At 65.3% G+C, this 110,841-nt stretch carries 106 protein-coding genes and 1 tRNA gene (2 of these 107 cut by a window edge); 45 read left to right on the top strand and 62 right to left on the bottom strand.

What is annotated here, in order from left to right; all coding sequences use genetic code 11:
• From ACNA0R_RS02390 to hemA, 5 genes are all read right to left on the bottom strand, one after another.
• Positions 1-221 carry the beginning of a UbiX family flavin prenyltransferase gene (locus ACNA0R_RS02390; protein ID WP_415824468.1) on the bottom strand. 343 nt of this gene lie to the left of the window's left edge, so the window shows 221 of its 564 coding nt (coding positions 1-221); the start codon lies at positions 219-221; the stop codon falls past the left edge of the window.
• A gap of 8 nt (positions 222-229) precedes the next feature.
• The gene (gene grxD, locus ACNA0R_RS02385) at positions 230-556 is read right to left on the bottom strand and encodes a Grx4 family monothiol glutaredoxin (protein ID WP_415824278.1); all 327 of its coding nucleotides are present in this window, start codon (positions 554-556) and stop codon (positions 230-232) included.
• A 69-nt stretch (positions 557-625) separates the two neighbouring features.
• Positions 626-1,438 (bottom strand): peptide chain release factor N(5)-glutamine methyltransferase, encoded by an 813-nt coding sequence (gene prmC / locus ACNA0R_RS02380; RefSeq protein ID WP_415824277.1) that lies wholly within the window; start codon positions 1,436-1,438, stop codon positions 626-628.
• A 1-nt stretch (position 1,439) separates the two neighbouring features.
• Positions 1,440-2,522, bottom strand: coding sequence for a peptide chain release factor 1 (gene prfA / locus ACNA0R_RS02375; protein ID WP_415824276.1), 1,083 nt, complete (start codon positions 2,520-2,522; stop codon positions 1,440-1,442).
• Between the two features lie 90 nt (positions 2,523-2,612).
• Positions 2,613-3,887, bottom strand: coding sequence for a glutamyl-tRNA reductase (hemA, locus tag ACNA0R_RS02370; RefSeq protein WP_415824275.1), 1,275 nt, complete (start codon positions 3,885-3,887; stop codon positions 2,613-2,615).
• Between the two features lie 168 nt (positions 3,888-4,055).
• Here hemA and ACNA0R_RS02365 point away from each other — a divergent pair.
• Both ACNA0R_RS02365 and ACNA0R_RS02360 read left to right on the top strand, forming a co-directional pair.
• Positions 4,056-4,131, top strand: a tRNA-Phe gene (locus tag ACNA0R_RS02365).
• Between the two features lie 770 nt (positions 4,132-4,901).
• Positions 4,902-5,786: a nucleotidyl transferase AbiEii/AbiGii toxin family protein gene (locus ACNA0R_RS02360; protein ID WP_415824274.1), complete on the top strand. Its 885-nt coding sequence runs from the start codon at positions 4,902-4,904 to the stop codon at positions 5,784-5,786.
• On the opposite strand, the gene ACNA0R_RS02355 is transcribed toward ACNA0R_RS02360, so the two are convergent.
• The 5 genes from ACNA0R_RS02355 to ACNA0R_RS02335 form a co-directional block, all read right to left on the bottom strand.
• Complete coding sequence (locus ACNA0R_RS02355) at positions 5,763-6,656, bottom strand: type IV toxin-antitoxin system AbiEi family antitoxin domain-containing protein (RefSeq protein WP_415824273.1); 894 nt, start codon at positions 6,654-6,656, stop codon at positions 5,763-5,765. The two genes, ACNA0R_RS02360 and ACNA0R_RS02355, sit on opposite strands and share 24 nt — an antisense overlap.
• Positions 6,657-7,288: 632 nt before the next feature.
• On the bottom strand, positions 7,289-8,959 hold the full coding sequence (locus ACNA0R_RS02350; RefSeq protein ID WP_415824272.1) for a hydantoinase B/oxoprolinase family protein: 1,671 nt from the start codon (positions 8,957-8,959) through the stop codon (positions 7,289-7,291).
• On the bottom strand, positions 8,956-11,007 hold the full coding sequence (locus ACNA0R_RS02345) for a hydantoinase/oxoprolinase family protein (protein ID WP_415824271.1): 2,052 nt from the start codon (positions 11,005-11,007) through the stop codon (positions 8,956-8,958). Before ACNA0R_RS02345 ends, ACNA0R_RS02350 begins: the two co-directional genes overlap by 4 nt.
• Positions 11,008-11,080: 73 nt before the next feature.
• Complete coding sequence (locus tag ACNA0R_RS02340) at positions 11,081-12,055, bottom strand: Bug family tripartite tricarboxylate transporter substrate binding protein (RefSeq protein WP_415824270.1); 975 nt, start codon at positions 12,053-12,055, stop codon at positions 11,081-11,083.
• 138 nt (positions 12,056-12,193) lie between these two features.
• Positions 12,194-13,090, bottom strand: coding sequence for a LysR family transcriptional regulator (locus tag ACNA0R_RS02335; protein ID WP_415824269.1), 897 nt, complete (start codon positions 13,088-13,090; stop codon positions 12,194-12,196).
• Positions 13,091-13,210: 120 nt separating this feature from the next.
• On the opposite strand from ACNA0R_RS02335, the gene ACNA0R_RS02330 reads away from it, so the two are divergent.
• Positions 13,211-14,158, top strand: coding sequence for a 2-hydroxyacid dehydrogenase (locus ACNA0R_RS02330; RefSeq protein WP_415824268.1), 948 nt, complete (start codon positions 13,211-13,213; stop codon positions 14,156-14,158).
• A gap of 23 nt (positions 14,159-14,181) precedes the next feature.
• Here ACNA0R_RS02330 and ACNA0R_RS02325 read toward each other — a convergent pair whose 3' ends face one another.
• From ACNA0R_RS02325 to ACNA0R_RS02295, 7 genes are all read right to left on the bottom strand, one after another.
• A complete protein-coding gene (locus ACNA0R_RS02325; protein WP_415824267.1) occupies positions 14,182-14,943 on the bottom strand; it encodes an amino acid ABC transporter ATP-binding protein in 762 nt (253 codons plus the stop codon).
• 10 nt (positions 14,944-14,953) lie between these two features.
• Positions 14,954-15,598 carry an amino acid ABC transporter permease gene (locus ACNA0R_RS02320; RefSeq protein ID WP_086067238.1) on the bottom strand — a complete coding sequence of 215 codons (645 nt, stop codon included), beginning with the start codon at positions 15,596-15,598 and terminating at the stop codon, positions 14,954-14,956.
• A complete protein-coding gene (locus ACNA0R_RS02315) occupies positions 15,591-16,247 on the bottom strand; it encodes an amino acid ABC transporter permease (protein ID WP_415824265.1) in 657 nt (218 codons plus the stop codon). Before ACNA0R_RS02315 ends, ACNA0R_RS02320 begins: the two co-directional genes overlap by 8 nt.
• 24 nt (positions 16,248-16,271) lie before the next feature.
• Positions 16,272-17,153 (bottom strand): ectoine/hydroxyectoine ABC transporter substrate-binding protein EhuB, encoded by an 882-nt coding sequence (gene ehuB / locus ACNA0R_RS02310; protein WP_415824264.1) that lies wholly within the window; start codon positions 17,151-17,153, stop codon positions 16,272-16,274.
• A 95-nt stretch (positions 17,154-17,248) separates the two neighbouring features.
• Positions 17,249-18,421, bottom strand: coding sequence for a mandelate racemase/muconate lactonizing enzyme family protein (locus ACNA0R_RS02305; protein ID WP_415824263.1), 1,173 nt, complete (start codon positions 18,419-18,421; stop codon positions 17,249-17,251).
• A gap of 112 nt (positions 18,422-18,533) precedes the next feature.
• Positions 18,534-19,262 (bottom strand): GntR family transcriptional regulator, encoded by a 729-nt coding sequence (locus ACNA0R_RS02300; protein WP_415824262.1) that lies wholly within the window; start codon positions 19,260-19,262, stop codon positions 18,534-18,536.
• Positions 19,263-19,393: 131 nt separating this feature from the next.
• On the bottom strand, positions 19,394-20,260 hold the full coding sequence (locus tag ACNA0R_RS02295) for a helix-turn-helix domain-containing protein (RefSeq protein WP_415824261.1): 867 nt from the start codon (positions 20,258-20,260) through the stop codon (positions 19,394-19,396).
• 257 nt (positions 20,261-20,517) lie between these two features.
• Here ACNA0R_RS02295 and ACNA0R_RS02290 point away from each other — a divergent pair, with 257 nt between their 5' ends.
• From ACNA0R_RS02290 to ACNA0R_RS02270, 5 genes are all read left to right on the top strand, one after another.
• A complete protein-coding gene (locus ACNA0R_RS02290; RefSeq protein WP_415824260.1) occupies positions 20,518-21,486 on the top strand; it encodes a Bug family tripartite tricarboxylate transporter substrate binding protein in 969 nt (322 codons plus the stop codon).
• On the top strand, positions 21,479-22,366 hold the full coding sequence (locus ACNA0R_RS02285; protein WP_415824259.1) for a PhzF family phenazine biosynthesis protein: 888 nt from the start codon (positions 21,479-21,481) through the stop codon (positions 22,364-22,366). The genes ACNA0R_RS02290 and ACNA0R_RS02285 overlap by 8 nt, the downstream gene beginning before the upstream one ends.
• A gap of 100 nt (positions 22,367-22,466) precedes the next feature.
• Positions 22,467-22,850, top strand: a complete 384-nt coding sequence (locus ACNA0R_RS02280; RefSeq protein ID WP_415824258.1) for a BlaI/MecI/CopY family transcriptional regulator — start codon at positions 22,467-22,469, stop codon at positions 22,848-22,850.
• A gap of 114 nt (positions 22,851-22,964) precedes the next feature.
• Positions 22,965-24,083, top strand: coding sequence for a serine hydrolase (locus ACNA0R_RS02275; RefSeq protein ID WP_415824257.1), 1,119 nt, complete (start codon positions 22,965-22,967; stop codon positions 24,081-24,083).
• Positions 24,084-24,096: 13 nt separating this feature from the next.
• The gene (locus ACNA0R_RS02270; protein ID WP_415824256.1) at positions 24,097-24,753 is read left to right on the top strand and encodes a DNA-3-methyladenine glycosylase I; all 657 of its coding nucleotides are present in this window, start codon (positions 24,097-24,099) and stop codon (positions 24,751-24,753) included.
• A gap of 86 nt (positions 24,754-24,839) precedes the next feature.
• On the opposite strand, the gene ACNA0R_RS02265 is transcribed toward ACNA0R_RS02270, so the two are convergent.
• Both ACNA0R_RS02265 and ACNA0R_RS02260 read right to left on the bottom strand, forming a co-directional pair.
• A complete protein-coding gene (locus ACNA0R_RS02265; protein ID WP_415824255.1) occupies positions 24,840-25,646 on the bottom strand; it encodes an aspartate dehydrogenase in 807 nt (268 codons plus the stop codon).
• The gene (locus ACNA0R_RS02260; RefSeq protein ID WP_415824254.1) at positions 25,643-26,695 is read right to left on the bottom strand and encodes a cation diffusion facilitator family transporter; all 1,053 of its coding nucleotides are present in this window, start codon (positions 26,693-26,695) and stop codon (positions 25,643-25,645) included. Before ACNA0R_RS02260 ends, ACNA0R_RS02265 begins: the two co-directional genes overlap by 4 nt.
• A 311-nt stretch (positions 26,696-27,006) precedes the next feature.
• Here ACNA0R_RS02260 and ACNA0R_RS02255 point away from each other — a divergent pair, with 311 nt between their 5' ends.
• Positions 27,007-29,508, top strand: a complete 2,502-nt coding sequence (locus ACNA0R_RS02255; protein ID WP_415824253.1) for a hypothetical protein — start codon at positions 27,007-27,009, stop codon at positions 29,506-29,508.
• 18 nt (positions 29,509-29,526) lie between these two features.
• Here ACNA0R_RS02255 and ACNA0R_RS02250 read toward each other — a convergent pair whose 3' ends face one another.
• From ACNA0R_RS02250 to ACNA0R_RS02235, 4 genes are all read right to left on the bottom strand, one after another.
• Positions 29,527-30,543, bottom strand: a complete 1,017-nt coding sequence (locus ACNA0R_RS02250) for a 2Fe-2S iron-sulfur cluster-binding protein (protein WP_415824252.1) — start codon at positions 30,541-30,543, stop codon at positions 29,527-29,529.
• Positions 30,544-30,565: 22 nt separating this feature from the next.
• Positions 30,566-31,045, bottom strand: coding sequence for a GlcG/HbpS family heme-binding protein (locus ACNA0R_RS02245; RefSeq protein WP_415824251.1), 480 nt, complete (start codon positions 31,043-31,045; stop codon positions 30,566-30,568).
• A 63-nt stretch (positions 31,046-31,108) separates the two neighbouring features.
• Complete coding sequence (locus ACNA0R_RS02240; protein WP_415824467.1) at positions 31,109-32,569, bottom strand: aldehyde dehydrogenase family protein; 1,461 nt, start codon at positions 32,567-32,569, stop codon at positions 31,109-31,111.
• Positions 32,570-32,684: 115 nt separating this feature from the next.
• Complete coding sequence (locus ACNA0R_RS02235; protein ID WP_415824250.1) at positions 32,685-34,220, bottom strand: hypothetical protein; 1,536 nt, start codon at positions 34,218-34,220, stop codon at positions 32,685-32,687.
• Positions 34,221-34,490: 270 nt separating this feature from the next.
• Between ACNA0R_RS02235 and ACNA0R_RS02230 the strand changes: the two genes are divergently transcribed.
• Positions 34,491-35,213, top strand: a complete 723-nt coding sequence (locus ACNA0R_RS02230; protein ID WP_415824466.1) for a GntR family transcriptional regulator — start codon at positions 34,491-34,493, stop codon at positions 35,211-35,213.
• A gap of 18 nt (positions 35,214-35,231) precedes the next feature.
• On the opposite strand, the gene ACNA0R_RS02225 is transcribed toward ACNA0R_RS02230, so the two are convergent.
• From ACNA0R_RS02225 to ACNA0R_RS02210, 4 genes are read right to left on the bottom strand one after another with little or no spacing between them, the layout of a single operon-like run.
• Positions 35,232-35,525, bottom strand: coding sequence for a 2Fe-2S iron-sulfur cluster-binding protein (locus ACNA0R_RS02225; RefSeq protein WP_415824249.1), 294 nt, complete (start codon positions 35,523-35,525; stop codon positions 35,232-35,234).
• 46 nt (positions 35,526-35,571) lie between these two features.
• Positions 35,572-35,910: a ferredoxin gene (locus ACNA0R_RS02220; RefSeq protein WP_415824248.1), complete on the bottom strand. Its 339-nt coding sequence runs from the start codon at positions 35,908-35,910 to the stop codon at positions 35,572-35,574.
• On the bottom strand, positions 35,907-36,209 hold the full coding sequence (locus ACNA0R_RS02215) for a 2Fe-2S iron-sulfur cluster-binding protein (RefSeq protein ID WP_415824247.1): 303 nt from the start codon (positions 36,207-36,209) through the stop codon (positions 35,907-35,909). Before ACNA0R_RS02215 ends, ACNA0R_RS02220 begins: the two co-directional genes overlap by 4 nt.
• A gap of 14 nt (positions 36,210-36,223) precedes the next feature.
• Positions 36,224-36,955: a TenA family transcriptional regulator gene (locus ACNA0R_RS02210; protein ID WP_415824246.1), complete on the bottom strand. Its 732-nt coding sequence runs from the start codon at positions 36,953-36,955 to the stop codon at positions 36,224-36,226.
• 516 nt (positions 36,956-37,471) lie between these two features.
• On the opposite strand from ACNA0R_RS02210, the gene ACNA0R_RS02205 reads away from it, so the two are divergent.
• The 4 genes from ACNA0R_RS02205 (at position 37,472) to mdoH (ending at position 42,639) form a co-directional block, all read left to right on the top strand.
• Entirely contained in the window at positions 37,472-37,864 is a 393-nt protein-coding gene (locus ACNA0R_RS02205; protein WP_415824245.1) for a hypothetical protein, read from the top strand.
• Positions 37,865-37,987: 123 nt separating this feature from the next.
• The gene (locus ACNA0R_RS02200) at positions 37,988-38,251 is read left to right on the top strand and encodes a DUF1488 family protein (RefSeq protein ID WP_415824244.1); all 264 of its coding nucleotides are present in this window, start codon (positions 37,988-37,990) and stop codon (positions 38,249-38,251) included.
• A gap of 343 nt (positions 38,252-38,594) precedes the next feature.
• Positions 38,595-40,124, top strand: coding sequence for a glucan biosynthesis protein G (locus tag ACNA0R_RS02195; protein ID WP_415824465.1), 1,530 nt, complete (start codon positions 38,595-38,597; stop codon positions 40,122-40,124).
• Entirely contained in the window at positions 40,105-42,639 is a 2,535-nt protein-coding gene (gene mdoH, locus ACNA0R_RS02190) for a glucans biosynthesis glucosyltransferase MdoH (RefSeq protein ID WP_415824243.1), read from the top strand. The genes ACNA0R_RS02195 and mdoH overlap by 20 nt, the downstream gene beginning before the upstream one ends.
• 79 nt (positions 42,640-42,718) lie before the next feature.
• Here the strand turns inward: mdoH and ACNA0R_RS02185 are convergent, their stop codons facing one another.
• From ACNA0R_RS02185 to apaG, 5 genes are all read right to left on the bottom strand, one after another.
• On the bottom strand, positions 42,719-43,672 hold the full coding sequence (locus ACNA0R_RS02185; protein WP_415824242.1) for a D-2-hydroxyacid dehydrogenase family protein: 954 nt from the start codon (positions 43,670-43,672) through the stop codon (positions 42,719-42,721).
• Between the two features lie 48 nt (positions 43,673-43,720).
• Positions 43,721-44,620, bottom strand: a complete 900-nt coding sequence (locus ACNA0R_RS02180; protein WP_415824241.1) for a DsbC family protein — start codon at positions 44,618-44,620, stop codon at positions 43,721-43,723.
• Between the two features lie 166 nt (positions 44,621-44,786).
• Positions 44,787-45,956: a UbiH/UbiF family hydroxylase gene (locus tag ACNA0R_RS02175; RefSeq protein WP_415824240.1), complete on the bottom strand. Its 1,170-nt coding sequence runs from the start codon at positions 45,954-45,956 to the stop codon at positions 44,787-44,789.
• A complete protein-coding gene (mltA, locus tag ACNA0R_RS02170; protein WP_415824464.1) occupies positions 45,953-47,266 on the bottom strand; it encodes a murein transglycosylase A in 1,314 nt (437 codons plus the stop codon). Before mltA ends, ACNA0R_RS02175 begins: the two co-directional genes overlap by 4 nt.
• A 65-nt stretch (positions 47,267-47,331) precedes the next feature.
• A complete protein-coding gene (gene apaG, locus ACNA0R_RS02165) occupies positions 47,332-47,706 on the bottom strand; it encodes a Co2+/Mg2+ efflux protein ApaG (protein WP_415824239.1) in 375 nt (124 codons plus the stop codon).
• A 134-nt stretch (positions 47,707-47,840) separates the two neighbouring features.
• Between apaG and rpe the strand changes: the two genes are divergently transcribed.
• The 3 genes from rpe to trpE all read left to right on the top strand — a co-directional run bounded on the left by rpe (position 47,841) and on the right by trpE (position 51,172).
• A complete protein-coding gene (gene rpe, locus ACNA0R_RS02160; protein WP_415824238.1) occupies positions 47,841-48,557 on the top strand; it encodes a ribulose-phosphate 3-epimerase in 717 nt (238 codons plus the stop codon).
• Between the two features lie 73 nt (positions 48,558-48,630).
• Positions 48,631-49,311 (top strand): phosphoglycolate phosphatase, encoded by a 681-nt coding sequence (locus ACNA0R_RS02155; RefSeq protein ID WP_415824237.1) that lies wholly within the window; start codon positions 48,631-48,633, stop codon positions 49,309-49,311.
• 340 nt (positions 49,312-49,651) lie between these two features.
• Positions 49,652-51,172 (top strand): anthranilate synthase component I, encoded by a 1,521-nt coding sequence (gene trpE, locus ACNA0R_RS02150; protein ID WP_415824235.1) that lies wholly within the window; start codon positions 49,652-49,654, stop codon positions 51,170-51,172.
• Here trpE and ACNA0R_RS02145 read toward each other — a convergent pair.
• Entirely contained in the window at positions 51,165-52,475 is a 1,311-nt protein-coding gene (locus ACNA0R_RS02145) for a hypothetical protein (protein WP_415824233.1), read from the bottom strand. The two genes, trpE and ACNA0R_RS02145, sit on opposite strands and share 8 nt — an antisense overlap.
• Before the next feature lie 490 nt (positions 52,476-52,965).
• On the opposite strand from ACNA0R_RS02145, the gene ACNA0R_RS02140 reads away from it, so the two are divergent.
• The 4 genes from ACNA0R_RS02140 (at position 52,966) to ACNA0R_RS02125 (ending at position 56,062) form a co-directional block, all read left to right on the top strand.
• A complete protein-coding gene (locus ACNA0R_RS02140; protein WP_415824232.1) occupies positions 52,966-53,559 on the top strand; it encodes an anthranilate synthase component II in 594 nt (197 codons plus the stop codon).
• Positions 53,560-53,596: 37 nt separating this feature from the next.
• On the top strand, positions 53,597-54,622 hold the full coding sequence (trpD, locus tag ACNA0R_RS02135) for an anthranilate phosphoribosyltransferase (RefSeq protein ID WP_415824231.1): 1,026 nt from the start codon (positions 53,597-53,599) through the stop codon (positions 54,620-54,622).
• Position 54,623: 1 nt separating this feature from the next.
• On the top strand, positions 54,624-55,412 hold the full coding sequence (trpC, locus tag ACNA0R_RS02130; RefSeq protein WP_415824230.1) for an indole-3-glycerol phosphate synthase TrpC: 789 nt from the start codon (positions 54,624-54,626) through the stop codon (positions 55,410-55,412).
• Between the two features lie 131 nt (positions 55,413-55,543).
• Positions 55,544-56,062 (top strand): acyl-CoA thioesterase, encoded by a 519-nt coding sequence (locus ACNA0R_RS02125; protein WP_415824229.1) that lies wholly within the window; start codon positions 55,544-55,546, stop codon positions 56,060-56,062.
• On the opposite strand, the gene ACNA0R_RS02120 is transcribed toward ACNA0R_RS02125, so the two are convergent.
• Positions 56,040-57,716 (bottom strand): response regulator, encoded by a 1,677-nt coding sequence (locus ACNA0R_RS02120; protein WP_415824228.1) that lies wholly within the window; start codon positions 57,714-57,716, stop codon positions 56,040-56,042. The genes ACNA0R_RS02125 and ACNA0R_RS02120 overlap by 23 nt on opposite strands.
• Positions 57,717-57,910: 194 nt before the next feature.
• Here ACNA0R_RS02120 and ACNA0R_RS02115 point away from each other — a divergent pair, with 194 nt between their 5' ends.
• A complete protein-coding gene (locus tag ACNA0R_RS02115) occupies positions 57,911-59,878 on the top strand; it encodes a glycoside hydrolase family 15 protein (protein ID WP_415824227.1) in 1,968 nt (655 codons plus the stop codon).
• Between the two features lie 30 nt (positions 59,879-59,908).
• Here ACNA0R_RS02115 and ACNA0R_RS02110 read toward each other — a convergent pair whose 3' ends face one another.
• Together ACNA0R_RS02110 and ACNA0R_RS02105 are read right to left on the bottom strand one after the other, a co-directional pair.
• Positions 59,909-61,465, bottom strand: a complete 1,557-nt coding sequence (locus ACNA0R_RS02110; protein ID WP_415824225.1) for a DHA2 family efflux MFS transporter permease subunit — start codon at positions 61,463-61,465, stop codon at positions 59,909-59,911.
• A 70-nt stretch (positions 61,466-61,535) separates the two neighbouring features.
• The gene (locus ACNA0R_RS02105; protein WP_415824224.1) at positions 61,536-62,033 is read right to left on the bottom strand and encodes a MarR family transcriptional regulator; all 498 of its coding nucleotides are present in this window, start codon (positions 62,031-62,033) and stop codon (positions 61,536-61,538) included.
• Positions 62,034-62,204: 171 nt separating this feature from the next.
• Here ACNA0R_RS02105 and ACNA0R_RS02100 point away from each other — a divergent pair, with 171 nt between their 5' ends.
• Entirely contained in the window at positions 62,205-62,948 is a 744-nt protein-coding gene (locus ACNA0R_RS02100) for an aldolase (RefSeq protein WP_415824223.1), read from the top strand.
• Between the two features lie 64 nt (positions 62,949-63,012).
• On the opposite strand, the gene ACNA0R_RS02095 is transcribed toward ACNA0R_RS02100, so the two are convergent.
• The gene (locus ACNA0R_RS02095) at positions 63,013-63,753 is read right to left on the bottom strand and encodes a MetQ/NlpA family ABC transporter substrate-binding protein (RefSeq protein WP_415824463.1); all 741 of its coding nucleotides are present in this window, start codon (positions 63,751-63,753) and stop codon (positions 63,013-63,015) included.
• A 361-nt stretch (positions 63,754-64,114) separates the two neighbouring features.
• Between ACNA0R_RS02095 and argB the strand changes: the two genes are divergently transcribed.
• From argB to slmA, 3 genes are read left to right on the top strand one after another with little or no spacing between them, the layout of a single operon-like run.
• Complete coding sequence (gene argB / locus ACNA0R_RS02090) at positions 64,115-65,014, top strand: acetylglutamate kinase (RefSeq protein ID WP_415824222.1); 900 nt, start codon at positions 64,115-64,117, stop codon at positions 65,012-65,014.
• Positions 65,014-65,760 (top strand): pyrimidine 5'-nucleotidase, encoded by a 747-nt coding sequence (locus ACNA0R_RS02085; protein ID WP_415824221.1) that lies wholly within the window; start codon positions 65,014-65,016, stop codon positions 65,758-65,760. The genes argB and ACNA0R_RS02085 overlap by 1 nt, the downstream gene beginning before the upstream one ends.
• Positions 65,761-65,818: 58 nt before the next feature.
• Complete coding sequence (gene slmA / locus ACNA0R_RS02080; protein WP_415824220.1) at positions 65,819-66,394, top strand: nucleoid occlusion factor SlmA; 576 nt, start codon at positions 65,819-65,821, stop codon at positions 66,392-66,394.
• 90 nt (positions 66,395-66,484) lie between these two features.
• Here the strand turns inward: slmA and ACNA0R_RS02075 are convergent, their stop codons facing one another.
• The 4 genes from ACNA0R_RS02075 to gpmA are packed head-to-tail and all read right to left on the bottom strand — an operon-like array spanning position 66,485 to position 71,136.
• Positions 66,485-67,240 (bottom strand): HesA/MoeB/ThiF family protein, encoded by a 756-nt coding sequence (locus ACNA0R_RS02075; RefSeq protein ID WP_415824219.1) that lies wholly within the window; start codon positions 67,238-67,240, stop codon positions 66,485-66,487.
• Positions 67,237-68,706, bottom strand: coding sequence for a S41 family peptidase (locus ACNA0R_RS02070; protein WP_415824218.1), 1,470 nt, complete (start codon positions 68,704-68,706; stop codon positions 67,237-67,239). The genes ACNA0R_RS02075 and ACNA0R_RS02070 overlap by 4 nt, the downstream gene beginning before the upstream one ends.
• A 33-nt stretch (positions 68,707-68,739) precedes the next feature.
• On the bottom strand, positions 68,740-70,380 hold the full coding sequence (locus tag ACNA0R_RS02065; RefSeq protein WP_415824217.1) for a murein hydrolase activator EnvC family protein: 1,641 nt from the start codon (positions 70,378-70,380) through the stop codon (positions 68,740-68,742).
• Between the two features lie 3 nt (positions 70,381-70,383).
• A complete protein-coding gene (gene gpmA, locus ACNA0R_RS02060) occupies positions 70,384-71,136 on the bottom strand; it encodes a 2,3-diphosphoglycerate-dependent phosphoglycerate mutase (protein WP_415824216.1) in 753 nt (250 codons plus the stop codon).
• Between the two features lie 160 nt (positions 71,137-71,296).
• Here gpmA and ACNA0R_RS02055 point away from each other — a divergent pair, with 160 nt between their 5' ends.
• The 5 genes from ACNA0R_RS02055 (at position 71,297) to ACNA0R_RS02035 (ending at position 74,822) form a co-directional block, all read left to right on the top strand.
• Entirely contained in the window at positions 71,297-71,719 is a 423-nt protein-coding gene (locus tag ACNA0R_RS02055) for a rhodanese-like domain-containing protein (protein WP_415824215.1), read from the top strand.
• 71 nt (positions 71,720-71,790) lie between these two features.
• Positions 71,791-72,045 carry a glutaredoxin 3 gene (gene grxC / locus ACNA0R_RS02050; protein WP_415824214.1) on the top strand — a complete coding sequence of 85 codons (255 nt, stop codon included), beginning with the start codon at positions 71,791-71,793 and terminating at the stop codon, positions 72,043-72,045.
• Between the two features lie 75 nt (positions 72,046-72,120).
• A complete protein-coding gene (gene secB / locus ACNA0R_RS02045) occupies positions 72,121-72,642 on the top strand; it encodes a protein-export chaperone SecB (protein WP_415824213.1) in 522 nt (173 codons plus the stop codon).
• Positions 72,626-73,729: an NAD(P)H-dependent glycerol-3-phosphate dehydrogenase gene (locus ACNA0R_RS02040; RefSeq protein ID WP_415824212.1), complete on the top strand. Its 1,104-nt coding sequence runs from the start codon at positions 72,626-72,628 to the stop codon at positions 73,727-73,729. The genes secB and ACNA0R_RS02040 overlap by 17 nt, the downstream gene beginning before the upstream one ends.
• An 85-nt stretch (positions 73,730-73,814) precedes the next feature.
• Positions 73,815-74,822, top strand: coding sequence for a Bug family tripartite tricarboxylate transporter substrate binding protein (locus ACNA0R_RS02035; RefSeq protein ID WP_415824211.1), 1,008 nt, complete (start codon positions 73,815-73,817; stop codon positions 74,820-74,822).
• A 34-nt stretch (positions 74,823-74,856) separates the two neighbouring features.
• Here ACNA0R_RS02035 and ACNA0R_RS02030 read toward each other — a convergent pair whose 3' ends face one another.
• The 3 genes from ACNA0R_RS02030 to ACNA0R_RS02020 form a co-directional block, all read right to left on the bottom strand.
• Entirely contained in the window at positions 74,857-77,763 is a 2,907-nt protein-coding gene (locus tag ACNA0R_RS02030) for a hypothetical protein (RefSeq protein WP_415824210.1), read from the bottom strand.
• A 311-nt stretch (positions 77,764-78,074) separates the two neighbouring features.
• Positions 78,075-78,545, bottom strand: coding sequence for a tRNA (cytidine(34)-2'-O)-methyltransferase (locus ACNA0R_RS02025; RefSeq protein WP_415824209.1), 471 nt, complete (start codon positions 78,543-78,545; stop codon positions 78,075-78,077).
• A gap of 25 nt (positions 78,546-78,570) precedes the next feature.
• Positions 78,571-79,305, bottom strand: coding sequence for a ComF family protein (locus tag ACNA0R_RS02020; RefSeq protein WP_415824208.1), 735 nt, complete (start codon positions 79,303-79,305; stop codon positions 78,571-78,573).
• A 246-nt stretch (positions 79,306-79,551) separates the two neighbouring features.
• Here ACNA0R_RS02020 and ACNA0R_RS02015 point away from each other — a divergent pair, with 246 nt between their 5' ends.
• Positions 79,552-80,487 (top strand): methyltransferase domain-containing protein, encoded by a 936-nt coding sequence (locus tag ACNA0R_RS02015; RefSeq protein WP_415824207.1) that lies wholly within the window; start codon positions 79,552-79,554, stop codon positions 80,485-80,487.
• Between the two features lie 14 nt (positions 80,488-80,501).
• On the opposite strand, the gene ACNA0R_RS02010 is transcribed toward ACNA0R_RS02015, so the two are convergent.
• The 8 genes from ACNA0R_RS02010 to ACNA0R_RS01975 form a co-directional block, all read right to left on the bottom strand.
• The gene (locus tag ACNA0R_RS02010) at positions 80,502-81,749 is read right to left on the bottom strand and encodes a YbdK family carboxylate-amine ligase (protein WP_415824206.1); all 1,248 of its coding nucleotides are present in this window, start codon (positions 81,747-81,749) and stop codon (positions 80,502-80,504) included.
• 243 nt (positions 81,750-81,992) lie between these two features.
• On the bottom strand, positions 81,993-83,483 hold the full coding sequence (locus ACNA0R_RS02005; protein ID WP_415824205.1) for a TrkH family potassium uptake protein: 1,491 nt from the start codon (positions 83,481-83,483) through the stop codon (positions 81,993-81,995).
• A gap of 14 nt (positions 83,484-83,497) precedes the next feature.
• Positions 83,498-84,877: a Trk system potassium transporter TrkA gene (trkA, locus tag ACNA0R_RS02000; RefSeq protein WP_415824204.1), complete on the bottom strand. Its 1,380-nt coding sequence runs from the start codon at positions 84,875-84,877 to the stop codon at positions 83,498-83,500.
• Positions 84,874-85,551: a response regulator gene (locus tag ACNA0R_RS01995; RefSeq protein WP_415824203.1), complete on the bottom strand. Its 678-nt coding sequence runs from the start codon at positions 85,549-85,551 to the stop codon at positions 84,874-84,876. Before ACNA0R_RS01995 ends, trkA begins: the two co-directional genes overlap by 4 nt.
• 12 nt (positions 85,552-85,563) lie before the next feature.
• Positions 85,564-87,876: a sensor histidine kinase gene (locus tag ACNA0R_RS01990; protein WP_415824202.1), complete on the bottom strand. Its 2,313-nt coding sequence runs from the start codon at positions 87,874-87,876 to the stop codon at positions 85,564-85,566.
• A complete protein-coding gene (locus ACNA0R_RS01985) occupies positions 87,873-88,457 on the bottom strand; it encodes a DUF4390 domain-containing protein (RefSeq protein WP_415824201.1) in 585 nt (194 codons plus the stop codon). The genes ACNA0R_RS01990 and ACNA0R_RS01985 overlap by 4 nt, the downstream gene beginning before the upstream one ends.
• Positions 88,458-88,496: 39 nt before the next feature.
• Positions 88,497-89,891 (bottom strand): 16S rRNA (cytosine(967)-C(5))-methyltransferase RsmB, encoded by a 1,395-nt coding sequence (gene rsmB / locus ACNA0R_RS01980; protein WP_415824200.1) that lies wholly within the window; start codon positions 89,889-89,891, stop codon positions 88,497-88,499.
• Positions 89,892-89,965: 74 nt separating this feature from the next.
• Positions 89,966-90,772 (bottom strand): MipA/OmpV family protein, encoded by an 807-nt coding sequence (locus ACNA0R_RS01975; protein WP_415824199.1) that lies wholly within the window; start codon positions 90,770-90,772, stop codon positions 89,966-89,968.
• Between the two features lie 129 nt (positions 90,773-90,901).
• Between ACNA0R_RS01975 and ACNA0R_RS01970 the strand changes: the two genes are divergently transcribed.
• Positions 90,902-91,567, top strand: coding sequence for a response regulator transcription factor (locus ACNA0R_RS01970; protein WP_415824198.1), 666 nt, complete (start codon positions 90,902-90,904; stop codon positions 91,565-91,567).
• Positions 91,564-92,949 carry an ATP-binding protein gene (locus ACNA0R_RS01965; RefSeq protein ID WP_415824197.1) on the top strand — a complete coding sequence of 462 codons (1,386 nt, stop codon included), beginning with the start codon at positions 91,564-91,566 and terminating at the stop codon, positions 92,947-92,949. The genes ACNA0R_RS01970 and ACNA0R_RS01965 overlap by 4 nt, the downstream gene beginning before the upstream one ends.
• A gap of 9 nt (positions 92,950-92,958) precedes the next feature.
• Here the strand turns inward: ACNA0R_RS01965 and ACNA0R_RS01960 are convergent, their stop codons facing one another.
• Complete coding sequence (locus tag ACNA0R_RS01960; protein WP_415824196.1) at positions 92,959-93,885, bottom strand: LysR substrate-binding domain-containing protein; 927 nt, start codon at positions 93,883-93,885, stop codon at positions 92,959-92,961.
• A gap of 99 nt (positions 93,886-93,984) precedes the next feature.
• Between ACNA0R_RS01960 and metC the strand changes: the two genes are divergently transcribed.
• The 3 genes from metC to ACNA0R_RS01945 all read left to right on the top strand — a co-directional run bounded on the left by metC (position 93,985) and on the right by ACNA0R_RS01945 (position 96,723).
• Positions 93,985-95,163, top strand: a complete 1,179-nt coding sequence (gene metC / locus ACNA0R_RS01955) for a cystathionine beta-lyase (protein WP_415824195.1) — start codon at positions 93,985-93,987, stop codon at positions 95,161-95,163.
• Positions 95,164-95,308: 145 nt separating this feature from the next.
• Positions 95,309-95,959: an amino acid ABC transporter permease gene (locus tag ACNA0R_RS01950; RefSeq protein ID WP_415824194.1), complete on the top strand. Its 651-nt coding sequence runs from the start codon at positions 95,309-95,311 to the stop codon at positions 95,957-95,959.
• Entirely contained in the window at positions 95,956-96,723 is a 768-nt protein-coding gene (locus tag ACNA0R_RS01945; protein ID WP_415824193.1) for an amino acid ABC transporter ATP-binding protein, read from the top strand. Before ACNA0R_RS01950 ends, ACNA0R_RS01945 begins: the two co-directional genes overlap by 4 nt.
• Before the next feature lie 51 nt (positions 96,724-96,774).
• Here the strand turns inward: ACNA0R_RS01945 and ACNA0R_RS01940 are convergent, their stop codons facing one another.
• A complete protein-coding gene (locus ACNA0R_RS01940) occupies positions 96,775-97,836 on the bottom strand; it encodes a succinylglutamate desuccinylase/aspartoacylase family protein (RefSeq protein WP_415824192.1) in 1,062 nt (353 codons plus the stop codon).
• Positions 97,830-98,765 carry a transporter substrate-binding domain-containing protein gene (locus ACNA0R_RS01935; RefSeq protein ID WP_415824191.1) on the bottom strand — a complete coding sequence of 312 codons (936 nt, stop codon included), beginning with the start codon at positions 98,763-98,765 and terminating at the stop codon, positions 97,830-97,832. The genes ACNA0R_RS01940 and ACNA0R_RS01935 overlap by 7 nt, the downstream gene beginning before the upstream one ends.
• A gap of 270 nt (positions 98,766-99,035) precedes the next feature.
• Between ACNA0R_RS01935 and ACNA0R_RS01930 the strand changes: the two genes are divergently transcribed.
• Complete coding sequence (locus ACNA0R_RS01930; protein WP_415824190.1) at positions 99,036-99,896, top strand: transporter substrate-binding domain-containing protein; 861 nt, start codon at positions 99,036-99,038, stop codon at positions 99,894-99,896.
• Positions 99,897-99,963: 67 nt separating this feature from the next.
• On the opposite strand, the gene ACNA0R_RS01925 is transcribed toward ACNA0R_RS01930, so the two are convergent.
• Together ACNA0R_RS01925 and ACNA0R_RS01920 are read right to left on the bottom strand one after the other, a co-directional pair.
• Complete coding sequence (locus ACNA0R_RS01925) at positions 99,964-101,019, bottom strand: GlxA family transcriptional regulator (RefSeq protein WP_415824189.1); 1,056 nt, start codon at positions 101,017-101,019, stop codon at positions 99,964-99,966.
• Positions 100,970-101,944, bottom strand: coding sequence for a tripartite tricarboxylate transporter substrate-binding protein (locus tag ACNA0R_RS01920; protein ID WP_415824188.1), 975 nt, complete (start codon positions 101,942-101,944; stop codon positions 100,970-100,972). Before ACNA0R_RS01920 ends, ACNA0R_RS01925 begins: the two co-directional genes overlap by 50 nt.
• A 190-nt stretch (positions 101,945-102,134) precedes the next feature.
• On the opposite strand from ACNA0R_RS01920, the gene ACNA0R_RS01915 reads away from it, so the two are divergent.
• The 3 genes from ACNA0R_RS01915 to ACNA0R_RS01905 all read left to right on the top strand — a co-directional run bounded on the left by ACNA0R_RS01915 (position 102,135) and on the right by ACNA0R_RS01905 (position 104,433).
• Complete coding sequence (locus tag ACNA0R_RS01915) at positions 102,135-102,854, top strand: DJ-1/PfpI family protein (RefSeq protein WP_415824187.1); 720 nt, start codon at positions 102,135-102,137, stop codon at positions 102,852-102,854.
• A gap of 609 nt (positions 102,855-103,463) precedes the next feature.
• Complete coding sequence (locus tag ACNA0R_RS01910) at positions 103,464-103,661, top strand: hypothetical protein (RefSeq protein WP_415824186.1); 198 nt, start codon at positions 103,464-103,466, stop codon at positions 103,659-103,661.
• 61 nt (positions 103,662-103,722) lie between these two features.
• Positions 103,723-104,433 (top strand): FimV/HubP family polar landmark protein, encoded by a 711-nt coding sequence (locus ACNA0R_RS01905; protein WP_415824185.1) that lies wholly within the window; start codon positions 103,723-103,725, stop codon positions 104,431-104,433.
• A 42-nt stretch (positions 104,434-104,475) separates the two neighbouring features.
• Here the strand turns inward: ACNA0R_RS01905 and ACNA0R_RS01900 are convergent, their stop codons facing one another.
• The 3 genes from ACNA0R_RS01900 to ACNA0R_RS01890 all read right to left on the bottom strand — a co-directional run bounded on the left by ACNA0R_RS01900 (position 104,476) and on the right by ACNA0R_RS01890 (position 105,636).
• Positions 104,476-104,820, bottom strand: coding sequence for a hypothetical protein (locus ACNA0R_RS01900; protein ID WP_415824184.1), 345 nt, complete (start codon positions 104,818-104,820; stop codon positions 104,476-104,478).
• Positions 104,821-104,925: 105 nt separating this feature from the next.
• Positions 104,926-105,264, bottom strand: a complete 339-nt coding sequence (locus tag ACNA0R_RS01895) for a hypothetical protein (protein ID WP_415824183.1) — start codon at positions 105,262-105,264, stop codon at positions 104,926-104,928.
• Between the two features lie 51 nt (positions 105,265-105,315).
• Complete coding sequence (locus ACNA0R_RS01890; RefSeq protein WP_415824182.1) at positions 105,316-105,636, bottom strand: hypothetical protein; 321 nt, start codon at positions 105,634-105,636, stop codon at positions 105,316-105,318.
• A 432-nt stretch (positions 105,637-106,068) separates the two neighbouring features.
• On the opposite strand from ACNA0R_RS01890, the gene ACNA0R_RS01885 reads away from it, so the two are divergent.
• Together ACNA0R_RS01885 and rimO are read left to right on the top strand one after the other, a co-directional pair.
• Positions 106,069-106,332, top strand: a complete 264-nt coding sequence (locus ACNA0R_RS01885; RefSeq protein ID WP_415824181.1) for a helix-turn-helix domain-containing protein — start codon at positions 106,069-106,071, stop codon at positions 106,330-106,332.
• 62 nt (positions 106,333-106,394) lie between these two features.
• A complete protein-coding gene (gene rimO, locus ACNA0R_RS01880; protein WP_415824180.1) occupies positions 106,395-107,855 on the top strand; it encodes a 30S ribosomal protein S12 methylthiotransferase RimO in 1,461 nt (486 codons plus the stop codon).
• 64 nt (positions 107,856-107,919) lie between these two features.
• Here rimO and ACNA0R_RS01875 read toward each other — a convergent pair whose 3' ends face one another.
• The gene (locus ACNA0R_RS01875; RefSeq protein WP_415824179.1) at positions 107,920-108,465 is read right to left on the bottom strand and encodes a ferritin-like domain-containing protein; all 546 of its coding nucleotides are present in this window, start codon (positions 108,463-108,465) and stop codon (positions 107,920-107,922) included.
• 300 nt (positions 108,466-108,765) lie between these two features.
• Here ACNA0R_RS01875 and ACNA0R_RS01870 point away from each other — a divergent pair, with 300 nt between their 5' ends.
• Complete coding sequence (locus ACNA0R_RS01870; RefSeq protein WP_415824177.1) at positions 108,766-109,350, top strand: LOG family protein; 585 nt, start codon at positions 108,766-108,768, stop codon at positions 109,348-109,350.
• 54 nt (positions 109,351-109,404) lie between these two features.
• The gene (locus tag ACNA0R_RS01865) at positions 109,405-109,935 is read left to right on the top strand and encodes a hypothetical protein (protein WP_415824176.1); all 531 of its coding nucleotides are present in this window, start codon (positions 109,405-109,407) and stop codon (positions 109,933-109,935) included.
• Between the two features lie 83 nt (positions 109,936-110,018).
• On the opposite strand, the gene ACNA0R_RS01860 is transcribed toward ACNA0R_RS01865, so the two are convergent.
• Positions 110,019-110,841, bottom strand: the 3' portion of a protein-coding gene (locus tag ACNA0R_RS01860; RefSeq protein ID WP_415824175.1) for a hypothetical protein. It continues 2,138 nt past the right edge of the window; 823 of the gene's 2,961 nt are visible here — the last part of the coding sequence; the start codon falls outside the window, past its right edge; it ends in the stop codon at positions 110,019-110,021.

Here is a 110,841-nt window from a genome sequence, read left to right as displayed (position 1 = left end):
CTGGCCAGGGCCGCGCCCACGTCGCGCACGCTGTAGACCTGGTCCGCCAGCGCGTGCACCTGGGCCCGCGTCATATCGAGCTCGTGCTTGATATTCAGTACGCCGGCAGCCGATACGACCAGATGCGTTTCCACATCCGGTACGTCCCGCAATGCCCGCAGCAGCCGGATCGCATACAAGGACCCGGTCGCGCCCGTCACGCCGACGACCAGCCGGCGCACGGCCATCGTCATGCAGTGGCCCCGGCGCCGTCCAGCAGCGACTTCAGTTCGCCGCTTTCAGCCATCTGGCCCATGATGTCCGAGCCGCCGACGAACTCGCCGCCCACATACAGCTGCGGGATGGTCGGCCAGTTGGAAAACTCCTTGATGCCCTGGCGCACTTCGTCATCGTCCAGCACGTTGACGGTCACCAGCTTCTTCACGCCACAGCTCTTCAGCAGCTGGATGGCCTTGCCGGAGAAACCGCATTGCGGGAATTGCGCCGTGCCCTTCATGAAAAGCACGACGGGATGCTGCGTCACGGTCTCGCGGATGAATTCTTGAACGTCGCTCATGGTGTACTCACAAAAGTGATTCTTCCGATCAAGGAAGTGATTCTTTCATTATAGGTATCCGCCAGCATTTCACAGATACCCCCCGGAAATCCTTTCTATCCCGGCCAGGTCGCGCCGGCTGTCCACCCCGCGCAGGCCGGCCGCGGCAAGCAGGCCGCGTACCGCTTCGGCCTGGTCCCAGCCGTGCTCCACCCACAGCATCCCGCCGGGTTTCAGATGGGCCGGCGCGCCCTTGATGATGGCGCGCAAGGCATTCAGGCCATCGGCATCGTCGGTCAGGGCCAGGCGCGGCTCGAAACGCAGGTCGCCTTGTTCCAGATGGGGATCCTGCGCGCGGATATAAGGAGGATTCGAGACGATCACGTCGAATTTCTGCGCCGCGGTCAGCGCGCCGTACCAATCGCCTTCGGCGAAATGCAAATGCGCCTCCAGGCGGATGGCGTTTTCGGCGGCGACCTTCAGGGCTTTCAGGCTGCGGTCAGTGGCCAGCACCGCGGCATCCGGCCGCGCCAGGGCGATGGATATCGCGATCGCGCCGCTGCCGGTGCCCAGGTCCAGGACGGACAACGACTCGAAACCGGCCAGCCATTCCAGGGCGGCCTCGACCAGCAGTTCGGTCTCGGGCCGCGGGATCAGCACATCCGGCGTGACCTTGAACATGCGGCCCATGAATTCCCGCTCGCCCAGCAGGTAGGCCATGGGCTCGCCAGCGGCGCGCCGGGCGGCCAGGACGGTGAAGGCGCGCACGGCCTGCGGCGGCAGCGGATCCGTGTCGTGCGCCAGTATCCAGGCGCGCGGCTTCTCCAGCACGTGCTCCAGCAGCATGCGGGCTTCCAGCCGGGGCAGGCCGGACGCGAACAGGATGTCCTTGGCGCAGGCCAATTCAGACCTCTTCGCCCAGGGCCGCCAGCTGCTCGGCCTGGTGCTCGGCGATCAGCGCGCCGGTCAACTCGTCCAGATCGCCTTCCATGATTTGCTGCAGCTTGTACAGCGTCAGGTTGATGCGATGATCGGTCAGCCGGCCCTGCGGAAAGTTATACGTGCGGATGCGTTCCGAGCGGTCGCCGCTGCCCACCAGGCTCTTGCGCTCGGCCGCTTCCTTGCTCTGCCTTTCACGCTGCTGCTTGTCTTTCAGGCGCGCGGCCAGCACCTGCATCGCCTTGTCCTTGTTGCGGTGCTGCGAACGGTCGTCCTGGCATTCCACCACCAGCCCGGTCGGGATGTGCGTGATGCGCACCGCCGAATCGGTTTTGTTGATGTGCTGCCCGCCCGCGCCACTCGCGCGGAAAGTATCGATGCGCAGGTCCGCCGGGTTGATGACGATCTCGCCGACCGCGTCCGCTTCGGGCATGACGGCCACCGTGCAGGCCGAGGTATGGATGCGCCCCTGCGCCTCCGTGGCCGGCACGCGCTGGACGCGGTGGGCGCCCGATTCGAACTTGAGGCGGCCGTATACGCCCTCGCCTTCGATGCGGACGATGACTTCCTTGTAGCCGCCCAGTTCGGATGGGCTTTCGGACATCAGCTCCACCCGCCAGCCCTGGCGCTCGGCATAGCGCGTGTACATGCGCAGCAGATCGCCGGAGAACAGCGCGCTTTCGTCGCCGCCGGTGCCGGCGCGGATTTCCAGGAATACGCTGCGGCCGTCGTCGGGATCGCGCGGCAGCAGCAGGCGCTGCAGCGCGCCATCCAGCTCTTCCAGCTTGGTTCTGGCGACCTTGATTTCGTCTTCCGCCATCCCCTTCATTTCCGGATCGGAGAGCATTTCCTGCGCGGTCGCCAGGTCTTCCTCCGCGGCGCAGTAGGAAGCGAAGGCAGCCACCACGGGTTCGACTTCGGCGCGTTCGCGCGACAGTTTGCGGAAGCGGTCCATATCGGCGGCGGTATCGGGCTCGGCCAGCATGGCGTCCACCTCGACCAGGCGGCGGGACAATTGCTCCAGCCGGTCACGCATGGAAGATTTCATAAGCGATAAGAATGGGGAAAGAAAACGGGCGCGCGATGCGGGCCAGGGCCGGCGCGGTGCACACGGCGTGGCCATAATCGGGGAGCGTCGCTAACGCCGCGTATCGCGGCCGGGGAACAGGCGCGGGACCATGGCCAGCAGTTGCTCGCGATCGGCGCCTTCGCTGCGGTTGAGCGCGGCCAGGGGACCGTGCAGATATTTTTGTGTCAGGCCGTGCGCCAGCTGTTCCAGTACAGCTTCCGCGGATTCGCCGCGCGCCAGCAGGCGGCGGGCGCGTTCGAGTTCCGCCGCGCGGATGGCATCGGCGCCCTGCTGCAGCTCCTGCACCACGGGCACGATGGCGCGCGATTCCATCCATTGCATGAAATTGCGCACGCGCGTTTCGATAATGGCCTCGGCCTGCACCATCGCCGCGCGGCGGGCATCGTTGCCGCTTTGCACCAACCGGCCCAGGTCGTCCACGGAATATAGATAGACGTCGTCCAGGCGGCCGACTTCCGGCTCTATATCGCGCGGCACGGCAAGGTCGATCATGACCATGGGGCGATGGCGGCGCTGCTTGGTGGCCCGCTCCACCATCCCCAGGCCGAGGATGGGCAGCGAACTGGCCGTACAGGAAACGATGACGTCGAATTCGTGCAGGCGTTCCGTCAGGTCGGCCAGGCGCATGGTGCCCGCCGAGAACCGGCCGGCCAGCGTTTCGGCGCGCTCGACGGTACGGTTGGCCACCACCATTTCGCGCGGCCGTTGGGCGGCGAAGTGGGTGGCGCACAACTCGATCATTTCACCGGCGCCGATGAACAGCGTGCGCGCCTCGCCCATATCGCCGAACACCCGTTCGGCCAGGCGCACCGCGGCGGCGGCCATGGAGACCGAATGCGCGCCGATTTCGGTGGTGGACCGTACTTCTTTCGCGACGGAGAACGTACGTTGGAACAACTGGTGCAGCAGGGTGCCCAGCGAGCCGGCCTCGTCGGCGGCGCGCACGGCGTCCTTCATCTGGCCCAGGATCTGCGGTTCGCCCAGCACCATGGAATCCAGCCCGCTGGCCACGCGGAAGGCATGGCGTACCGCGCCGTCCTGCTGGTGCTGATAAAGATGCGGCCGCAGATCGATGGCCTGCACCTGATTGACGTCCGCCAGCCACGCCGGCAGATGCTCGGCCACGTGCGGTTCGGCCGCGCAATAGACTTCCGTGCGATTACAGGTGGACAGGATGGCGGCTTCGCGCACGGATCCGCCGAAGGCGGAACGCAGCCCGTCCAGGGCCGGCCGCAGCAGATCGACGGGCATGGACACGCGTTCGCGCACCGACACGGGCGCGGATGTGTGATTCAAGCCGAAAGTAAGAACGTCGACCGACATTTGCCATCGCCTGCGTCGCGCCGCAGGGCCGGGATAGTAGGGGCAGTCCCGGGGCGCCTGAGGAGGCTGGCCAGGGCTGGAACGCGTTGAATTATAGCGCTTTGCTACCGACCGGTACGGTTGCAGAGCACGATGTCCAAAAAGTGTGTATAGTAGCGGGCTCGCGTTGGCCTGGTAGCTCAGTCGGTAGAGCAGAGGATTGAAAATCCTTGTGTCGGTGGTTCGATTCCGCCCCAGGCCACCAAGAATTCGATGCCCAGCCTTCATGGCTGGGCATTTTCTTTGGTGCCAGAGACTTAGGCGAAAACTTCGCCCACAACGTCCCAAGCCCGTACCCGTGGGGCCATCTCCCGTGGTCGCGCCGCCCAGGCGCGCCGCCAAGCCGCAAGCGCATCGCGCCGGCCCATAACGATGCTCTCGGCCGGAGGGCGTCAAGAATCAAAGCCGAACAGCCATGACTCCTAGAGGCATAGGGCACAGAGCCCCGCGGCGGCACACCCGGGATACGCTAAGGCCACAAGCATGCGGCAGCACGGCACAACAAAACGCAAAGCAGGGTGCGCGCAGCTTGCCCATACGGGCGACTCAATGACAAAGAGGGCTGAAATACATTGACGGACAAACGCATTGCTTGGCGGGATTGACCGCCGCGACCGGCGAGGTCACGGCCGAACAGCGCCTGCCCTACGAAAAAGCCGTCCTAAACCGGAATCGGATATATGAGGCTCGTATGGGCGACGGCTGACGGCAAGTATCTTCAACGCGATTCGGCGAACATGTACGTTTCCTATGAACATGTACGTTTCCTATGAGATGGTCGTGCATGCAAGCCGAAACCAATGGCGGGAGCTGACGCGTGAGCGGGCCATGCCACAACAGCACATTCATGTGCCCACCAATGTGCGCAGTGGCTATCGCGGCCCGTCCGTGCCAAGAGGCTTCAGACTCCGAAGCGAGAGCCGGAGCCCGGATGCAAATGCGGATGATTTGAAGTAACCCTACGCAGCGACTTTTATGAGTAAACCTCTTACCCTGTCCATCGACCAAATCAAGCGACTGGTCGTCAAGGCCGTCCTGTCCGACGACACGCTATTCGAAAATCTGGTGCTCAAGGGAGGCAATGCGATCGACCTGATCCACCAGATCACCGCACGGGCATCAGTCGATATCGACTTCTCCATGTCAGGCGATTTCCCTGGCGGCGCCGACGAGCTGCATCGGCGTGTAGACAGTGCCTTGACCCGAACCTTTGGGCTCGAGGGTTATCGGGTCTTCGATCTCAAAATGCTTGAAAAGCCCGAGCATCTGAGCAAAGACATGGTCGACTTCTGGGGTGGCTACGGCTTCGAATTCAAGCTGATCAGCGAGGCGCTATACAAGGAGCACGGCCCCGGCATAGAAGCGTTGCGCAAATACGCGCTCAATCTCGGGCAGGGCAAGAAGTTCCTGATCGACGTCAGCCGCCACGAATATGTCGATCATAAGCAAAGCATGGAGTTCGAGGGATACATCATCTATGTGTACTCCCCGGAAATGATCGTCTGCGAGAAGTTGCGGGCGATCTGCCAGCAGATGCCAGAGTACGGCCCCATCATCCGCAGAGGACGTGCGGGTAGCGCGCGTGCCCGCGATTTCGTCGATGTCTACTACCTCGTCACGATGCTGGGCCTGGATGTCACCACAGACGAATACCGGACGGTTATTGCCGAGATGTTCGACCGCAAGCGCGTGCCGCTTTCCTTGCTTGGCCGTATCCGGGACTATCGTGAGTTCCACCGTGTGGACTTCGCCGCCGTGCAGGCGACGATGAGTCCGAATCTCATGCTCAAGGATTTCGACACCTACTTCGAATTCACCCTTGACCTCGTCGCGCGACTACAGCCCCTTGGGGACGTATAGACGCCACGCTTTCACATAGTCCACGTCTCCCATATTGTGCGCTAGATAGAAGTCGTAGTTCATCGGGAATCGCCTGATCAAGTCCAGCAAGCTGGGCCGATAACCCGCTCGCTCCAAATAGAACCCGATAGCCTGATGATAGGGATAGGTGTGGTCTATCTTCTTTAGCATGGCAGCCAAAGCATTGACCGATAGTTGATCTTTGGCCAACTGGAAAGCTTTGAGCACCTCGAAGACCCCGCCGGCGTAGGCCGGGCGGACCGTGATGTCGATGAGCGTGCGCTCCAGGTTGGTCAGGCGGACGGTGACGGGTGTTTCGTTGTCATAGGTTACGGACTCCGTGATCACGCCGAGTTCGTCCGTGTTCTTGCCATTGATGAGATAGATTCGTCTGTCTGCAAAGTCAATGGCGTTGTTGGACTCGCGGGCCTTGCGCTTGAAGGCGGCGTCGATCCGCTCCTGGGCCAGTCCGCCCGTGGACTGGCTCTTGAGATGCTGTTCGTGGTTAAGGTAGATCGTTTTGGGAATCTGCTCGGTCAAACCATGCATACGGACAGCGGTGTAATGACTGTAATAGCAGCTTGGCTTGAGGGTGAGCAAGACTTCCAGCAAGGGCACGGAACCCCAGACGAAACGTGTTTCTGCCCGGTGGGGGAAAGGAAAGCGAAGCGTCTTGAGCTTGCCGTGCTTTTCCAGGAAGTCGATGAACTCCTGCGTGGTGGTACGTTGAGCAAGACGCCACCCCGCCCGCTGTTCAGCCAGAATCTGCTGTAGATCCGTCAGCTTGAAAACGGGCGATGACTGGCCAGCCAGGTAATCCAAGATGTCCGGCTTGGCGATCTGGATGCGTGAGCGAGCCGTCGTTGTCATATCGTACTAGGAAGTATATATACTTCCTAGTATACGCATTTTTCACCAACCGGATGTCGGAGGTCAAAGAGCCCGTGCAGTAGGCTTGTTGGGCGAGCCGGTCCGGCGTCTTTAACAGTCTGGCGCCCTTCATGATTAAGGTGGGGATCGCCAGCTGATCGAGTGGAAAGGGACGCGGGGGAGGCGCATCGGCGAAGTATATATACTTCGCCGATGCGCCATGCTGCAAGAACCGCTCGCGGCGTTCCCATGTAGTTCCAGGCACCAGGGGGTATATATACCCCCTGGTGCCCGGACCGGTTTCGACTGCCTGATATCAACGTATCCTGATAGTGAGCACACTGCGTGTGTCCCATGATGTATATATACATCATGGGACCTCATCAACGTCCTTCAACTAAAAAGGCCAGTCCCCTGAGTACCTCAGGGAGAAAACGATATGAGCGTCCATCAGGATCAGCAGAGACTCACCGGCTTGCCGCCGTCCGAAAAAGATACACAAATCGGACAGAGGTACCCTGTAAACAGTCTCACGACCCGGGACTCCATCGAAACGTTGAAAAGGCCCCGTCTTCAACGACCGGGCCTTTTCTGTCGGCCAAATTTGCCGCCCAATATTTTGCTTCTGGGCGCTACCCAGCTTCGTAGCCGTACGCCGTCCGCGCCGTTACTGCGTCAATGTTCCCGGCGCGCAGGTCCTCGCGCACCAAGTCGCGGGGACGTTCCCGCGGATCGCCGTACCCCCCGGCGCCAGGGGTAATGACCTCGACAATGTCGCCGGCTTTCAACACCCCGCTGTTGCCCTGGAACGGCTTCGTCCCCGGCCCAAAGCGCAGTTCGCCCTTCCCGCCCGGTCCGCCACCCTCCAGTCCCCACGGCGCGTATTTGTGCCGCGAGCCGTTCACCATCATCCGGCAATCGCGTTCGGCGCGGTAGACGCGGCGAAGGCCCATGCCGCCGCGTTGGCGGCCGGGGCCGCCGGAGTCGTCGACCAATTCGTAGCGCAACAAGGTCAGCGGATATTCCTGCTCCAGGGATTCCGCGGGCAGGTTGGAGGTGTTGGTCATATGCACGTGCACGCCGTCCAGGCCGTCCAGATGTTGCCGCGCGCCCATGCCGCCGCCTATGGTTTCCAGGTAGGCCCAGGCGCTGCCGTCCTCCCGCGTTCCGGAAAACACCGCGGACACGCACGAGCCGTTGCCCGCGGCGGTGACGCGATCCGGGATGGCGGGCGCCAATGCGCCATAGACCAGGTCCACCACACGCTGGCAGGCGTTGATGCGGCTGTTCACCGCCGCCGGGTGCTTGCAGTTCAACACCGTGCCTTCCTTGGCCGTCACCGTCAGGGGCCGCGCCAGGCCGCTGTTGGGCAATACCTCCGGATCCACCAGGCTCTTGACCGCGAAATACACAGCGGCCAACAAGGCGGTGTAGACCACATTGATCGATGCGCGCACCTGTGGCGGACTGTCGAAATGCAGGCGCATCGCGTCGCCTTCGACGACGATTTCCACGGACATCTCCAGGTCCAGGTCCTGGCCATACGGATCGAAGCGGTCCGCGTAGCGATAGGTGCCGTCGGGTATGCGTGCGATGCCGGCCCGCATCTTCTTCTCGGCATAATCCTGCAGCGCCTGACCGGCCGCCACGATGGTGTCGGCGCCGTAGCGCTCGCACAGTGACTGGATGCGCTGTACGCCCAGCTGGTTGGCCGCGCGCTGCGCGCGCAAGTCGGACAGGCGCTCTTCCGGCACCTGGCAGTTCAGCAGGATCAGCTCCTGCACCTCTCGCTGCAGCTCTCCGGCCCGATAGAGCCGGACCGGCGGAATACGCAGGCCTTCCTGGTAGATGTGAGCATTGCCGCGGTCGATGAAGTCCGCGTGATGAGCGGTATTCATGGCCCAGGCCACCACGCGACCATCGAAGAAGATGGGCTCGGCCAGCACGATGTCGGGCAGGTGCGTGCCGCCGCCCTCATAGGCGTCGTTGCCGATGAAGACATCGCCCGGGTTCAACGTCTCGGGCCGGTAGCGCGCCAGAATATGCGGCAGCATCGCCAGAAAGCTGCCCAGATGCATGGGAATGTGCTCGGCCTGGCATAGCACCTGTCCCTGCGCGTCGAACAGCGCGGTCGAGCAATCCCGCCGCTCCTTGATGTTCGTCGAGTAACTGGTTCGCACCAGCGCCTCGCCCATCTCGTCGGCGATGGACGCGAACGCATTGCCCAGGATTTCCACGGTGATCGGATCCAACTGGGCGGGCGATCCGGTCGCCGCCACCGCGGCGAACTGCTGCATATTCATTGGAACTCCAGAATGATGTTTTCCTGCGCGTCGACGTTCGCGCGCATGCCGGGCAATACCAGGGTCGTGGCGTCCATCTGCTCGACGATCGCCGGGCCCTGGAACGCATGGCCGGATCGCAGGGAGGCACGTGCATAGACCGGGCAGGTCATCCAGGACTTCTGCTCCGAGAACCACACGTCGCGCCGGCCGATGATCGCGCCGGCAATGTCTTCCCGGGTGGGCTCGATATCCGGCAAGGCGATCTTCGGGGTCTTTCCTATGGCGGCCAGCCGGCAGGTGACCAGCTCTATCTTTCCTTCCGGCACGACGAAGCCATACTGACGTTGATGCGCCTGCTCGAAACCGTCGACCAGGCCGCGCAACAGTGCCGCGTCGGCGTCCGCTTGGCGCACGGGCACCGAGAGCTCGTAGTTCTGCCCCGCATAGCGCATGTCCACGGTCATTTCGACGACGCGGGCGTCTGCTCCCACGCGTTCGCCCTCGAACCAGGCGGATGCTTCACCGGCCAGCTTGCCGAAGGTATCCCGGATGGCCGGCACGGCTTCCGGTCGCAACTCCTGGAATTGCGTCTGCATGAAGTCGGTGCGCAGATCCGTCAACAGCAGACCCATCGCGCAGAGGATGCCGGGCGTCTTCGGGATGATGATCCGCTGCATGTCGAGCTCGCGCGCCAGCCTGGCGGCGTGCAGCGGCCCGGCTCCGCCGAAGGCGAACAGCGCATACCCGCGCGGGTCGTGGCCTCTTTGCACGCTGATCACGCGGATGGCCTTGGCCATGTTGGCCGTGGCCACCGCGATGATGCCATGTGCGGCTTCCATCAGGCTCAGTCCCAGCTTATCCGCCAGGCGTTGGATGGCCGCCTCGGCAAGATCCTTACGCACGGTCAGCCGCCCGCCAAGCAAGGTGGTTGTGTTGAGCGTGCCCAGCACGATGTTCGCATCCGTGACCGTCGGTTCGTCGTTGCCCTTGCCATAGCACGCCGGACCGGGATCGGCGCCCGCGCTGCGGGGGCCGACCTTGAGCAGCCCGCCGTTATCGACGTAGGCAATGGAACCGCCGCCCGCGCCCACGGCGTGGATGTCCAGCATGGGGGCCTTGATGGGATAGCCGCCGGCATCCGCCTGGTTCGCCTGCGCGCACTGGCCGTCCGTCAGCAGCGCCACGTCGCTGCTGGTGCCGCCCACATCGAAGGTAATGACGTTGGGAAAGCCGGCCTTGCGGGAAATGGCCTGCGCCGCCACCACCCCGGTCGTGGGACCGGACAGGATGGTGCGGACAGGCAGGCTGGCCGCCATATCGAAACTGATGATCCCGCCGTTGGACTGCGTCAGCTTGGGCTCGACCGTGATGCCCAGGCTCTTGATGCGATCGTACAGACGCCGGATATAGCGCTGCATGACCGGGCCGAGATACGCGTTGACCACCACGGTCGACATGCGCTCGAACTCGCGGAACTCCGGCGCCACGTCGCTCGATGTGCAGATGAAGACGCCAGGCAATGCTTCCCGCAGGATATCCAGCGCGCGCCGCTCGTGGCCGGGATTGCGGTAGCTATAGAGAAAGCACACCGCCACCGATTGCACGCCCTCTTCCGCCAGGTCCCGCGCCGCCGCGCGCAGTCCGTCCTCGTCCAGGGCCAGGTCCACTGAACCATCGTGGCGCAGCCGTTCGACCACGCCCTTGCGCAGGACGCGCGGCACGAGCACGACCGGTTTCACCGCCTGGGTGTCGTACAGGTGGGGGCGCTTCTGCCGGCCGATCTCCAGCAGGTCGCGAAAGCCGTCCGTGGTGATGAGTCCGGTGGGCACGCCGCGCAGCTGTATCAGCGCATTGGTGGCGACAGTCGTCCCATGGCCCAGGAAGCTCACGTCGCGCGGGTCGGCACCGGCACGTTCCAGCGCTTGTGCGATCCCGTCGGCGATTCCTACCGAAGGATCCTCGGGCGTGGAAGAAAGCTTCCAGACATGGCTCGCGCCTGTCCTGTCATTGAATAAACACACGTCCGTGAACGTGCCGCCGGAATCGACGCCTAGTCGCCAAGCCATGTTCCATCCTGTTCCGCGTTATTTACAAAAGACCCGCCGGTACCGCGGAAGCGGCCGCGCGGGCCGTCATCCGCTACTGCAATTCCAAGCCCAATCGGTCGATGATGTTCTTGAATTCCTTGTTGTCGGCCCGCACCCGCCGAGTCGCTTCCTCGGTGCTGGATACGACCGGGACCAGCCCCATATCCTCCAGCTTCGCGCGCGTCGCGGGGTCGTTGAGGAAGGCCGCGATTTCGTGCTGGATCTTCTGGACGACATCCGCCGGCGTCGCCTTGGGCGCGGCGACGCCATACCAGGGCAGGCTCTGGAATCGCACCCCCGATTCCTCGAAGGTCGGGACATCCGGCAGCTGACGGATGCGCTTCGCGCTGGAGACCGCCAGCGGGCGTACCTTGTTCGTGCGGATCATCGGGATCTCGGTAATGACGTTGTCCATCATCGAATCCAGGGATCCTCCCAGCAGATCGGTCTGCTGCTGCGGCGTCCCTTTATAGGGAATCAGGTTCAGCTCGATGCCGGCGGTCGCGACGAACTGCTGGGCGGCCATGTATTGATGCGAGCCGATTCCCGATGAGCCCAATGACAAAGACCTGGGCTTGGCCTTCGCCGCGGCCAGATAGTCCGCCAGCGTCTTGATGGGCGACTTCTGGTCCACCACCAGAACGAAGGGCACCTCGCCGATCACGATGATGTTGACGAAGTCGCGGTCGCTGTCGAACGGCGGCTTTTTGTACAGATAAGGCGTGATCGAGGTATTGCCCGATGAGGTCAGGACCAGCGTGTAGCCGTCCGGCTCGGACCGCATGGCCTGCGTCATCGCGATGACGCCGCCGGCGCCCGGCTTGTTCTGCACGATCACCGACTGGGCCCAGACTTTGCCCAGGTGCTCGGCGAGCATGCGCGCCATGATGTCGGACGTACCGCCCGACGTGAAAGGCACCAGCAGCGTTATCGGCTTATCCGGATAGGTCGCCGACGCCACGCCGATGTGGCAAGCCAGCATGGCGGCGCCCAGCCAGCCCACGAAACCCATGAAACGCCTGATCATTTGCTTCCCCTTGTAAGAGACCGGACCCGTTTCTCGATACGGGATACCCGGAAGCCGTCATGATCGAAGACGCATGCAGGCGTCGCAAATTCTTTGTACGCGTGCAGCCATTCACTTCAGGAATGACTGGTGATAACCCTAGAGTGCTTTCAGGCAGTCTTCCAGCGTTTCAACGAAGCGTTGTCCCTGTATCGACAAGGGCACGCGCTCCGATAGCACGAGGCCGATGCGCATCAGGCATGTGGGCACGAAGGGCCGGCATTCGATATTGGAATAGTTGTTCGCCGCCAGCGAAAGGCGATCGACCACCGCCACGCCGTATCCTTCTTCGACGATGCGGCAGGTCACGCCGGTATTGTTGACGCGGATTTCCGCGGGCAATGGCACGCCCGCGCCGGTGAACGCGTTCTCCACCATTTTCCCCAGGCCCAGGCTGGACCGATACGCGATCAGCGGCTGCCCGGCCAGGTCTTCGGGACTGATTTCGGACTTTGCGGCGAGCGCATGCCCCTTGGGGAAAATGCACACCATGGGCGCCGACCATACGGTACGCACCAAAGGGAATTCTTCTTCCGGACCGGTGATGACGATGCCGATATCGGTGTGCTGGTTGCGCACGCTGCTGACGATGGCGTCCGCGCCCGACACCGTCAAGCTCAGTCTCGCCTCGCGCCACGCCTGCTTATAGCGCGCCACCACCCGGGGCAGCAGCCAGGTCGCGATCGCCGCGGTCGACTGCACGTTCAAGTGCGCGGCCTGGCCGGCCTGCAGTTCGGCGGCGACCTGCAGGAAGGAACGTAATTCTTCATTGACGCGATTGCCTTCGACCATCAGGGCATAGGCGTCGGCGGTGGGCTTGAGCCGGCTTCCGGCGCTACGGACGAACAGCTGGAATCCGAGCTGACGCTCCAGCGCGCCGAGCGTCTTGCTGATGCTGGGTTGCGTCGTGCACAGCAGATTGGCGGCGCCCTGGGCGGAACCGGTCTGCATCAAGGCCAGAAAGACCTCGATGTATCGGAGGCGGATAGAAGTCATTCTCGAAACGAATAGGCGTGCGGTGAAAAAGAATTGGCGGGCCCGTCGGGGCGGCCTCACCATATGCTGGCTGATTGCAAAACCGATAGTCCAGACACGGATCGAGGCAAGGGTCGAAGAATGAAACTCCTACTGTATGTCGGCGGTGACGCGACACGAACAAAGATGTTCCTGGACGCTTTCACAGCGCGCCTGCCGGAAGCGGACATCCGCGTATGGGAGCCTGGCGATAGCGCCGCGGCCGACTATGCGCTGGTCTGGAAACCGCCCGCTGAACTGCTGGCCGGACGCCCTGGCCTGAAGGCGGTGATCTACCTGGCGGCCGGGGTGGAATACCTGGCCGAGCTGTTGCGGCGCAACCCCGGGCTGGTGCCCGCCCACGTGCCGCTGCTGCGGCTCGAAGATGCCGGCATGGGCAGGCAGATGGTGGAGTATGCGAAGTACCATGTTCTGCGCTATTTCCGCCGCATGCACGAATACGATGTCGACCGCGGCAAGCGGGAATGGCGCAAACGGCCGCCTGAAGCGCTATCCGGGTTCTCCGTCGGTGTGATGGGCCTGGGCGTGCTGGGCCGGCAGGTCGCGACGGATATCGCGGACATGGGTTTTCCGGTGCGAGGCTGGAGCCGCTCGCCCAGGCAGATCGAGGGCATACGGTGCCACGCGGGCCAGGAGCAGCTCGGCGATTTCCTTGATGGCCTGCGCGTGCTGGTGAATCTATTGCCGCTTACGCCGGAAACCGAGAACATCCTCAATCGCGATTGCTTCGACCGCATGCGCGCCCCCGGCTATCTCATCAATATCGGGCGCGGCCACCACCTGGCCGAAGCCGATCTGCTGGCGGCCATCCAGGATGGCCGCATTGGCGGCGCGGCGCTGGACGTCTTCCGGCAGGAACCGCTACCGGCCGACCATGTGTTCTGGAGCGAGCCTCGCATCAACATTACTCCGCACATTGCAGCCGTCACCCTGAACGATGAAGGGATAGCGCAGGTCGTCCAGAAGCTGCGCGCCCTGGAGGACGGACTGCCGGTATCCGGCCACATCGATATGGCTCGCGGCTATTGATATTGAGTTCGCCATCCCTTCGCTCAGTGCAGCAGCTGGGCCAGGAAGCGCTGGCTGCGCTCGTGCTTGGGCGACCCGAAGAAGGACGCCGGCGTGTCCTCTTCGATGATGGCGCCGCCATCCATGAAGACGACACGATCGGCGACCTCGCGGGCAAAGCCCATCTCATGCGTGACGCAGATCATCGTCATGCCGTCGTTGGCCAGCGTACGCATGACGTCCAGCACCTCTTTGATCATTTCGGGATCCAGGGCGGACGTGGGCTCGTCGAACAGCATGATGCGCGGCTTCATGCACAGCGATCGCGCGATGGCGACCCGCTGCTGCTGCCCGCCTGACAGCTGGCTGGGATACTTGCGCGCGTGATCGCCCATGCGTACGCGTTCAAGGAAAGTGTTCGCGATCCCTTCCGCCTCGGCACGTCCGATGCGCCGCACGCGGGTCAGCGCCAGCGTGCAGTTCTGCAGTACCGTCAGGTGCGGGAACAGATTGAAATGCTGGAACACCATGCCGGTGTTCTTGCGGATTTCGCGCATCGTCCTGGCGTCCTCGCCCACCGGAAGTCCGTTGGCCAGTATCGTGCCCTGGTGGTGCCGCTCCAATCCGTTGATGCAGCGGATCAGCGTCGACTTACCCGATCCCGACGGCCCGCAGATGACGATGGTTTCGCCCGGGGCCACGCTAAGGTTGACGTCGCGCAAGGCGTGGTATTTGCCGTACCACTTGTTCAGGCCGGAGATTTGCACGGCGGGGCCGGACGCCGTTGCAAGCGGTTCTTGTCTCATGGGAATCCCCTTAACGCTTCGCCGAGCGCATCATGTGTAGTTCGAGCAAACGCACCAGCTGCGCGATGGCGATCGCCAGTACCAGGAAAATCACTTCGGTCGCGACCATGGGCTCGGCATAGCGGAAGCTGTCCGAGCCCAGCTCCAGGGCGGCCCCGAGCATTTCCGGCACGGCGATGACGGCCAGGTAAGGCGTGGCCTTCAGCAGCGATACGAAGTAATTGCCCATGGGCGCGGCGACGTGCCGCAGCATCTGCGGCATGATGATGCGTATGACCTGGTCCGCCCAGGACAGGCCCAGGCTCTGCGCCGCTTCGGTCTGCCCGCGCGGAATCGCATCGATGCCCGCCTTGAACACCTCGGCCAGGTACGCAGAGTAGTACAGCCCCAGGGCGAACACGCCGATGACCAAGGCCGGCAGGGTGATGCCGAACCTGGGCAGGACGAAATAGAAGAAATAGATCTGCACCAGGATGGGGGTCGACCGGATGAAGTCCGTGATAAAGCCGAACCATTTGTTGGCCCGGCGCAGGAGCTCCAGCGCGAAGCCCAGCACCGTGGCCAGGATGCAGGAAGCGACCGTGATCCACAGGGTCGTGCCCAGCGATTCCAGGATGACCGGGAATGCCTTGATGAGGAATTGCGCGTCAAACATCCTGTTTACGCTCCCGCATGCCATGGTGCCTTTCCAGATAGCGGCCCAGAATGGTCAATGGATAGCAAAGGACGAAGTAAGAGAGCAGCAGGGCCGAGTATGCCGTGGTGGGCATAAAGGTGACCTGCGCGATTTCCTTCGCCCGGAAGGTCATGTCGGCCAGGCTCAGCAGCGAAACCAGCACCGTGCCCTTGATCAGCTGGATCAGCAAATTGATGTAAGTCGGGATGCCGGCGCGCAGGGCCTGCGGCAGCTGGATCAGCAGCAGGTTTTGCAGCGGCGACAGTCCCAGCGAGATGCCCGCTTCCTTCTGGCCCGGATCCAGCGCCTGCAAACCGGCGCGCACGGCTTGCGTCCCGTAACCGCCTATGTTCAGGCCCAGCACCATGCAGCCCACCGCCAGCGCGCTGAGCTCGATGTGGATCATGGGCAGCGCGTAGTAGAAGACGAATAGCAGGACAATGATGGGCGAGCTGCGCCAGAACTCGATGATGGCGGTGACGATGAGCCGCCTCCAGCCCGTCAGCTCGTGCTGGAGCGTACCGAACAGCAGCGCGAACGGAATGCCGTACAGCAGGGCCAAGGCCACGACGCTGGCCGTGGTGCCGAAGCCGCCCCAGACATTGCCCAGAATTGCGAAGAAATCCATGGCACGACGTCCTGGCCGCGCGGCTTAACCGGCGGCGCAGATCTGGTTGCTGGTCAGGCCGTCGGGCGCCTTTTCTTCGATACTGAAGCCGTATTTCCCGGCGATCTTGTTGATGGTGCCGCTTGCCTTCAGTTTGGCCAACTGCTGGTTGTAGGCATCGCGCAACGCCTGGCTGTCCTTGCGGAAAGCCGCGCCGATATAGGATTGCGTGACCTTGCCGGTCTTGGGATCGATCAGGCCGGTGAAGGGCTTGGCGCGTTCGATCTTATCGCCCACGTTGGGGCCTTCCAGTAGCGCGTTGGCGGTGCCCGAGGTGAACACGATGCCATCGACCCGGTTCGCCAGCAGCGCCGACACGGTGGACTCGGTATTCTGGAATTGCTGAAGCTGGTCGCCCGTCACGCCCGCCGATGCGGCGTTCTTGGTCTGCTGGCCGCCGCGGCTGCCGCCGATCTTCAGCGCCGGATTCTTGACGACGTCGTCGAAGCTGTGGATATTGCGCGGGTTGCCCTTGAGCACCAGCAAGGCGTCCAGGCTGGTCAGCTCCGGGTCGCCGAACAATACCAGCTCACAACGCTGCGGCGTGATGACCACGCCGGAATCGACCACGTCGAAACGCCTGGAAGCCAGTCCCGGGATCAGCGAGCCGAAATCGCCGATGGCGAAATTGAAATGCTTGACGCCCAGCGGCTCGAACACGGCGCGCAGGATGTCGATGTTCACGCCCTTGTAGACGCCATCCGTGTCCCGGTAAGCCCAGGGTTTGTTGTTGGCGATGCCAACCGTCAACGTATCCTTGTCGACGGCCGGCGCCGTATCGGCCGCCACGCTTGCCGCCGTCAGGCTGAATCCCGCCACGGCCACAGCCAGCATGCCGGCGACTTTCTTCAGATCGAAGCTCTTCATGATTTCCCCTTCTTCTTTGGAGTTTTGGACTGATCGGAAATCGCCGGGCCGCTCTCGCGCGGCGCGGCGTGCACGGGTGAATCCGGACCGGCCTATCAGGCGGCGGTGACGGTGTGCGCCAGGAAGGACCGGATCGCGTCCTTGCGCAGGTTCACGCCCCATCCCGGCTTATCGGAGATGTCCAGGCGCCCCCCTTTGATGCGGGCTTCGGGAGCGTCGTCGAGGATCTCGATGTAGCCCGGCATGGTTTGCCAATACGGGTAGATTTCCTGGATGGCGAAGTTGGGAATGCACGCATCCAGATGCAGCGCGATGGCGGTCGACAGCGGACTGCCGCAGACATGCGGCTGCACACGGATGTCATAGGCCTCGGCCATCGCGGCGATTTTCTTGGCTTCCATGATGCCGCCGGTCAGGGCGATATCCGGCTGGATCACGTCCACCGCATGCGCTTCGAGCATCGGCCGGAAGCCATAGCGCGTGTACACGCGTTCGCCCGCGGCCACGGGTATGCGCACGTGCTCGGAGATCTTTTTCAGCGCGCCGACGTCGAACGGATCGCAAGGTTCTTCGATGAAGAAAATGTCCAGTTCCTCGACCCTGCGGCAGAAACGTATGGTCTCGTCGCAGCTCAGGCCCCCGCTCAGGTCCAGCATGATGTCCACGTTCGGACCGACGGCCTGGCGGGCCGCTTTCAGCTTGTCATACGCCAGATTCAGGATGTCCTTGTCCAGCGCCCGCATGGAGGGATGGCGCGAGGTCGCGCGCGGATCCGGATCGCGATAGGCAAAGGGGTAGCACTTGAGCGCGTCGAAGCCTTCGCTGACGGCTTTCTCGGCGGCGTCCGCGAAAGGCTTTACCTCCCGATGCGGCTGGCCCCAGCCATTGGAATAGAGGCGCACGTCCTCACGTATCTTGCCGCCCAGCATCTCATACACCGGAACATTCAGGGCCTTGCCCTTGATGTCCCACAGCGCCGTTTCGATCGCGCTGATGGCGCCGTAGACGATAGGGCCGCCATTGCCCTTGGCCCAGAAGGTGTGGTCATACATCTCCGACCACAGGGCTTCGATACGGAAAGGATCCTTGCCGATCAGGATGCGCTCCGCGATGTCCTTGACCATGCCCGCGACGGCGGTCTGGCCCAACCCGTAGGCGATGCCGGCTTCGCCTATGCCGATTATTCCCTCGTCGGTTTCCACCTCGACCACGACGGGATGCAGACGGGCGGTGTGAATGATGTAGACGCGTACCTCGCGGACCTTCATTAGCTGAGCCTTGAAAATTTGGGGGCGCGTGGACACACGCACCGGGTGGTCGATGGTCGCTAGTCGATGGTCGACCATATACTGCAAAGTATGGAGTGGGATTTTGCCCGCGTCAAGAAGAAAGGATGCCCAGCTTGCCGTCGGCGGCGCCGGTTTTTGGCTCGACGCCCGCCAGTTGCCGGGTTTCCAGCGCGCGCAGATGCGCCATCAGCTTTTCGCCCGCGGCGACGTTGTGCTCCGCGGAAAGCCGCGCCGCCGTCTCCGCGTCGCCCGCCAGTATGGCTTGCACGATCGGGCCGTGGTGAGCCGGCACGGTGGTGTAGACGTTCTTCGGAATGAAGTCGCTCCAGGTGATGTACAGCGAGATCTGTTGTTCCACCACCTTGTACCACTGGGCCAGCCGCGCGTGGCCGCTCAGCTCGATGATGGTCTGGTGCAGATTGAAGTCGGCGCGCGATACCGCGCGGTTGTCTTCGGCGGCACAAGCATCCACCAGGCGCTTGTAAGCGGTCTCCAGGAGTCCCCTGCCCTTCTCATCCAGACTCGCGCAGGCCAGCCGCGCCGCCAGCGATTCCATGCTGGCGCGCAAGGTGTAAAGCTCCCACGCGTCGTGGGAGGTGATCCTGATCGTCTCCCATCCGGTGTAGGGCACCAGTTGCACCAGGCCCTCTTGCGACATGCGCTGCAAGGCGCCGCGCACGGTCGCCCTGGACAAGCCGAACCGCTCCGCGAGAAAGGCCTCGGTCAGCTTGGAACCGGGCGAGATCTGGCCGCTGAGGATGTATTCGCGTATGGCGTCGGCGGCGAGCTGCTCAGCCGACTGTTTTTCGATTCTGCCCAATACCATCGCCGCGCCCTCATGCCAATACAGCCGGGAAGTTTAACCGGTCCAGGTACGCGCCCCGGCCATGCGGCCAGCGGGTGCCGGCATCTGGAACTCCGCCGTCCGCGACCGCGCGGCCAGCATGCGCCTCATCCGTCGCGCGGCATGCGGGACACGAATGGAAGCGACGCGGGCGCTTCCCTCAACAGCCGTCCAAGATGGCCGCTGTTGGCGAAACCCAGCTCCACGCTGACGCGCGCCAGCGGCTCGCCCGCCGCCATCCTCGCGCGAGCGGCCTCGGCCAGCGCCATGCGGCGCAATGTGACCGGAGCGCATCCGTATTCCTGCATGCAGGCGCGCTGCAGGGTCCGGACGGATACCCCCAGCGTAGCGGCGGATTGCGCAATCGACGGCAATGGCCTGCCGTGCTCGAGGCCTGCCTGCAGGCCATGCAGCCAGCGGCGCGCCACATGCCCGACCGGCTCCGGTGCGATCGCCGCGGGGCGGCTGGCGCCCAACTGTTCGATCAGCGCGCACACCAGGCCAGGCATGGCCCTGGACGACAGCGCGGGCATCCATAACGCCTCCAGTATCGCCTGCGCCGCGCCATCCAGCTGCAGCGCGCCGCCGGACTGGCCACTTGCCCGGCGGCTTCCGCCCGGTCCGGCATCCCGGCGTCCGCCATCGCCATAGGCAAGCACGCCGGGCAGGCAGCGCCGCATCAACTCGGGAGCCAGATAGAGCTCGCCATGCTGATGCGTGGCGCTGCCCGAACGCGTGCTGTGCGAGACGTAGGCCGGCAGCAGCAGCGCCTGGCCGCGCACCAGCCGGCCGCGGCGACGGCCGCCGGCCATGTCCCATGCGCTATCCAGCGCGCCCGCGCGCGGCCACAGCAGCATGGCGCAATCGTGGGCGTGCCAATTGAAGGTGTAGCCGGGCTGGCGACTGGCGGCGAGCGCATAGCCGTCGCGCGCGATCAGGTCGAGCTTGGAGGAAAGCGGGACATGCCGGACCATGCGATTACTCCGATAGAGGCGGTTGGCGCCTCGTCGTGCTGCGCCGGCAGCGGCGGTCATATCGCGGCCGCCGTCGGCGCGGAAACGCGTCTCTTGCGACATGCTAACCGGGACGGCGCCCATGGCGGCGCGCGGCGCGCCAGGCGTTTTCCCGCAAGCCGATCCCGCTGTCGCGATTCGGATCGGAATATGCCGCGTACCGGTTCGCCGGCGCCCGCACCGGCGCATAGGATGATTGCCTCTAACAGGAGGACGCCATGTCCCGAAGCAACTGGTCCTGCCTTGCCGCCGCGCTGGCGCTGGCCATCGTGCCGCCGGCCGCGCCCGCCCAGACCGCCTGGCCGCAAAAGCCCGTGACCATCATCGTGCCCTTCCCGCCCGGCGGCGGCACCGACCTGGTGGTCCGCGCGCTGCAGCCCATGCTCGCCGGCAAGCTCGGGCAGACTATCATTATCAACAACGTCGGCGGGGCGGGCGGCACCATCGGCTCCGGCCAGGCCGCGCGCGCGCCCGCCGACGGCTATACGGCGCTGGCGGTCACGACCAGTACCCACGCGGTCAGTCCCAGCCTGTACAAAAACCTGCCCTACGATCCCTCGCGCGACTTCGCTTACGCCGGCTTCATCGGCACATCGCCGTATGTGCTGGCCGCCAATCCCGCGTTGAAGGCGAACTCGCTGGCGGCCTTGGCTCAGGCACTGAAGGCGCGCGGCCAGAGCACGTTCGCCTCGGTCGGCGTCGGCACCGTGTCGCACCTGTTGGGCGAGATGTACCGCAAGGAGCAGAACCTGAACCTGACGCACGTCCCGTATCGCGGCGCGGCGCCGGCCTATACCGATCTGATCGGCGGACAGGTGGATATCATGTTCGACAACCCGGTCGGCCTGGCGCCCTTCGTTCGCGCCGGCAAACTCGTCGCCGTCGCCACGACAGCGGCCACGCCCATCCTGCCTGCGGTCCCCACCTTCGCCCAGCAGGGCATGCCGGCGTACACGCAGCAGCTTTGGTACGGGCTGGCCTTCCCCAAAGGGACCCCGCCCGACATCGTCACGCGCATGAATGCCGCGCTGAATGAAGTGCTGAAGGATCCCGCCGTGGCGGCGGATCTGGCATCCAAGGGGGTGGACGTTCATCCCGATACGCCTGCGGCCCTGAGCCAGGCGGTGACCCGCGACACACCGTTCTGGGGCAACATCGTGCGTTCCGTCGGAGCCCAGCTTGACTGATACGTCCATTACATCCACGGATGTGCCGCGCCCGCCGGCAGGCGCGGCCACCCTGCTGCGCGTCTTCGTCGATCCCGGCGCCGGCGATCGGGGCGGCAATCCGGTTCCGCTGATGCTGGATGCCCGCGGCATGCCGGCGGACCGGATGCGGGCGCTGGCGGCCGCGCATGGACACGAGTCGTCCTTCGTGCTGCCGCCGGACAATCCCGCCGCGCATGACTGGCGGCTGCGCTTCTTCGTGCCTGATCACGAAATGGAGATGTGCGGCCACGCAACCGTAGGCACGCTGTGGGCCTTGCGGCAATGGGGACTGTGGAATGCGCCGACCGCGCGCGTCCAGACCCTGAGCGGCAGCGTCGATGTCGAATGGGACGAGGCGCGGCAATGGGCCTGGGTTTCGCAGCCGGACGTTTCCCTGGAAGCCCTGCCGCCAAGCGCGCTGGCACACATCGCCCGCGTCCTGCGCATCGATCCCGCGACGCCGGGCCTGCACGCCGTCAACGCCAGCACCAGCCGTGTAAAAACGCTGGTACGGCTACCCGATGTACAGGCGCTGGATGCGCTGGCTCCCGACTTCAGCGCCATGGCCACGCTATGCGAAGCGATTGGCTCCACCGGCCTCTACCCTTATACCTTGCGGGATGGCGGCGCCTGCGCCCGCCAATTCCCGAAGGCATCCGGCTATCCCGAGGACGCCGCCACCGGCATCGCCGCCGCCGCGCTGTGGGGCTATCTGCATACGCAGGGCCTGCTACCGCCGACGCAAACCTATACCGTGCGGCAAGGCGTGGCGATGGGCGCGCCTTCCGCCATCCATCTGCGTGCCCGGGACGATGGCGCGGGATGTTGGCTTAGTGGGCAGGTGCAATGGCGGCGCTGATTGCGGGACTGCGGCGCCCCCGGGCAAACCCGGGGAAGTAGACGGATTTTTCTAGAAAAAGTATTCTACGCGGCAATTTTGTTCTTCCAGCCCGCGTTCCGTGACTCTCGCCGCCGTCTCCGCCAAGCCCACCGCCGCCGAACTCCAGGTATTGCGCGCGTTGTGGGCGCTCGGCCCCGCGACGGTGAAGCAGGCGCACCAGGCCATGCAGGCTGAACGTCCCGACCTGACCTATGCCGCGGTCCTGCGGCAGATGCAGATCATGCACGCCAAGGGCCTGCTGACGCGCGACGAAAGCGAGCGGTCGCACGTCTATGCGCCTGCCCACACGCAGAATGCGCTGCAAAGCCGGCTGCTGAAGGATCTGATCCAGAAGGTCTTCTCGGGATCCGGCAAGGCCTTGGTGCTGGCCGCCCTGCGCGGACACGTCACGCGCGAAGAACGCGCCGAAATCGAAGAATTCCTGCAGGGGGAGCGGCCATGAGTACGCGTGGCCTGCTTTGCATCCCCCCATTCCAAACGCTGACGATGACGCTGCCGGCCGCTGACTTCAAGCCCGGGCAAGCCATCGTCTCACCACCGCCTTCCCCGCCTTCCCATGCCTGATTTCCTATCTCCACTGCGTGGCCTCGCGCGCCGCGTTTCGGCCGGCCTGATACTGCAGACCGCCGCGGCCACCTTCCTGGCCCTGCCGCTCGCCACCGGCGCCAGCGCCGCCGACGCGCCGCAGACGACCAAGAAGAGCACCGCCAAAAAGGCCCCCGCCAAACCGGTCGCGGCCAAAAAGAAAACCAGCAAGATCATCTATCGCTCGCGTTCGCGCGAAGTCACGGGCGCCCACGGCCGCGGCGCGGCTCGCGGGGCCGTGGCCACGCGCACCGCCCTTGAGCTCGACGCTTATGCCAAGCAGCCGTTCGCGCCGGACGGCAGCACCCTGCACTCCGAAATCGCCTATATGGTCGACGAGACCACCGGCCTGCCGCTGGTCGACAAGGATGCGGACGCCGTCGTTCCCATCGCCTCGATCACCAAGCTGATGATGGCGATGGTGGTGCTGGATTCCGGCGCATCGCTGGCCGAACCGATCCGCGTCACGGACGACGACCAGGATTTCGAAAAGCACACGGGATCTCGCCTGCGCATAGGCTCGGTGCTATCGCGCGAGGACATGCTGCACATTGCCTTGATGGCATCCGAAAACCGCGCGGCGGCGGCGCTGTCGCGCTACTACCCCGGCGGACGGCTGGCCTTCATCGCCGCGATGAACGCAAAAGCGCGGGCCCTGGGCATGACGCATACGCATTTCGAGAATGTGGCCGGCCTGTCCAAGTACAACGTCTCCACGGCGCGCGACCTGGTGAAGATGGTGCAGGCCGCCGCGCACTATCCCCTGATCCGCCTGTATTCGACGGACCAGAACTATACGGTGAATACCGGCAAGGGCGTGCTCGACTATCGCAGCACCAACATCCTGCTCGGCAAGCCGGACTGGGAGATCGGCCTGCAGAAAACCGGCTTCATCAATGAGTCGGGGATTTGCCTGGTGATGCAGGCCACCGTCGAAGGCCGCCCGGTGGTCATGGTGCTGCTGCATTCCAACCGCCGCCATGCGGACTTCATGGACGCCGAACACCTGCGCACCGCCATGATCAACAACAGCTTCCCGGTGCCCAGCCTGCAGCGCAATTACGCCAACGCTGACGCCCGTCCGATGTGAAGGGATAGCGGACTTGGCTACCCGGGGCAAGCCCAAAACGCCGGCGGCACCGGCGCCGGCAATCGATATCGCAAACAGCGGCCTGATCGTGGGCGCCGATGGACTCGCGCGTCCGCCCTGGGCCGCGGTCGACGCGCTGCTGCAGGCTTACTACGATACCGAATGGGGCATGCCGGTGCGCGACGAGCGCGGCATGTTCGAACGGTTGGTGCTGGAAGGCTTTCAGTCAGGCCTGTCGTGGGCGACGATCCTGCGCAAGCGCGAGGCCTTCCGGGCTGCCTTCCATCGCTTCGATCCGGACAAAGTGGCCGCCTACACCGATGACGATGTCCGGCGCCTGCTGGGCGACGCGGGCATCGTGCGCAATCGCGCCAAGATCCTCGCCACCATCAACAATGCCGCCGCGACGATCAGGCTGCGCGAAGACGGCGGCCTGGCGGATTTCATCTGGTCGTTCCAGCCGGCGGAAACACCGGCCCCCCGCACCCTGGCGGAAATTCCCACGATCTCGGCGGACTCGATCGCGCTGAGCAAGGCCTTGCGCGCACGCGGCTTCGCCTTCGTCGGGCCGACGACCATGCACGCGCTGATGGAAGCCACCGGGATCATCGATACGCATCTGGTCGGCAGCCATCGTCGCGGCTGCTCGGGCGTGTGGCCGGCGGTGTAAGCGCAAGCCCGGCGCATCGCGACCGCGGCTCCGCCCCGTAAGCGTCCAGCCTGGCATGGCCGACGGACGCGCCGGCCACGCGGCGATCAAGTGCCTACGCGTAGCGGACCATTGAGCTTGCGCAGCGCCGCCAGCACGCTTTGCGCGGTGATCCGGCCGGTCTTGGGATTTTCCGACGGTATGTTCTGGATTTCCATCGAAAAGGCGGCGGCATCCGAATCGACTTCGACCCGATGCACATTACGCTCCAGCGTGGGATCGGCCCAGATTTCCAGCGTGGTCCGGTCCGGCCCGATGCCCGCCAGCGACACGCTGGCCGCCACGTTCAGATTGGCCGGGAAACCGATGGCGGCTTCGCGCGGGGACCCGCGGAATATCAGCGTCGGCTCGGTGATGTCGGAAATATCGATGTTGTTCGCCGTCAGGTACGGCGCTCCCAGGAGACCGCGGACGGGTTTGCGGGTGATCATGGTGACCGCGCGGATCTGGCCTTCCGCCGCGGCGGACAAGGCGTCCAGGCCCAGGATCGCGCCCGAGGGGATGACGATTTGTCCGCCACTGGCGCGCGCGATCTCGATCAGCTCTGGATGGGACAGCAAGGCACCTGAACTGAGAACGACGGCTTTCTTGCCGGCGCGCAGCATGGGGCCGATGGCCTGCTCGATAACGGCGCCCGGCGCGCATTCGACGACGACATCGCATCGCGGCTCCAGGCCGTCCAGCGTGGTGAAGACCGGAGGTGTGCCTTGCCACGGCATGTCGGCATGCCGCGCGGGATCGCGCACCGCGATGGCCGCCAGCGTAACGCCGGGCAGCACGCCCGCATCCAACGATTGGGCGACCGATTGCCCGATGGCGCCGAAGCCCGCGATACCGATACGTATTCCGCTCATGAACGTCCTTCTCCGGAAGCGGCGCCATCGCAATCCGCTGCGCCGGCCGCATCCAAGTTGTAGTGGTCGGGATCCTCCACCTGCACCGTCACATGCGAGATATTGAATCGCTCCGCGACGCGCTCGCGCACGGCGCTGATGACGTCGCGCGCGGCGACGCCTTCGCGCGGAACGACATGCAGCGTGAGCATATGCTGCTCCGCGGTGATGGACCAGGCGTGGATATGGTGCGCCACGCGCACCACGGCGACATTCTCCTCCAGATCCGCCTTGATTGCATTGGGCTCCAGGCCGCGGGGCGTACCTTCCAGCAGGATATGGCCGGAGGAGTGCACCAGGTACCACGCGCCTCTCAGAACGATCAGGGCGACCAGCACCGACAGGATGGGATCGATAGGCATCCAGCCTGTCCAGATGATCACCACCGCGGCCACGATGGCCGCCAGCGAACCCAGCAGATCACCCATCACGTGCAGCAGCGCGCTGCGCATATTCAGATTCGCCTGGCTGCCGCCGGTCAGGATCATGAAACCGACGATGTTGGCCAGCAGGCCGGCGACCGCGATGGCCAGCATGGTGTTCCCCATCACTTGCACGGGCTGCCGGAATCGCTCGACGGCCTCCACCGTGATCCAGATCGCGATGGCGAACAAGGCAAGCCCGTTCACGAATGCCGCCAATATCTCCAGGCGGCGGTAGCCGTACGACATGCGCGGCGTCGCGGATCGCCGGCCCACGCGCAGCGCCACCAGGCTGAACGCCAGGGCGGCCGCATCGCTGACCATATGGCCGGCGTCGGCCAGCAAGGCCAACGATCCCGATACCAGGCCGCCGACGACCTCGACGATCATGAACACCACGATCACACCCAGCGCCCACGCCAGCCTGCGTTCATCGGCGGCGCCATGGCTGTGGCCGTGGCCGTGGCTGTCGCCCGGGCCATGGGTGTGGCCGTGGCCATCGTGGGCGTGACCGCCATGGCCGTCGCTGCCCGGCTCATGGCCGGCCTGGCGGCCTGCCCGGTCTTCAGCATCATGGAAGTGCGGCATCGAAACTCTCGACGGAGGTAGTCGCGCAGACTATACCGCCTGTCGCCGACAGGCGTTCGCGGCGCGACACGGCCTGGTCAACCATGGCCGACCCGCCGCGCTTCGGGACAGGACGCCCCGGAGGCGGACCAAGTGAACGGCATGCCATCATAAGTTGCACGCCATCACGAAAATCATCCATATCCGAGACGCATAAGCTCGAACCCACTGGACGGGACAGGTAACCGATCTGCCGGTGTACGCCATCACGGCAGCACCCCGGCCACCGCCGTGGCGGCCCGGCTCCTTAATACCACGCAGAGTGATGCACCATGACAGCAGTCGCAGCAGCCGTCCAGGCTACCCAATCCCCCACCGACGCCTACGGGTCCGACACACAGGCACGCTCCGGCAAAGTGGGCAGCCATTCCTTCGAAGCCGGCGCGGTCGGCGAAACGGGCCGGGCCAGCAACAAATACCAGCCCGATGAGCGGCCCATACCCGCCACGCGCAAGCTCAAGCTCGTCGCAAGCGTGGACGTGCCGCGGGTCGATACGAAACGTGCCGCCTCGCGCGGCAGCACGGGCGAACTCGCCGGCACGCCTTCCACGCCGGATTCGGGCGTGCCGCGCACCATGTCCAACAGCTTTCCGTCGTCGGAGTCCATTCAGAGCGGGCTCGACCCGCTCGACGATGCAATTTCCATCCACACCCGGAGCCTGCCGATTCCGCGCAAGAAACCCTCGGATTGCTCGGACAGCATCAAGCCATTGGGTGACAACCTTTCCGCCTACGGAGAGGAACCTCCGTCGTTCCGTGGCTCCGACGCGTCCGGCCTGGCGGCCACCGCGACACCGCTGGACGAGATCCCGAGCGCTCACTCCGGCGCCATACAGGCGAACGCCGACGCCGAACGACCCGATCACCACGTCCGCGCCCCGGCCGCGCCAGCCTATGCGTCAGCCGAACGCGCGGCGACCCGCGGCGCCGGCCTGCGCCTGGTATCGACGCTGACGACCAGCGCCAGGCACCATCGGGATGTCGACATCGTCATCAAGGAACTGCAGCAAGCCTTGATGCCGATCGCGTCGCAAGACGACACGGAAACAGCCTCGGCCGCCAGCTCGCCGCCCAGGCTCACGGGCGCCTCGGCACTGCGCCGCATCGCCCGCGCCGAACGCCATGCGCCGGAAGCCCTGCATCGTCGCGCCCTGGACTTCTACAAGTCCCTGACGGCGCTCGCCGACAACGACAACGATCCGAAAGCCGCGCGGAATGTTGCCTTGATGGTGGCCGCGCTGGCCCAGCGGACCCATGCCGAAGGCTACGACGCCCTCGATAGACAGCTCATCAAACGTGTGCTGGACCCGCTGATGCACAGCCTGTCGCCGGAAACGCTCGGCGCCCTGGCGCGCTTGAACGATCGCACCGACGGCATGGGCAAGACGATCCTGCATGATGCCGGCAAGCTGCTGGGCGTACACAATCGATCGCGCAAGCAGGCCGGCACGCCGCAGGCCATGCGGGCAGCCCGGGAACACCGGGCGGCTTCGCTCCTGCTGGGGCTGGTTGCCGAACTGGCGCGGGAACACGGCCGCGCCGCTTCCTGGGACCGGCCGGGCGCGGCCGCACTGGTAGCCGCCCGCAATGGCCAGCCACAGCAGCTCAGTGCCGCCATACGCGAAATGTATTACGGCGACCTGCTGACGGGCGAAATGGACCGGCCTCGCGTGGAACGACTGATGGATCTGATGTCGCGATTCTCGCCGGAACAGCAATATGCGATGGCGACCATGCTGCGGCAAACGCCGGAGGAAAACGCAGCATCGCGCGCGTTCGACAAATTCATGGCCGACGATCTGTTCGACTTCGAACGCGACCCCACGATACGGGATCAGATGGTGCGCTTCATCGATGATCTGCGTACCGCCTGCCGCGGGATTTTGGGCGCGGGCGGACGACCGGCGGGTTTCCGCGAGCGGAACGCGGACATCAGGGCAATCCCGGCGATGCCGACCACTCCATCGATCCCGTCGCGTGCTGCCGGCCATAACCCGCCGGCGGCCGGCGCCCAGCCCGGCCACATCGAGTATCCGGCCGTCGTCACTCCCATGACAACGCTGGGAATGTCTTTCCGCAAGGCCCGCCACAGCATCGCGGCAAAGCTGCGCTGGACACCGACGCCACAGGATGCCGCCAAGGCCGTGGTCAAGGGCGCGGTGCACACCTTGATCGATGGCGGGCGGATCACGGACAAACAATTGCAGGCGCTGCAAGGCCTGGCGCAGCGACCGAATGGCAAAGGCGGCAAGATCAACGCCTCCTTCACCCAGATCGAACTGGTCCGCGATCGCCTCAGCAAGCTGCGGCCTGATGAATTGGCCCAGCTGCGGACCAATCTGGCCACGGCGCGCCAGGAACTCCAGGCGGCTACGACGCCCAACGCCACATTGCAAAGCTTCTACCGGACGCTGCACGATCGAATGGAAAAGGAAGCCGGCATACGACGTGGCGCCGCGGCCCTGGCGGGCGTCATCGCGGCGCTGCCCCACAAAAAACATCCCGAGGCGCTGCTCGATGCCATGGACAAACTGGCCGACGCACAATGCCAGGCGCTCAACCACCAGAGCGAAATGGATTTCCACGAAGAAGCCCTCAACCGCCTGGGCCAGCCGGCACGCAAGGCGCTGCACAAGCTTCTGAAAGGACGCGAGGACGTTAAGAACTATATGCGTCGACTTCACGGGCAACTCAGCTACATGCCCAAGGTCTGGCAGCAGTACCGCCAAAGCCAGCTGGAAATCCTGTCCCGCCTGGCGGGCGTCCCGGCGTAAGACAAGCTGCACCCCGGCTTATCCAGCCGGGATCAGCTCCTGAAAGGTAAAGCTGTCCGCATAGACATGCGCCATGCTGGCGCCCAGCATGGCGAAGACGGCTTTCGCCTCGTTCACCATGTTGGGCGAGCCACATAGGTATATCGCGTACTCGGATAAATCGTCATGGTCTTCCGCCACGACATCCTGGACATGGCCACGCCGGCCATGCCAGGACGCATCCGGGCGCGACAAGACCGGGATGAATTCAAATTCGTACAACCTGCCCTTCCAGCTTTCGATGACGTCGCGCATGTAAAGATCCGCCTCTGTACGAACGCCCCAATACAGCTTGACAGGCGGGCAGTCGGCGTTGTCCAGCAAGGACTCCAGAATGGCCTTGATGGGGGCCAGGCCGGTTCCCGTCGCGACCATCAGCAAGGGACGATAGTCCTCTTCGCGATAGCAGAACGTGCCCAGCGGCACTTCTATCCGCAGGGACATGCCGGGCGTCGCCTGGGCCAATATCGTGTCAGTGAAACGTCCACCGGGTATGCGGCGGATATGAAAATCGATTTCTCCACCACCGCCAGGGCACGGCGACGCCATCGAAAAGCTGCGTTTGCTGCCGTCCGGCAGCAGGATATTCATATACTGTCCCGCCCGGTATTCGGGCAGGCCGCCCTCCGGCACGGCCAGCCTCAGGTGCAACACGCTGTCGCAGACGTTCCGTATATGGACCAGCGATGCGCTGGTCACAATGGAGGCGGGCATGAGCGGACCGCGGGCGGGCAGGCTCAACACCACGTCGGACAGGGGGCGCGCCTGGCAAGCGAGCGCGTAGCCCTGTTCATGCTCGGCGGCGGCCAGGCCGGGGGGCAATTCTTCATAGGCAACCGCGCCTTCCTCTATCTTGACCCGGCAACTGCCGCACATGCCGAAAGTGCACTCGTGCGGCATCGCCGCGCCGGCGCGTTGCGCCGCGTCCAGGATGGATTCGTTCTCTTCCACCGTGAAGGTCACGTCGGATTCCAGCACTACAACGCGGTAGGACATGGCAGTCATCCCCCTGAGTTATTCACTTTTTGATGTCGGCGGCCACCAGCACTTTCATGCCTTTCTGCTCCAGCAGGTCCGCAAGCGCCTGCAACGCCGCCAGACCGGCTGCCGTATCCTGCTCGCCGTTACCGCCGCTCAGGCCCACCCCGCCTATGACCTCGTCATCCACGACAATGGGAAAGCCGCCGACGAATACGGCGAACTTGCCGTCGAAACTCCACTGGATGCCGAAGGCCTCGTTGCCGGGCAACGCCGGGCCATTGGGCGCGGTATTGAACAAATGCGTGGAGCGCTTGTGGCCGGCCGCGGTAAATGCCTTGTTCCAGGCGATCTGCGGGCCGGTGATCCGCGCGCCATTCATCCGCTCCATGGCGATCGGGTAGCCACCGTCATCCACCACGCATATGGTCTCCAGCACGCCGATCTCGCGCGACCTGGCGATGGCCGCGGCGATCATCGCGCGCGCTTCTTCGAGTTCCAGTCTGTATACCTGTTTCATTCCATGCTCCTGCTGTACTGCGATGACAATTGCCCGCCTGGGCTCCAGGCCGGCACGGCCGGCCTATGCCGCGCGATATACCGTCTTGATCTGCGTATAGAACGCCAGTCCCACCCTGCCCGATTCGCGGAAGGTGGACGTGCTGGACTGCTTCAACCCGCCGAACGGGGCATTGATCAGGTTGCCGGTGGTGGTCCGATTGATCTTGACCGTCCCGGCCTGGATGTCCTTGGCGAACCGGTGCGCGTAGCCGGCATCGGTAGTGGCGATGGCCGCGGATAGCCCATACTCGGTGTCATTGGCCTTGGCGATCGCATCCTCGTAACCGTCCACTTCGATGATGGCGATAACCGGTCCGAAGATTTCCTCACGCGCAATGCGCATCTGCTGCGTGACATCGGTGAATATGGCCGGCGAGACGTAATAGCCCTTGGCGAGGCCGCCTTCCATCAAGCGGTCGCCGCCATATAAATGCGTGGCCTCGCTTTTGCCGATGGCGATATACGACAGGACGTTGTCCAGCTGGCGGCCCGTAGCCAACGGCCCCAGTTCGCAACCGGGCTCCAGCCCGTTGCCTATCTTCATGGTCTTGACCCTGGCCAGCAGCTTTTCCGTATAAGCCGCCTTGACCCGTCGGTCTACCAGCACACGGCTGGTGCCGGTGCAGGCTTGGCCGGTCAGGGAAAAACCGCCTTTGATCGTCAGGTCCACTGCCTTGTCCAGGTCGGCGTCCGCCAGGACGATAAGCGGATTCTTGCCGCCCAGCTCCATCTGGGTGCGGGTAGCAAGACCGACCGAGCGATGGATCTGCTCGCCTGCCTGTGTCGATCCGGTAAAGGAGATCGCCTTGACGTGCGCGGACTCGATGATCGACGGGCCGACGGCCGCCGCCGGTCCGGTCAGGAAGTTCAACACGCCGTCCGGTATACCCGCTTCCACGAAGGCTTCCGTCAGCCGGTAGCCGCTGAGCGGCGCGTCCGACGAAGGCTTGAACACCACCGTATTGCCCATGATCAAGGCCGGCGCGATCTTGCGCGCCGGGATGGACACCGGGAAATTCCACGGTGAAATCACGGTGACTACACCCAGCGGCTCCAACTGACTGTAGACGACCATCTCCGGATCATCATTCGGGAAGGTCTCGCCGGTGAACGACAATCCCTCCGCCGCGTAAAAACGCAGGGTCTGCGCGGAACGCAGGATCTCGTCGCGGCTGAGCCCTAGCGCCTTGCCTTCCTCGCGCGTCAGCTCCTCGGCAAACTGGCCCGCGTGGGCTTCCAGATAGTCCGCCGCGCGGGACAGGATCTGGGCCCTTTTGGATATGGGCGTGGCCTTCCATTTTTCGAACGCGGCCTGAGCGGCCGCCACGGCTGCCTCGCCGTCGGCGGCGCCGGAGGCTTGGAAATGGCCGACGACCTCTTCGATATTCGCCGGGTTGATGTTAGGCACCGTCTTGCCGCTGGCGCATGGCACCCATTTACCGGCGATGTAGTTCATGAACTCGCTATTGCTCAGGTCTTCCATGGACTGCCCTCGAAGCATGATCGGATACGGACGCGCGACCGCCCGCCTAGAATTGCACATTGTATACTGTAATCCGGAGCGTGCCAGCTTATCCGCCGGCGCGCACCAGGCTCGCCTACTGCCAGATCAAAATCGCGCAGATCGTGGAAACGAATAGCGCCAGCACCACCGGTAGCAGTAAGGCGCGCACCATCTCCAGCACGTGCACGCGCGCGAAGCCGGCGACGGCAATCAAGGAGGACCAGGCGATCAACGTGCCGCCGCCGGTCCAGACCGCGCCCATCTGGCCAACCGCGGCCAGCGTCGCGGGATCGATGCCCACGACGGGACCGAGCGCGCCGGACAGCGTTCCCGTCAGGGGCAGGCCCGCGAACCCGGATCCATCTATCCCGGTGACCATGCCGACGATCAGTACCCCGAAGGCCACCAGGAAGTGATTCGATGGGATGAACTGCTGCGCGGACGCGATGATCTCGAACAGAAGACCCGGTGCCGCCGCATTGTCCATACCCAATATCTGGGCCGCCGTGTCATGCGCGCCGATAAAGAAGAATCCGGCGATCGGCAGGACCGAGCCCATGGCCTTGAAGGCGAAGACGAAACCGTCCGTGATGTGATCCGGGCAAACGTCCAGCATGCGGCGCGGTCCTTCCGCCGCCAGCGTCACCAGCATCATCAGCGCGACCGCGACACCGCCGACCAATGCCGCCGCATCGCCACCGCGCAGCGCCGGCAGGCCCGGCACGATGCGCGGCAGCACCATGATGGCGATCACGCCCAGGAAGGCCAACGGCGTGATCACCGCGAACGCGCGCGACCACTTTATGCGGCGGGCTTCCTCGGGCGTGGCGGCGCGCCGCGGCGGCGTGCCGGGAGGTTCATCGTAGCTGGTGCCGCGCGCGAGTTCCGCCTTGTCGAAGCTGCCTTCGGATTCGATTTGCGCCAGCGTCCCGTCCTGGGCGCGCGCCTGCCAGGCGTCCAGCAAGGCCGCGCTGCCGGGTACGATATGGCGACGGATCATGAAGTAAGTGACCAGCAGCGCGATACCCCCGGTGATCAACGACAGGACCAGCGCGCGATCAGCCACCGTGGCCGCGCTGACCGCGGCGCCCGCGGCCTTCGCGCTGATCCCGGGCGCCACGCCTATGACATAGTCGGAGGACAAGGCCATGCCCTGGCCGGCGATCGCAATGGCCATGGCGCCCGCCAGCGGCGGCAGCCCCGCGGCGATAGCGGCAGGCAACAGGATGGCCGACACCAGCGGCACGGCGGGCGTGGGCCAGAAGAAAAGCGAGATTACGTAAGTACAGGCCGCGATGATGAAGTAGGAAACGTGTCCCCCTCGCATGATGCGGCGCATGGGCTGCACCATGCGCACGTCGGCCTGGATGGACTTCAGCGCATTCAGCAGCGCCGTCATGAAGGTAATGACCAGGAAGATGTTGAACAGCTCCTTGGCGGCGACGAAACTGGCGTTGAAGATGCCGATCAGGGCGCTAATGGGACTGCCGGTGATAGCCAGCACCACCAGAAAGGTACCGATCACGGACGGCACCACCACATTGGCGCGCAAGACCATCGTCAGGATGATGGCCGCCACACTTATCAAATACACCCAATGCGACGCATTGAGCACCACGTCCGTATGCATCACTATCCCCTTGCTGCCGTATCGGCACTGTGTTGTTCATACGGACTGTATACTATATGGCATATGATGCTCCGCCAATGGGCTTTGGCCGCCCCTAGGGAATACGATATGCCCGGCTAGCGGCCGCGGGACGGGGGAATCCACGCGGTCCCCGGCCTTTATGGAATACCATATACAGAAATACTGCCCGACATCGCCGCCACCCGCCTGCTTGGCGGCACAGGGAGTAATACAATGACCACGAAACACCCGCCCCGTCTTCACGCCGTCATGTCCATTTCAAATCCATCATCACCGGCAATGAACAACTCCGCGGCGGCAACTGCCCGCCCCCTCAAGATCGGCGAACAGCACCCTCAGCTGTTCGCGGTCGTTCGCGACCAGCTCCGCGAACGCATCCTGAGCGGCGAGTTCACGCCGGGCGACCGCCTGGTCGAAGGGCGCCTGTCGGACGAAATGGGCGTGTCGCGCATCCCTGTCCGCGAAGCGCTGCGTGCGCTGGCCGCGGAAGGCCTGGTCACCATCGAGCCGCGGCGGGGAGCGTCGGTGTCGGTGCTCTCGGACGACGTCGCGCACGACATGATCGAGGTCCGCGCAACGCTTGAAGGCCTGAACGCCAAGCTGGCGGCACAACGGCGGGACCAGGGAACGGTGGCGCGGCTGCAGGCCTTTCTGGAAGCGGGCAACACGGCCGCGCGCGCCGATACCCTGGATCGCTTCCTGGCCTTGAATTCCGAATTCCACGAAATGCTGGCGACCATCGCGGGCAACGTCGTGCTGACAGACCTGATGCGTTCGCTGCGCGATCGCACCGCGCTGCTGTTCGCTCCCAGCAATATGCGGCGCGCCAAGCAGAACTGGGATGAGCACGCGCAAATTCTGAATGCGGTAATCGCCGGCAATGGCGATCTGGCGGCGTTGCTGGCCAGCCAGCACGTCCACAACGCCGCCAAGGCCTATGTGGACGCCCAGCAATCCCGCGCGGTCGGCTAGAAGATCGGCGGCAACACGCTATTCCGGCCGGCCGGCCCAGGAAACCTTGATATTGCCATTCACGAAGGTCTGGCAGGCCATCCTGTAACCCTGCTCGAACTCCTCCGGCTTCAGATGCCGGCGCTCCTTGGGCTTGACGGCGTCCGTGTTCTCCAGCCCCTCTTCGATCAGGCATTTGCACGTGCCGCAGAGGCCTCCGCCGCACTTGAACGGGATGCCGCCTTTCTCTTTGAGCGAGACACGCAGCAGATTGCTGTTGGGCGCCGCGGACACCACTTTGCCGCCGTTGGTAATAAAGGTGATTTCTATCATGTTGGAGGTAAGCCCCGGTTGAACTCGGGATAAGCCGCGCGCGCCTTCAGCGCTTGATCAGCGTGGCCTGCAAGGTGCCGAAAGTGACCAGATCGCCAAGGGCGCGCCGGGCATCTTCCAGCAGCGCATATCGCTCCATTACGCGCACGGGCACGACGTTCACGGTATGGGGCGGCGCCTCTTCCACGATCCGCACCCGCGCATCGGCCGCCAGCCTGACGATTTGAAACACAGCCGTGGGTTTGCCGTAGAACGCGTAGTCGTAGGTTTCGACGACCGAGGCGCCCGAGGGCGGCTCGCTGCGGTAGATGCCGGGCTTGCTGGTAAGCACCACGTAGCCATCCGCGGCGCGTTCCAGGGGCGGGTTTGGGGCGGCGTCGATCATGCTTCGCCATCATCCTGGGCCAGCTCGATATCCGCCGTCAGCCACAACTGACAGGCCAGCCGGTAACCCTGCTCCAACCGCTCGCCCAACTGCTTCTTCTCTTTCCAGTTCGCCGGCGGCAGGTGTTCGGCCCCCGCCAGTACGCGGCAGGCGCACTTGGCGCATTTGCCCATACCGCACTCGTAGCGCAGATGCGGATAGGGGAATCGCTTGATGCCGGCGCGCACCACCAGGTTGGCGTTGTCCTGCACAACGTCGGTATAGGTCTGGCCGGCTTTGTGGAATACGACGGTAGGCATGGCGGGACCTGGTGTCAGGCGGCCATCTGCAACTCGGGCAGCGGAATATCCTGCTGGACGTAGTCGGTATACAGCGCCGTGGTGTAGAGCAGGCGCATCTGCGCGCCGATTTCGCAGATTTTCAGGCAGCGCTGCTGCAATTCCACTGTATTGGCATGCTCCAGGACGATTTGATAACCGCGCTCGCCGTGGATCTCGTCGGACACGATATGCAGGTCGAAGAACTCGATCTCTTCGTCCGTGAAACCGTATTTATCCCGTAGCGTAGGAGTCTGCTTACGATAAATGGACGGCACCTGCGACTCCAGGCCGACCACCAGTCCCGCCACGGCGACGATGGGATCCTCGCGCATCGCGACGGCATAGCACCAGCTTTGCAGCGCCCTGGTCGTGGGGGACATATTGTCGGGGTTGGTCACACGCTCGCGCGTGGTCCCGCAGGCCTCGGCAAAGCGGATCAACAGGTCGGTGTGCCGGTCGCCGCCGATTTCTTCTTCGTACATGTTGGCCAGCAGGAAGTCCTTCGCCTCCGTATAACCGTCCGGGGTCCGGGCATACAGATAGCCGAGGTAGTCGGCGAACGGGCCGACATAGTGGTAATGGTTTTCCGCCCACCGGCACAGATGTTCGCGGCTGAGCTTGCCGTTCGCCCAGGCGATGCTGAAAGGCGACGCGTTGGCGCTTTTGCCTTTGATGGCGTTTTCCAGGGCAGTGCGAAATACGTCTCGGCTCATGAGTTCGGCCATGGCGGGCTCCTGATTCAGCGTTGTTGAGTCGGCGCTTCGGAACGAAGTGCCATTACGGAACATTGTATACCGTATTCCAGACGCCACACTTAGGGGAAACGCGCAGCCGCGCCCTAGGCGATTGCCGGCGGCTTGCTATAATGTTGGTTACAGAAACGCAATCGGTGTTTACCATGAGCAACCTCAGCACCCCCCTCCAGCAGTACCTATCCGCCCCTATCGGGGAGCAGATGCGCCCGTATCTGGACCGCAGGGCCGCGGTTCGTCGGGACGTGCCGCTGCTGCCGCGGCGTTGGGCCGAATTGATAGCGCTGTGGCGCCGTCCCACGGGGACCGCCAAGTCCGCGGCCATGAATAAAGCCAGCACGCATAACGCGCCTGGGCGCGCGAGCGAAAATAAGCTCGCATCGCAGGGACGCTAGACACACGCGGATCCCCGACCGCCAGCCCGTGCGGCCCGACCGGGGCACGCTGCTTGCTCCTTGCCCGGTTCCATCAACCGGCAAGGAGATTCACATGAAGCTACGCCGTCTCACGCCCGCCTTGACTTTGGCGGCCCTGCTCGCCGCGGGTGGCGCTTACGCCCAGTCGTCCGCTCCCACCACGCCGTCCACGACGCCGAACGACTCCACCGCGACCCCGCCGAACAATCCCAAGGTTCCTCCGGGCACGGCGTCGCCGCCGGTCAACTCGACGGCTACCCCGCAGTCCAACACCGGCATGGGCACGTCCACGCACAAGAGCGGCAACCGCAGCGGCTCCACCATGCACAACGGCTCCCATAGCAAGAACAAGAGCGGCAGCACGCACTCGGGCACGCGCAACTCCAGCAGCATGGGCGGCGATACGTCGACCTCTGGCTCCGCGCAGCCGTCGAAGTCGGTTCCCGCGACCGGCGCGGGCAAGTAGTACAGCCCTTCCGGCCGGCCAATTCCGATAAGGGCCGGCATTCCATATCCGCCACCGCGAATCCACAGCCAGGCAAGGCGACTTGCCTGGCGGCGGTGTGCGCAACGCGTATGGAGAGCAAGCATGGGGACGTTTGCGCAAAAGACCCACGCACGGGTCGAGGACGATGTCATCGTCTTTTCCCTTTCCCGGAATGGGGAGGATCGCCAATTCGAGATTTCCGGAGACGCGCTGCGTGAATATTTCGGCGCGGAAGATAACTCCGGCAGCGCCTTGCTGCGCGCCTTCGAGCGCGGCTGCGACAAAATCCAGATGGTTGCCGCGGCCGCTTTCAACACCCCGACCGATGGCGTGACCACGCTGGGTACCGGCGATTTCGACGACTGAGTGCGCGCCCGCCGTACCTGCCTGAATCCGGGCAGGCCGCGGCGGGCGGCCGCCGCCCTTTTCACACCGGCCGCGAAACGACGGCGTCGAACCCCAAATAAAGGACCGCAATCCGCGGCCATTATCGAGGCGCGATTATGAAAAACCCGGGTTGATTCCGCCTTGGCGGCGCGCAAAAAATTATTTCAGGTTTGACAGGATGCCGGCCCAATCGGGTGGGACATTGTGCAAAAATCGCGCTGTCACATGCATTCCGCCCCACCCTTGGAGCCAGAGGCAATCCCACGTGTTTGCGTATTCTTCCCGCCGGTTGACCGGCGCACTGTCCGCGCTTTGCCTGTCGATGGCCGCCTTTGCCGGCATGGGCATCGGCCAATCCGCCCACGCGTTTTCTTTCTTTGACGTCATGAAGCAGGCCCGCGATCTCGCGGACCAAAGCTACAAGGCGCCGGAACCCAATCTTCCGGATTCCCTGCAGGAATTGAAATTCGCCGGTTATCAGCAGGTACGGTTCAGGAACGACCACCTGTACTGGGGAAATGCGGGTACCAAATTCACCCTGGGTTTCTATCACGAGGGCATGCATTTCAATACGCCGGTCAAGATCAACGAAATCGACGCGGCGGGTGTGCATGAAATCAAATTCAACCCTGACGACTTCGATTATGGCAATCTGAAGCTCGATACCGCGGCCCTGAAAAACCTGGGTTTCGCCGGATTCCGCGTGCTGTATCCGGTCAATAGCAAGGACAAGAAGGACGACGAACTGGCCTCCTTCCTGGGAGCCAGCTATTTCCGCGTGATCGGCAAGGGCCAGAATTATGGCCTGTCGGCCCGTGGCCTGGCCATCGATACGGCACTCCCGTCCGGCGAGGAATTTCCACGCTTCCGCGAGTTCTGGATCGCGCGCCCGTCGCCGGAAGACACCACGCTGACCATCTACGCGCTGCTCGATTCGCCGCGGGCCACCGGCGCCTATCGGTTCCTGCTGCGCCCCAACGACGCCAACAGCATCGTCGATGTGAAGGCGCGCGTTTTCCTGCGCGACCAGGTGGGCCGCCTGGGCATCGCCCCGCTGACCAGCATGTTCCTGTACGGCTCCAACCAGCCGTCGCCAGTGGTGAACTACCGGCCGGAAATGCACGATTCGGACGGCCTGGCCATCCATACCGGCAGCGACGAATGGCTGTGGCGCCCCCTGGTCAATCCGCGCCGGCTCGCCGTCAGCGCTTTCAGCGTGGAGAACCCGCGCGGCTTCGGCCTGCTGCAGCGCGGCCGCGAATTCAGCCGCTACGAGGACCTGGACGACCGCTACGAAAAACGTCCCAGCCTGTGGATAGAACCGCAGGGCGATTGGGGCAAAGGCAGCGTGCAGCTTGTGGAAATTCCCACGAAAGATGAAACCAACGACAACATCGTTGCCTTCTGGGTACCGGATAAACAACCGTCCAAGGGCGACCCGCTGGACCTGAGCTACCGGATGGTCTGGACGCTGGATGAAAAGAAGGTGCACGACACGCCGCTGGCCTGGGTCATGCAAACGCGCCGCTCGCGCGACGAGGTCAAGGGCCCCGACCTGATCCGCCGTTCGGACGGCAGCATCGCCTACATCATCGACTTCGTCGGACCGTCCCTGCAGTCGCTGGCGCCGGACGCCACCATTACGGCGGATACCTGGGTCGACGGCAATGGCCAGATCGTGGAAAACAGCGTGCGGCCGAACCCGGTGACGGGCGGACGGCGCCTGACCCTGCGCGTGAATATCAAGGATCCCACCAAGCCGGTGGAAATGCGGGCTTTCCTGACGAACGGTCAAGCGCCCTTGTCGGAAACCTGGACTTATCGCATTCCGAATGAACCTGAAGCCAAATAACAGCCTGCCGGGCGCCGACGCGGTCGAAGACTACCTCGAACGCCTGGCGCTTCCGCCCGAAACCCGAGCCGCCACGCAGGAACGCGCGGCCGCGGCGGCTGGCGAAGGCCGGTCCGCCCTGGACGCGGTACACCGTTCTCTGGCCGGCGACGACACGCTGGGCGGCGATCCGGTGCTGGCCTCGGGGCTGGAGCGCTTGCGCGTGGCCGAAGGCGACGATCCCGATATCGCCGGCATGGCGCGGCAGCTACCTGACTCGGGCGTCTGTCTTGCATCGGCGCCGCCCTTGAATCGCACGCCGATGTCGCCCGAGCCCTGGGTACCCAATCCCATGGTGCGTTTCTGGCGCCGCATGCGCGGACAGGTTCCCAATATCTCTGACGACTATATGGCGACCGCGCCGCGCATGGACCCCCGCTGGCGCCAGGCCGGCAGCCGGCGCCGGATGTGCCTGGTGACCATGGTCGCCCTGCAGACGGTGATCGCCACCTATTACATGAAGGGCGTGCTGCCCTACCAGGGCAAGCAGATCCTGGAAGTCGGCATCCTGTTCCTGTTCGCCCTGCTGTTCTGCTGGGTGTCGGCCGGTTTCTGGACCGCCATGATGGGCTTCCTGCAATTGCTGATCGGTCGCGACCGCTACAGCATTTCGGCGCGCGGCATGGAGGACGCCCCCATCGACCGGTCGGCGCGCACGGCGATCGTCATGCCGATCTGCAACGAGGACGTCTCGCGGGTCTTCGCGGGCCTGCGCGCGACCTATGAATCGCTGGCGCAGACCGATGCGCTCGACCGCTTCGACATCTTTGTCCTGAGCGACAGCTACAAGGCCGACATCTGCGTGGCGGAACAGCGCGCGTGGGTGGACCTGTGCAAGGCGGTCAAGGGCTTCGGCCGTATCTTCTATCGGCGCCGGCGCCGGCGCGTCAAGCGCAAGAGCGGCAATATCGACGATTTTTGCCGTCGCTGGGGCGGTAATTACCGCTACATGATCGTGCTGGACGCGGACAGCGTCATGACCGGCGAGTGCCTGAAGCGCCTGGTCCAGCTGATGGAAGCCAGCCCGGACGCCGGCATCATCCAGAGCGCGCCGCAGGCCAGCGGGATGGATAGCCTGTACGCGCGGATCCAGCAGTTCGCGACGCGGGTCTACGGCCCGCTGTTCACGGCCGGCATGCATTATTGGCAGCTGGGCGAATCGCACTACTGGGGCCATAACGCCATCATTCGCCTCGCGCCCTTCATGCGGCATTGCGTGCTGGCGCCGCTGCCGGGCAAGGGCGCCTTCGCGGGCGCCATCCTGTCGCACGACTTCGTCGAAGCGGCACTGATGCGGCGGGCCGGATGGGGCGTATGGATCGCCTACGATCTGCCGGGCAGCTACGAGGAACTGCCGCCCAATCTGCTGGAAGAGCTGCAGCGCGACCAGCGATGGTGCCACGGCAACCTGATGAACTTCCGGCTGTTCTTCATCCAGGGCTTCCATCCGGTGCACCGGGCGGTCTTCCTGACGGGCGTGATGTCCTATCTGTCGGCGCCCCTCTGGTTCCTGTTCCTGCTGCTGTCCACGGCGCTGCTGGCGGTGCATACCCTGACGGAACCGCAGTACTTCGTCGAGCCGCGCCAGTTGTTCCCGATCTGGCCGCAATGGCATCCCGACAAGGCCATCGCGCTGTTTTCGACCACCGCCGTACTGTTGTTCCTGCCGAAAGTGCTGGGCGTCCTGCTGGTGTGGGCGCGCGGCTCGCGCCTGTTCGGCGGCCGGCAGAAGGCCTTGTCCAGCATGCTGATGGAGGTATTGTTCTCCATGCTACTGGCGCCGGTGCGCATGCTGTTTCACACGCGTTTCGTCGTGGCGGCTTTCCTGGGCATATCGGCCAAGTGGATTTCACCCGCGCGGGACAATGACCAGACGACCTGGGGCGACGCCTTCAAGCGCCATGGGTCGCAGACCTTGCTGGGCATATGCTGGGCGGCGCTGGTGGCGTGGCTGAATCCGGTCTTCCTGTTCTGGATGGCGCCCATTCTGGCCGCGCTGCTGCTGATTATTCCGCTTTCGGTCTATTCCAGCCGGGTGGACCTGGGGCGGCGCGCCTATCTGGCCCGCTTCTTCCGCATTCCGGAGGAAACGCAGCCGCCCACCGAATTGCAGGCGACGCGCCGCTATACGGCGCAGAACCGCAGCGGAGCACATGTGCCGGACTTCGAGGATGCCGTGGTCGATCCGGGAGTCAACGCGCTGGCCTGCGCGATGGCGACCGCGCGACACAGGCCCAATGCGCTGAATGAAGCTTTCCGCCGCCAGCAGGTCGACCATGTCATGGAGTACGGGGTGGATGCCCTGTCCGAGCCGCAGAAAATCAAGCTGCTGGACGATCCCGTGGCGCTGAGCCGCGTGCACGGGGCAATATGGCGCAGCCGCGAAGAACATGCGGTGCAGCTGCGCGAGCGCACCGCGCCACGCGAGGCGCCGCCGGCGGCGCTGGATTCCGTGGAAACCGCGCCGGCGCTTTAAGGCGCCGGCGGCGGACAACCGGCGGCGGCAAGGGTATGCCGGGCTACCGAGCCCCGGCATACCAGGCCCCACCGCCGCATCACAAGGTGCGGATAGGCGACCCGGCGGCCCAGGCTTTGATGGCCTCCAGCACGTTCTGATAGAAAGCCTTGAAGTTGTCGGCGCTGACATAGCCCAGGTGCGGCGTCAGCACGACATTCTTCAACTGCCGCACGGGGTCATCCGCGGGCAGCGGTTCGACCGGGTAGACATCCAGGCCTGCGCCGCCGATGCGCCGGTTGCGCAGCGCGTCCATGAGCGCATCCTGATCCACCAGACCGGCGCGCGACGTGTTCACCAGAAAAGCCGTGGGCTTCATGGCCGCGATGCTGGCCGCATCCACCACACCGCGCGTAGCAGCGGACAGGATCAGATGGACGCTGATGACATCGGCCGTCGCGAACAACTCCTGCTTGTCGACGTAGCGGGCGCCGCCCTTTTCGGCACGCTCGGGTGTCAGGTTGGGGCTCCATGCCACCACATCCATATCGAATGCGCGGCCGACGCGGGCCAGGGCGCTGCCCAGCTTGCCCAGGCCCACGACGCCCAGGCGCAGCCCCTTCAGCGAGACCGGCATGCCGGTCTGCCACAGGCCTTTGCGCATGTTGGCGTCTTCCGTGCAGATATTCTTGAACAGGGCCAGGATCAGCGCCCAACTGAGCTCAGCCGTGGCGTTCAGGCCATTTTCCGAACCCGGCGCACCGGACACCACGATGCCGCGTGCCTTGCAGGCGGCCAGGTCGACGGAATTGTTGCGCAACCCGGTCGTGACCAGCAGGCGGAGATTGGGCAAGGCATTGATCAGGTCCGACGGGAAGGGCGTACGCTCGCGCATGATCACGATGACGTCGAACGGCTGCAGCGCGGACACCCGCTGGGGGCCTTCGGGCAGATATTCGCGGAATACTTGCACACTGGCCTGCGGCCCGAGCGAGGCCCAGTCCGCGTAGTCCTTCGCCACGCCGTGGTAGTCGTCAAGAATGGCAATCTTCAATGCCGTCTCCTGGTGGATGGATGGGGATGTCCGGAGCAGCGTGTCCGCTCAGCCGCTCTTCTTCGATGATTTATTCAGGTGCGCGAGCAGTTCATCCGGGGGCAGCGCGCCGCTGACCCGGCTGCCGTCGGGGAAAAACAGCGTGGGCGTTCCGCGCACCATCAGCCGCTGGCCCAATGCCAGCACCTGGTCTATCGGCGCATTGCAGTTGGCGGCCTCGGGCAGCTTGCCGCGCACCATCCAGTCATCCCACGCCTGTCCCGGCTTCTGCGCGCACCAGATATCGCGCGCCTTGACGCGCGAGTCCGGCGCCAGGATGGGGTAGATGAAGGTGTAGACGGTCAGGTTGGGAATGTCTTCCAGCGTATGGCGCAGCTGTTTGCAGTAGCCGCAGTTGGGGTCCTCGAAGACCGCGACGACGCGCGAGCCGTCGCCCGTCACCCGCTTGACGGCCAGATTCAAGGGCAACTGATCGAAAGAGATCGTGCCGATCTGCTCCTGCCTCTCGCGCGTGATGTCCTGCCGGGTGGACGCGTCGATCAGCGGGCCTTCCATCACCCAGCCTACTTTTGCGTCGGTGTAGATCAGATCCATGCCCACCTGGACCTCGTACAGGCCGTAAGGCGTGCGGCGCACGGCAGTGATGGTCAGGTCCGGAAAGCGTTGGCGGAACAGCGCCCCCACCTGATCGGTATCGGCGCCGCCGCCCTGGCCCGTCGCCGTGCTGATCCCCTTTTCACCCGGGTTGGGGCCGCTGGTGACATTGGCGGCGGGACCGGCGCCCGCTGTACTGGTCACCGTCTGGCCCGGCTGGGGTTGACCCGCCGACTGGGTGGAAGTGACCTTGTCGCCCGCGCTGGCCGGGGCAGGCAGGACGGCAACCGCCAGGATGGTGGCCGCGGCGGCCGCCGCGGCGCGAATGGCGGAAAGCCAGGCTCGGGTAATCATGTACGACTCCTTGAAACTTGCCGGCAGGAACCGGCGTCAACCGGCGCGTATCGTCGCCGGCCGCCCCGGGGGGCGAATGGTCCGGGCCAGCCACCCGGCATCGGCAGCGGGCCGAGGGCGCCCAAAGCCGGCCCCGGGGGCTTCGACCGGGGCCGGGCACGCGGGTTCACCGCCCGGAAGCTTGCTCGATCAGCAGCCTTTTGAAAAGGGGCGCGGCATCCACCCAGCGCATGCCGGCATTGCGCAGCCAGGCGGCTGGAGCGGCCCGGCTGGTAAAGAGCTTGTGCAGGCCATCGGTCGCCAGGCGCATGGCCAGCACGGGTTCGGCCCGGGCGCGCTGGTAGCGTCGCAGGACACGCGCATCGCCCGCGGCGCGATAGGGCTCGCGCCGCGCGACGATCGCCGCCAGCGCCTCCGCGTCCCCCAGCCCCAGGTTCAAGCCCTGCCCCGCCAGGGGGTGCAGGCGGTGCGCCGCGTCCCCCACCAAGGCCACGCCCGGAGCGGTCATTTGCGCGTGCTCCAGGAAAAGCGGAAAACCGTGCAGGCCGATATTCATGCGCAGATCGCCCAGGCGCCCCTGGGTCACCGCCGCCAGGTGCGCGACCACCGCGTCCGCCTGCGCTTCGGCGGGCAGCGCCTGCAAAGCCTGCGCGCGCGCGGTGGGCGCCGACCAGACCATGGACACCTGCGGGCCGCGCGCCGTGTCGGGCAAAGGCAGCAGCGCCAGCACCCCTTCGTCATGGAACCATTGCATGGCCGTGCCGTGGTGGGGCAGCGCCGCATCCAGATGGGTGACCAGGCCGACCTGCCCGTAAGGCCTGGAATGCTGGGCCAGGCCGGCGGCCGACCGCAGCGGCGACCCGGCGCCATCCGCGCCTATCGCCAGATCGGTGCGCAGCTGTGCGCCGTTCTCGGTCAGTACGGCGCCGGCTTCGAAGCCGGCGCAGCGATCGGCGATCCACGGGATGCCGGACAGGCGTACCGCCTGCGCCAGGACCCGCTCGATTTCAGCAGCCTCGACGATCCAGGCCAGGTGGGGCTGCGCCGCCTGCCAGGCGTTAAGGGTGACGGAGCCGTCCGCGTCGCCGTGGACCTCCATGGCGTCGACCGGCGCGATGCGCGCCGCCGGCAGCGCATCCCAGATGCCGAGCGCGGCCAGGAAGCGCTGGCTGGCTGGCGAGATCGCGTACACGCGCGGGTGGTAGTGCTCAGCCGGAGCCGGCGGCACGGCGGCGACGGGCGCCAGCACGGTCACCGCCTGCTTCTGGCGCGCCAGCGCCAGGGCGGTCGCCAGGCCGACGATGCCGGCGCCGCATACGAGAATTCCGTGTTTCATCGCGCGCTGGGCTCCCCGGCCTGCTTGGGCCACAAAATCCACATCTGGCCACGCTGCTTCATGCGGCCCGCCATCTGGCCCGCCGCGTCGCCGTAGCCCCAGTAGAAGTCGGCGCGCGCGGCGCCGCGGATGGCGGTGCCCGTGTCCTGGGCGAACACCAGGCGTTCCAGCGGACGGTCCGAGCCCGGCCAGGTGGTGCCCAGGAAAACCGGCGTGCCCAGCGGCACGAAGGACGTATCCACCGCGATCGATCTGCGCGCCGTCAGGCTCAGGCCATAGGCGCCGCGCGGGCCCGCCTCCGGATCGGTAACGGCCTCCTCCTTGAAGAAGACCACCGCCGGATTGGCGTTCAGCATCTCCCGCACCCGTTGCGGATTGCGCTGGGCCCAAGCGCGGATGTTCTGCATGGAAGCCTGGTCCGCGGTCAATTCGCCCTTGTCCACCAGCCAGCGGCCGATGGAGACATAGGGCTGGCCGTTGTGATCGGCGTAGGCCACACGTATCGTTTTGCCGGCGTCAGGGCCATCCGTCAGCTGGACCCGGCCGGAGCCCTGCACCTGCAGGAAAAAGTTGTCGACCGGATCGTCCACGTATACCAGCGCCGGCGGACGCCGCGCGGGATTGCTGTCGAGCTCGGCGCGGGTGTCATACGGCACGACGCGCTTGCCGTCCAGCTTGCCGCGCACCCGCTTGCCGGCCAACTCCGGATAGATGGACCCCAGGTCTATGGTCAGCAGATCCTTGGGCGGCGCGTAGAGCGGCCACTGGTTCAGCCCGCCCTGCACGCGCGAGCCGCGCACCAGCGGTTCGTAGTATCCGGTGACCATATTCGATGCCGGCTTGCCATCCGGCGCCAGCAGGCGCCAGGGCTGCAGATACGTCTGCAGGAAGCGACGCACGCTTTCGGCATCGGTGGCGACGGGACGGCGGGATGGATCGATGGCGGCGGCGCACACCGGCTGCCAGGCGCGCGGCGTGGCCCGCGCCGGCAGCGTCAGGTTGCCGGAGGTTGGCCGCATCAAGCCCTTGCAGTTGCGCAGGAACACCTGCCAGAACTGCGCCAGATCGTCGTCGCGCCATGCGGGAATATCGCTGTAGTTGACGCGCTGGAACCGGCCGACCAGCGGCCGGGTCGGCGTGTCGGGCAGACTGGACAAGGGCGGCACCACCAGCGGCGATTCGGCGGCAGGCGCGACAGCCGTGCCCGCGCCCGGCGTAGCGGCGGCCTCTTCCGGCGGGATGCCGTTTTCGACAGTGGAACAGCCGGCCAGGATGATGCCCAGCAGCGCAAGCGGAACCAGGCGGTACAAGGAGTGCTTCATCTAGAGGGGGACAGTATCTGGGGGTGCCCGCGACGAACGCGCGGGCGGAGGTATCAATGCAGGGTACGCGGCATGGCCAGCAGGAATTCCTCGATCGGCACCTCGAAGGGAATGCCGTTTTCACCGACGCAATGGTAGCTGCCCCGCATGGTGCCCACGGGCGTGGGCAGCGGACAGCCGCTGGTGTACTCGAAGGTTTCGCCGGGCGCGAGCAGCGGTTGCTGGCCGACCACGCCCAGGCCGCGCACTTCCCGGACACGCTGGTTGCCGTCCGTAATGATCCAATGCCGGCTGATCACCTGCGCCGGATGCTCTCCGGTATTGGTGATGCGCACGGTATAGGCAAAAACATATTCCTGTTCCCCTGGATTGGACTGCTCCGCCACGTAGCGCGGCTCGACAGCAACGGTAAGGTCGTAGGGTTTCACTGGCTTTCCGGCCTTTAGGGTGGGTCGGTTGAATCGATGGCGGCTTGCCGCCGGAGCGGCAGCCGCGCGTGCATGCCAAATCGGCGACGGGCGCCGATCCCGGCGAACTACAATATTGGCACATTATCCCTTGAATGCCGCCGACCATGTCCTTCTTATCACCGGCCACCCGTATCGCGCCCAGCATCCTTTCCGCCGATTTCGCCCGTCTTGGGGAAGAAGTCCGCAATGTCGTCGCGGCAGGGGCCGACTGGATCCACTTCGACGTCATGGACAACCATTACGTCCCGAACCTGACGATAGGGCCCATGGTCTGCGCCGCGATCCGGCCGCACGTCGAAGTGCCCATCGACGTGCACTTGATGGTGGAACCGGTGGATGAACTGGTGCCCCAGTTCGCCAAGGCCGGCGCCAACATCATTTCCTTCCATCCCGAAGCCACGCGCCACGTCGATCGCACCCTGTCGCTGATCCGCGACCATGGCTGCAAGGCGGGGCTGGTGTTCAACCCGGCCACGTCCCTGGACCACATGGACTACGTGATGGACAAGCTCGACGTGATCCTGATCATGTCCGTGAACCCCGGCTTCGGCGGACAAAGCTTCCTGCCTTCGGCCTTGCACAAGCTGCGCGAAGCGCGCGCCCGCATCGACCGCTGGACGCAGGAAGGCGGCCAGCACATCGCCCTGGAAGTCGACGGGGGGGTCAAGGTGGACAACATCGCGGAAATCCGCGCGGCGGGCGCGGATACCTTCGTGGCGGGATCGGCTATCTTCGGCCACCCCGATTACGCCAAGATCATCGGCGCGATGCGCGAGCAGATCGCCCAGGCCGGCACGTTGTCGGCCTGAAGTGCGACCTGAAGTGCAGCCTGAAGTACAGCCTGAAGCGCGGCCTGAATTCCGGGCCTGAAGGAAACCCGCCATGAAATTCTTCCAAGCCGCCCTGCTGGACCTCGATGGCACCCTGCTGGATTCCGTGCCCGACCTGGCGACGGCCGCCAACGCGATGCGCGTCGAGCTCGGCATGCCGCCCCTGCGCGAAGATGTCATCGCCACGTTCGTGGGCAAAGGCGTGGACCGGCTCGTGCAGCGCGCGCTGGCCGGTTCGCAGGAGCACGATGCGCTGGATCCCGACCTGTTCGCCCGCGGACGCGCCTCGTTCTACCAGCACTATCACCTGGTGAATGGCGACAAAGCGGAAATCTTCGATGGCGTGCTGGACGGCCTCAAGGCCATGCGCGACCAGGGCCTCAAGCTGGCGGTCGTCACCAACAAGCCGACGGAATTCACGATACCGCTGCTACAGCGCACCGGCCTGGCGGGGTTCTTCGCCGCGGTCGTGTGCGGCGACACCTGCGCCCGCAAGAAGCCCGATCCGCAGCCGATGCTGCATGCGTGCACGCTGCTGGGCGTGCGCCCGGAACGCGCCGTCACCATTGGCGATTCCCTCAATGACTCGCAGGCCGGCCGCGACGCGGGCACCCGCGTGCTGGTGGTGCCCTACGGGTACAACGAAGGCGTGGATGTGCGCACGCTGGACGTCGATGGTATAGTGTCGTCGCTGGTCGAAGCCGCGCAGTGGATCGCGCGGAACGGTGCCTGACCAGGGGCCACCCTCCGGGGCCATCCCTGAAACAGCGTCCATCCCACGGCAAGCCACACTGACAGATACGCACGCAGTTACGCATACAGACAGACACGCGAATCCGAAATGAATCTCTCCGCCCCTACCCAAATGCTCAGCGCCTCGTGGCGTTGGTGGCGTTTGTCTTCCGGGTGGCGATGAAGCGATAAGCGAGCTAGCATTCCCCGGCGTCCGACGTTCACCAAACAGGCGCCGACCGCAGCAAAATCCCAAAGCCCGGAACCAGCACACTGGCCGGGCTTTTTGCTTTTTTGCTTTCCGCCCGGCTCGACAGCAGAAAAACCCGAACGAGACCGCTATGACTGAACTGGAATTCAAAGCACTGGCCACGCAAGGCTACAACCGCATCCCCCTGGTCGCCGATACCTACGCCGACCTGGACACTCCGCTGGGTATCTATCTGAAGCTGGCCCATTCCGGTCCGGAAAACGGCCGCATGAGCTGCCTGCTGGAATCCGTGGTGGGCGGCGAACGCTTCGGCCGCTATTCCTTTATCGGCCTGCCCGCGCACACCGTCATCCAGGCGCGCGGCACGGTCACCGAGGTTCTCCGCGACGGCAAGGTGGTGGAAACCCATCACGGCGATCCGCTGGCCTTCATCGAACAGTACCAGTCCCGTTTCAAGGTCGCGCTGCGGCCGGGCATGCCGCGCTTCGCCGGCGGCCTGGCGGGCTATTTCGGCTACGACACGGTACGGCACATCGAGCCGCGCCTGGGGCCGGCGGTCAAGCCCTTTCCGGCCGGCATGGATGAAGGCACGCCGGACATCATGCTGCTGCACGTGGACGAACTGGTCATCGTCGACAACCTGGCGGGCCGCATCTACCTGATGGTTTATGCGGACCCCGCCCAGCCGGAAGCCTATGCCCGCGCGCAGCAGCGGCTGCGCGAGCTGCGCCAGAAACTGCGCAAGCCGGTGGACATTCCCTACAGCCACGCCAGCATGCAGACGGAAGAACGGCGCGACTTCAAGAAAGAAGACTACCTGGCCGCGGTCAGGCGCGCCAAGGAATACATCGCCGCGGGCGACCTGATGCAGGTGCAGGTGGGCCAGGTCATCACCAAGCCCTTCCGCGATTCGCCCCTGTCGCTGTACCGGTCGCTGCGCTCGCTGAACCCGTCGCCCTATATGTACTTCTGGAATTTCGGCGATTTCCACGTCGTCGGCTCGTCGCCTGAAATCCTGGTACGCCAGGAACGCGTGGTCGAGGACGGCCAGCCCAAGTCGCGCATCACCATCCGTCCGCTGGCCGGCACGCGCAAACGTGGGACGACGCCGGAAGAAGACGCCGTGCTGGCCGCCGAACTGCAGGCGGACCCCAAGGAGATCGCCGAGCACGTCATGCTGATCGACCTTGCCCGCAACGACGTGGGTCGCGTGGCCGAGACCGGATCGGTGAAGGTCACCGACACCATGGCCATCGAACGTTATTCCCACGTCATGCACCTGGTGTCGAACGTGGCCGGCAATCTCGACCCCGCCATGACCAGCATGGACGTACTGCGCGCGGCCTTCCCCGCCGGCACGCTCACCGGCGCGCCCAAAGTGCGCGCCATGGAAATCATCGACGAACTGGAACCCGTGCGGCGCGGCATCTATGGCGGCGCGGCGGGCTACCTGAGCTACGGCGGTGAAATGGACGTGGCCATCGCCATCCGCACCGGCGTGATCAAGGACGGCACCCTATACGTGCAGGCCGCCGCCGGCATCGTCGCGGATTCCAATCCGGAATCCGAATGGGCGGAAACCGAAGCCAAGGCCCGTGCCGTGCTGCGCGCCGCGGAGCAGGTGCAGAACGGGCTGGACCAGCCTATCTGAGCGGCTGTTGCGCGTCTTCGACGAGGAACTTCACCATCGTCAACAGCATGCGGTAGCGCAGCGGTTCGCCGGGACCGATGATCTTGTGCGGCGACGAGGCCTCGCCCCCGTCGTCCCCGTCGGCCACCCCCAGGGCGGCCGCCGCGGGCTCGGGCGGCAAGGCGTTGCCGGCGTACTGCATCAGCCTGGACAGTTCCTGGTCCAGGCCGTGCAGCAGCGCCTTGCGGTCCGCTTCGCCCAGGCGGCTGATGTGGCGGGTAAGCGGCGGGATGCACAGGCTTATCGGCGTCGGCTTGTAGCGTTCTTCCGGCGGGACTCCGGCGACCCGCACCGCCCGCGCCTCGGTACGCAGCGCGGTTTCATCCGAAGCGATGAAGTGCAGGTGGGCCCGGCTCAAGGGCGGCCAGCCGCGCACCGGCGCCGCGATGGGCAGCAGATCGACGGGACGCGTCAGTGCGCCCAGCAGTTCACCCATATGACGGCTGACGGCGCGAGCATCCCGATATGACGGCAGGAGCAGGCATTTCAGGCCGAGCAGCAGCCGGCGCGCCACTGTCGTCGCGGATCGCTTGCCCGTCCCGCCCAAGGGCGGATCGCCGAAATCGATGCAGGCCAGCCTGCCGAGTTTCTTCCTGACCCGCAGGTGGGCGTCGGGCTGTCCGGACTTTGCTTCGATGAGACGCGGCCGCGGCTCATCACGTGGCGCCGCCCGTAGATCCGGGTACGCGTCCGCCGGACTTCCCTGCCCTGCCGGCGCCGCCTGCTCGTGATCCGCCTCGGCCGGAAATGACGCCGGCGCTGCCTCGGCGTCGTACGTTCGTACGGTATGCAGCCGCGGCGCCCATCGCATTTGCCTGGATCTCGACGAGCCGCTGTCGCCGGCGCCCGAGGAGGACGCCTCGCCGGGAACATCTTCCGCAACGGCGGAGGCGCCCCAGGACGCCTCGCTGCCGTCCAGGCCGGCGGACGCTTCATCCCGGCGGCACGCGCCATTCTCGCCTTCGCCCGCATCGTGCGCCTGTAGCAGCAGCCGCCCGGCGTCGGTGCAGCGCAGGCAGGCGAAAGTACCGGCCAGCCACTTCAGACGCAGGCAATCCAGCGCGGCGTCGCGCAACGCGTCGCGGCCGATGTCGTGCGGAAAGTCGGCGTACAGGGCCTCGAAGGACTGGCCCCTGGCGTCGCGAGCCAGGCTGGCCAGCAACTGGCGTTCGACCGGCCCGGGACGGGGCACCGCGTCCGCGCGTGGAACAGGCGAGGGCCGCGCGCACGTGGCGGCTGGCCCGTGGATGGAGGGATATGACATGGTTGGTCCAGGATGAAAGATGCCCTCCTATGTCGGTTTTGGCGCGAGGTCGATCCACCCGCCGCAAGTCCCCTGAACCCGCGGCCATAATTGGGGTAGAATTCCGCACTCAGGACGGCCGCGCCGCCCTCCTTATCTGTGTTTTTTGCTTTCCCAGCTGAATCATCCGAATATGACCCGCTCGACGACGCCTGATTTTGGTCAGTGGTGGCGCTTCCACTAGGAAGCGGCACGTCGTCGCGGTTTCAGCCGCGCCTTGCCGCCGTAACCGGCAGACAAGGCCAGCTAGCGAAATAGCTCCCCTCCCCGGCACGGCGGCTCCCAGATCCCAGGAGACAGCCTGATGCCCCAGCAAACAGACCTGAATCGATCCAACAACGCCCGCGCCGCTGGCCGGCCGCGCATGGCTGGCCGTGCCTGGCGATGGTGACCCGTCTCCGTTCCGTATTCCTGTCCCGGCGCCGATAGCGGCGCCTGCCGGGACACCACCATGAACAGAAACAAGGGTAGCGCCATGAGCCTCTTGATGATCGACAACTACGATTCCTTCACCTACAACCTGGTGCAGTATTTCGGCGAACTGGGCGAAGACGTGCGCGTCGCGCGCAACGACCAGATCACGCTGGAAGAAATCGCCGCGATGAAGCCGGACCGCATCTGCGTGTCGCCGGGCCCGTGCTCGCCCGCGGAAGCGGGCATCTCGGTGCCGGTGATACAGGAATTCGGCGGCAAGATCCCCATTCTGGGCGTCTGCCTGGGCCACCAGGCGATAGGCGCGGCCTTCGGCGGCGACATCGTGCGCGCGCCGACCATCATGCACGGCAAGACGGTGCAGATCACGCACACGGGCACCGATATCTTCACCGGCCTGCCCACGCCGTACACGGTGATCCGCTACAACTCGCTGACCATCGCGCCCGGCACGCTGCCCGATTGCCTGGAAGCCACCGCCACCGCGGAAGACGGCGACATCATGGGCGTGCGTCACAAAACCCTGCCCATATACGGGGTACAGTTCCACCCCGAGTCGGTGCTGAGCGAGCACGGGCATGCCTTGATGCGCAATTTCCTGAACATCCGATAAAGAACCCGGAACCGGGCCTACCAAGAGGGACTCCATCATGACGATAACGGCGAGCGAAGCGCTGACCCGTTGCATCGAGCACCGCGAGATTTTTCACGATGAAATGCTGCATCTGATGCGCATGCTGATGAGCGGCGAAATGTCGCCGCAGATCGCCACGGCCTTGCTGATGGGCCTGCGGGTCAAGAAGGAAACCATAGGCGAAATCACCGCCGCCGCGCAGGTCATGCGCGAATTCGCCACGCCGGTCCATACGCCCTATCCGGAACAGCTGCTGGATATGTGCGGCACCGGCGGCGACGGCAGCCAGACCTTCAACATCTCCACCGCGGCCATGTTCGTCGCCGCCGCGGCGGGCGCCAAGGTCGCCAAGCACGGCGGGCGCAGCGCGTCGTCGTCCTCGGGCAGCGCCGACGTGCTGGAAGCGCTGGGCGCGAACCTGCAGATCCATCCCGAACAGGTCGCCGAATGCATCGCCAACGTGGGCATCGGCTTCATGTTCGCGCCCGCGCACCATGGCGCTATGAAGAACGTCGCCGCGGTGCGCAAGGAATTGGGCGTGCGGACCATTTTCAACATTCTGGGCCCGCTCACCAACCCGGCAGGCGCGCAGAATCAACTGATGGGCGTCTTCCATCCCGATCTGGTCGGCATACAGGTGCGCGTGCTGGAACGCCTGGGCTCGCGCCATGTCCTGGTGGTGCATGGGCGCGACGGGATGGACGAGGCATCCCTGGGCGCGGCCACCCTGGTCGGCGAACTGAAAGACGGCAAAATCCTGGAATACGAAATCCACCCCGAGGACTACGGGCTATCCATGATGTCCAACCGGGGAATCAAGGTGTCCAATCGGGAAGAATCACGCGACCTCATCCTGGAAGCGCTGAACGACAAACCGGGCCCGGCGCGCGATATCGTCGCCCTGAACGCCGCCCTTGCCATCTACGCCGGCAACGTCGCTCCATCGATTGAAGCCGGCCTGAAACTGGCGGTTGATACGATTGCCTCTGGTGCCGCTCGCGGCAAGCTGGAAGAATTTTGCGCCTACACCCGGAAGTTTTGAGATGAACGACATTCTTGCGAAGATCCTCGCCGTCAAGGCCGAGGAAGTCGCCACCGCCCGCCAGATGCGCAGCGAAGCCGAATTGCTGCGCGAAGCGCAAGCGCGCCAGGATGTGCGCGGCTTCGCCCAGGCGATCGAAGACAAGATCGCCGCCGGCAAACCCGGCGTGATCGCGGAAATCAAAAAAGCCTCGCCGTCGCGCGGGGTCCTGCGCGAAAACTTCAGCCCGGCGGAAATCGCCGCCTCCTATGCGGTGCATGGCGCGGCCTGCCTGTCGGTGTTGACCGACGTGCAGTTCTTCCAGGGTTCGCACGACCATCTGCGGCAGGCGCGCGCCGCCTGCCCGCTGCCGGTGCTGCGCAAGGATTTCATCATCGATCCCTACCAGGTGGTGTTTTCGCGCGCGCTGGGCGCGGACTGCGTGCTGCTGATCGCGGCCGCGCTGGCGCCCGCGCAGCTCAAGGAACTGGAAGCCTGCGCCATGGACCTGGGCATGGACGTGCTGGTGGAAGTCCATGACGCCGCTGAACTGGAAGTCGCCACGCAACTGCGTACGCCGCTGATCGGCATCAATAACCGCAACCTGCGCACCTTCGAAACCACCTTGCGGAACACGTTGGACTTGCTGCCCCTGGTGCCAGCCGGACGCCGCATCGTCACGGAAAGCGGCATCCTGCGGCCGGAGGACGTCCGCATGATGCGCGAGCACAAGGTGGATGCCTTCCTGGTGGGCGAAGCCTTCATGCGCGCGCCCGACCCGGGCGCGGAGCTGGCCCGGCTGATCGCCTGAACCACCTGAGCGCGGAGCCGCGGGCACGCCCGGCCCGCGCGAAAAAGACCCCGAAACCTGATTTTCTTGGCGCTTTCCGCCATGCCGCCCATTGCTAAGATCGCGGCGTGATGCAAGAAAGGACACCCAGCATGGACGAAGCTTTCAGCCACCAGTTGTCGATGACCATCCTGATGACTCCGGATATGGCCAACTTTTCCGGCAACGTCCACGGGGGCCATATCCTGAAGTATCTGGACCAGGTGGCCTACGCCTGCGCCAGCCGCTACGCCGGCCAGTACGTGGTGACGCTGTCGGTGGACCAGGTGGTGTTCCGCGAACCCATCCACGTCGGTGAACTGGTGACTTTCCTGGCGTCGGTCAATTACACCGGCAGAACGTCCATGGAGATCGGCATCAAGGTGGTCACCGAAGACATCCGGCAGAAGCTGGTGCGCCATACCAATAGTTGCTACTTCACCATGGTGGCGGTGGACGAGCTGGGCAATCCGACACCGGTGCCACCCCTGGAGCCGCGCACCGAAGAAGAGCGGCAACGCTTCGAAGCGGCCGACCAGCGCCGCGCCCTGCGCCAGGAAATGCAGCGCCGCCACGCGGCCATCAAGCGCAACGTCGCGGACAGCGGGATTACCGCTGCAGAGCCTCGCTGACCATGGCGGCCAGCTGGTCCAGATTGAACGGCTTTTGCAGCACGCGTTCGTGTTCCAGTACGGTGCCGCCGACCTGGGCGTCCGCGTAGCCGGTCGCCAGGATAACGGGCAGGTCCGGGAACAGACTGCGCGCGCGCTCGATCACTTCGGCGCCGTTCAGCTTGGGCATGATGAAATCCACCATCAATAGGTCGGGCGGCTGTTCGCTCAGCATCGCCAGGCCTTCTTCGCCGTCGGCGGCCTGCCGCACTTCATAGCCGAGTATCTGCAGGCATTCCACGATCAGATGGCGCACCGATGCATCGTCATCGATCACCAGCACACTGGCGGCGCGGCCCTGCGCTTGTACGCCGGCATCGGCGGATGGCACGCCGTCCACGGCGGCCGGATCGGCCAGCGCGAGCCAGATTTCCACGACCGTGCCGCGGCCCTCTTCGCTGGCGATGCGGGCGGTTCCGCCGGACTGGCGCGCAATGCCGTAGACCTGGCTCAAGCCCAGGCCTGTTCCCTTTCCCACCGGCTTGGTCGTGAAAAACGGGTCGAAGACTTTGTTCAGCGCATGGGACGGGATGCCGGTGCCCGTGTCTTTAACCGATATGACAACGTAGCGGCCTGCCGGCAGGTCGCCTTCCCCGCTTTCCCGCACCGCGGTCGCCAGGCTGACCTCGCCGCCCGACGGCATGGCGTCGCGCGCATTCAGGCACAGGTTCAGGACCGCCAGCTCCAGTTGATTTCCGTCGGCCGTGGCCATGGGCAGGTCGGGCGCGAATTCGGTCAGTACGCGTACCGTCGGCCCCAGGGACAGGCCCAGGAGTTCGCGCATTGCGGCCAGCAAGGCATTGATGTTGGTGGGACGCAGGTCCAGGTTCTGGCTGCGGGAAAATGCCAGCAATTGCGCGGTCAGCTTCGCGCCGCGTTCGACCGCGTGCCTGGCGTTGACCGCCAGGCGCCGCAGACGATCGTCCGGAGACGTGCGCTGTATCAACTCCACGCTGCCCATGATGACATTGAGCAGATTGTTGAAGTCATGGGCCAGGCCGCCCGTCAGCTGGCCGATGGCCTCCATTTTCTGCGACTGCACCAGCGCGCTCTGGGTACGCTCGCGTTCGCGGATCTCCTTCATCAACCTGTCGTTGGCGCGGGCCAGGGCGTGCGTGCGCTCCGCGATGCGTGTCTCCAGCGTTTCGTTGAACAGCCGTAGCGCCTCTTCGCTTTCGCCCTGCCGGTGCAGGGCGGCGCGCGCCTCGTACTGCCTGGCGCGCCCCCGCAGCGCGGTGGCGATGGCGCGGCGTACGATGTCCTCGCGCAATGGCCGCTGCAGCAGTATCACATTGCCGAGTTGATCGTAGGCATCATGGGAGCCGCCGTCGCCGGCCGCGCCGTCGGCCGCGGGTGCCGGCGCCGCACCGGACTCGATCACCAGGAAAGAAAAGTCGGACCAGGGCTCCTGGCCGGACACCCAGTCGGCCAATTCATCCAGCACATGTGGTTTCAACGCTTCTTTCACCAGAACGGCGCAGCCGGCTCCGGCGCGCAGTCCCGCCATCAGCTGCGCCGCGTCGGCGCAGGCCATGGCCTGCCCGCCCATTGCGTTCAGTACATTGCCCAGGATCTGGCCGTCCTCGCCATGCGGGACCAGTACCAATACGTGCATGGCCTTGTCCACCGGAGCCCCCAATTCACCTCAACGGCCCATTACATCAGTTCGAGCAAACGCCGGGCTGTTACGCCGTGTTGCAGCGGGTGCGGGATATTTTCTCGGCGGAGCATGCCTAAGCCTCCTATGACCACTTTGGGTACATGATAGGCTTGCGCTCATCCAGGGCGCCCACGGGAGAACTGTGCTTCATGTCGAAACCGCTGGAAGACTACGGAATCATCGGCAACATGCTGTCGTCAGCGCTCGTATCGCGCGACGGCTCGATAGACTGGCTCTGCCTGCCCCATTTCAACTCGGCCGCATGCTTCGCGGCCCTGCTGGGCAATGAAGAGCACGGCTGCTGGCGGTTGCGGCCGCGCGGCGCGTTCGAGTCGCATCGGCGCTATATCCGTGGCACCGCGGTGCTGGAGACGCGCTTCGAAACCGCCACCGGCGCGGTCACCCTGTTCGACTTCATGCCCTTGAGCGACGACGAAGAACGCGTCGACGTCGTGCGCATCGTGCGCGGCGACCAGGGTCATGTCGATATGGATATGGATCTGGTGCTGCGCTTCAACTACGGCCAGGCGGTACCGTGGGTGCGCCGCCGCGATTACGGCATCAGCGCCATCGCCGGGCCGGACGCCGTCGAACTGCATACCCAGGCGCCGCTGGAAGGCAAGGACTTGCGCACCGTCTCGCGCTTCACGGTGCGGGCCGGCGAGCACGTGCCCTTCACGCTTTCCTATCATCCGTCGCACAAGGTGCCGCATTTCGTTCCCGATCGCCTGGAAAGCCTGGACCGTACGGTGGCCTGGTGGAAAGAGTGGTCCAAGCGCTGCCGCTCCGACCACCGCTTTCCAGAGTGGCACGACGCGATCGTGCGTTCGTTGATCACACTGAAGCTGCTGACCTTCCGGCCCACGGGCGGCATTGTCGCGGCGCCCACCACATCGCTGCCCGAGAACATCGGCGGCACACGCAACTGGGATTATCGGTATTGCTGGCTGCGCGACTCCGCGTTGACGTTGTATGCCCTGTTGAACGCCGGCTATCGCGAAGAAGCCGAAGCCTGGCGCATGTGGCTGATGCGCGCCTCGGCCGGCCATCCGAACCAGTTGCAGATCATGTACGGCATCGCCGGCGAACGCAGCCTGCCCGAAATGGAAATCCCCTGGCTGCCGGGGTACGAGAACAGCAAGCCGGTGCGCATCGGCAATGCCGCGTCGGCGCAGATCCAGATGGATATCTATGGCGAGCTGATCGATACGCTGCATGCGGCACGCGAAGCCGAACTGGCGCCGCTGGAGCAGGCGTGGCGTCTGCAGCGCATATTGCTCACGCCGCTGGAGCACGGCTGGGATACCGAAGACCACGGCATCTGGGAAGTACGCGGCGCGCGGCGGGCATTCACGCATTCGCGGCTGATGTGCTGGGTGGGCTTCGACCGCGCCGTCAAGTCGGCGGAACGCTTCGGTCTGCAAGGTCCCGTGCACCGCTGGCGCCATATCCGCGACACGATACGCGCGGATATCCTGCAGCACGGCTTCGACCGCGACTTGAACAGCTTCGTCCAGTACTACGGCGGCAAGGGGCTGGACGCCAGCCTGCTATTGATTCCGCAAGTGGGCTTCCTGCCCATCGATGATCCGCGGGTGGCCGGCACCGTGCAGGCAATAGAAAAGGGCCTGCTGCGCGACGGCCTGGTCATGCGCTACGTGCCGGAGCAATCGGACGACGGCTTGGCGCAGGACGAAGGCGTGTTCCTGGCATGCAGCTTCTGGCTGGCGGACGCCTACGTCATGCAGGGCCGGCTGGACGAAGGCGCCGCGCTGTTCGAGCGGCTGCTGTCGCTGCGCAACGATCTGGGATTGCTGGCGGAGGAGTACGACCCCGTCCGGCAACGCATGGTGGGCAATTTCCCGCAGGCGTTTTCACATATAGGCCTGATCAATACCGCCTACAACCTGCTACAGGCTCAGGGGCCGGCGCAGCAGCGTTCGCGCAGTTCGGCGCCGCATAATGGCTCGGCGCCGCACCAGGCCGCCGCATCCGGCGAGACGGATGCAACAGCGGCGGCGGCCGAGCATGCGGCCACCGCGCATTCCGCGAGCGAACCATCCGCGGCCGTGGCGTCGCCCGCCGCGCGCGCGGCGAACACGCCAGAAACAACATAGCGCCGTCGCCGCGACAGCGAGACGGCGCGGCTAATCAGCCACCACGTGTTGCAATTCGGACTGTTCGGCGGCCTGTTGCGCCGGCGACGCGGCCCGCCGCGTGCGCATGAAGATCAGGCAAGGAATGGCGGCCAGCGTCAGCCACATCATGAAGCGGAAGTCGTCCAGGTAGGCGATGAACGCGGCCTGCTGGGTCACCACCTCATTCATGCCTGCCATCCCGGCGGGCGTGCTCATATCGAACATGCGCGACAGCGCATCCGGATGGGTCATGATGGCGGCCGCCGAAACGTAAGCGCCCAGCGAGGCATGCAGCGTGGCGCTGTTGCGGACCAGCAGCGTCTGCATGGCCGAAATGCCGATACTGCTGCCGATATTGCGCGAAAGACTGTAGATCGCCGTGCCGTCGGACCGCAGCGACCGGTCCAGGGTGGAGAAGGTCATGGTGGTCAACGGCACCGACGTGAATCCCAGGCCCAGGCCCTGGATAAAACCCGGCACGATCACGTCCCACTCCGTGATCTGCGGCGTATAGCCGGACATCTGCCATAGCGACAGCGTGGTCAGCCCGAAACCCAGGGCGATGATCAGGCGGCCGTCGATGCGGCCCACCAGCCGCCCCGCCACCAGCATGGACACCATGGTGCCTGCGCCGCTGGGCGCGGTGACCACGCCCGTGGTCACCACCGGATACCCCAGTATCGTCTGCAGCAGCGGCGGCAACAGCGCGCGCGTCGCATACAGGAGCAGCCCCAGCAGGAAGTAGAACGCCAGGCCCATGGTGAAGTTGCGGTCGCGCAGCAGGGCGACCTTGAAAAACGAATGCTCCCCGCTGGTCGCCGTATGCAGGATGAAAAAAGTAAAGGACACGAAGGCGCATACCGCATAGATGCGGATCTCGATGGAATCGAACCAGTCCGCCTGCTCGCCCCGATCCAGCATCAGCTGCAGCAGGCCGATGGCTATCGCCAGCGTGGCGAAACCGAAGACATCGAAGCGGTTGTCGCGCCGCGTACCGTCGTCATGGATAAAGCGCGCAACGCCATAAAAGGACAGCAGGCCCACCGGCAGATTGATCAGGAAGACCCAGCGCCAATTCATGTTGTCGGTCAGCCAGCCGCCCAGCGTCGGCCCCAGAATGGGGCCCAGCATCACGCCCATGCCCCACACCGCCATGGCCTTGGCGTGATCCTTGGGCTCGTTGATGTCCAGCATCACCGCCTGGGACAAGGGCACGAGCGCTGCGCCGAACGCGCCTTGCAGTAAACGGGCAAGCACGATCTGCACCAGGTTCGCCGCGACCCCGCAGGCCAGCGACATCACCGTGAAGCCGGCGATGGAAACCAGGAATACCGACTTGAGTCCATAGCGCCCCGTCAGCCAGCCGGTCACTGGCGTCGCAATCGCCGCGGCGACGATATAGGACGTCAACACCCAGGTGATCTGGTCCTGCGATGCCGACAACCCCCCCGCCATATGCGGCAGGGCGACGTTGGCGATGGTGCTGTCCAGGGTCTGCATGATCGTCGCCAGCATGATGGAGACGGTGATCATCGACTTGTGCGAGGCGGGGCTGGCGGGGGTCATGATTTAATAACCTACGTTATTATTTACCGAAAAAAAGGGGCTCCCGCCCCCGCTCGCCCCAAGGGCCGCTTTATTCAACATGGGTCAACAGCTTGCGTAGCAAGCGCTCCAGCTCATCGATTTCCGACGCTTCGAAATTGGCGAACAGCGACTTCAGCTGCGTCCGCCGCCGCGGCAGATACTGGCGCACGAAGTCCTGGGCCTTCGGCGTCAGCTGCAGGAACAGCTGGCGGCGGTCGCTTTCCCCCGCCAGCCGGGTCACATACCCTTGCCGCTCCAGTTCGCGCGCCACGCGGGTGCTGTTGGTGCGCGAGGAATTCATGAACACGCTAAGGTCCGACGGCTTCAGACGATGCTGCTCGCTGGCGTAGATAACGACGAGCGATGTCCACAGCGTAGAATTCAAGGCATGTTCGCGCAGCGGCGCATCCATGTGGTCCCCGAGCCGCGTCGCCACGTGCATGAAAAGCCGGCTGATGACGGATTCGCGCAATTGATGGCGCGACGCCAGGCGCAAGGACAGCTCGTCCATGGCCTGCTCGAAGGGTTCGAAGGAAGATGGGGACATCGCGGCTCGGCGTCTCACAGCGGAAACTAATAACGTTCGTTATTATATCGCCGCACCCGCTGACGAGTGACTGAACAGGGCAGCAAGCCCGGACCGAATCCGCTGTCCGGCGTGCCGCGATTCGGTTTAAATCTGCGGTTCCGGCCGCCGCGCCCTACGTCCTCCGACACCATGTCCGCTCAAACCGATAGCATTCCCCATAGTCCCGACACCCTGGCCTTGCGGGCCGATTTGGCGCTGGCATTGCGCGCCGCCGCCTATCACGGGCTCGAAGAAGGCGTCTGCAATCATTTCAGCGTCGCGCTTCCCGACGGCAGCGACCGCTTCCTGATCAATCCCCACGGCCTGCACTGGAGCGAGGTCGACGCCGACGACATCGTCATGGTGGATGGGCGCGGCGTCAGGCTGGCCGGCCGGCACAATGTCGAAGCCACGGCCATGATCATCCACGCGGCGATACATCGCATCGCCCGCAAAACCTGTGTATTGCATACGCACATGCCGTACGCCACGGCGTTGACCTTGACGGCCCGGCGTGGGCTGGATACCCGCCTGTCCCAGAACGCCATGCGCTTTCACGGCCGCGTGGCCATCGATCCCCGCTACGACGGCCTGGCGCTGGATACGGCCGAAGGCGAACGCATCGCCCGCGCCATGCACGGCGCCGACGTGCTATTCCTGGGCAACCATGGCGTTGTCGTCTGCGGCGAACGCGTCGACTACGCCTACGACGATCTGTACTTCCTGGAACGGGCCTGCCAGGCCGAGGTCCTGGCGCTGTCCACCGGACAGCCGCTGGAGCCGGTGCCGGAGACCATGGCGCGCCACGTGGCCGTACAGATCCAGGGCGAACGCCTGCAGTCGACGCTGTTCTTCGAATCGCTGCGGCGCCGCCTGGCGAATACGGCTCGCTGAGCCGGCCGCGTCATCGGCTACCGCGTCGGCCGCGCCGTCGGTCGCTCCGGACGCCGACGGTATCCTAGAACGCCGGGACGACCGCGCCCTTGTACTTTTCCAGGATGAACTGCTTTACCGCCGGCGTATGCAGCGCCTGGACCAGCTTCCGCACGGCGGGCTGGTCCTTGTTGTCGGGCCGGGCCACCAGCACGTTGGCATAGGGCGAGTCCGCGCCTTCGATGAACAGCGCATCCTTGGTCGGCACCAGGCCGGCTTGCAGCGCGTAGTTGGTGTTGATCAGCGCCAGGTCGACGTCGTCCAGCGAGCGCGGCAGCATGGCGGCTTCCAGCTCCTGGAACTTCAGCTTCTTGGGATTTTCGGTGATGTCCAGCGGCGTCGCGCGGATGTTGCCGGCGTCCTTCAGCTTGATCAGCCCTTGCTTCTGCAGCAGTAGCAGGGCGCGCCCGCCATTGGTAGGATCGTTGGGTATCGCCACCGTCGCCCCGCTCTTCAGCTCCGACACATTCCTGATCTTGCGCGAATAGGCGCCGAAGGGCTCGACGTGCACCTTCGCGATCGCCACCAGGTTGCTCTTGCGATCCTGATTGAAGGTGTCCAGGTAAGGCTGATGCTGGAAGAAGTTCAGGTCCACCTGCTTGTCCACCAGCTGCACATTCGGCTGGACGTAGTCGCTGAACACCTTGACGTCCAGGTCGACGCCTTCCTTGGCCAGGGTCGGCTTTACGAACTCCAGGATTTCGGCGTGCGGCACCTGCGTGGCGGCCACGACCAGCTTGTCGGCCGCCGCGGCGGGCAGCGCCATCAGGGCAGCCGACACCCCGGACGCCAGCAGGGCCGCGCAGGCCAGCCAGGCACGGCGCGAACGACCCGGACGGCGCGCGGGAGCGTGAGTTGCGGCAGCGGCGGCCGCGGGCAGCGCGACGATCGCGCGCGGCGATATTCGATTCATTTTCTTCCTCCTTGTCGGGGTTCCCGCACAGACCGTTTAATACGAAAGGGATCAAATCTACATGAACCCGGCTTTTTTGTACTCCATCTGTTTATTACGCGCTGGCATAAGCCGCGACGGGTAATACAATGCCGTTCAGCGGCGCCGCCCGCGCCGCATGCGCCCTTCGGCGTGTCGTCCACGCCCCTACTCCATCATCGCGTTTCCAGCCGCCATGACCGCTACCTCCGATACCGCCGCCCTGTCCCCCGCGCTGAAGGCCAGCGTTCTTTCAGAAGCGCTGCCCTACCTGCGGCGCTTCCACGGCAAGACCATCGTCGTGAAGTACGGCGGCAACGCCATGGTCGAAGAACGCCTGCAGGAAAGCTTCGCGCACGACGTGGTACTGCTCAAGCTGGTGGGCCTGAATCCCGTGGTGGTCCACGGCGGCGGCCCGCAGATCGACGACGCCCTGCGCCGCGTCGGCAAAAGCGGCACCTTCGTCCAGGGCATGCGCGTGACCGACGCCGAAACCATGGAAGTCGTGGAATGGGTGCTGGGCGGCCAGGTGCAGCAGGACATCGTCCTGATGATCAACGAAGCCGGCGGCAAGGCCGTAGGCCTGACCGGCAAGGACGGCGGCCTGATCCGCGCGCGCAAGAAGTTGATGGACAACAAGGAGAATCCCGACCAGCCGCTGGATATCGGCTTCGTCGGCGACATCACCCAGGTCGATCCGGCGGTCGTCAAGGCCTTGCAGGACGACCAGTTCATTCCCGTGATCTCCCCCATCGGCTACGGCCAGGACGGCAAGGCCTACAACATCAATGCGGATGTCGTGGCGGGCAAGATGGCCGAAGTGCTGGGCGCGGAAAAGCTGTTGATGATGACGAACACCCCGGGCGTGCTGGACAAGAACGGCCAGCTGCTGCGCAGCCTGTCGGCGCGCGCCATCGACGAACTCTTCGCCGACGGCACCATTTCGGGCGGCATGCTGCCCAAGATTTCCTCTTCGCTGGACGCGGCGCGCAGCGGCGTGAACTCGGTGCACATCATCGACGGGCGCGTGCCGCACTGCCTGCTGCTGGAACTGCTGACGGACCAGGGCGTGGGCACCATGATCACGTCGCGCTGATGCAGATACGCCGGCATTTGCTGCGGCCGGCGGCGCGCTTGCGCCGCTCGCGCCGGACGGCCACCGCCGCGCCTCAGCGCCTGTGGCTGTTCGATCTGGACAATACGCTGCACAACACCTCGCATGCCATTTTCCCGCGCATCGACGCGGGCATGGCGCGCGCCGTGGCGGAGACACTGGGCGTGGACCTGGACACCGCCAACGCGCTGCGCACGAAGTACTGGAAGCGCTATGGCGCGACGGTGATCGGCATGGTGCGCCATCATGGCGTGAATGCCGAAACCTTTCTGCGCATGAGCCATGATTTCGACGTACGTCCCCTGCTCAAGTCGGAAAGCGGCTTGCCGGCCAAGCTGCGGCGGCTGCCGGGGCGCAAGGTCCTGCTGACCAATGCACCGCTGCATTACGCGCGCGCGGTGCTGCGGCACCTGGGCCTGCTGTCGCACTTCGACAGCCTGTGGGCCATCGAGCACATGAACTGGCACGGCAGCTTCCGGCCCAAGCCTTCGGCGATCCTGTTGAAACGCGTGCTGGCGCGCGAAGGCGCGTCGGCCGCGCATACCGTGCTGGTCGAAGACACGCTGGAAAACCTGCGCGGCGCGCGCCGCGCGGGCCTGCGCACGGTACACATCCACCATCCTGGCACGCCCTTCAGCAAGGGCGGCCGCAACCGGCCGGGCTATGTGGACTTGCGGGTACACTCGGTCAGCGAGCTGCTTCTGCAACGCCGCCCCCTGCGGCGCTAGCACGGTCCTTTTTATTTCCTGAACTTCTTTACCGGCCGCCTCGCGGACGGCCACACCCATGGCAAGCAGACCCGGCGAAAAGAAAACGCAGATCCTGCAGACCCTGGCGGAAATGCTGGAGCAGCCCCATGCGGCTCGAATCACGACAGCGGCCCTGGCGGCACGCATGCAGGTTTCGGAAGCCGCCCTGTACCGGCATTTCGCCAGCAAGGCGCAGATGTTCGAAGGCCTGATCGAGTTCATCGAGCAGACCATATTCACGCTGGTCAATCAGATCGGTTCGGCCGAGCCCAACGGCATAGGCCAGGCGCGCCGCATGGTGAACATGCTGCTGACATTCTCCGAACGCAATAAGGGAATGACGCGCGTGTTGACGGGCGATGCGCTGGTGACGGAAGACAACCGCCTGCAGGAACGGATCAATCACATCAACGATCGCATCGAGGCGTCGTTCCGGCAGGCATTGCGCACGGCGGTACACGATGGCGCCTTGCCCGCGAACGCCGATATCAGCGCGCATGCCAGTTTGCTGACGCATTTCGTGCTGGGCCGTTGGCTGCGCTACGCGCAAAGCGGTTGGCGCGTGGCGCCTACCGTGCATCTGGATGAACAGCTGCGGCTTGCCTTGGGCTGAGGCCTACCTGGGACGCCGCGGATCCGGGTGGGCGGCCAGCCCTCCGCCGGTCCGCCGGCGGCGCCCCCTTGAGGGGGAAGCGCGTAGCGCTTAGGGGGTGGGTCTCCCACATACCGCGCATTCCGGGTCGCGCGGTACGTTCAGGCTGCGCCATTGCATCGCCAAGCCATCCAGGCACAGCAGGCGGCCCGCCAGCGTTTCGCCGATGCCGGCCAGCAGCTTCAGCGCCTCCGCCGCCTGCACGCTGCCGATGATGCCGACCAGCGGCGCCAGCACGCCCATCGTGGCGCAGCTGGCTTCCTCGACGTCGTCCGCTTCCGGGAACAGGCAGTGATAGCACGGCGAGGTCTCGTCGCGCATGTCGAACACGCTGACCTGCCCATCGAAGCGGATGGCCGCGCCCGATACCAGCGGCTTGCGATGATGCACGCACGCGCGATTGATCGCATGCCGCGTCGTGAAGTTGTCCGAGCAATCGAGTACGACATCCGCCTGCGCCACGGCCGCGAGCAAGGCGTCGCCCTGCAAACGCCGGGCGATGGTATCGACGGCGATCTCCGGGTTGAAGGCGTGCAGGGCGCGACGACCTGATTCCACCTTGGCCTGTCCCAGGCTTTCGGTGGTGTGCAGCAGTTGCCGCTGCAGGTTGCTGAGTTCGACCACGTCGTCGTCGACCAGGGTGATATGGCCGACCCCGGCGCTGGCAAGATACATCGCCGCCGGAGAGCCCAGCCCCCCTGCCCCGATAATCAGCGCACGCCCCGCCAGGATTTTTTCCTGCCCTTCGATACCCAGTTCGTCGAGCAGGATATGGCGTGCATAACGCAGCAACTGCTGGTCGTTCATTTTGCCTTGGTGGGCTGGACTCCGGACGGCGTGATCGTCATGCGCTCGGTGGGTGCCGGAGCGGCCCCCGTGGCCTGCTGCTGGGTGCCCACCTTGTCGGCGGACGCGGTCTTGGGCACGGCCTTCTGGATCGGCTTGCCGTCCAGCAGGTTCAGCGCCTGCTTCAGCTGGAAATCGTCCTTGCCGCCGAACTCGAAGGTCTTGGGCAGTTCGATATTGGCCGGATCATTCGCCGACTTGATCTCGCCGTTGGGCGCTTGCTGATTGGCCAGGTGGCGCTGCAGGTCGGCTTCGCGCGGCAGGCGGAACAAATCGCCCGTCGCGGTATCGGCCACCACGTAATCCGGTTCGATACCGGTAGCCTGGATGGAGCGGCCGCTAGGCGTGAAATAGCGCGACGTCGTCAGCTTGATGGCCGTGTCCTCGCTGAGCGGCAGAATCACCTGCACGGAGCCCTTGCCGAAGGTACGGTTGCCCATCACCTTGGCGCGCTTGTGATCCTGCAGCGCGCCGGCGACGATCTCCGAAGCGGACGCGGAGCCCACGTTCACCAGCACCACCATGGGCACGGTTTTGACCCAACCCGGCAGGCCCGACAGATAGTTGCCTTCGCCGCGCGCATATTCGGCCGGCGTGGCCAGATACTTGTGGCGCGCGTCGGGCGTGCGGCCGTCGGTGGACACGACCAGCGAATCGGCCGGCAGGAAGGCGGAGGCCACGCCGATCGCACTGGTCAGCAGCCCGCCCGGGTCGTTGCGCAGGTCCAGGACCAGCGCACGCGGCGGCTGCTTGGCGCCGAGCTCGGCAAGCTGGCGCGCCATGTCGGCGCCGGTCTTTTCCTGGAACTGGGCGATGCGCACATAGGCCACATTGCCATCCAGCATCTTGCTGCGCACGCTGCGCACCTTGATGACGTCGCGCACGATGCGCAGCACGATGGGCTGCGGATGATCGGCGCGCATGATGGTCAGCGTGATCGGCGTCTTGGGCGCGCCGCGCATCAGCTTGACGGCGTCGTTCAGCGACATGCCCTTGGTCGGCGTATCGTTGATCTTGGTGATCAGGTCACCCGCCATGACGCCCGCGCGCGCGGCCGGCGTGTCTTCAATGGGCGAGATGACCTTGACGTAGCCGTCTTCCGCGCCGACTTCGATGCCCAGGCCGCCGAACTCGCCTTGCGTGGCGGTCTGCATGTCGCGATAGGCGTCGGCATCCAGATAGGCGGAGTGCGGATCGAGACCGGACACCATGCCGGAGATGGCGTTGTCGATCAGCGTCTTGTCGTCCACCGGCTCGACATAATTGTTCTTGATGGCGCCGAAGACGTTGGTGAACTGACGCAGTTCGTCCAACGGCAGGGGGCTCCCGCCGCGCTGCGCGACCGCGGTCACGCCGACGCTTAGCAAAACACCGGCGACGACACCGACCGACACCAGGCCGAAACTGCGAAACTTGCGAGTGCTCATGCACACTTCCTGAATTGGTTTAGCCAAACGCTTCTACTGGGCCAACCACTGGGCTGGGTCCACCGGCGCGCCGCCATGACGAATTTCAAAGTATAGGCCCGATTCCACCTGCCCGCCCGTCGCGCCCGCCGCGGCGATGGTGTCGCCGGCGGCGACGCGATCGCCGACCTGTTTCAAGAGGGATTGGTTATAGCCATAGACCGTCATGTACTGCTGGCCGTGATCCACGATGATGAGGTTGCCGAAGCCCCGCAGCCAATTGGCGTAAACCACGGTACCGGGCGCCACGGCGTGCACGGGCGTGCCTTCCGGCACGCGCAGTACGATGCCCCGCCAGACGCCGCCGTCCGGACGGCCCAGGCCGAAGCGCCCTTGCACGGTGGCGCCCTGCACCGGCACCGGCAGGCCGGGCCGCAGGCCGCGGCCCGCGGGGATCGGCCGTTCGACGGGCCGGGCCGGAGCACTGCTCGCCGTGCCGGGGGGCGAGGAGGGGCCCGAGGGCGACCTGGCATCGGCCGGTTCCACGGACGTGGGTTCAGCTGGCTTTAAGCCTTCTATATTGCCGCGCGCCACGGGCAGGCTGGCCTGCGCCGCCCGGCGCGCGGCCGCTTCGGCGTCCTCCGCCTGCTTGGCGGCGGCGGCGGCCTGCCGGTCCGCGGCGGCGGCGGCCTCGGCATTGCGTCGCGCGGCGGCTTCGACCTGTTCGCGCGCCTGCGATGCTTCGCGGGCTTCCTGCGCGCGACGCGCGGCGTCGGCGGCCTTGCGCGCCTCGTCCGCGCGCTTGCGGGCTTCTTCCGCCTTGCGGCGCGCGTCTTCCAGCGCCTGGCGCCGCGCTTCTTCGGCCTTGCGGGCGGCTTCGGCCTCCGCCTTTTTGCGGGCTTCCTCGGCTTTGCGGCGGGCCTCTTCGGCTTTGCGCGCTTCTTCGGCCTGCTTTTCGATGGCGGCCTGCAAGTCGTCGATCAAGCGCGTCATCCGCTGATCGTCGCGTCCCAATTTAACGGCCTCTTCACGCTGCGCCGTAATCTGGCCTTCCAGTCGCGCGAGGACGCCGGCGCGTTCTTTCTGCTGCCCGACCAGTTGGGTTTTCTGGTCGGCGGTTTCCTTGACCACCTGGGCGATTTCCTGGCGCCGTGCGTCGGCCTGGCCTTGCAGGCGCGCCAGTTCGTCCAGGTCGCGGCGCAGCGCCTGCACCGCTTCTGCCCGCGCCTGGGAAACATAACCCAGGTAGGCCAGATTGCGGCCCAGTTGCTGGGGATCGTCGCCGGACAGCAGCGCCGTCCAGGGCGACAGCCCGCTGGTGTACTGGGCACGCAGCTGCTTGGCGAGTTCTTCGCGCCGCTGCGCCAGCACCGCCTGCTGCGCCGTCATCTGCCGTTCCAGGGCAGCCAGCTCGGCTTCCGCCTGCTTGCTTTGCGCGGCCAGCTCGGCCAGGCGCCGGTTGATCTGCGAGATCGCGGTTTCCGACTGGCGCAGCGCATCGGCGGCTTCCTTGCGCGCCGACTCGCGTTCGTCGATGGTTTTCTGCAGCGACTGGATGCGCTCGCGCAGCGCCGACTGCTGGCGCTGGGCCTCGGTCTGTTTCTCGGCGAGATCCGCCGGCGCGGCCCAGGCGCCGCCGGCCGCCAGCGCCATCGTCAGCGCGGCGGCCGCCCATCCACTGCCAGCCAGGCGCATCGATCAGGCCTTTTTCGCCTTGCCCTGGGCGGCCACGGCCGCCATGGCGGCTTCGATTTCAGCGGGATCGCCCAGATAGTAATGACGCAGGGGACGCAGATTGTCGTCGAGTTCGTAGACCAGTGGCTGGCCGGTGGGAATATTGAGCCCGACGATATCGTCGTCGGAGATGTCGTCCAGATGCTTGATCAGCGCACGCAGGCTGTTGCCATGCGCCGAGATCAGCACGCGGCGGCCGGAGCGGATGGCGGGCGCGATCGACTCGTTCCAGAAAGGCAGGACGCGGGCGACCGTATCCTTCAGGCATTCCGTGGCCGGCAGCTGGTCCGCCGGAATGCGCGCGTAGCGGCTATCGAAGCGCGGATGGCGCTCATCGTCCAGGGGAATGGGATCGGGCGCGATGGCGTACGCGCGACGCCAGATCAGCACCTGCTCGTCGCCGAACTTGGCCGCGGTCTCGGCCTTGTTCAATCCTTGCAGGGCGCCGTAGTGGCGTTCGTTCAGGCGCCAGCTGTTGCCGATGGGGGTGTACATCGCGTCCATGGCGTCCAGCGCGATCCACAGCGTGCGGATGGCGCGCTTGAGGACCGAGGTAAAGGCCAGGTCGAACGTGTAGCCTTCGCGCTTGAGCAGTTCACCGGCGGCGCGCGCCTGTTGGCGGCCGGTATCGGTCAGGTCGACGTCAGTCCAGCCGGTGAAGCGGTTTTCCAGGTTCCACTGGCTTTCGCCGTGACGCATCAGAACGAGTTTATGCATGGTGCGGTCGCTTGAAACAGAGTTGAAAGATGCCGGGATGGCATCATTTTATAATTGCCCGGTTATGCCCCTTCCGGACGGTCACGCGCCGCCGCCCTTCCGGAGTGCGGCGCCCGGTGGGCTTCGATAGCCCATTAACCGTCATACTTCAGGACGTTCCGTGGATTTTGTGCATTTTCTGCTAGGTCAGAACAATATTTTCATCGTCGCCGCGGCGGTCGTGTCCGGCATCATGCTGGCCATTCCCGCGCTGCGCAAGACTGGCGGCGGATCCGCCATCGGAACGGCCGAAGCCATCCAAATGGTGAACCAGCGGCAGGCCGTATGGGTGGACGTGCGTCCGGCCGAACAATACCAGGCGGGGCACATCGCGCAGGCACGCAGCGTGCCGGCGGGCGATATCGACAAAAAGTCCGCGGGCCTGCCCAAAAACAAGCCCCTGGTCGTCGTGTGCGAACAGGGCCGCGAGGCGAGCCGCGCCGTGGCCAGGCTCAAGGCCCAGGGCTTTGCCGAAGTCGTGGCCCTGCAGGGCGGCATGAAGGCCTGGAGCCAGGCCGGCCTGCCCGTCACGCAGAAAGCCTGAACGCGAGCCGTCCCAGGGCGGGCGGCAGCCTGAAATGTCGCCCCTTCCGCTTTCAACGTAGAGAACCGACGATGAAAAAAGTCCTGATGTACAGCACCGGCGTCTGTCCGTATTGCATCCGTGCCGAAGCCTTGCTCAAACAGCGCGGCGTAAGCGAAATCGAAAAGATCCGCATAGACCTCGACCCGGCCCAGCGCGCCGTGATGATGGAGCGCACAGGCCGCCGCACGGTGCCGCAGATCTATATCGGCGACACGCACGTGGGCGGTTACGACGATCTGGCCGCGCTGGACCGCGCCGACAAGCTGGTCCCCATGCTGGGCTGATTCATGGCGCCGTCCGGCGGACGGCGCATCCCTTGCCTGCCTCAGGCTTTACTCCCTACCTTTCCGGAATTCTTCATGGCCGATCAAACCAACCAGCAGGCGGGCGACGACGCTCCGTCGTTCAATCTGCAGCGCGTCTACCTGAAAGACCTGTCGCTGGAAATGCCCAACGCGCCGCACGTATTCCTGGAACAGGACACGCCGCAGGTCGAAGTCAGCATCAATGTCGGCGGCCAGCGGCTGACCGAAACGCTGTTCGAATCCACCGTCACCGTCACCGTGACGACGCGCGTCACCGACAAGGTGCTGTATCTGGTCGAAGGCACCCAGGCGGGCATTTTCGAACTGGCCAACATCCCGGCCGAACAGCTGGATCCGCTGCTGGGCATCGTCTGCCCCACCATGGTCTACCCGTACCTGCGCGCCAATGTCGCGGATGCGATCACGCGCACGTCGCTGCCGGCCCTGCATTTGGCGGAAGTCAATTTCCAGGCGCTGTACGAGCAGCGCATCGCCGAACTGCAGCAGCAATCGCAGCAAGGCGGATCCGGCAATGACTCCGGCATCATCCTGCCGCCCAATGTCACCCGCCAGTAAACCCGTCGCAAGCCCCCGCCCGCCCGCCGGCACGCAGGTGCCGCCGCGGGTGGCGGTGCTGGGCGCGGGCAGCTGGGGAACGGCGCTGGCGGCGGTAGCCGCGCGCCGCCGCCCTACCCTGCTGTGGGCGCGCCAGGCGGCGCAGGCCGCCGCCATGAGCGCCACACACGAAAACGCCCGGTATCTTCCGGGCGTTTCTTTGCCTGAGTCATTGCAAATAGGCAGCGACTTCAACCAGGCGCTGTCCTGGGCCGCCGCGGACGGCGGCGTGCCGCTGCTCATCCTTGGCGTGCCGGTGGCCGGCCTGCAGGCCATGTGCCAGGACCTGGCTCAGCGCCTGCCCGCGCTCGGGTGCGCCGGCTGGCATGTGGTCTGGACGTGCAAGGGATTCGACGAAGCGCAGGGGCGGCTGCCGCACGAAATCGCGCGGGCATCGCTGGATGCAGGCAGCGGCGTCAGCCTCGGCGTGCTGTCGGGCCCGAGCTTCGCGCGCGAAGTGGCGCAAGGCCTGCCCGTGGCATTGACGGTGGCCAGCGACGATGCCGGCCTATGCGCGGCGACCACGGCCGCGCTGCATGGCGGCGCCGTGCGCGTCTATGCCGGTTCCGATGTCGCCGGCGTCGAAGTCGGCGGCGCGATGAAGAACATAATCTCGATCGCCTGCGGCATTTCCGACGGCCTGATGCTGGGCACCAATGCCCGCGCCGCCCTGATCACCCGCGGGCTGGCCGAGATGACCCGCCTGGGCGTGGCGCTGGGCGCGCGCGCGGATACGTTTTCCGGGTTGACCGGACTGGGCGACCTGGTGCTCAGCGCGACCGGCGAACTTTCCCGCAACCGCCGGGTCGGCCTGGATATCGGCGCCGGGCGCAAGCTGGACGACATCCTGGCCGGCGGCGTGACGGCGGAAGGCGTGCGGGCGGCACGTTCGGCCCTGGCGCGCGCGCGGGCCTTGAATGTCGATCTGCCTATTACCGCCGCGGTGTGCGCGGTGCTCTTCGACGGCGTTTCCCCCATGACGGCAGTGTCGACCTTGCTGGCACGCGACGCCCGTCCGGAAAGCGGAGACCTGCGCGTGCCCGACTAAGGGCCTGTCCACACCAGGCCGTCCACTCAAAAACAGCGCGCGATCGCCCTGGCGCGATCGGCCATCTCAGCCAAAGGAGAAATCGATGTTCCTGTTCAACCCCGGCCGCCGCGGCGCACGCATGCCACGGCTGTGGCTGGCCCTGGCCAGCATCGCCACCGCGCTGACGCTGGGCGCGCCCGCGCATGCGGAATGGCCGGAACGCCCCATAGACCTCATCGTTCCGTTCCCCGCGGGGTCCTCGCCGGACCTGCTGGCGCGTATCGTGTCCGAACCGCTTTCGCAGGCGCTGGGCAAGCCCATCATCGTGCAGAACAAGCCCGGCGCCGGCGGCAATATCGGCACCCGCCTGGCTGCCGAGGCCAAGCCCGACGGCTACACGATGCTGTTCACGATCAATGGACCGCTGACGACGGCGCCGACGCTGTATCGCAAGACGCTGGGCTACGACCCCTTCACCGACCTGACGCCGGTCACGCTGGTCGCGACCAGCCCGAACGTGCTCGTGGTGCCCAGCAGCCTGAACATCAAGACCGTGGATCAGTTCGTCAAGCTGGCCAAGGAAAAGCCGGGCGCCCTGAATTACGGGTCCGTGGGTCCCGGCAGCGCGTCGCAATTGGCGATGGAAATGTTCAAGGGCCAGGCCGGCCTGGACATCGCCCATATTCCCTATCCCGGTTTTCCGCAGGTCATCAGCGCGATCATCGCCGGCGATATCCAGGCGTCCTTCATGGTGCCGGCCATCGCCATGCCGCAAGCGCGCAATGGCAAGGCAACGGTGCTGGCGGTGACCAGCCTGGAACGCGCCGATACGCTGCCGGACGTGCCCACCATGGCGGAACAGGGCTATCCGGGCTTCGAGGCGATTTCCTGGGATGCGGTCCTGGTGCCCGCCGGGACGCCGAGCGGCGTGGTCGAGAGGCTGAATAGCGAGCTCGCGCGGATTATCAGCAGCGATAAAGTGCGCGAGCAGATGGCGGTGCAGTACTTCACGCCCGCGCCGTCGTCACCCGAGCAGTTGGCGACGCGCATGCGCGACGAGAAGGCGCGCTGGGACGCCGTGATACAGAAGCTGAATCTGTCGCTGGACTGATCGCGGGGAAGCTCCCCCGCGATCATGCGCGACGTCAAGCAGCGGCGCCGGGCGCCGGTACGGGAAGCGCCTCCGGGGCGATAACCGGCGCGGGTGCCGGCACGAATGCCGATACCGCAGCGGTTACGGCGGTTGCCGGAGCAGGCACCGCCGCCGCCGCGGCGGTTGCGCCCGTTACCGTAGTGGCCGTAGTCGTGGTTGTGATGGTGGCCGTGGCTGCGGGTGGATGGTCCGCCGCCGGCACGGGGCTCGCGGCTTCGGGCATGGCGGCGACCCGAGGGTCCGCCGCCTTCCCCACCGGCGTCGGCTGCTCCGCATAACGATTCATCGGATTGTTCCTCTCGAACGATCTGCCGGAATTCAGCAAGGCCTGCTGATAGTGCCGATAGATGAATCGGTTTTCCTCGCCGATCGTGCTCACAACCGCCTCGGCCTTGAGGAAATCATCCATATGGCCTTCGTAACGCTTGAACCGACCCAGCATGTTCTGCATGTGCGTCTGGTTCAGGCGAGCCCAGGTCGCATCGTAAGTGGTGAAGGTGCCGGTATCCGGGCTGGACCACGTGCCCACGTCCCGCTTGATGAGCCCATCCAGGGCCAGCTTGATGCCCTCATAGTCCTTGTTGGAATCACGATCGAATTTGTCCGACAGCCGTGCGAGCAGATAGGCATAGCTGCGTACTTCCGGCTCCTGCTCCACCGCGTCGCGCAGCGCGGTCCAGCAACGGTTGGCCGTGCGTTGCCATGCCACGGAATCGCGCGGCGTCATGCGTTCGGTATCCAGGAACTTGTTGCGCCACCATCCCTGCAGGCCGGCGATCCAGGCAAAGCGCGGCGCGGATTCTCTCATATCGGGGCAAGGCTGCTGCAGGTTCCTGTAGAGGTTCTTGAGCGAATCCGGCCCCAGCGTCGCCACCGCGCGGGAGAACTCGATGCGCAGGTATCGATCGCAGGCATCCCTGGGGAACTGGCTGGCGGCGAACTGCGCGCGCAGGTCATCCACCGCGATCAGCATATTGCGAAACGCCTGCTGGACTTCGCGTGGATCGGCGGGATAGCGGTTCAACGGCTTGAACGCGGCCCGCACGCTCCGGCCCAGGCGGCCCATGTGATACTCGAAACGCACCTGTTCCATCTTGGCGCCGTCTCCGATCACCAGGTAGCCGGCCCAGAACGCGATCTTGTCCCACGCCTTGCGCAGCGGACCGCGCTTCCTGGCCACCAAGGCGCCTTCCAGGTTGTCATAGTCCGTCAAATCGCGCCAGCGCGATCGGCGGGCGTCGCCGACGGGCAGCACGTCCCCCTGCAGGATGAGCTGTATTTCCTGCAGCACGCGGCGATACTGCGGCACCATCAGATCGCCGTTCATCGTGATGCGGCCCATGCCTTCCATCAATGCGTCGAATACGGCCTTTTTCCGCCAGGTCGTCGTTTCCCGCAGGATGGCGCGCACGTCTTCCGGAGCGCGCTCGAAGATCAGCCGCGACAGATAGCCGGTGCGGTCCTCGTCGCCGCGCATCGACAGGTACATGCCCCGCAGCAGAGCGTGAACGGCGTTCCTGCCCTGCTGGTACATATCCAGCTGGTCGGGCAACGGCACCTCGTCGGCGGCGCAGCCGCGGTCGCTCATGCCCTGGATCGCATTCGACTCGATGAGCTGGGTCAGCTTCGCCAGTTCGCGCAAGGGCTCGGTTTCATAACGGCGTATGCGTTCGTCGCTCACGGCCGCGCGCCAGGCGTCCAGGACCTCGGCCGACTGGACGCGATCGGCATGGATCTGGATGGTGCCCATGTACCCGCCGGGAGACGCGGCCCGGCAGACTTCGTCGAAGGCGTTATCGGAAAGGGCGCGCATTGCCCGGCCCACGTGACTCTGGATGAAATTCCGAGTCTCCGTCGGCGTAGGCGGCAGCAGGTCGAGAGCCTGCGCGAGCTGCGCCATCCAATCGCCGGAGCCAGGGTTCGGCAGTCCTTGGACCCCGCTCATTTCCCGCAGCAGACTGGCGCATGGCTCGGCTTTATCGCTCTGGAAATCCGCCACGGCCTGGTCCCACTGCCCCAGTTCCGAAGGATATTGCCGGCGCAGCGACTCGCCGCCCTCGATCAGCTTGCGGCATTGGTCTATGGTGCTTTTCAGATGATCGCCCAGGTCGACTTTACCGCGCAGCTTGGCGAGTTCGCGCGCGATGCGTTCGGCGTTCGCCTCTTCGAGGCCATGCGTCCACAGACGATTGATGAACTGCGCGGCTTCTTCCGCGGTGGGCTTGGAAGAGAGCCCCGTGACTTCCTTGCCCTTCTGCACCAGGTTCCCGAAAAAGCCCGGCCCGTGGCCGCTATCCACGCGGGCCTGAGCCACGGAGAGCGCGGGCAACCCGCCGCACAGGTATGCGCTGTCTTTTTCCAGATGACGGCGCGCGTCGTTGCGGCACTTGACGACGGCGGCTTCGATACGCCCGAGTTTTTTGAGCGCCACCTTGATCTTGCGCCCTGCCTTCTTGAAGGTCTTTTTGTTGACGCGCAGGTCCGCGATATCCTCGTCCAGCTGCCGGCGCGCCTGCAACTTTGCCGGATCCAGCGCGGATGTGATTGCCGCCATTCGCATCACCCCGCTGGTTCCGGGCGCCACCTTTTGCAGTACCCGCATGCCGGCACTGATGCACGCATTCTCGACCCTGGCCACTGCCTTGCCTATGCCTTTATGCAGGCGGCTTTCGGCGGCTCTCACGGCGACGACACAGCTATTGGCGGCGTGCGTGCCGACGCGGCAAACGTTCCTGCCGACGCGCTGCGTGCGCTTGGCCGGCTTGGCATCGAACCGCTTGGCGCCAGCCGACGCCGAGCCGGCAGACGATGAGGGAGAATTCAAGCGGCCGCGTGCTTGGGGCTGGACATGCTCGTTCTGGACGTTGGGGCCAGCGCCGGAGGTGGGATAGACAGGCATATGCGATCCTTCTGCTGCGTTTGGATACCCCGCCATCGTTGGCAAGCGCATCGGCGTACGGCGGGAGTCATCCAGGTAACGACCTGGTCGCGTGGGCGCTGTCGACGGCGCTATCGGATCTGTTCCGGTTGTTGCCGCGGACATCTGTATCGCGATGGTCGTGTGATAGGTACACAGCGCATAGGGGCGGTTCCGCGAGGCAATGCGCGCGTTTTGGACGCACAGGCCAAATGCGACGCAAAGCCCCGCGATATTCCACGCAAGCGTTGAAGTTGTCGCCCGCCGCGGTCACGGCACAGGCGGTCGCCCGCCTAGACGCCGCCCGCGTAGCCGGCCTGCCGCCAGGCTTCGAACACGACCACCGCCACCGCGTTGGACAGGTTCAGGCTGCGCTGGCCCGGACGCATGGGCAGGCGCAAGCGCTGCTCTGGCGAGAACAGGCCCAACTGTGCCTCCGACAGGCCCGCGGTCTCGCGTCCGAAGACGAATACATCGCCGGGCTGCAGGGCCGTACCGGCAAAAGAGCGCTCCGTGCGCGTGGTCATGGCGAACACGCGATCCGGCGCGGCGCCGATGGCGGCGACGGCGGCCGGCAGGGACGCATGCAGCCGCACCGGCTGCCATTCGTGATAGTCCAGGCCGGCACGGCGCAGCCGCGCGTCGTCCAATTCGAAGCCCAAGGGCTCCACGAGATGCAGCTGGGCGCCGGTGTTGGCGCACAGGCGTATCGCGTTGCCGGTGTTGGGCGGAATTTCGGGTTCGACGAGGATGACGTGGAACATGGTTTCGGATTCGGGCGTGGCGCCGCTACGGCAGGCGATATTGTGCCAGCACGCCGCCATCATCCGCCGGCGCCCGCGCGGCGACCAGCCCGATGACGCTGGCGGCGCCGGCCGCGCGCAGCGCCAAGGCGGCCGCATGCAGGGTACTGCCCGTGGTCATGACATCGTCGACCAGCGCGATCGTGCATGGCGGGATGGCCGCCGGACAGACATAGGCATCCCGCGCGACGCGCACGCGGGCGGCGCGTGTCAGTGTGCTCTGCTTGGGACCGTCGCGGCCGCGCGCCAGCCAGTGCGGCCGCAGCGGCAGGCATGTGCGCCGCGCCAGGGCGCGCGCGAGTTCGCCCGCCGGGTTGAAGCCCCGCCGGCGCAACGAGGCGCGCGATGATGGAATGGGCACCAGGACAGTGCCGGCCGGTAGTGCGGGGGCACCGGGCGTCGACAGGCCGGGCGCGCGCAGGACCAGATCGGCCAGCGGCTCTGCCAGCGCATAGCGCAGCTCGATTTTGTAGCGGGTAATCAGCATGTCGCCGGGGGACTCGTAATCGAACCCGGGGAACACGGCCGTCAATGGCGAGGGGCGCCTGGCGCAATCGGGGCAAGCCGCCTGGGCCGAACGCAAGCGCAGGGCGCATTGGCGGCAGCGGGATTGGCCGTCGTGCATCGTGGCGATGACGTCGCCCAGGCAGGGGGAGCACGGCCCTCCGCCCGCCGCCGGGCCGCCGCACATCGGGCAGGGCGTGGCAATGCGCGAGATCATCCGACGCCGAGCCGCTCTCCACCCGCGTATGAATTCCGCCCACCGTATCGTGAACCGGCCCATGTTGGCCCCCGCATGTCAAAGCGGCGCACCGTGGGCGGCCGCGTCAGGGATGCCGGCATCCCGGGCGGCGACAAAACCCGCGCCGCCGCATGGCCCTACGCGGGCCCGGGGGCCGCGGTGCGCAATAATGAAAGGCTTATCTCATCACATCCGCGCGGAGCCACCGGCTCCGGCGCGACTGAAATGTCCGACACCCCGCCTGAGCTTCCCATCGTCAGCGCCCACGTGGCGCGCCAGTTTGCCCGCCGCGGAGATCTGGAAAACGCCCAGTTCCTGTACGGCGAAATCGGCCGGCGCATGCTCGATCGCCTGCGCTACATCCGCGCGCAACCGGCGCTGCTGCTGGATGCCGGCTGCGGCGCCGGCGCCAGCCTGCCGCTGCTGCAGGAGCGCTATCCCGACGCGGCCTACATCGGCGTGGACGTGTGCGGGCCCCTGCTGGAGATCGCGCGCCAACGCCATGCTCCCCGCCGCGGCGGGCTGCTGGGGATGGCCGCGCAGCTGGTGCGGCGCGGCGATAAAGCGGCGGCGCCGCGCTTCATCCAGGCCGACCTGGCCGACACCGGCCTGGCGCCGGAGTCGCTGGACCTGGTCTGGTCCAATCTGGCCCTGCACTGGCATCCGCGGCCCCACGCCGCCTTGGCCGAATGGCGGCGCGTGCTCAAGGTGAACGGACTGGCGATGTTTTCCTGTCTGGGTCCCGGCACCCTGCGCGAGCTGCGCCAGGCGGTCGCCGACGCCGGCCTGCGGACCGCCACGCCGTCTTTCGTCGATATGCACGACTTCGGCGACCTGCTGGTGGAAAACGGCTTCGCCGACCCGGTCATGGACCAGGAAACCCTGACACTGACCTATCAAACGGCGGACCGGCTGCTGGAAGACGTACGCGCCCTGGGCGGCAATCCGGCCGCGCATCGCAAGGCGTCCCTGGCGACCAGGGCCTGGCGCGACCGCCTGTGCAAGGCGCTGGAGGCCCAGCGCCGCCCGGACGGCACCATGGCCTTGACGATAGAAGTAGCCTACGGTCACGCCTGGCGGGCGGCGGCCCGGCATGCCGGGCCGGGCGAAACGCGTTTGTCCGTCAGCGCGATCGGCGGCCGGCGGCAGCCGGGCAGCTGAGCTGACCAGCGCGATCAGTGCAGGCGCCGCGGCGCCACGCCGGGCTCGGCGAGCGTCTGCACCCCTACCCCACCCAGGGGCTCCGAGTTGGCGCGGACGCGCCGCCGCAGCACCGATGTCGGATCCGTGCCGGTCATGCCGACCAGGCCGCTGTCGCCGCGAAAAGCGCCCGTCATGGATTCCACCACCGACGGCAGGTCGCGCAGGCGATGGAATTGGGCGCGCAGCCAGCGCGCGTCGTTGCCCGCGCGCAGCGCGTCGTCACGCAGCGAGGTCAACATATCGGTGGTCCCGAGTTCGTCGGCAACCGGCATCAGGCGGCCGAACAAGCCGCGCAGATGGTCGATGAGCCGTAGCCGCTGGCCCTCGCCCGTGACGTAGCTGCCCTGCAGGCCGAAGCGGCAGGCCTGGAAATGATTGCTGCGATAGGCCAGCCACAGGCCGCCTTCCGGCGGCGCCTCGCGCTGCAACAGCACCGCCAGCGCCTGGGCGAACGCCGCCAGCTGGCAGGCGCGCTCGACGGTCAGCGGCGTGTCGCAGACGCGGATTTCCACGGTACCGAAGTCAGGCTTGGGCCGGATGTCCCAGTACAGGTCCTTGATGCTTTCCGCCAGGCCCAGGTTGCGCAGCTGCGCCAGGTGAGCCTCGAACCGGTACCAGTCCGTGACTTCGGACGGCATATGGCCGGCCAGGGGGAAGCTATTGACCGCGTTCAGGCGGCAGCACGAAAACAGGGTATCCACGCCTTCGTAGTACGGCGAAGAGGCCGACAAGGCGATGAAATGCGGCACGTAGGCCGACAACTGGCGGGTCAGCGTGATGGCCTGGTCGCCGCTTTTGACGCCCAGGTGGATATGCTGGCCGAAGACGGTGAACTGCCGCGCCAGATAGCCGTACATTTCGGCCAGGTATTGAAAGCGCGGCGTATCGGAGATCGAGCGCTCCTGCCAGCGCATGAAGGGGTGGGCGCCGCCGCCGGCGACCGAGACGCCCACGGCGTCGGCCGCCTCGCACAGGGCCGAGCGCATTTCGCGCATTTCGGCGAGCAGCCCCATGGGGTGCTCGTGAACCGAGGAATTCAGCTCGATCATGGACCGCGTGATTTCCGGCTTGACCCGGTCGGCGATGGGATGGTCGGCCATTTGCGCCAGCAGTTCATCCGAAGCAGCAGTCAGGTCAAACGTCCGCGGATCGATCAATTGCAGTTCGAGTTCGATGCCCAGCGTGTTGGGGGCGGAAGGGACGAACGGAATCTGTTCCATTTCCTGCTCCTATGTATCTTATTTATGGTGGGGACGGCGTCAGGCGGGTCTTGAAGCCCGGCCCGGGTGGAACGGGCCTCCCGGGGGTGCCTGGGTGTGTGACGCGAAGCCGCAGTTTAGCCGCCCGTTGCGGTCATAAACGGTGAAAATCGTGACATTAATGCGCAACAACGCGTAACCTGCCGACTTCTCCCCGCGATCTCGTAAGCAAGTACTCACAAGCGAGGGTATCTCCGGATGCGATCAGCGACGCCAGAACGCCGGCGTAAAAAGTAGTAGCACCGTGAAGAGCTCCAGTCGGCCGATCAGCATGCCGAAGGTGCAAAGCCAGGTCTGAAAGTCCGTCAGGACGGAGAAGCTTCCCATTGGGCCGATCGGCCCCAGGCCCGGGCCGGTATTGTTGACGCTGGCCACCACCGCGCTGAAGGCGACCACCGGATCCAGGCCGGAAACCAGCATCAGGATCGTCAACAAGGCGATGGACATGCCGTATATCAGCATGAAGGCCAGGACGGAGGTCATCACGCGGTTGTCGACCACCCTGCCCCGCAGGCGGACCGGGCTGACGGCATGTGGGTGCAGCATGGTGACCAGTTCGGTGCGCGCCTGTTTGGCGAGCAGAATGGCGCGGATCATCTTGATGCCGCCGCCGGTCGACCCGGCGGACGTGGCCACCCCCGACAGCAGTAGCATCAATAACGTGGCGAACAAGGGCCATTGGGTGTAATCCACGTTCGCATAGCCGGTGGTGGTGATCACGGAGACGGCGTTGAACATCCCATAGCGCAAGGCCTCGCCCGGGGTTCCATAGATGCCATCGACATAGAGGAAAACCGATATCGCCAGCGCGGCGCCCAGCGTCACGGCCAGGTACGGGATGGTCTGCGGACAGCTAAGGTAAGGACGCGCGCTACGCGTCTGCCAGGCGCTGAAGTGGGTGGCGAAGTTGATGCCGGCGATCAGCATGAAGACGATCGCGACGATTTCGACGGGTAGCGAATCGAAATGCGCGAACCCGTCATCCCAGGTGGAAAACCCGCCCAATCCCATGGTGGTGGCCATATGGCACCAGGCCTCGAACCACGGCAGGCCGGCCAGCCGGTAGGCCGCCAGGCACAGCAGCGACAGGCCGAAATAGATCGCGTAAAGGGCCTTGGCCGTGCTGGCGATCCGGGGCGTGAGCTTCTCGTCCTTGATGGGGCCCGGCGTTTCGGCCCGGAATACCTGGTGTCCACCCACCCCCAGCAGCGGCAATACCGCCACGGCCAGCACCAGGATACCCATGCCGCCCAGCCAGACCAGCGTCGCGCGCCACAGGTTGATCGACGGCGGCAAGCGGTCCAGGCCGGTCAGCACGGTCGCGCCGGTGGTGGTCAGGCCGGACATCGCCTCGAAATAGGCGTCGGTAAAGGACAGCGGCGCGCCCGCGCGCTGAAAGTAGATGAGCAGCGGCATGGCCGCCAGCGCCGGCAGCACGGTCCAGACCATGGAGACCAGCAGAAAGCCGTCACGCGGGCGCAGTTCCGAGCGATGGCGGCGGGTGGCCGCCCACAGCAGGCCGCCCAAGGCCATGGAAATCAGGGCGGCGTCGACGAAGGCCGCCAGCGCCGCGTCACCGGTATAGATGGCGAGGCCCAGGGGCAGGATCATGGTCAGCGAGAACAGCGCCATGATCAGGCCCAGCAGATTGAACACGGCCGCCAGGCGGCCATCGACGATACGAAGCGCTTGCATGGGTCCCGAAGGGCTCAGAAGAAAGACGCGGACACCTGAAACAGCTTTTCCACCCGGGCCATCTGGTTGCGGCCCGGCACGAAGACGATGACATGGTCGTCCGGCTGAATGACGGTATCGGGGTCCGGCATGATGATTTCATCGCCGCGCACCAGCGCGCCGATGATCGCGCCTTTGGGCAGCCGCACCTGGCACACCTGGCGGCCGACCACCCGCGAAGTGTGCCGGTCGCCATGGGCGACGGCCTCCAGCGCTTCGATCACGCCCTGCCGCAGGCGGTGCACCGCGACCACGTCGCCACGCCGCACATGGCGCAACAGCTCGCTCATCGTGGCATGGGAAGGCGATACGGCCACGTCGATATGGCTGCCTTGCATCAACTCCCCATAGGCCTGGCGATTGATCAGCGCGATGACGCGACGCGCCCCCAGCCGCTTGGCGAGCAGCGACGACATGATGTTGTCCTCATCGTCGCTGGTCAGCGCCAGCCAGGTATCCATGTCCTCGATGTTTTCGCGTTCCAGCAAGGCTTCGTCGGTGGCGTTGCCATGCAGCACCAGAACGCTGGGCGGCAGCTTTTCCGCCAGGTATTGGCAGCGGGCGGCGCCGTGCTCGATGATGCGCACGCTGTAGTTTTCCTCGGCCAGCTCGCGCGCCAGGCGCAGCCCGATATTGCCGCCGCCGGCGATCATGATGCGGCGCGCGGTCTTTTCCGCCGCGCGCAGCTGGCGCACCGCGCGGCGCGCATGGCGCGTATCGGCGACCACCACGACCTCATCGCCCGGCTGGATGACGGTGCCGCGGCCCGCCTGCAATGGCCGGCCGTCCCGCACGATGTCGACGATGCGCGCCGACACGTCGGGCCAGACTTCCGGCAGCGCATCCAGCGGCCGATTCGCCATGGCGCTGCCGCGGCTCACGCGGGCGGTCACCACGCTGACGCGGCCACCCGCGAACTCCACCACCTGCAGCGCTTCGGGAAACTCGATCAGGCTGTGCAGGTAAGTCGTAACGCTGCGCTCGGGGCTGATCAAGGCGTCGATGCAAAAGCCATCGTCGCCCATCAGCTCGGGATGTTCGGCGACGTCCGAGGAGCGAATGCGCGCGATGCGCCGCGGAATATTGAATATCTGCCGCGCGATGCGGCAGGCGACCAGATTGACGGTATCCGAAGCGGCACAGGCGATGAAAAGATCGGCGTCTTCCGCGCCCGCCTCGCGCAGCACCGACACTTGCGCGCCGTCACCGCGCAAGCCGCGCAGGTCGCAGCGTTCCTGCAGATCCTGCAGATTGCGCGCGTCGGTGTCGATAACGGTGATGTCGTTCTGCTCGGAAACCAGGTTTTCGGCCACGCTCGTGCCTACCCGTCCCGCCCCGACGATCAGGATCTTCATGTACTGCGCTTGCGCGCCGACTCGATGCCCAGTTGCTTGAGCTTGCGGTAAAGATGGGTGCGCTCCAGCCCGGTCTTTTCGGAAACCCGGGTCATGCTATGGCTTTCGCGCACCAAGTGGTATTCGAAATAAATGCGTTCGAAGGCATCGCGCGCTTCGCGCAGGGGCTGGTCCAGCGAGATGCTGCCCAGCAAGCCGTTGGAGCCGGCCGGGGCGTCGGCCGCGGCGGACGGCAAGGCGGCGGCGTCCAGTTCGTCTTCCAGCGGCACGGGCGACAGGGCGGCCGCCACCGGCGCCGGCTGCGGCGCGCGGCCGCGCGCCAAGGCGGCCGAAATAGTTTTTAACAACCGCTGCAGCGTGATGGGCTTTTCGAGGAAGTCCAGCGCGCCGATACGGGTGGCTTCGACGGCGGTGTCTATGGTGGCGTGGCCGCTCATCATGATGACCGGCATGTCCAGCAGGCCTTGCGAGCCCCATTCCTTCAGCAGGCTGACGCCGTCGGTATCGGGCATCCAGATGTCCAGCAGGACCAGGTCGGGACGCGAACGTAGGCGAGCGGCTCGGGCCTGCGCCGCATTTTCGGCCAGTTCGACCGTGTGTCCTTCGTCGTACAAGATCTCTGACAGAAGTTCGCGGATGCCAACTTCGTCATCAACCACCAGAATTCTGGCCATAAACCCGTCCACCTATTGCGTAGCCGCATTATCCTGTTGTTGTGCGGTTGCGTCCAGAGTATCGACCTCGTCCGCCAGGCGGGTCAACAGTATCGAAATGCGAGCCCCGCCTTCGCGCCGGTTGGCCAGATCGATACGCCCGCCGTGCTCTTCCACGATCTTGCGGACGATCGCCAATCCTAACCCAGTCCCGTGCGCCTTGGTGGTCACATAGGGCTCGAAGGCCCGCTGCATGACCTGCGGAGAGAATCCCGGGCCGGTATCGGCCACGGTAAAACGCAGTGCCAGTTGCTCCGTGCCATCGCCATGGCGCGCGCGCGTCAGCTGCGTGGATACCCTCACCTTGCCGTCCTGCTGGTCGGCGATGGCATCGCGCGCATTGGCCAGCAGGTTGTGTATGACCTGCCGCAACTGCGTGGGGTCGCCTTCGATGGCCGGCAGGTCCGGGTCCAGGGCGACCTCCAGGTTGAGCGAATTGACGTGGTCGCGCATCAGGCCTTCGACCGGATCCCAGCCGTACAGGGACAGGACGTCGGACACCAGCTCATTGAAGTCGATGCGCTTCATGACGGCCGGCGGGGTGCGGGCGAATTCGCGGAAATCGTCGACCATGTGCTTGAGCGAGGCGACCTGGTTGACGATGGTGTTGGTGGAGCGTTCGAGCATGCGCCTGTCATTGGGTTCCAGGCGGTCGGCCAGCTTCATGGCCAGGCGTTCGGCCGACAGCTGGATGGGCGTCAGCGGATTCTTGATTTCGTGCGCCAGCCGGCGCGCCACTTCGCCCCAGGCGACGGCACGGTTGGCCGACATCAGTTCCGTGATGTCGTCGAACACGACCAGGTAGCCGTTGCCGCGTCCATCGACGCGCAGATGCGTGCCGCGCGCCAGCAGCGTGGCGGCTTGCTGGGAGGCAGGGTGGCCGGCGGCGGGACTGAGCTGGATTTCGAACTGCTGCTGCCAGTGCAGGCGCTCCGACCCCACGGCGGTATGCGCGGCAAAGGCCTGCCGCACGATCTGCGCGAAGGGCAGCATGCCTTCGACGGTTTCCAGGGGCCGGCCGATGACGGAGCGCAGGTCCGCCTGCAGGATGGTCTGCGCGCCCTGGTTCACCGTGGTAACGCGAAAGCTTTCGTCGAAAACCAGGACGCCGGACGACAGATTGGACAGCACGCTTTCCAGATAGACGTTGGAGCGTTCCAGCTGCTGCCGGTTGCTTTCGACCATGCGCCGCGCTTCATCCAGCTGGCGCGTCATGGCATTGAAGGAGCGCGTCAGCTGGCCGACTTCATCGCGTTCCGGGGGTTCGGGCAAGGGCCGGTAATCGCCTATACCCACGGCCTGCGTGCCGGCCGCCAGCCGCAGCAGCGGGCGCACCAGCCGCTTGGACAGCGACAGCGCGACGGCGATAGCCGTGAATACGGACACCAGCAGGGCCAGCGTCAGGGTGATGCCGTAGAGCTTGCGCAGGCCCAGGCGCGACAGCGCCAATTCCTGGTAGTCGCGGAAACCCTGCTGAACGCGGTTGGCATTGTGCGCGATCTGGTCGGGCACCGGCTGCACCAGTTGCAGCCAGCGCGGCTCGCCGCCAGCGTTGCCCAGGGAATCGAAGCGGTCGGGCGCGATGAGCGGGATGACGACCCGCAAGTGCAGGCCGCCCTGCCCCCGGTCCAGCGGATCATCGGCTTCCGCCGCGGAATAGCCGCGCGACAGGCGCAGCTGGTTCAGGACCGTGGCGGGCGGCAGCTCCGGCAGCAACTGGCCGTACTGGCTGGTGGAAAACGCGATCATGCGGCCGCCGCCGGTGAACACCAGGGCTTCCTGCACGCCGTTGGCTTCGCGCAGGCGGGTCAGCGTCAGCGCGATATTGGAATCGCTGGACCGGTTCAATTCCGTGGCCATGGAACGGGCTCGCGCATCCAGGTCCGCCAACAGCGAGTCCAGCGCGGCGCGGCCCAGGTTCAGGCCGGACTCCAGGGCGCTGTCGACCCGCACGTTGAACCAGGACTCGATGGAGCGCGACATGAACTGCACCGACAAGGTGTAGATCAAGGCGCCCGGGACCACGCCGATCAGCGTGAAGGCCAGGGCGAAACGGGCCGTCAATCGCGCGCCGAACTGGCGCCGCCGTATCTGGCGCACCAGTTTGACGGTCAGGGCGACGACCCAGGCGAACAGCGCCAGCGCCACCACGCCGTTCAGCACCAGCAGGGCGTCGTAGTAGCGGGCCAGGCGCGAGGCATTGCCGGTGGACCAGGCCAGCAGGCCCAGCAGGAGCATGCCGGCCAGCGCACCCGCGACCAGGGCGATGCGCAGGAACAGCCTCATCGCTTGTCTCCGGCGGGATCGGCGAGCGCGAAATCGAAATCCTTCCACGGCGTGGCCACCGACCAGGAACTGCTGTTCAAGGCGTTGACCTGGAACGGCCGGGCCAGCATGGACGTATCCAGGCGCAGGCGCAGGCGGCCGTCATAGCGCACGCCGGTGGCCAGATCGCTCGCGTCGGCCACGGCCCAGCCGCGTATGTGCCGCACCATGTCCATGGCGGCGTCCAGCGATTGCACCGGCAGGTTCAGTTCGCCGACGCCGGCGCGCCACTGGCGCGTCAGGGCGTTGTAGACGATGCGCCAGGTCATGTTGGTATCGGCCACCGTGGTGTCCAGCCACCACCAGCGCGAACGGGTAATGACGACGTCGGCCGTGAAGTACAGCGGGACGCCACGTTCGGCGGCCTCGCGCAGCTGGTCGTTCAGTTCGAAACGGATGTCGGCGTCGATTTCCACCTTGCCGTTGCGGATGACGGGATCGACATTGACCACCTTGGGATCGGCGGCGTGCGCGGTCCCCGCCCACGGCAGCGATAGCACGGTGGCCAGCAAAAGCACGAACAGGCGCGTGGAAATGGGCATACGTTGAATCAGCGCTGCAACCCCATTATTCTTGGCGATTCAGCTGCCCTTGGCAAACAAGGCATAGAAAAAGCCGTCATGTTGAGTCGTGTCTGTTGCATCGGACGCGACGGGCAGCAGCTGGCCGGGGGCGTCCAGGCGCCGCGCGTCGGCGTGGCGGGCGGCGAAAGCGGCCGCCTGGCGTTCGCCTTCGTCGGGGAATACGGAGCAGGTCACGTACAGCAGCCGGCCGCCCGGCGCCACGGTGCGCCACAGCGCATCGACGATGCGCGCCTGCAGCTTGACGGTGCGCGGGACATCGTCGGCGCGCCGCAGCCAGCGGATGTCCGGGTGGCGCCTGACGATGCCCGACGCGGTGCACGGCACGTCCGCCAGCACGGCGTCGAAGGGCTTGCCGTCCCACCAGGCGGCCGGATCGGCGGCGTCGGCGGCGCGCAGGGTGACACGCGGCGGCTGGGCGGACGGCAGGCCCAGGCGCCGCAGGTTGTCGCCCACGCGCTGCAGGCGGCCGGCGTCCGCGTCCAGGGCCAGCAGGTCGATATCGGCCAGCTCCAGCAGATGCGCGGTCTTGCCGCCAGGCGCGGCGCAGGCGTCAAGGACGCGCATGCCATCGGACACGCCGAGCAGCGGCGCGGCCAATTGCGCGCCGGCATCCTGGACGGACCACCAGCCTTCCTCAAAGCCCGGCAGGCGCTGCACCGGACGCGGCTGGTCCAGGACGATGCCCATGTCACCCACCGGTCGCGCCCCGATGCCGGCCGCCTGGAAGGCATCCAGCACCTGCTGCCGAGTCGCGCGGCGCCGGTTGACCCGCAAGGTGAGCGGTGCCTGCACATTGGCTGCCGCGAGTATGGCTTCCCAGTCGTCCGGATAGGCGGATCGCAGCTTGTCCACCCACCATTGGGGGTGGTTCCAGCGCGCCTCGATCTGACGCGGAAGCTGGGCCAGCAACGCGTCCTGGTCACGCAGGAAGGAGCGCAACACGCCGTTGACCAGACCTTTCAAAGGCGCGACGCGCGGCATGGCCGCCGCGGCCTGCACCGCCTGGTCGACGACGGTGTACGGGGCGTAGGCGGGCGCGGCATGCGGGCCGTCCACGGCGCCCGCGGGACGCGTCCGGGCCGCGCCGTCGCCTGGCGCGGGCGACGCAGCACTGGGCAGCAGCAAGCAAAGGCTGACCAGCAGCAACGCTTCGGCCAGCGGCTCGGGCGGCGTGCGCGGCGCCAGGATACGGCGCAGGGCGCGCGCCTCTCCCAGCCGGCGCATGGCATGGAAGGAAAGCGCCTGCGTTCCGGCGCGCAAGGGCGCCGGCACCTGGCCAATGGCGTCGGTCATGGAACGACCCGCCAGTACCGCCCGCACGACCCCGGCGCTTTCCGCAAGGAGATCGCGCAATGGCGCTGCTGTCGCGGAGGAAGACGTCGGGTCTGGCATGGGAAAGCGAAAAGGCGGGTCCGTAACCCCGTAATGGTACCTTTTCGCACGCGGCGGAGCCGGCGCCGCATTATTCAGAACCGATAGCTGACCCCTACGACCCCGTAAGCGGAAGTGCGTCGCTCCACGATGGGGCTGTCGCGGGCGTCACCCAGCAGGCTGCGCACGCCCACCGTGGTGGACAAAGTCCATTGCTGGTCCAGCGCATAGCGCCAGTTGGCGTACAGCGTGGCGGAGCGAAAGCCGGCGCCCGCCGAATAGCTGCCGAGTCCCGCCTCGCTGCGCGCGGATTCCGAGCTGCTGACGCCGAACCACGTCGACATGTCGTCATGGCTGGCCCAGGTGGTTTCCGCGCCCAGGCGCACGGCATGGCGGCCGGCCTCCCAGACGGCATAGGATCCGTTCAATTCCACGCGAGTGCCATAGCCCGAGCGCAGCGCCTGGATCGCCGTGGCCGTGAAGCGCCAGCGGCCCGGCTGCCAGCGCACGAAAGCGCCGGCGGTGGCGTGGGCGTCGATGTCGTCCAGGCCTTTCAGGTGATCGTGATCGTCCGCATCCCGGCCCAGCCGGAAGCCGGCGAAGACGCCGGCCTGCCAGTCCGGCGCCAGCCGCGTCTGTAGACCCAGCGCCGGCAGGCCGTCATTGGTGCCGATGAAGAACGCGCCGCGCTCGTAGGAAAGCTGCGGCACCGGCCTGGCGTGATAATCCTTGGAGCCCGGGTATTCGGGTACGATGCCCAGGCCCAGCCCCACGCTGTTCTCCGCCTGGACGGCGCCGGCCGCCAGCATGGCCCATACGCCCAGTCCCGCCCAGGCGGCATGCAGCCGGTACCGCGCCAACGACACGCCGCGGGAACGCGGCACCCTTGATCCGATAGTCATTATTTACCCTCACGCATGGCCGCGCGACGGGGCGGCCTTCCGGGACTGGGATTCTCGGCAAGGCGTTTTAAAAGTTTTTTAATTCCAGGCCGATAATCTGCGCGTCATTCCCGAACCGGAGACCACGCCTTGCACATACTGCTAATCGAGGACGACCCCATGCTGGGGGACGCCCTATGCGGCGGTCTGCGGGAAGCGGGCTATGTGGTCGACTGGATGACCGATGCGGCGCAGGCACGGGCCGCGGTGACCGATCACGACTACGGCGCGATCCTGCTCGATCTGCAGCTGCCGCACGGCTCCGGCCTGGGCATACTGAAAAGCGTGCGCGAACGCTACGACGCCACGCCGGTCGTGATCCTGTCGGCGCGCGACCGGCTCAGCGACCGGATCAAGGGCCTGGACGAGGGCGCGGACGACTACCTGGTCAAGCCCTTCCCCGTCGAAGAGCTGCTGGCGCGGCTGCGCGCGGTAACCCGGCGCGCCAGCCATCGCGTGGTGCCGCTGATGCGCATGGGCGACGTGCAGGTCGACCCGACGCGCCGCCACGTCATGCTGGCGGGCAAGCCGGTGAAACTCAGCATCCATGAATACCGAACGCTGGTCGCCCTGCTCGAACGCCAGGGCCATGTAGTCACCCGGGAACAGCTGGAAGACGCGGTCTACGGCCGCCATGGCACCATAGAAAGCAATACCGTCGCGGTATATGTCCACCAGTTGCGCCGCAAGCTGGGCAACGAGCTGATCGCCACGGTCCACGGCTTCGGCTACCGCATCGGCGAGGCGCAGCCATGATGGGTTGGCGCACCCTGGCCGCGCAGTACAACAGCCTGCGCATCCGGCTGCTATGCGCCATGCTGATCGGCATCGTGGCCTTTGGCGGCGCCTGGTATTCGCTGCGCGCCTGGGATTTGAAGCGGCCGGAAACGGGGTACCTGGATGAAAGGCTGCGCGACGTCGCCCGGCAGATCGTCGAATCCATCCCCCGCACGCTGTCGCCCCATGGCTCCGTCGCGGCCTACAGCCTGCCGGACAGCGACGCGGACCCGAAAGGAGACATGCTGTTCCAGGTCTGGCACATGCCTTCGGGCAAGCTTATCCTGCGCTCGCCAAGCGCGCCGGACCGCGCCTTGAAGCCCAGTTTTTCCGAGGGCTACAGCGCCACCGAATTCGACAATGAGACCTGGCGCGTGTATGCGCTGTCGGACCGTACCGGGACCATACAGGTGCAGACCGCCAAGGGCCAGGCCGGCGTGGCCGCCACCTACAAGGCATGGGTCAGGGAGGGCGCATTCGCCGCGGCCGGCATTTTCCTGCTGCTGGCGATCATCATGTGGACGGCGGTCCACTTGAGCCTGCGCGCCCTGGAGCAGGCGCGCGACGTCATCGCGCGCCGTTCGCCGTTCGACAACTCGCCCTTGCGGCAGGATCGGCTGCCCAGCGAGATCCGCCCCTTCGTGGTCGCCATCAATCAACTGCTGGCGCGGCAGGAAGCCGCGCTGGCCCGCGAGCGCCAACTGATCGCCGATGCGGCGCATGAGTTACGGACGCCGCTGGCCGCCATCCAGGCGCAGGCCCAGCGGGCGACGTCGTCGCACGATATCGACACCACGCGGGCCGAGGCCGCCAAGCTGCAGGCCGTCGCGGCGCGGGCCGCCCGTATCGTCGAACAACTGCTGGATCAGGCCCGCCTGGATTCGGACGAGGCCCTGCCCATGGAACACATCGATCTGGCCGATATCGTGGACCTGGTGGTGCGCGATTTCGAAGGCAAGGCGGCGCACAAGTCGCAGAAGATCTCCATCGCGGCGGAAAGCTGCCCCGTGCAGGGAAACATCGACGCGCTGGGCATTCTGCTGGGAAACCTGGTGGACAATGCGGTGCGCTATACGCCGGAACAGGGGCACATCACGGTGTCGTGCGGCCTGGACCACGGCGTGCCGGTGCTGTCGATCGCCGACGACGGCCCGGGCATACCCGCCCCATATCGGCGCCGCGTGTACGACCGCTTCTTCAGGGTTCCCGGCAGGCCCGAAGGCGGGACGGGCATCGGCCTGTCGCTGGTAGCGCGCATCGCGCGGCTGCACGCGGCCGAGCTCGTAGAAATACCCGCTGCACGGGGCTTTCACCTGGCCGTGCGGTTTCCCGCGCACGAGGCGGCGCCGGCGTCCGGCTGATCCGTAACGTCAGCCGGACGCGGCCCTGCTCAGCGCGTGGCGCAACGCCTTCAGGTCGGCATCCATTTGTATGCGCATCACGCGCAGCAGCGCTTTCGCGTTCTCCGATAGCGGCATGCCGGGGCGAAACACCAGCAGGCCGGTGAACCGTATGTCCAACGACAATGGACGCATGACCAGGCCGCGCTCCAGGTAGTCCAGGCCGATGATGGGATGCACCATGCCCATGCCGACACCGCGCAGCGCCAGCTCGCATACGGAATTCGAGTAGGGCGTCTCCAGGATCGCGCGGATGGCCTTGCCTTCCTTGGCCAGGGCCTGTTCCAGGCGGCGCCGGCTGGCGTCTTCCGGGTTCAGGGCGATGAAGGGATGTTCGACCAGATCGCGCGGCTGGATCGCGCGGCGCGCGGTCAGGGGATGGTCCTTGCGCATGACGATGACGCCCGGCACGCTCAGGAATTCGGAATGCTCCAGCCCCGCGACGGATAGCTCGTCGGCCATCAGGCCGAAATCGAGCTGGCCCGCCGACACCTGCTGCAGCACTTCGCGCGAGCTCATGATCTGGAACGACATATGGGCGCGGCGCGACGCCAGGTCGAAGGCGGCGATGGCGCGCGGCATGAAGCTGGTGCCCAGGGCGGGAAAGGAGGCGACGGCCAGTCGCCCCAGGCCGAAGGACTTCAGGCTGCGTATGCGGTGCTCGATGATCTCGAAGCCGGCGAAGCAGCGGTCGACTTCGACGATCAGGGCCTGGGCTTCCGGCGTGGGCACCAGCCGCCCCCGTATGCGTTCGAACAGCCGCAGCTCGGAAGCGGCCTCCAGCTTGCGTATCGATTGGCTTACCGCGGGCTGGGACACGCCCAGCAAGGCGGCCGCCTTGCTGGTGGTGCCGGCGCGCATGACCGCACGGAAGACCTCGATATCGCGCATTTCCATATATAAGCCTTGCTTATGCACCTAGTGGGATTGGCGGTTGAGTTTATAGGCGGCGCTACTAGACTGCTAGGCTCGTTTTCCCTTTCCGGCGATGCCCACATGATCCTCGCGCTTCCCAACGACGAACCTTTCGACAGTCTCTCCCCGCCCGTGTTGCGGGCCTCGACCGTCGTGTTCAACACCTTCGACGACTTCGTCAAACGCAAGCGTCGGCAACCCGACGGCTACAGCTATGGCATCACGGGCACGCCCACGGCGCGCCTGCTGGAAAGCCGGATCGCGGCCCTGGAAGGCGGGCGCCATTGCGTGATCACGCCCTCGGGCCAGTCGGCGTTGATGACCACGGTGATGGGCTTCGTGCGCGGCGGCGACCATTTGCTGGTGTCGGCGGCCTGCTACGGCGCGCTGAAGACGTTCAGCGAAAAGTGGCTGGCGCACATGGGCGTCCAGGTGGAACTCTATCGGCCCGACATCGGCGCGGATATCGATGCGCTGATCCGGCCCAACACGCGCATGATCTGCATGGAAGCGCCCGGCACCGTCAGCATGGAAATGCCCGACATCCCCGCCGTCGCGGCCGTCGCCCGGCGCCGCGGCGTGTTGACCATGATGGACAACACCTGGGCCAGCCCGCTGGGTTTCCGGCCGCTGGAACATGGCGTCGACTTCAGTATCGAGGCAGCCACCAAACTGTTCGGCGGCCACTCGGATCTGCTGATGGGGGCCATCTCGATGAACGACAACGGCCACTACGAGGTGCTGCGCGAGACCCAGAGCATACTGGGCCAGCAGGTCAGCCCGGACGACTGCTTCCTGGTCCTGCGCGGCCTGGAAACCTTGAAGGTGCGCCTGGATGCGCAAAGCGCCGCGACATTGGACATTGCACGCTGGCTGGAAAAGCAGCCGCAGGTCGACAGGTTGCTGTTTCCCGCCCTGGAAGGCGACGCCGGCCACGCGGTCTGGAAGCGCGATTTCCACGGCAGCGGCTGCCTGTTCTCCGTGATCCTGAAGCCGGCGCCGGAAGCGGCCTTCCATGGCTTTTTCGATTCGCTGCGGCGCTTTTCCATCGGCGCCAGTTGGGGCGGCGTGCATAGCCTGGCGGCCTACTATCCCGCGGCGCTGCAGGCGCAGCGCGCGTTTCCGGTCACCGACCAGCCCATCGTCCGGCTGGCTATCGGGCTGGAGGACAAGGACGCGCTGATCGCCGACCTGGCGGCCGCGCTGCAGGGCTACGCGAATCATCCGTCCAATCCGTTGGCCGGGCCGCGTGGCGCCTGAGCCGGCCGCGCGGGACGCACGCCGGCGGAACGGCGGCGCATTGAAGGCGCGCCGGCATGGCCGGCGGCATATCGGGAACACGCCGGCAAGACCGGCGGCGCATTAGAAGCACGCCGGCGGGACCGGCGGCTAAAGGGGTATATCCATGCTTGATCTTTTCCTGCGCGCCCTGCCCTTGCTGCAGAAAGCGGTGCTGGTCACATTGGGGCTGGGGCTTTCTTCCTTCATCCTGGGCAGCTTGCTGGGCATGCTCATCTGCCTTGCCCGCATTTCCAGCGTGCCACCGCTACGCTGGTTCGCCTTCGCCTACGTGTCGGTATTCCGCGGCACGCCCCTGTTGATCCAGATCCTGCTGATCTACTTCGGCTTGCCCAATATCGGCCTGGTCATCGAGCCCATACCGGCGGCGCTACTGGCCCTGACGCTGTTCTCCGCCGCCTACCTGAGCGAGAACTTCCGCTCCGGCATATCGGGCGTGGACCGCGGACAATGGGAAGCCGCATGGTCCATGGGCATGGGCTATCGCCGCACGCTGGTCCGCATCATCCTGCCGCAAGCCTTGCGCATCGCCATCCCGCCGCTGGGCAGCCGCCTGATCGCGCTGATGAAGGACACGTCGCTGGCCTCCACTATCACCGTCGTGGAGCTGACCCGCGTGGCCGACCAACTGGGCGCCAGCACCTTCCGCTATATGGACATGTTCCTGATCGTCGGCGCGATCTACTGGATCATCAATCAGATACTGACCCTGGGCCAGGCATGGCTCGAAACCACTCTGTCGAGGCGCTATCAATGACGAACCCCGATCTTCGTACGGTGCACGTGCGCGGCCTGAGCAAGCGTTTCGGCGACAACATCGTCCTGCGCGGCATCGACCTGAGCGTCGCGCAGGGAGAGGTGGTGGTCATCATGGGGCCATCCGGCTCGGGCAAGACTACCTTCATCCGATCATTGAACTTCCTGGAACTGGCGGACGAAGGCTATATCGAAATCGCCGGCACGGCCGTGGAAAACCCCGGTCCCCGGCTGCAGCGCGACGCACGCCGCAAGGCGCTGGAAATCCGCAAGAAGACCGCGATGGTCTTTCAGTCCTTCAATCTTTTCCCCCACATGACGGCGGCGGAGAACGTTATGGAAGGGCCGATGTCCGTCAAGGGCGTCGCACGCGCGGCGGCCAGGGAACAGGCGCTGGCGCTCTTGGCGCGCGTGGGCTTGCAGGACAAGGCGGACGCCTATCCGGGCAAGCTGTCCGGCGGCCAGAAGCAGCGCGTCGCCATCGCCCGCGCACTCGCCATGCAGCCGGAGGTGATCTTCTTCGATGAGCCGACGTCCGCGCTGGATCCTGAACTGCGGGATGACGTTCTGCAGGTGATGCGCGAACTGGCGGCGGAGGGCATGACCATGCTGGTCGTGACCCATGAGACCCGCTTCGCGCGCGACGTGGCGGACCGCATCGTGTTCATGGAAGGCGGGCGCGTCGTGGAAGACACGACGCCGCAGGCCTTCTTCAGCGACGCAGCCAGCGAACGCTGCCGGCAGTTCCTGCGACGCGTGGTTTGAGACCCCGGCAAGGCGAAAAAAAGAGGGCGACAATGCCGCCCTCTTTTTCGATCAGACCAGCGGCCGGCGCTCGCTGGCCAACTGGAAGATGCAGTCGCCGCGGCGGACCATGGCCAGCGCCCGCTTGCAGACGACTTCGCCGTCGCCGGGGAAATAAACCATCTGCGGCGGCCGCTGCGGCGTATCCGGGAAATGGATCAAGGCCGCGGGTTCGCCCTTGCGCACCTTGGCGCCCAGGGAAACCAGCGGCTCGTGGACACCGTTGTCGTAGGCATATACATAGTGCGCGTTGCGATTTATCGTCATCAGTCGCACCCGCGCGGGCGGCCCATCGGGCACCTGGTCGCCATGCAGCACGCCCATATAGCCCAGCAGATGCAGCAGGCCGTGCATACCCTGCTTGACCAAGGCGGGATCGACATTGCCGCCGCCACCCAGTTCGGTCAGGAAACAGATGGCGCCCTGACGGCGGGCGGCCGCGGTCACGTTCACCGGGTTGGGCTGGTACAGGAACGCCCTGGGCAAGCCGAAGGCCTTCAATAGTCCGGTGACGTGCGCGTCTTCTTCGGCGTCGCGCGGTTCCAGGCCCATCATGTTCGCGCCGTCATATTGCAGCGACGTGCCGCCGGAATGCAGGTCCACCATGTACCGCGCGCGCGCCAGCAGCACATGTTCGATGTAATGCGCGATGACCTGCGAAGGCGTGCCGGCGGGGTCGCCGGGATAGAGGCGGTTCAGGTTGCCGTCGTCGATGGGAGACGTCCGCATGCCCGCTTCCGCCGCGGGCGCATTGGCCATGGGCAGCAGGATCAACTGCCCCGTCACTCTCTCCGGTTCGATCTCGCGTATCAGGCGGGAGACGATGATCTGGCCTTCGTACTCGTCCCCATGCGTGCCCGCGCTGATGATGACCGTGGGTCCTTCCCCGTTGCGTATGGACGCGATGGGTATGGGTAGCCAGCCATAGGCCGACCGATGTACGGAATGGGGCAGGCGCAGGAATCCCACCTGCTTGCCCGCCGCGTCAAGGTCGATCTCGCATTTGATCGGGTTGGCAGCGGGCTCGGGATTTCCCATGCCCGCGGCGGCTGCTGTACTCGACTGATTCACCATGCTTTCGTTGCCTTGTTCATATTGCCCACCATATCGTAGTCCGCGCCTACATACTCGTGGCCGTAACGTTCCAGCGTCCCGTCGTTGCGCATGTCGGTCAGTGCTTTATCCATGGCCTCGCGCAAGGATGTCGCGCCCTTGGGGACGATGGCGGCGCCCAGCGAATACACCAGGGGCTCGCCGACCGGCTTGACGGGCAATTTGTTGACGGTGCGCACGCTATTGCCGTGCACGTAGGAATCGATGACAGAGTCCAGCCGACCGCTAACCAGATCGTTGTAGAGGAAACCGCCGCCTTCGTAGGTACGTATCTCCGAATCCGGCAGATTGCGCCGCGCCCAGAGCTCGTTCGACGTGCCCGCGCTGACGCCGACGCTGCGTCCTTTCAGGGTGGCGGCGTCGCGGATGTCCTGGTTCTTTTGATTGACCCAGATGCGGAAGTCCTGCACCGCATAGGGCACGGTGAAATCGACGACTTTCTCACGGTCGGGCGTCCTGGCCAGGCTGTTGACGACCACGTCGTATTTGCCGGTGCTGATGCCTTCAATGAAGTTCTTGAACTTGTCGGCCACGAATTCGACCTTGAGGATGCCGATGCGGCGGAACATCTCGCGCGCGACGGCGACGTCGTAGCCGGCGGGGGCGTTGTCCGCGCCCAGGAAGCTCCATGGCGGGCTGGTCTGCGTGTTGGCGACGCGGACGACGCCGCGCTGACGTAGCACGTTCAACGAGTCGTCCGCCGCATGCGCGGGCAGTGCCATGAGGATCGCGGGCAGCGCCATCAGCGTCGCGATGAACGCCCGGCGTCCCGCCGTGTTCCGTGTCGCGCCCGCCGCGACGTCCCGGCGGCGGTATGGCGCGATAGCGGGCTTGGCGCGACCGGACTGCTGTCCGCCCGCGGGAATGAGTACAGGTTTATGTGGATGCATGAGCAGGGCTCCCCTTGCGTTGTTCGATGCCCGACGCGGCGTGCGGACCGTGCCTTGGACGCGCCTCGGGCCGGCATACGGACGCCGCTGCCGACGTCCGCTGGCATTCTTGAATGGCCCGCCTCCATCGGCAAGCGACAGGCGCGCTTGGGTAATAAGCGCTACTTATAGGGATAGAGGCGCGCCACGTTGACCCCATCCGGCGGGATACCGGAGACTTGCCACGCCGTCGCGCGACAGCAGCGGCGCCACGACACCATGGGGAACCACATGAATATCCGCACCTCGACCTTTGCCCGCGTCCGCACGGCCCTGGTGGCCGCCTGCGCGCTGCTGGCGGGCCAGCCGGCATGGAGTGCCGGCGACCATTTGCTGGCGCGCATCCAGGCGGCCGGTGTCATCCGTATCGCCAACACCCAGAGCTCACCGCCCTGGACCTTCCTGAACGACGCCAACCAGCCGGCCGGCTACGACGTCGATATGGCATACGAGGTCGCCAGGCGCATGGGCATTCCCCAGGTGCGATTCGTCGCGGATTCCTTCAAGAACTTCGTCGAAGGCTTGAAGGCGGACAAGTACGACCTGGTGATGAACGACCTGACACCCACGGCGGAACGGGAAAAGCAGGTGGACTTTTCGTCGCCCTATGGCGTGGAGGACTTTCGCATATTCGTGCGCCAGGACAACACGGACATCCATTCGCAGGGCGACCTGGCGGGCAAGCGCATCGGCGTTACCACCGGCTCATCCAACGAGTCCTGGTCGCGCGCGCACCTGACCCGGTCGGAAATCAAGACCTACGACAACGGCGGCCTGGTCTTCGCCGATCTGGGCAACCGCCGGATCGACGCCGTGATCATCTCGCATTTCGGCGGACTGAAGTACGCCAACGTCAATAAGCTCCCCATCAAGGAAGTCGGCGAGCCCCTGACCTACCAGCTATCGGCGGCGGCCCTGATCAAGGACGAGCCGTCCCTGCGCGCCAGCGTCGACAAGGCCATTGCCGACATGATGGCGGACGGCACCATCGAGCGTATCGGCAAGAAGTGGGTGGGCGAGCAGTACGACATGGTCGGCACCATACGCCGCGCCGAACAGGAAGTGGCGGCGAACAAACAGGCCGGGAAATAGCGGGTCGGGATTGTGTTCGGCACATGGGCGGGGCAGGTGGCGCCCGAGCCGTTGCGCTGTGTCGCCGCTACGTCGCCGGCGCCCCGGCATCGCTCCTGAACGCCATGGGAGACACGCCCAGTCGCCGCTCGAAGGCCCGCGCCATCTGCCGCCGGCCCGAGAAGCCGCAACGCAGCGCGATCTTGTCCAGCGACTGATTCGTGCCCGACAGCAGTTCCCTGGCCAGATCCACCTGCGCCGCGCGGATGTACTGGTTCGGCGACAGGTTGAACACTTCCTTGAACGTGCGCGCCAGTTGCCGCGTGCCTAGGCAGACGTGTTCGGCCACTTCGTCCACCGTGACGCCATGCTCCAGCCGCGCGAGGATGAAGTCGGTGGCGCGGCGCAGGCGGTCGGTGGCGCCGCCGTAGGCAGCGAGCGCCGTGCTCTGCTGACCCTGCCCGGGCGCGCGGACGCGGAATACGACCAGCTCGCGCGCGATGGCCAGGGCCAGGTCCCTACCGAAATCTTCGTCGACCAGGCTCAGCGCCAGGTCGATGCCGGCGGCGGCGCCGGCCGCCGTGAACATCTTGCCCTGGCGGGTGATCAGCGCATCGTCATGGACGCGCACCGCCGGATAAAGATGGGCGAAGCGCTGGACATGCCCCCAATGCGTCGTCGCCGGCCTGCCGTCCAGCAAGCCGGACTCGGCCAGCACATAGGCGCCGGTGCAGACCGAGCCCATGCGCCGCACGCGCGGCTCCACCGCCAGCAGCCAATTCCTGAGCTGCAGATCGTGCTTCGCATTCATCACCCCCGGGCCGCCGGCAACGATCAGCGTGTCGAAAGCGCAGATGCCGGGGGGCGGCAGGGCCGCGCTTTGCAGGCGCAGGCCGGACGATGTCGCGATCTCGCCACCGAAAGAAGAGATGGCCGTGACACGATAGCGGTCCGGCTCGTCCGCGCGGCGCAGGTGATGGTTGGCGCGGCTGAAAACGTCGGCGGGGCCGGTGGCGTCTAGCAGCAGAACGTCGTTGAATACGACGATCCCGATTTCCCTGGTTGCGATGGCCGGCAGTGACGCGACGATGGAATCAGTCCGCGGCGAAGCCGATTTCCTGGACGACCTGCTTCCACTGGCCATATTCCCTCTTCATGGTGTCGGCCAGGGTCGCGGCATCCCCATCGCCGATTTCCAGTCCGGCCGCCAGCAGCGGCCCGCGCACTTTTTCGTTCTTCACCAGCGCCTGCACCACGCTTCGATAGCGATCCACGGTAGCCGCGCCGACATTGCGCGCCAGGAAGTAGGAAAACCATTCCTGGCTTACCAATTCCTTGTAGCCTTCTTCCGGAAAGGTCGGCACGTCCCGCAGCTGCGAGGCGCGCGACTTTCCGGTCACGGCCAGTATCTTCAGCTTGCCCGCGCGGTGATGATCCAGAATATCACTGGGGGCCAGGAAGGCGAACGGGATTTGTCCCGACAGCACGTCGGCCAGCGCCGGCGCCGAGCCGCGATAGGCGACATGCGTGAACTTGCAATCCATCGCCCGCTGCAGCAGCACCCCCGAAAAATGGAAAACGCTGCCGGAGGCCGGCGAACCGTAGAAGCCGAACTCGGGATTCTCGCGGATCAGCGCGACCGCTTCCTTCAAGGTCCGGGCAGGCACCGTGGGCGCGCAGGCGAAGGCTATCGGCGCCGTGGCCACTGTGCCGATGGGAACGAAGTCGTGGAACGGGTCGTAGGGCAGATTGCGATAGGTGTGCGGATAGATGACCATCGACGAACCGATGGTTTGCAGCAATACGCTGCCGTCCGCCGGCCCGCTTTTCGCGTAGCCCACGGCGACTTGCCCGCCCGCGCCGGAGCGGTTTTCCACCACGACATTGGCCTGGAGCGTGGCCGCCAGGACCGGCGCCACCACCCTGGCGATCCTGTCGCCGGTGGCGCCGGGCGGGAATCCCACCAGCAGACGCACCACGCCCGGATGGGCGTCGGCGGACATGGAAAGCGCCGGGCGCAACAACGCCACGCCGCCCAGCATCTGCAGGACATTGCGTCTGCTTTTCATGGTCGACCTTTACTTTATATAGACCGCCGAAGAGCGGTTCCCCTGATCGCGAGTTTCGCCGTCCAGCGTCCTGGCGACCGGACATTTGCGTGCCATTTTTTGACATTCACGATTTGCCAACGATCATCATGTCCGCAAATGGCACAATTTTGTCTGGCGCGTCCGGCGCGATACTGCCAGTGTGGACATCATGAAAACCGATACCGAAAACCGCGACGGCAAAACCCGCATAGGCATGCTCGTCTTCCCCATGGTGACGTCGCTGGACGTCCTCGGGCCATTCGAAGTCCTGGCGCGCGCGCCGGACTGCCAGGCCGAACTGGTCTGGAAGAACCGGGAGCCCGTCAAGGGCGACACGGGCCTGGTCATCACGCCGGACAGGGGCTTCGACGACGCGCCGCAGTACGACGTCATCGTGGTGCCGGGAGGGCCGGGACAAACGCCCTTGATGGAGGACGCCACGGTCATCGACTTCCTGCGCCGCCAGGGCGCGGGGGCAGAACTGGTCACCTCCGTATGCACGGGATCGCTGCTGCTGGCCGCCGCGGGCCTGCTGGACGGCCGCAAGGCGACCTGCCATTGGATGTCCATCGACCAGCTTGCGCTGTTCGGGGTGCAGGCCGTGCCGGAACGCGTGGTGGTGGACGGCAATAGGATCACCGGCGCGGGCGTCACGTCCGGGCTGGACTTCGCCTTCACCGTCCTCGCCACGCTCCGTGGCGAAGAACCCGCCAAGGCCTTGCAGCTGATGATGGAATACGATCCCGCGCCGCCGTTCCAGAGCGGCCATCCCCGGGTCGCGGCGCCCGAGCTGGTGGAGAAAGTGCGCGCCTCCGCGCGCGAGATGCTCCAGCGCCGGATGGAGGTATCCAGGCGCGTTGCGGCGAACCGGGGCGGGCTAGCCCGATAGAGTGGGCACGATACGACGCGCCCTGGCCGTCACGCCTTGTTTTCCAACGCGGTGGAGGGCATCTGGACAGGCTCGAACATTCAGCATCACCGCCTGGGTTCTGCGCTGCCACGTTTATTGACACGTTATTACCGTGGTCGCTGATCAGTAGGATTCGCACCGACTTAACATCGACGGGCCGGATGAATGAAGGCGAAATAGGTTCCTATTGGCCTACCAGTGAGGAAACTCATGAGACATATGCGTCCAGTCCTGCGGGCGATACAAGTCTGCTTCGTTTTCGCTGCGCAAGCTTTCTCCTGCGCATACGCCGCTGGCGATACTGGAAAGGGCACTATTACATGGATAAACGCCACGCGATTTCCGTATACGGTGGAAAGAACCTCGGCCCGAGGATGTCTGATCAGTGGTGGCGACACATCTTTCACCGTCCCCGCCCGTACCGCCGATGATGTCGGGCGCCACTCGTACGAGATAGAGCTTCCCACGGATGACTCGTGCCAATTCACAAAGTTCTACATCTCCTGGAAAGTCACCCAGACGTTCAGGCATGGTCGCACGGTGGTAGGAAATGTCGCGTACGAAGAGTACTTTACAGGTAGTACCACGGTGGCATCCGCCAGCCTGGACTACTTCGCCGGCACGCAGGACATGACGTTCCGCGTTGCCTGCGGGGATGACGACAAATACTGCCCCAATGATGAAACCGACACCGTGGGCGTAAGGGTAACGAAGGTCGTTATCCTGCCCGTCGTCGATGCGGATCTGCTGCGATTGCGCGGCCGGGAACTCTTCGGGGGAACCTGAGGAACCGATGATGTTTCCGCGGGACGAAAGCGCTCTCAACACCTTCCATGAGGTTATGGCGATGCATATTTCGTCCGTGATGAGTGCCCCATCTTCCGCGACACCTGACTTGCCTACATCCCGACCCTTACAGGCCGGGGAGGCCTCACTCACGTTGTTCGCCGCGGATACGTTCGAGACGGTGCAGAGCGACAGTGCAGGATGGCAATCGTCCCCCTCGCATGACGTGCATACATTGTCCCGCCATCGGCGCCAGACCGGCACTGAAGCTGTCGTCAATATGGACGACAGCTTATGGAACGTCGCTGCACGATTACGGATTCCTGGCGCGAGCATTTGCCAAGCGGCAGTGGCGTTGTGGCGCGCCAATCCTGACGCTTTCGAGGGCAACGACATCTCCCGGCTGAAGGAGGGAACGACACGGCTTGTTCGCCCCGCCGACGCGGTAGTCCTGGCGATCGAGAACAAGGAGGCCAAGCACACCTGCTCTAACATAAAACCGCGAGATCAGAATGCGCGCAGGCTTCAGCCCGAGACCGTGGAACTGGTGTTCTTCGGCGATACCATCACCCGCATCGCCAACCGATTCGACGTGCCAGGCGCAACGCAGTATCAGAAGATGGTCGCCATCTTCGAAACCAACGGCCATGCCTTCAAGGATGGCGATATCAAAAAACTAAAGACCGGTGTAGTGCTTACGCTGCCCAGCGCGGAACGCGTTGCAAAGGTGAGTGGCAGGCTGGTAGCCGACAAAACGCTGATCCGCGGCTAGGCATACTCGGGGCGAGCATGCATATATCCATGGCTCGCCGCGCTATTGCGGCTGGCCCTGCTGCAGCTCCACGGTGGATATTTGGCAGTTGCTATATGAATCGATGCCCGCCTTGAATTGGAGCCGTCTCTGGTAAGCGATATCAAGCAGCCGATTGATATTCGCATCCGGAGAAAACGACTTCCACGCGGGCTTGCAGGGTAGCGCGCCACCGAAATCCGCGTCGGTCGCAGCCTTGAACGTGTATTTGTAAATATACTGACTGCCGTCCGAGGCCCAGTTCCCCTTTATCGCCGTAACGGTCAAGATGCCTGTGTTGGTCTTGGCATCCGCGGATGCCAAAGGAGAGAAAACCATCAGGGACAGCAAAAGAAGTGCTCTTTTCATTGCCTTATCTCCGCTATAACAGCGACGCCTTGGAACTGCTTGCCGCATATTTATGGTCGGCCAAAAACAGGGCGGCCCGCCTGAACGCAAGCACCGCCACCCGTGTCACTGCTGCCATTCCACCGTCGTTATGTAGCAGTTCGAATCTGGTGACAATATCCCTATCTTGATCGGGATATTCGACAGGTAGGCCTGTTGAAGCAGGTTATTTACGTTGTCATCGCCCGCCAAAGCCCACCACTGGTCCTTGCACTTTTGCCCGTCCCCGGTACCAAAGTCGCCGGCAAACCAATAACGATAGGCCTTTCCATTATTCCCGTCCGCGGCCCAACTGGCCTTGATGGCCAGCACCGTCAGCACTCCGGTATTGGTGTTGGCATCGGCGAGCGCCCGCGAACACCAGAGCGCCACGAACAACCCTAAAACAAAGAAGCCCCGTCGCATCACACACCTCTGGAAAAAAGGATTCGTAAACCGGCCAGGACGCGTATGCGTCTACTGCCATTCCACCGTTGTGACCACGCAGCCCACCGACCATAGCCCAGCCTTGATCGCCAAGCCAGCCAGGTACGCCCGCTGGAGAAGATTGTTTATGTTTACGTCGGCCGATGTAACCTTGTATTCGCCAGAACAGGAGGACGGCGCGCTACCGAAATCTCCAGACAAGGTATACCAGTAGGTGGTGGGACTGCGATCAGCTGCCCAATTCGCTTTTATAGCCACGACTTCCAATACGCCGGTGTTCGTACTGACCTCGGCGAACGCGGCCCGATCACAGGCGAGCAGGAAAAGGAAAACAAGCAAAATTTTCTTCATGACCGGGTGCCCTTGAGAAATGAAGGCTCCATCCTTGTACTCGCGCGCTTACATCCTAATCCAGACACTCAGGCGCAACGTCTCTGGGGCCGTAATGTCGTGTGATGAAAGGTGAATGGGATATCGGAAGAACACGTTCCACCAAGGTTATCGGTATGCGACATGAGGTATCCCACAAGAGAGAGCACCGTCACTGGGATGTTCAGGACCTACCGGCACACCGGCAACCGTCGGGCGAACGACTTCCCGCCTGCCGTGCCGGTACCCATCCCCCCTCCCATAGCTTGCTCGCAAAGGGCCGTTCCGGGCTGTATGAGGTTCCAGTGAGTTGATAGGACGGCTACGGCACTGCCGTATAATTGCGCGCTACGCTGGTGTCCGCGGCGCCTATGCCTGTTCAGCGAAGGCGCCATTCCTCAATAGATCCAGATCATGAACGAAACAATCCCGCCGGCGCATGCCGCCCGGCGGCAGTCGTCGCGCATCAGCGAAGCGCGCAGCCGCGTCGGCCTGCCCCAGGCGGACTTCGCCGAGCTGCTGGGCGTCAGTGTGCGGACCTTGCAGGATTGGGAGCAGGGCCGGCGCAATCCGTCCGGCGCGGCCAAGACGCTGCTGCAGGTGGCCATGCTGCACCCCGAAACCCTGCGCGATTTGCCGCGCTGGCATGCGGACGACTCCGGCATGCCGCCGCTTTGAACTCCGAAACGAATATCCCGCCGCGTGGCCTGGACCCGCGCGCGTAACTACGGTGAACTAGATTGGAAATCCTGGAAAAATCGCGCGCCGGTAACGGCTCCAGCAACACGGCGACCGGCAAGGCCATGGGCACGTCCCCGGCGGGCGATGGCGGCGGCCACGCCGTCGCTAACGGCTCGGCCGATGACGGCAAGGGCAGCGGCCGCGCGCCGCGCGTGGGCTTCGTCTCGCTGGGCTGTCCCAAGGCGCTCGTCGACTCCGAACGCATCCTGACCCAGCTGCGCACCGAAGGCTACGAAGTCACGCCTTCCTACGACGACGCCGACGTCGTGGTGGTCAACACCTGTGGCTTCATTGATAGCGCCAAGGCCGAATCGCTGGAAGCGATAGGCGAAGCGCTGGCCGAGAACGGCAAGGTGATCGTGACCGGCTGCATGGGCGTCGAGGAATCCGTCATCCGCGACGTGCATCCCAGCGTCCTGGCGGTGACGGGCCCGCAGCAATACGAGCAGGTCGTCCGCGCGGTGCATCAAGCCGCGCCGCCCAGCACCGAACACAACCCTTACCTGGACCTCGTGCCGCCGCAAGGCGTCAAGCTGACGCCGCGGCACTATGCCTATCTGAAGATTTCCGAGGGCTGCAACCATCGCTGCAGCTTCTGCATCATCCCGTCGATGCGCGGCGATCTGGTCAGCCGGCCGGTGGGCGACGTGCTGAACGAAGCCGAACGGCTGGTGAAGGCGGGCGTCAAGGAATTGCTGGTGATCTCGCAGGACACCAGCGCCTACGGCGTAGACCTGAAATACCGCAGCGGCTTCTGGAATGGCCGGCCGGTCAAGACCCGCATGACGGAACTGTGCTCGGCGCTGTCGGAGCTGGGCGTGTGGACGCGCCTGCATTACGTCTATCCCTACCCGCACGTCGACGAAGTGATTCCGCTGATGGCGGAAGGCAAGATCCTGCCCTATCTGGACATTCCCTTCCAGCACGCCAGCCCGCGCATCCTGAAAGCCATGAAGCGTCCGGCCTTCGAGGACAAGACGCTGGCGCGCATCAAGAAATGGCGCGAAGTCTGTCCGGACCTGACGCTGCGCTCCACCTTCATCGTCGGCTTCCCGGGCGAGACGGAAGAAGACTTCCAGTACCTGCTGGACTGGATGAGCGAAGCGCAACTGGATCGGGTCGGCTGTTTCCAGTATTCGCCGGTGGAAGGCGCGCCCGCCAATGCCTTGGGCAACGCCGTGCCGGACGAGGTCAAGCAGGAACGCTGGGAACGCTTCATGGCGCACCAGCAGGACATCTCGGCGGAACGGCTGCAGGCGCGCGTGGGACGTGAGATCGAGGTACTGATCGACGAGGTCGACGAAGACGGCGCCATCGGCCGCAGCAGCGCCGATGCGCCGGAAATCGACGGCAGCGTGTACGTGGCGTCGGAAAGTCCGCTCAAGCCAGGCGACTTGATCCGGGCCACGGTGACCGACGCCGACGAATACGATTTGTGGGCCGACGCGATCGAGCGTTGATGTCCGCGCCGATGCCGGGCCGCCGGGCCCGGAAGTCGGCGGCCGATGTCCGGCGTGGGGCGGATCAGTCCAGGAAGTCCGACAGATCGTCGGCGTGTTCTTCCTCGACGGCCAGGATCTCTTCCATCAGGCGACGCGTGGTGGGGTCGTCTTCGCCGATGTAATCGACGATCTGCTTATAGCTGTCGATGGCGATCCGTTCGGCGACCAGGTTTTCCTTGATCATGTCTTCCAGCGTGGAGGCTTCGACATACTCGGAGTGGCTGCGCTTGGCCAGGTTGGCCGGATTCATATCCGGTTCGCCGCCCAATTGCACGATGCGTTCGGCGATGCGGTCGGCGTGCTGCTGCTCTTCCGTGGCGTGCTCGGCGAATTCCGCGGCGACCGGTTCGGCGTTCATGCCGCGCGCCATGAAAAAGTGGCGCTTGTAGCGCAGCACACAGACCAGCTCGGTGGCCAGGGCCTCATTCAGCAAGCGCAGAACGGTTTCGCGATCGGCGCGGTAGGTCTCGGTCACGGCGCCGTCTTCCAGGCCCTGGCGCGCGCGCTGGCGCAGCGCCTGAATATCGACGTGGAAATCGGCCTTCTTCGATTGGGTGGGCATATCCATATTGGTACTCTCCTTGTCTAGGGCGTTGGACAAAAAGTGGCGGCCTTTGCCGCCTTGCTCGATTGCAGATACGCACCGTCGGATGCGAACCGGTGCTGTGTCCAAACGTATCGCCGTCCCCCGGGTACCGCCGGAAAATATGCGTAAACTACCGGGCTTCGGTCTTAGGTTCGGGGCGTACGCAAGTTTCGCGCCCGGCCTTTCACGCTCCCGCGCCGGGGTCTTACGCGCGCCGCGCGCCCCGGCCGCCGGGACGCCGGCCGGCGGATTGCCGCCACCATGATTACAAGCGATGCAAGCATGAAACTCGAAAACATCTGTGTGTATTGCGGCTCGAACGCCGGCCGCCAGCCGGTCTATGCCGAAGCCGCCCGCGCCTTCGGCCGCGAGTTGGCGCGGCGCGGCCTGACCCTGGTCTACGGCGGATCCAGTTCCGGCATCATGGGCATCCTGGCGGACGCGGTGCTCGACAGCGGTGGCCGCGCCATCGGGGTGATTCCCGAAGCGCTGGTCAAGAAAGAACTGGCCCATCGCGGCCTGACCGAGCAGCACATCGTGACGTCCATGCACGAGCGCAAGACCTCGATGGCGGAAAAGGCCGATGGCTTCGTGGCGCTGCCGGGCGGCGTCGGCACGCTGGAAGAAATCTTCGAGACCTGGACCTGGGCGCAGCTGGGCTTTCACGCCAAGCCCTGCGGGCTGTTGAACATCGCCGGCTATTTCGACCACCTGACCGCCTTCCTGGACCACACGGTGGAAGAAGCCTTCATGCGGCCACAGCATCGCGCGATGCTGGCGGTGGAAAGCGACCCGGGGCGGTTGCTGGAGCGTTTCGCCAGCTACACGCCGCCCACCATATCGAAATGGATAGAGCCGGCCAAGTAAGTGAAAGCGATGCAATCAATGCGACGCAACGAAAACCACGATGAAGACGGCCTGATGAAGACAACCACCGAACAGCTGCTGCGCGATTACTTCCATGCCAAGGACGAAAATCGTCCCTGGTATATGGCCCGGGCTTTCGCGCCGGATGCGCGCCTGAGCATGGTGCTGAAGACGCAGGCCATCGACTTCCCGAGCGAAGTCGCGGGCGAACCTGCCATCGCCGATACGCTGTCGCGCGCTTTCGGGCAGACCTACGACAATGTCTACACCTTCTACCTGGACCGCCCCGCGCCGGGCGCGGTGCTGGATGCATTCAGCTGCGACTGGATGGTGGCGATGACGGAAAAGGCCACCGGCAAGGTACGCGTGGGCTGTGGCCGCTACGATTGGCGATTCCAGGCCGATCCGCACCTGGTCAAACACCTGACCATTACCATCGAATCCATGGCGACGCTGCCCGCCGACACCATGCCGGTGGTGTTCGGGTGGATCACCGCGCTGCCCTACCCCTGGCTCGAACGCGCGGCGCTGGACGGCATGCCTGCCGTACCGGGCCTGGAGAACCTGCGCTGGCTGACGCGCTGAATCGCGGGAGCAGCAGCGCGCAAAGCACGCGCAGGGCGCGGAACAGGATGTCCGGATACCGCGGCCGGACAGGGTGACCAGGATCACGACTCCAGCCGCACCATGTGATGGCGGATCATCAGCGGGCCGGCGACTTCCTGGCGCCATAAGCCCTGTCCCAGCGGCGTCAGCCGCACATCGCTGGCCAGGGACGCAAAGCTGCGCACCGGGTCCAGCTTGACGGCCGAGCCATCGAAGGCCGTGGCGGTATCCAGCCTGTACCAGTAGGGATTGAGCCGTACGGTATACGAGCCGTCCGCCATCCGTTTGATGTCGGTACGCGTGTAAGCCATGCCTCCGGGCATGACCGCCAGGCCGTCGTCCATCCTGATGGGCCCCTCCTCTCCCAGCTTATAGAGTCCGTGCAGGAAACCGGCCACCGCGGTCTGCGTCAGATAGGTCGTCAGCGCCGTCGTGTCCGGACCGGCCAGCTTGCGCAGCGCCAGCAGTCCGCGTTCGACGCCCGGCACATGCGAGTCTTCCCCGGCAAGGGCGCTTGAACTGGCATACGGCAGGTAGGCGCCGTGGCGATCGACACCGCTGACGGAGAACTGCGACGTGATGCGCGTGATCCCGTCCATCAGCAGCTGTTCATCGATCTCCACGACGGTGGCGCCGCCGGGACCGGAGATCTCGTACTGCATGACGGCCTTGGCTTTCAGCTCGTCGTCCAGCAGCTCGGCGGCGAAGCGCTCGTGTTGCGCGCGGTTCATGACCAGCGCACAGCGGCCGCGCACCGGGTCGTACCTGACCCCGAAGTGATCCATGACGGCCCTGCGGAAGTCAGGCGTCCAGGCATCGATGAATGCGTCGGACCCGGCGACGCTCGAACCGGGGCCCGGCGCGTCTTCGCCGTCGGGAATGGAT

It is taken from the genome of Bordetella sputigena, from assembly GCF_965137885.1.
Taxonomy (GTDB): domain Bacteria; phylum Pseudomonadota; class Gammaproteobacteria; order Burkholderiales; family Burkholderiaceae_B; genus Bordetella_C; species Bordetella_C sputigena.
This window is presented reverse-complemented; position numbering and strand designations above follow the sequence as displayed.

What these genes read in the sequence shown, in the direction of transcription:
- grxD (WP_415824278.1), bottom strand. Translation starts at nt 556, where the DNA reads ATGAGCGACGTTCAAGAATTCATCCGCGAGACCGTGACGCAGCATCCC.
- prfA (WP_415824276.1), bottom strand. Translation starts at nt 2,522, where the DNA reads ATGAAATCTTCCATGCGTGACCGGCTGGAGCAATTGTCCCGCCGCCTG.
- hemA (WP_415824275.1), bottom strand. Translation starts at nt 3,887, where the DNA reads ATGTCGGTCGACGTTCTTACTTTCGGCTTGAATCACACATCCGCGCCC.
- ACNA0R_RS02360 (WP_415824274.1), top strand. Translation starts at nt 4,902, where the DNA reads ATGAGTAAACCTCTTACCCTGTCCATCGACCAAATCAAGCGACTGGTC.
- ACNA0R_RS02355 (WP_415824273.1), bottom strand. Translation starts at nt 6,656, where the DNA reads ATGACAACGACGGCTCGCTCACGCATCCAGATCGCCAAGCCGGACATC.
- ACNA0R_RS02350 (WP_415824272.1), bottom strand. Translation starts at nt 8,959, where the DNA reads ATGAATATGCAGCAGTTCGCCGCGGTGGCGGCGACCGGATCGCCCGCC.
- ACNA0R_RS02345 (WP_415824271.1), bottom strand. Translation starts at nt 11,007, where the DNA reads ATGGCTTGGCGACTAGGCGTCGATTCCGGCGGCACGTTCACGGACGTG.
- ACNA0R_RS02340 (WP_415824270.1), bottom strand. Translation starts at nt 12,055, where the DNA reads ATGATCAGGCGTTTCATGGGTTTCGTGGGCTGGCTGGGCGCCGCCATG.
- ACNA0R_RS02335 (WP_415824269.1), bottom strand. Translation starts at nt 13,090, where the DNA reads ATGACTTCTATCCGCCTCCGATACATCGAGGTCTTTCTGGCCTTGATG.
- ACNA0R_RS02330 (WP_415824268.1), top strand. Translation starts at nt 13,211, where the DNA reads ATGAAACTCCTACTGTATGTCGGCGGTGACGCGACACGAACAAAGATG.
- ACNA0R_RS02325 (WP_415824267.1), bottom strand. Translation starts at nt 14,943, where the DNA reads ATGAGACAAGAACCGCTTGCAACGGCGTCCGGCCCCGCCGTGCAAATC.
- ACNA0R_RS02320 (WP_086067238.1), bottom strand. Translation starts at nt 15,598, where the DNA reads ATGTTTGACGCGCAATTCCTCATCAAGGCATTCCCGGTCATCCTGGAA.
- ACNA0R_RS02315 (WP_415824265.1), bottom strand. Translation starts at nt 16,247, where the DNA reads ATGGATTTCTTCGCAATTCTGGGCAATGTCTGGGGCGGCTTCGGCACC.
- ehuB (WP_415824264.1), bottom strand. Translation starts at nt 17,153, where the DNA reads ATGAAGAGCTTCGATCTGAAGAAAGTCGCCGGCATGCTGGCTGTGGCC.
- ACNA0R_RS02305 (WP_415824263.1), bottom strand. Translation starts at nt 18,421, where the DNA reads ATGAAGGTCCGCGAGGTACGCGTCTACATCATTCACACCGCCCGTCTG.
- ACNA0R_RS02295 (WP_415824261.1), bottom strand. Translation starts at nt 20,260, where the DNA reads ATGGTCCGGCATGTCCCGCTTTCCTCCAAGCTCGACCTGATCGCGCGC.
- ACNA0R_RS02290 (WP_415824260.1), top strand. Translation starts at nt 20,518, where the DNA reads ATGTCCCGAAGCAACTGGTCCTGCCTTGCCGCCGCGCTGGCGCTGGCC.
- ACNA0R_RS02275 (WP_415824257.1), top strand. Translation starts at nt 22,965, where the DNA reads ATGCCTGATTTCCTATCTCCACTGCGTGGCCTCGCGCGCCGCGTTTCG.
- ACNA0R_RS02265 (WP_415824255.1), bottom strand. Translation starts at nt 25,646, where the DNA reads ATGAGCGGAATACGTATCGGTATCGCGGGCTTCGGCGCCATCGGGCAA.
- ACNA0R_RS02260 (WP_415824254.1), bottom strand. Translation starts at nt 26,695, where the DNA reads ATGCCGCACTTCCATGATGCTGAAGACCGGGCAGGCCGCCAGGCCGGC.
- ACNA0R_RS02255 (WP_415824253.1), top strand. Translation starts at nt 27,007, where the DNA reads ATGACAGCAGTCGCAGCAGCCGTCCAGGCTACCCAATCCCCCACCGAC.
- ACNA0R_RS02250 (WP_415824252.1), bottom strand. Translation starts at nt 30,543, where the DNA reads ATGTCCTACCGCGTTGTAGTGCTGGAATCCGACGTGACCTTCACGGTG.
- ACNA0R_RS02245 (WP_415824251.1), bottom strand. Translation starts at nt 31,045, where the DNA reads ATGAAACAGGTATACAGACTGGAACTCGAAGAAGCGCGCGCGATGATC.
- ACNA0R_RS02240 (WP_415824467.1), bottom strand. Translation starts at nt 32,569, where the DNA reads ATGGAAGACCTGAGCAATAGCGAGTTCATGAACTACATCGCCGGTAAA.
- ACNA0R_RS02235 (WP_415824250.1), bottom strand. Translation starts at nt 34,220, where the DNA reads ATGCATACGGACGTGGTGCTCAATGCGTCGCATTGGGTGTATTTGATA.
- ACNA0R_RS02230 (WP_415824466.1), top strand. Translation starts at nt 34,491, where the DNA reads ATGTCCATTTCAAATCCATCATCACCGGCAATGAACAACTCCGCGGCG.
- ACNA0R_RS02225 (WP_415824249.1), bottom strand. Translation starts at nt 35,525, where the DNA reads ATGATAGAAATCACCTTTATTACCAACGGCGGCAAAGTGGTGTCCGCG.
- ACNA0R_RS02220 (WP_415824248.1), bottom strand. Translation starts at nt 35,910, where the DNA reads ATGATCGACGCCGCCCCAAACCCGCCCCTGGAACGCGCCGCGGATGGC.
- ACNA0R_RS02215 (WP_415824247.1), bottom strand. Translation starts at nt 36,209, where the DNA reads ATGCCTACCGTCGTATTCCACAAAGCCGGCCAGACCTATACCGACGTT.
- ACNA0R_RS02210 (WP_415824246.1), bottom strand. Translation starts at nt 36,955, where the DNA reads ATGGCCGAACTCATGAGCCGAGACGTATTTCGCACTGCCCTGGAAAAC.
- ACNA0R_RS02205 (WP_415824245.1), top strand. Translation starts at nt 37,472, where the DNA reads ATGAAGCTACGCCGTCTCACGCCCGCCTTGACTTTGGCGGCCCTGCTC.
- ACNA0R_RS02200 (WP_415824244.1), top strand. Translation starts at nt 37,988, where the DNA reads ATGGGGACGTTTGCGCAAAAGACCCACGCACGGGTCGAGGACGATGTC.
- ACNA0R_RS02195 (WP_415824465.1), top strand. Translation starts at nt 38,595, where the DNA reads ATGGCCGCCTTTGCCGGCATGGGCATCGGCCAATCCGCCCACGCGTTT.
- mdoH (WP_415824243.1), top strand. Translation starts at nt 40,105, where the DNA reads ATGAACCTGAAGCCAAATAACAGCCTGCCGGGCGCCGACGCGGTCGAA.
- ACNA0R_RS02180 (WP_415824241.1), bottom strand. Translation starts at nt 44,620, where the DNA reads ATGATTACCCGAGCCTGGCTTTCCGCCATTCGCGCCGCGGCGGCCGCC.
- ACNA0R_RS02175 (WP_415824240.1), bottom strand. Translation starts at nt 45,956, where the DNA reads ATGAAACACGGAATTCTCGTATGCGGCGCCGGCATCGTCGGCCTGGCG.
- rpe (WP_415824238.1), top strand. Translation starts at nt 47,841, where the DNA reads ATGCCGCCGACCATGTCCTTCTTATCACCGGCCACCCGTATCGCGCCC.
- ACNA0R_RS02155 (WP_415824237.1), top strand. Translation starts at nt 48,631, where the DNA reads ATGAAATTCTTCCAAGCCGCCCTGCTGGACCTCGATGGCACCCTGCTG.
- trpE (WP_415824235.1), top strand. Translation starts at nt 49,652, where the DNA reads ATGACTGAACTGGAATTCAAAGCACTGGCCACGCAAGGCTACAACCGC.
- ACNA0R_RS02145 (WP_415824233.1), bottom strand. Translation starts at nt 52,475, where the DNA reads ATGTCATATCCCTCCATCCACGGGCCAGCCGCCACGTGCGCGCGGCCC.
- ACNA0R_RS02140 (WP_415824232.1), top strand. Translation starts at nt 52,966, where the DNA reads ATGAACAGAAACAAGGGTAGCGCCATGAGCCTCTTGATGATCGACAAC.
- trpD (WP_415824231.1), top strand. Translation starts at nt 53,597, where the DNA reads ATGACGATAACGGCGAGCGAAGCGCTGACCCGTTGCATCGAGCACCGC.
- trpC (WP_415824230.1), top strand. Translation starts at nt 54,624, where the DNA reads ATGAACGACATTCTTGCGAAGATCCTCGCCGTCAAGGCCGAGGAAGTC.
- ACNA0R_RS02125 (WP_415824229.1), top strand. Translation starts at nt 55,544, where the DNA reads ATGGACGAAGCTTTCAGCCACCAGTTGTCGATGACCATCCTGATGACT.
- ACNA0R_RS02120 (WP_415824228.1), bottom strand. Translation starts at nt 57,716, where the DNA reads ATGCACGTATTGGTACTGGTCCCGCATGGCGAGGACGGCCAGATCCTG.
- ACNA0R_RS02115 (WP_415824227.1), top strand. Translation starts at nt 57,911, where the DNA reads ATGTCGAAACCGCTGGAAGACTACGGAATCATCGGCAACATGCTGTCG.
- ACNA0R_RS02110 (WP_415824225.1), bottom strand. Translation starts at nt 61,465, where the DNA reads ATGACCCCCGCCAGCCCCGCCTCGCACAAGTCGATGATCACCGTCTCC.
- ACNA0R_RS02105 (WP_415824224.1), bottom strand. Translation starts at nt 62,033, where the DNA reads ATGTCCCCATCTTCCTTCGAACCCTTCGAGCAGGCCATGGACGAGCTG.
- ACNA0R_RS02100 (WP_415824223.1), top strand. Translation starts at nt 62,205, where the DNA reads ATGTCCGCTCAAACCGATAGCATTCCCCATAGTCCCGACACCCTGGCC.
- ACNA0R_RS02095 (WP_415824463.1), bottom strand. Translation starts at nt 63,753, where the DNA reads ATGGCGCTGCCCGCCGCGGCGGCCGACAAGCTGGTCGTGGCCGCCACG.
- argB (WP_415824222.1), top strand. Translation starts at nt 64,115, where the DNA reads ATGACCGCTACCTCCGATACCGCCGCCCTGTCCCCCGCGCTGAAGGCC.
- ACNA0R_RS02085 (WP_415824221.1), top strand. Translation starts at nt 65,014, where the DNA reads ATGCAGATACGCCGGCATTTGCTGCGGCCGGCGGCGCGCTTGCGCCGC.
- slmA (WP_415824220.1), top strand. Translation starts at nt 65,819, where the DNA reads ATGGCAAGCAGACCCGGCGAAAAGAAAACGCAGATCCTGCAGACCCTG.
- ACNA0R_RS02075 (WP_415824219.1), bottom strand. Translation starts at nt 67,240, where the DNA reads ATGAACGACCAGCAGTTGCTGCGTTATGCACGCCATATCCTGCTCGAC.
- ACNA0R_RS02070 (WP_415824218.1), bottom strand. Translation starts at nt 68,706, where the DNA reads ATGAGCACTCGCAAGTTTCGCAGTTTCGGCCTGGTGTCGGTCGGTGTC.
- ACNA0R_RS02065 (WP_415824217.1), bottom strand. Translation starts at nt 70,380, where the DNA reads ATGCGCCTGGCTGGCAGTGGATGGGCGGCCGCCGCGCTGACGATGGCG.
- gpmA (WP_415824216.1), bottom strand. Translation starts at nt 71,136, where the DNA reads ATGCATAAACTCGTTCTGATGCGTCACGGCGAAAGCCAGTGGAACCTG.
- grxC (WP_415824214.1), top strand. Translation starts at nt 71,791, where the DNA reads ATGAAAAAAGTCCTGATGTACAGCACCGGCGTCTGTCCGTATTGCATC.
- secB (WP_415824213.1), top strand. Translation starts at nt 72,121, where the DNA reads ATGGCCGATCAAACCAACCAGCAGGCGGGCGACGACGCTCCGTCGTTC.
- ACNA0R_RS02040 (WP_415824212.1), top strand. Translation starts at nt 72,626, where the DNA reads ATGTCACCCGCCAGTAAACCCGTCGCAAGCCCCCGCCCGCCCGCCGGC.
- ACNA0R_RS02035 (WP_415824211.1), top strand. Translation starts at nt 73,815, where the DNA reads ATGTTCCTGTTCAACCCCGGCCGCCGCGGCGCACGCATGCCACGGCTG.
- ACNA0R_RS02030 (WP_415824210.1), bottom strand. Translation starts at nt 77,763, where the DNA reads ATGCCTGTCTATCCCACCTCCGGCGCTGGCCCCAACGTCCAGAACGAG.
- ACNA0R_RS02025 (WP_415824209.1), bottom strand. Translation starts at nt 78,545, where the DNA reads ATGTTCCACGTCATCCTCGTCGAACCCGAAATTCCGCCCAACACCGGC.
- ACNA0R_RS02020 (WP_415824208.1), bottom strand. Translation starts at nt 79,305, where the DNA reads ATGATCTCGCGCATTGCCACGCCCTGCCCGATGTGCGGCGGCCCGGCG.
- ACNA0R_RS02015 (WP_415824207.1), top strand. Translation starts at nt 79,552, where the DNA reads ATGTCCGACACCCCGCCTGAGCTTCCCATCGTCAGCGCCCACGTGGCG.
- ACNA0R_RS02010 (WP_415824206.1), bottom strand. Translation starts at nt 81,749, where the DNA reads ATGGAACAGATTCCGTTCGTCCCTTCCGCCCCCAACACGCTGGGCATC.
- ACNA0R_RS02005 (WP_415824205.1), bottom strand. Translation starts at nt 83,483, where the DNA reads ATGCAAGCGCTTCGTATCGTCGATGGCCGCCTGGCGGCCGTGTTCAAT.
- trkA (WP_415824204.1), bottom strand. Translation starts at nt 84,877, where the DNA reads ATGAAGATCCTGATCGTCGGGGCGGGACGGGTAGGCACGAGCGTGGCC.
- ACNA0R_RS01995 (WP_415824203.1), bottom strand. Translation starts at nt 85,551, where the DNA reads ATGGCCAGAATTCTGGTGGTTGATGACGAAGTTGGCATCCGCGAACTT.
- ACNA0R_RS01990 (WP_415824202.1), bottom strand. Translation starts at nt 87,876, where the DNA reads ATGAGGCTGTTCCTGCGCATCGCCCTGGTCGCGGGTGCGCTGGCCGGC.
- ACNA0R_RS01985 (WP_415824201.1), bottom strand. Translation starts at nt 88,457, where the DNA reads ATGCCCATTTCCACGCGCCTGTTCGTGCTTTTGCTGGCCACCGTGCTA.
- rsmB (WP_415824200.1), bottom strand. Translation starts at nt 89,891, where the DNA reads ATGCCAGACCCGACGTCTTCCTCCGCGACAGCAGCGCCATTGCGCGAT.
- ACNA0R_RS01975 (WP_415824199.1), bottom strand. Translation starts at nt 90,772, where the DNA reads ATGACTATCGGATCAAGGGTGCCGCGTTCCCGCGGCGTGTCGTTGGCG.
- ACNA0R_RS01965 (WP_415824197.1), top strand. Translation starts at nt 91,564, where the DNA reads ATGATGGGTTGGCGCACCCTGGCCGCGCAGTACAACAGCCTGCGCATC.
- ACNA0R_RS01960 (WP_415824196.1), bottom strand. Translation starts at nt 93,885, where the DNA reads ATGGAAATGCGCGATATCGAGGTCTTCCGTGCGGTCATGCGCGCCGGC.
- metC (WP_415824195.1), top strand. Translation starts at nt 93,985, where the DNA reads ATGATCCTCGCGCTTCCCAACGACGAACCTTTCGACAGTCTCTCCCCG.
- ACNA0R_RS01950 (WP_415824194.1), top strand. Translation starts at nt 95,309, where the DNA reads ATGCTTGATCTTTTCCTGCGCGCCCTGCCCTTGCTGCAGAAAGCGGTG.
- ACNA0R_RS01945 (WP_415824193.1), top strand. Translation starts at nt 95,956, where the DNA reads ATGACGAACCCCGATCTTCGTACGGTGCACGTGCGCGGCCTGAGCAAG.
- ACNA0R_RS01940 (WP_415824192.1), bottom strand. Translation starts at nt 97,836, where the DNA reads ATGGTGAATCAGTCGAGTACAGCAGCCGCCGCGGGCATGGGAAATCCC.
- ACNA0R_RS01935 (WP_415824191.1), bottom strand. Translation starts at nt 98,765, where the DNA reads ATGCATCCACATAAACCTGTACTCATTCCCGCGGGCGGACAGCAGTCC.
- ACNA0R_RS01930 (WP_415824190.1), top strand. Translation starts at nt 99,036, where the DNA reads ATGAATATCCGCACCTCGACCTTTGCCCGCGTCCGCACGGCCCTGGTG.
- ACNA0R_RS01925 (WP_415824189.1), bottom strand. Translation starts at nt 101,019, where the DNA reads ATGGCCAGTGGAAGCAGGTCGTCCAGGAAATCGGCTTCGCCGCGGACT.
- ACNA0R_RS01920 (WP_415824188.1), bottom strand. Translation starts at nt 101,944, where the DNA reads ATGAAAAGCAGACGCAATGTCCTGCAGATGCTGGGCGGCGTGGCGTTG.
- ACNA0R_RS01915 (WP_415824187.1), top strand. Translation starts at nt 102,135, where the DNA reads ATGAAAACCGATACCGAAAACCGCGACGGCAAAACCCGCATAGGCATG.
- ACNA0R_RS01905 (WP_415824185.1), top strand. Translation starts at nt 103,723, where the DNA reads ATGCATATTTCGTCCGTGATGAGTGCCCCATCTTCCGCGACACCTGAC.
- ACNA0R_RS01900 (WP_415824184.1), bottom strand. Translation starts at nt 104,820, where the DNA reads ATGAAAAGAGCACTTCTTTTGCTGTCCCTGATGGTTTTCTCTCCTTTG.
- ACNA0R_RS01895 (WP_415824183.1), bottom strand. Translation starts at nt 105,264, where the DNA reads ATGCGACGGGGCTTCTTTGTTTTAGGGTTGTTCGTGGCGCTCTGGTGT.
- ACNA0R_RS01890 (WP_415824182.1), bottom strand. Translation starts at nt 105,636, where the DNA reads ATGAAGAAAATTTTGCTTGTTTTCCTTTTCCTGCTCGCCTGTGATCGG.
- ACNA0R_RS01885 (WP_415824181.1), top strand. Translation starts at nt 106,069, where the DNA reads ATGAACGAAACAATCCCGCCGGCGCATGCCGCCCGGCGGCAGTCGTCG.
- ACNA0R_RS01875 (WP_415824179.1), bottom strand. Translation starts at nt 108,465, where the DNA reads ATGGATATGCCCACCCAATCGAAGAAGGCCGATTTCCACGTCGATATT.
- ACNA0R_RS01870 (WP_415824177.1), top strand. Translation starts at nt 108,766, where the DNA reads ATGAAACTCGAAAACATCTGTGTGTATTGCGGCTCGAACGCCGGCCGC.
- ACNA0R_RS01865 (WP_415824176.1), top strand. Translation starts at nt 109,405, where the DNA reads ATGAAGACAACCACCGAACAGCTGCTGCGCGATTACTTCCATGCCAAG.